The organism is Burkholderia sp. S-53 (assembly GCF_025560745.1).
Lineage (GTDB): Bacteria > Pseudomonadota > Gammaproteobacteria > Burkholderiales > Burkholderiaceae > Burkholderia > Burkholderia pyrrocinia.
On sequence record NZ_CP090482.1, the window covers coordinates 1035413 to 1149717 of the forward strand.

At 65.7% G+C, this 114305-nt stretch carries 104 protein-coding genes and 3 pseudogenes (2 of these 107 running past the window's edge); 36 read left to right on the top strand and 71 right to left on the bottom strand.

The features are described from left to right. Positions 1-366: the beginning of a nitrate reductase subunit beta gene (gene narH, locus LXM88_RS04310; protein WP_262530758.1), read on the bottom strand. 1164 nt of this gene lie to the left of the window's left edge; 366 of the gene's 1530 nt are visible here — the first part of the coding sequence; it begins with the start codon at positions 364-366; the stop codon falls past the left edge of the window. Then, positions 363-4127 (bottom strand): nitrate reductase subunit alpha, encoded by a 3765-nt coding sequence (locus LXM88_RS04315; protein WP_262530760.1) that lies wholly within the window; start codon positions 4125-4127, stop codon positions 363-365. The genes narH and LXM88_RS04315 overlap by 4 nt, the downstream gene beginning before the upstream one ends. A gap of 414 nt (positions 4128-4541) precedes the next feature. Between LXM88_RS04315 and LXM88_RS04320 the strand changes: the two genes are divergently transcribed. After that, positions 4542-5735 (top strand): tetratricopeptide repeat protein, encoded by a 1194-nt coding sequence (locus LXM88_RS04320; protein WP_262530763.1) that lies wholly within the window; start codon positions 4542-4544, stop codon positions 5733-5735. A gap of 126 nt (positions 5736-5861) precedes the next feature. Here LXM88_RS04320 and LXM88_RS04325 read toward each other — a convergent pair whose 3' ends face one another. Next, positions 5862-6053 (bottom strand): DUF2964 domain-containing protein, encoded by a 192-nt coding sequence (locus LXM88_RS04325; RefSeq protein ID WP_262530765.1) that lies wholly within the window; start codon positions 6051-6053, stop codon positions 5862-5864. A 15-nt stretch (positions 6054-6068) separates the two neighbouring features. Continuing rightward, positions 6069-6545: a universal stress protein gene (locus tag LXM88_RS04330; protein WP_262530767.1), complete on the bottom strand. Its 477-nt coding sequence runs from the start codon at positions 6543-6545 to the stop codon at positions 6069-6071. Positions 6546-6829: 284 nt separating this feature from the next. Between LXM88_RS04330 and LXM88_RS04335 the strand changes: the two genes are divergently transcribed. The 4 genes from LXM88_RS04335 (at position 6830) to LXM88_RS04350 (ending at position 12376) form a co-directional block, all read left to right on the top strand. After that, positions 6830-7591: a 2-keto-4-pentenoate hydratase gene (locus tag LXM88_RS04335; RefSeq protein WP_262530768.1), complete on the top strand. Its 762-nt coding sequence runs from the start codon at positions 6830-6832 to the stop codon at positions 7589-7591. A 233-nt stretch (positions 7592-7824) separates the two neighbouring features. After that, positions 7825-9237: a 3-deoxy-D-arabino-heptulosonate 7-phosphate synthase gene (locus tag LXM88_RS04340; protein ID WP_262530770.1), complete on the top strand. Its 1413-nt coding sequence runs from the start codon at positions 7825-7827 to the stop codon at positions 9235-9237. 252 nt (positions 9238-9489) lie between these two features. Beyond that, a complete protein-coding gene (locus LXM88_RS04345; protein WP_262530771.1) occupies positions 9490-11661 on the top strand; it encodes a hypothetical protein in 2172 nt (723 codons plus the stop codon). A gap of 7 nt (positions 11662-11668) precedes the next feature. Next, positions 11669-12376, top strand: a complete 708-nt coding sequence (locus LXM88_RS04350) for a DUF3142 domain-containing protein (RefSeq protein WP_262530773.1) — start codon at positions 11669-11671, stop codon at positions 12374-12376. Positions 12377-12419: 43 nt separating this feature from the next. Here LXM88_RS04350 and LXM88_RS04355 read toward each other — a convergent pair whose 3' ends face one another. Together LXM88_RS04355 and LXM88_RS04360 are read right to left on the bottom strand one after the other, a co-directional pair. Then, positions 12420-12794: a gamma-glutamylcyclotransferase family protein gene (locus LXM88_RS04355; RefSeq protein ID WP_262530775.1), complete on the bottom strand. Its 375-nt coding sequence runs from the start codon at positions 12792-12794 to the stop codon at positions 12420-12422. 56 nt (positions 12795-12850) lie between these two features. Beyond that, the gene (locus LXM88_RS04360) at positions 12851-13501 is read right to left on the bottom strand and encodes a LysE family translocator (protein ID WP_262530776.1); all 651 of its coding nucleotides are present in this window, start codon (positions 13499-13501) and stop codon (positions 12851-12853) included. 165 nt (positions 13502-13666) lie between these two features. On the opposite strand from LXM88_RS04360, the gene LXM88_RS04365 reads away from it, so the two are divergent. Next, complete coding sequence (locus LXM88_RS04365; protein WP_262530777.1) at positions 13667-14587, top strand: LysR substrate-binding domain-containing protein; 921 nt, start codon at positions 13667-13669, stop codon at positions 14585-14587. A 103-nt stretch (positions 14588-14690) separates the two neighbouring features. On the opposite strand, the gene LXM88_RS04370 is transcribed toward LXM88_RS04365, so the two are convergent. Together LXM88_RS04370 and LXM88_RS04375 are read right to left on the bottom strand one after the other, a co-directional pair. Then, complete coding sequence (locus LXM88_RS04370; protein WP_262530778.1) at positions 14691-15527, bottom strand: alpha/beta fold hydrolase; 837 nt, start codon at positions 15525-15527, stop codon at positions 14691-14693. 291 nt (positions 15528-15818) lie between these two features. Next, positions 15819-16652 (bottom strand): oxidoreductase, encoded by an 834-nt coding sequence (locus LXM88_RS04375; RefSeq protein ID WP_262530780.1) that lies wholly within the window; start codon positions 16650-16652, stop codon positions 15819-15821. 94 nt (positions 16653-16746) lie between these two features. Between LXM88_RS04375 and LXM88_RS04380 the strand changes: the two genes are divergently transcribed. Continuing rightward, complete coding sequence (locus tag LXM88_RS04380) at positions 16747-17718, top strand: AraC family transcriptional regulator (RefSeq protein WP_262530782.1); 972 nt, start codon at positions 16747-16749, stop codon at positions 17716-17718. Positions 17719-17753: 35 nt separating this feature from the next. Here the strand turns inward: LXM88_RS04380 and LXM88_RS04385 are convergent, their stop codons facing one another. After that, positions 17754-18434, bottom strand: a complete 681-nt coding sequence (locus LXM88_RS04385; protein ID WP_262530783.1) for an NUDIX hydrolase — start codon at positions 18432-18434, stop codon at positions 17754-17756. Between the two features lie 378 nt (positions 18435-18812). Here LXM88_RS04385 and LXM88_RS04390 point away from each other — a divergent pair, with 378 nt between their 5' ends. Both LXM88_RS04390 and LXM88_RS04395 read left to right on the top strand, forming a co-directional pair. After that, positions 18813-19673 carry a PhzF family phenazine biosynthesis protein gene (locus LXM88_RS04390; protein ID WP_262530784.1) on the top strand — a complete coding sequence of 287 codons (861 nt, stop codon included), beginning with the start codon at positions 18813-18815 and terminating at the stop codon, positions 19671-19673. A gap of 63 nt (positions 19674-19736) precedes the next feature. Then, on the top strand, positions 19737-20414 hold the full coding sequence (locus LXM88_RS04395; protein WP_262530785.1) for a hypothetical protein: 678 nt from the start codon (positions 19737-19739) through the stop codon (positions 20412-20414). 108 nt (positions 20415-20522) lie between these two features. On the opposite strand, the gene LXM88_RS04400 is transcribed toward LXM88_RS04395, so the two are convergent. From LXM88_RS04400 to LXM88_RS04415, 4 genes are all read right to left on the bottom strand, one after another. After that, positions 20523-21272 (bottom strand): amino acid ABC transporter ATP-binding protein, encoded by a 750-nt coding sequence (locus tag LXM88_RS04400; RefSeq protein WP_262530786.1) that lies wholly within the window; start codon positions 21270-21272, stop codon positions 20523-20525. Continuing rightward, positions 21259-21909 carry an amino acid ABC transporter permease gene (locus LXM88_RS04405; RefSeq protein ID WP_072437748.1) on the bottom strand — a complete coding sequence of 217 codons (651 nt, stop codon included), beginning with the start codon at positions 21907-21909 and terminating at the stop codon, positions 21259-21261. The genes LXM88_RS04400 and LXM88_RS04405 overlap by 14 nt, the downstream gene beginning before the upstream one ends. Further along, positions 21906-22592 (bottom strand): amino acid ABC transporter permease, encoded by a 687-nt coding sequence (locus LXM88_RS04410; RefSeq protein WP_262530789.1) that lies wholly within the window; start codon positions 22590-22592, stop codon positions 21906-21908. Before LXM88_RS04410 ends, LXM88_RS04405 begins: the two co-directional genes overlap by 4 nt. Positions 22593-22657: 65 nt before the next feature. Further along, positions 22658-23464 carry a transporter substrate-binding domain-containing protein gene (locus LXM88_RS04415; protein WP_262530791.1) on the bottom strand — a complete coding sequence of 269 codons (807 nt, stop codon included), beginning with the start codon at positions 23462-23464 and terminating at the stop codon, positions 22658-22660. Positions 23465-23728: 264 nt separating this feature from the next. Between LXM88_RS04415 and LXM88_RS04420 the strand changes: the two are divergent. Continuing rightward, a pseudogene (locus tag LXM88_RS04420) lies at positions 23729-24013 on the top strand (deoxyribose-phosphate aldolase); the annotation flags it as partial. Here the strand turns inward: LXM88_RS04420 and LXM88_RS37250 are convergent. Then, positions 23988-24176 (bottom strand): annotated as a pseudogene (locus LXM88_RS37250) (CsgG/HfaB family protein); the annotation flags it as partial. The pseudogenes LXM88_RS04420 and LXM88_RS37250 sit on opposite strands and share 26 nt — an antisense overlap. A 124-nt stretch (positions 24177-24300) precedes the next feature. After that, the gene (locus LXM88_RS04430; RefSeq protein WP_262530794.1) at positions 24301-25539 is read right to left on the bottom strand and encodes an SfnB family sulfur acquisition oxidoreductase; all 1239 of its coding nucleotides are present in this window, start codon (positions 25537-25539) and stop codon (positions 24301-24303) included. 292 nt (positions 25540-25831) lie between these two features. Between LXM88_RS04430 and LXM88_RS04435 the strand changes: the two genes are divergently transcribed. Both LXM88_RS04435 and LXM88_RS04440 read left to right on the top strand, forming a co-directional pair. Beyond that, positions 25832-27091, top strand: a complete 1260-nt coding sequence (locus LXM88_RS04435) for a monooxygenase (RefSeq protein ID WP_262530795.1) — start codon at positions 25832-25834, stop codon at positions 27089-27091. Then, the gene (locus LXM88_RS04440; protein ID WP_262530797.1) at positions 27088-28488 is read left to right on the top strand and encodes an LLM class flavin-dependent oxidoreductase; all 1401 of its coding nucleotides are present in this window, start codon (positions 27088-27090) and stop codon (positions 28486-28488) included. Before LXM88_RS04435 ends, LXM88_RS04440 begins: the two co-directional genes overlap by 4 nt. A gap of 45 nt (positions 28489-28533) precedes the next feature. Here the strand turns inward: LXM88_RS04440 and LXM88_RS04445 are convergent, their stop codons facing one another. The 5 genes from LXM88_RS04445 to LXM88_RS04465 form a co-directional block, all read right to left on the bottom strand. Beyond that, entirely contained in the window at positions 28534-28686 is a 153-nt protein-coding gene (locus LXM88_RS04445) for a hypothetical protein (RefSeq protein WP_262530799.1), read from the bottom strand. A 97-nt stretch (positions 28687-28783) separates the two neighbouring features. Beyond that, a complete protein-coding gene (locus tag LXM88_RS04450) occupies positions 28784-29890 on the bottom strand; it encodes a hypothetical protein (protein WP_262530801.1) in 1107 nt (368 codons plus the stop codon). A gap of 66 nt (positions 29891-29956) precedes the next feature. Further along, positions 29957-31156: a hypothetical protein gene (locus LXM88_RS04455; protein WP_262530803.1), complete on the bottom strand. Its 1200-nt coding sequence runs from the start codon at positions 31154-31156 to the stop codon at positions 29957-29959. 334 nt (positions 31157-31490) lie between these two features. Continuing rightward, complete coding sequence (locus LXM88_RS04460) at positions 31491-31799, bottom strand: H-NS histone family protein (RefSeq protein ID WP_262531638.1); 309 nt, start codon at positions 31797-31799, stop codon at positions 31491-31493. Positions 31800-31929: 130 nt separating this feature from the next. Continuing rightward, a complete protein-coding gene (locus LXM88_RS04465; RefSeq protein WP_262530805.1) occupies positions 31930-32163 on the bottom strand; it encodes a flagellar transcriptional regulator FlhD in 234 nt (77 codons plus the stop codon). Between the two features lie 345 nt (positions 32164-32508). Between LXM88_RS04465 and galU the strand changes: the two genes are divergently transcribed. Both galU and LXM88_RS04475 read left to right on the top strand, forming a co-directional pair. Then, on the top strand, positions 32509-33393 hold the full coding sequence (galU, locus tag LXM88_RS04470) for a UTP--glucose-1-phosphate uridylyltransferase GalU (RefSeq protein ID WP_262530806.1): 885 nt from the start codon (positions 32509-32511) through the stop codon (positions 33391-33393). Positions 33394-33417: 24 nt separating this feature from the next. Further along, a complete protein-coding gene (locus LXM88_RS04475; protein WP_262530807.1) occupies positions 33418-34041 on the top strand; it encodes a phosphatase PAP2 family protein in 624 nt (207 codons plus the stop codon). Positions 34042-34126: 85 nt separating this feature from the next. On the opposite strand, the gene LXM88_RS04480 is transcribed toward LXM88_RS04475, so the two are convergent. The 15 genes from LXM88_RS04480 to LXM88_RS04550 form a co-directional block, all read right to left on the bottom strand. After that, on the bottom strand, positions 34127-35275 hold the full coding sequence (locus LXM88_RS04480) for a sialidase family protein (protein ID WP_262530808.1): 1149 nt from the start codon (positions 35273-35275) through the stop codon (positions 34127-34129). A 59-nt stretch (positions 35276-35334) separates the two neighbouring features. Continuing rightward, positions 35335-36270, bottom strand: a complete 936-nt coding sequence (locus LXM88_RS04485) for a KpsF/GutQ family sugar-phosphate isomerase (RefSeq protein WP_262530809.1) — start codon at positions 36268-36270, stop codon at positions 35335-35337. Then, entirely contained in the window at positions 36248-37054 is an 807-nt protein-coding gene (gene kdsB, locus LXM88_RS04490) for a 3-deoxy-manno-octulosonate cytidylyltransferase (protein ID WP_262530811.1), read from the bottom strand. Before kdsB ends, LXM88_RS04485 begins: the two co-directional genes overlap by 23 nt. Then, entirely contained in the window at positions 37038-37589 is a 552-nt protein-coding gene (locus tag LXM88_RS04495) for a KdsC family phosphatase (RefSeq protein ID WP_412524082.1), read from the bottom strand. The genes kdsB and LXM88_RS04495 overlap by 17 nt, the downstream gene beginning before the upstream one ends. Further along, entirely contained in the window at positions 37586-38431 is an 846-nt protein-coding gene (gene kdsA, locus LXM88_RS04500) for a 3-deoxy-8-phosphooctulonate synthase (protein ID WP_262530812.1), read from the bottom strand. Before kdsA ends, LXM88_RS04495 begins: the two co-directional genes overlap by 4 nt. A 93-nt stretch (positions 38432-38524) precedes the next feature. Beyond that, positions 38525-39607: a glycosyltransferase family 4 protein gene (locus LXM88_RS04505; protein WP_262530814.1), complete on the bottom strand. Its 1083-nt coding sequence runs from the start codon at positions 39605-39607 to the stop codon at positions 38525-38527. 9 nt (positions 39608-39616) lie between these two features. Continuing rightward, positions 39617-40840: an EpsG family protein gene (locus LXM88_RS04510; protein ID WP_262530815.1), complete on the bottom strand. Its 1224-nt coding sequence runs from the start codon at positions 40838-40840 to the stop codon at positions 39617-39619. Positions 40841-40849: 9 nt separating this feature from the next. Then, entirely contained in the window at positions 40850-41842 is a 993-nt protein-coding gene (locus LXM88_RS04515; protein ID WP_262530817.1) for a glycosyltransferase, read from the bottom strand. Next, the gene (locus LXM88_RS04520; RefSeq protein ID WP_262530819.1) at positions 41839-42369 is read right to left on the bottom strand and encodes a serine O-acetyltransferase; all 531 of its coding nucleotides are present in this window, start codon (positions 42367-42369) and stop codon (positions 41839-41841) included. The genes LXM88_RS04515 and LXM88_RS04520 overlap by 4 nt, the downstream gene beginning before the upstream one ends. A gap of 1 nt (position 42370) precedes the next feature. Further along, positions 42371-43570: a capsular polysaccharide export protein, LipB/KpsS family gene (locus LXM88_RS04525; protein WP_262530820.1), complete on the bottom strand. Its 1200-nt coding sequence runs from the start codon at positions 43568-43570 to the stop codon at positions 42371-42373. 28 nt (positions 43571-43598) lie between these two features. Beyond that, entirely contained in the window at positions 43599-44831 is a 1233-nt protein-coding gene (locus LXM88_RS04530; protein WP_262530821.1) for a lipopolysaccharide biosynthesis protein, read from the bottom strand. 63 nt (positions 44832-44894) lie between these two features. Beyond that, positions 44895-47132 (bottom strand): polysaccharide biosynthesis tyrosine autokinase, encoded by a 2238-nt coding sequence (locus LXM88_RS04535; RefSeq protein ID WP_262530822.1) that lies wholly within the window; start codon positions 47130-47132, stop codon positions 44895-44897. A 49-nt stretch (positions 47133-47181) separates the two neighbouring features. Then, positions 47182-47616, bottom strand: coding sequence for a low molecular weight protein-tyrosine-phosphatase (locus LXM88_RS04540; RefSeq protein WP_262530824.1), 435 nt, complete (start codon positions 47614-47616; stop codon positions 47182-47184). Beyond that, positions 47613-48788, bottom strand: coding sequence for a polysaccharide biosynthesis/export family protein (locus LXM88_RS04545; protein ID WP_262530826.1), 1176 nt, complete (start codon positions 48786-48788; stop codon positions 47613-47615). Before LXM88_RS04545 ends, LXM88_RS04540 begins: the two co-directional genes overlap by 4 nt. Positions 48789-48958: 170 nt before the next feature. Then, positions 48959-50035 (bottom strand): sugar transferase, encoded by a 1077-nt coding sequence (locus tag LXM88_RS04550; protein WP_262530828.1) that lies wholly within the window; start codon positions 50033-50035, stop codon positions 48959-48961. A 122-nt stretch (positions 50036-50157) separates the two neighbouring features. Between LXM88_RS04550 and LXM88_RS04555 the strand changes: the two genes are divergently transcribed. Further along, positions 50158-50433, top strand: coding sequence for a hypothetical protein (locus LXM88_RS04555; protein ID WP_262530830.1), 276 nt, complete (start codon positions 50158-50160; stop codon positions 50431-50433). Positions 50434-50864: 431 nt separating this feature from the next. On the opposite strand, the gene LXM88_RS04560 is transcribed toward LXM88_RS04555, so the two are convergent. After that, the gene (locus tag LXM88_RS04560) at positions 50865-51932 is read right to left on the bottom strand and encodes a GlxA family transcriptional regulator (protein WP_262530832.1); all 1068 of its coding nucleotides are present in this window, start codon (positions 51930-51932) and stop codon (positions 50865-50867) included. 996 nt (positions 51933-52928) lie between these two features. Between LXM88_RS04560 and deoC the strand changes: the two genes are divergently transcribed. Beyond that, on the top strand, positions 52929-53609 hold the full coding sequence (deoC, locus tag LXM88_RS04565; protein WP_262530833.1) for a deoxyribose-phosphate aldolase: 681 nt from the start codon (positions 52929-52931) through the stop codon (positions 53607-53609). A 141-nt stretch (positions 53610-53750) separates the two neighbouring features. Here deoC and LXM88_RS04570 read toward each other — a convergent pair whose 3' ends face one another. Continuing rightward, complete coding sequence (locus LXM88_RS04570; RefSeq protein ID WP_262530834.1) at positions 53751-54203, bottom strand: hypothetical protein; 453 nt, start codon at positions 54201-54203, stop codon at positions 53751-53753. A 200-nt stretch (positions 54204-54403) separates the two neighbouring features. Between LXM88_RS04570 and LXM88_RS04575 the strand changes: the two genes are divergently transcribed. Together LXM88_RS04575 and LXM88_RS37100 are read left to right on the top strand one after the other, a co-directional pair. After that, complete coding sequence (locus LXM88_RS04575) at positions 54404-55270, top strand: DUF2071 domain-containing protein (RefSeq protein ID WP_412524083.1); 867 nt, start codon at positions 54404-54406, stop codon at positions 55268-55270. Positions 55271-55392: 122 nt separating this feature from the next. After that, positions 55393-55516 (top strand): annotated as a pseudogene (locus LXM88_RS37100) (AraC family transcriptional regulator); the annotation flags it as partial. 24 nt (positions 55517-55540) lie between these two features. On the opposite strand, the gene LXM88_RS04585 reads toward LXM88_RS37100, so the two are convergent. Continuing rightward, positions 55541-56026: an anthrone oxygenase family protein gene (locus LXM88_RS04585; protein WP_262530838.1), complete on the bottom strand. Its 486-nt coding sequence runs from the start codon at positions 56024-56026 to the stop codon at positions 55541-55543. Positions 56027-56028: 2 nt separating this feature from the next. After that, a complete protein-coding gene (locus tag LXM88_RS04590; RefSeq protein ID WP_262530840.1) occupies positions 56029-56853 on the bottom strand; it encodes an NmrA family transcriptional regulator in 825 nt (274 codons plus the stop codon). A gap of 94 nt (positions 56854-56947) precedes the next feature. Between LXM88_RS04590 and LXM88_RS04595 the strand changes: the two genes are divergently transcribed. Beyond that, on the top strand, positions 56948-57613 hold the full coding sequence (locus tag LXM88_RS04595) for a TetR family transcriptional regulator (RefSeq protein ID WP_262530842.1): 666 nt from the start codon (positions 56948-56950) through the stop codon (positions 57611-57613). Between the two features lie 119 nt (positions 57614-57732). Here the strand turns inward: LXM88_RS04595 and LXM88_RS04600 are convergent, their stop codons facing one another. The 3 genes from LXM88_RS04600 to LXM88_RS04610 all read right to left on the bottom strand — a co-directional run bounded on the left by LXM88_RS04600 (position 57733) and on the right by LXM88_RS04610 (position 61857). Next, complete coding sequence (locus LXM88_RS04600; RefSeq protein WP_262530844.1) at positions 57733-58020, bottom strand: hypothetical protein; 288 nt, start codon at positions 58018-58020, stop codon at positions 57733-57735. Positions 58021-58081: 61 nt separating this feature from the next. Further along, positions 58082-60778 carry a tetratricopeptide repeat protein gene (locus tag LXM88_RS04605; RefSeq protein ID WP_262530846.1) on the bottom strand — a complete coding sequence of 899 codons (2697 nt, stop codon included), beginning with the start codon at positions 60776-60778 and terminating at the stop codon, positions 58082-58084. Positions 60779-60960: 182 nt separating this feature from the next. Beyond that, positions 60961-61857, bottom strand: a complete 897-nt coding sequence (locus LXM88_RS04610) for a hypothetical protein (RefSeq protein ID WP_262530848.1) — start codon at positions 61855-61857, stop codon at positions 60961-60963. Between the two features lie 37 nt (positions 61858-61894). Here LXM88_RS04610 and LXM88_RS04615 point away from each other — a divergent pair, with 37 nt between their 5' ends. Both LXM88_RS04615 and LXM88_RS04620 read left to right on the top strand, forming a co-directional pair. Further along, a complete protein-coding gene (locus tag LXM88_RS04615; protein ID WP_262530850.1) occupies positions 61895-62098 on the top strand; it encodes a hypothetical protein in 204 nt (67 codons plus the stop codon). Between the two features lie 36 nt (positions 62099-62134). After that, positions 62135-62410 (top strand): hypothetical protein, encoded by a 276-nt coding sequence (locus tag LXM88_RS04620; RefSeq protein WP_262530851.1) that lies wholly within the window; start codon positions 62135-62137, stop codon positions 62408-62410. Positions 62411-62910: 500 nt separating this feature from the next. Here LXM88_RS04620 and LXM88_RS04625 read toward each other — a convergent pair whose 3' ends face one another. From LXM88_RS04625 to LXM88_RS04645, 5 genes are all read right to left on the bottom strand, one after another. Next, positions 62911-63762 carry a 3-hydroxybutyryl-CoA dehydrogenase gene (locus LXM88_RS04625; RefSeq protein WP_262530853.1) on the bottom strand — a complete coding sequence of 284 codons (852 nt, stop codon included), beginning with the start codon at positions 63760-63762 and terminating at the stop codon, positions 62911-62913. Between the two features lie 38 nt (positions 63763-63800). Further along, positions 63801-64994: a beta-ketothiolase BktB gene (bktB, locus tag LXM88_RS04630; RefSeq protein WP_262530854.1), complete on the bottom strand. Its 1194-nt coding sequence runs from the start codon at positions 64992-64994 to the stop codon at positions 63801-63803. 42 nt (positions 64995-65036) lie between these two features. Then, complete coding sequence (locus LXM88_RS04635; RefSeq protein ID WP_412524099.1) at positions 65037-66665, bottom strand: electron transfer flavoprotein-ubiquinone oxidoreductase; 1629 nt, start codon at positions 66663-66665, stop codon at positions 65037-65039. An 81-nt stretch (positions 66666-66746) separates the two neighbouring features. Continuing rightward, on the bottom strand, positions 66747-68537 hold the full coding sequence (locus tag LXM88_RS04640; protein ID WP_262530857.1) for an acyl-CoA dehydrogenase: 1791 nt from the start codon (positions 68535-68537) through the stop codon (positions 66747-66749). 497 nt (positions 68538-69034) lie between these two features. Beyond that, complete coding sequence (locus tag LXM88_RS04645; RefSeq protein WP_262530858.1) at positions 69035-69247, bottom strand: hypothetical protein; 213 nt, start codon at positions 69245-69247, stop codon at positions 69035-69037. A 148-nt stretch (positions 69248-69395) separates the two neighbouring features. Between LXM88_RS04645 and LXM88_RS04650 the strand changes: the two genes are divergently transcribed. Next, on the top strand, positions 69396-70301 hold the full coding sequence (locus LXM88_RS04650) for a ketopantoate reductase family protein (protein ID WP_262530859.1): 906 nt from the start codon (positions 69396-69398) through the stop codon (positions 70299-70301). A gap of 337 nt (positions 70302-70638) precedes the next feature. On the opposite strand, the gene LXM88_RS04655 is transcribed toward LXM88_RS04650, so the two are convergent. The 7 genes from LXM88_RS04655 to LXM88_RS04685 form a co-directional block, all read right to left on the bottom strand. Then, positions 70639-71577, bottom strand: coding sequence for an anti-sigma factor family protein (locus LXM88_RS04655; RefSeq protein ID WP_262530860.1), 939 nt, complete (start codon positions 71575-71577; stop codon positions 70639-70641). After that, positions 71574-72122 carry an RNA polymerase sigma factor gene (locus LXM88_RS04660; RefSeq protein ID WP_262530862.1) on the bottom strand — a complete coding sequence of 183 codons (549 nt, stop codon included), beginning with the start codon at positions 72120-72122 and terminating at the stop codon, positions 71574-71576. The genes LXM88_RS04655 and LXM88_RS04660 overlap by 4 nt, the downstream gene beginning before the upstream one ends. 196 nt (positions 72123-72318) lie before the next feature. Then, complete coding sequence (locus LXM88_RS04665; RefSeq protein ID WP_262530863.1) at positions 72319-73164, bottom strand: CPBP family intramembrane glutamic endopeptidase; 846 nt, start codon at positions 73162-73164, stop codon at positions 72319-72321. A 239-nt stretch (positions 73165-73403) separates the two neighbouring features. Further along, on the bottom strand, positions 73404-74636 hold the full coding sequence (locus LXM88_RS04670; RefSeq protein WP_262530865.1) for an MFS transporter: 1233 nt from the start codon (positions 74634-74636) through the stop codon (positions 73404-73406). Positions 74637-74713: 77 nt separating this feature from the next. Next, the gene (locus LXM88_RS04675) at positions 74714-75985 is read right to left on the bottom strand and encodes an epoxide hydrolase family protein (RefSeq protein WP_262530866.1); all 1272 of its coding nucleotides are present in this window, start codon (positions 75983-75985) and stop codon (positions 74714-74716) included. A 139-nt stretch (positions 75986-76124) separates the two neighbouring features. Further along, the gene (locus LXM88_RS04680; RefSeq protein ID WP_262530868.1) at positions 76125-76541 is read right to left on the bottom strand and encodes an organic hydroperoxide resistance protein; all 417 of its coding nucleotides are present in this window, start codon (positions 76539-76541) and stop codon (positions 76125-76127) included. 71 nt (positions 76542-76612) lie between these two features. Beyond that, the gene (locus tag LXM88_RS04685; RefSeq protein ID WP_262530869.1) at positions 76613-76858 is read right to left on the bottom strand and encodes a DUF4148 domain-containing protein; all 246 of its coding nucleotides are present in this window, start codon (positions 76856-76858) and stop codon (positions 76613-76615) included. 343 nt (positions 76859-77201) lie between these two features. Between LXM88_RS04685 and LXM88_RS04690 the strand changes: the two genes are divergently transcribed. The 3 genes from LXM88_RS04690 to LXM88_RS04700 all read left to right on the top strand — a co-directional run bounded on the left by LXM88_RS04690 (position 77202) and on the right by LXM88_RS04700 (position 80048). Next, positions 77202-77684, top strand: coding sequence for a cupin domain-containing protein (locus LXM88_RS04690; RefSeq protein WP_318654665.1), 483 nt, complete (start codon positions 77202-77204; stop codon positions 77682-77684). Positions 77685-77862: 178 nt separating this feature from the next. Beyond that, positions 77863-79020, top strand: coding sequence for a phthiocerol/phthiodiolone dimycocerosyl transferase family protein (locus LXM88_RS04695; protein ID WP_262531640.1), 1158 nt, complete (start codon positions 77863-77865; stop codon positions 79018-79020). A gap of 74 nt (positions 79021-79094) precedes the next feature. Continuing rightward, a complete protein-coding gene (locus LXM88_RS04700; protein ID WP_262530873.1) occupies positions 79095-80048 on the top strand; it encodes an NAD(P)/FAD-dependent oxidoreductase in 954 nt (317 codons plus the stop codon). A gap of 162 nt (positions 80049-80210) precedes the next feature. Here the strand turns inward: LXM88_RS04700 and LXM88_RS04705 are convergent, their stop codons facing one another. The 4 genes from LXM88_RS04705 to LXM88_RS04720 form a co-directional block, all read right to left on the bottom strand. Beyond that, on the bottom strand, positions 80211-81404 hold the full coding sequence (locus tag LXM88_RS04705; protein ID WP_262530874.1) for an MFS transporter: 1194 nt from the start codon (positions 81402-81404) through the stop codon (positions 80211-80213). Between the two features lie 288 nt (positions 81405-81692). Then, positions 81693-82280 carry an NADPH-dependent FMN reductase gene (locus LXM88_RS04710; protein ID WP_262530875.1) on the bottom strand — a complete coding sequence of 196 codons (588 nt, stop codon included), beginning with the start codon at positions 82278-82280 and terminating at the stop codon, positions 81693-81695. Positions 82281-82482: 202 nt separating this feature from the next. Then, entirely contained in the window at positions 82483-83442 is a 960-nt protein-coding gene (locus tag LXM88_RS04715) for a LysR family transcriptional regulator (RefSeq protein WP_262530878.1), read from the bottom strand. Positions 83443-83883: 441 nt separating this feature from the next. Beyond that, entirely contained in the window at positions 83884-84312 is a 429-nt protein-coding gene (locus LXM88_RS04720; RefSeq protein ID WP_262531641.1) for a DUF3331 domain-containing protein, read from the bottom strand. 896 nt (positions 84313-85208) lie between these two features. Here LXM88_RS04720 and LXM88_RS04725 point away from each other — a divergent pair. Next, positions 85209-85502, top strand: coding sequence for a DUF4148 domain-containing protein (locus tag LXM88_RS04725; RefSeq protein WP_262530879.1), 294 nt, complete (start codon positions 85209-85211; stop codon positions 85500-85502). A 229-nt stretch (positions 85503-85731) separates the two neighbouring features. After that, the gene (locus LXM88_RS04730; RefSeq protein WP_262530880.1) at positions 85732-86661 is read left to right on the top strand and encodes an alpha/beta hydrolase; all 930 of its coding nucleotides are present in this window, start codon (positions 85732-85734) and stop codon (positions 86659-86661) included. Here LXM88_RS04730 and LXM88_RS04735 read toward each other — a convergent pair. The 6 genes from LXM88_RS04735 to LXM88_RS04760 form a co-directional block, all read right to left on the bottom strand. After that, positions 86658-87950, bottom strand: coding sequence for an MFS transporter (locus tag LXM88_RS04735; RefSeq protein ID WP_262530881.1), 1293 nt, complete (start codon positions 87948-87950; stop codon positions 86658-86660). The two genes, LXM88_RS04730 and LXM88_RS04735, sit on opposite strands and share 4 nt — an antisense overlap. 77 nt (positions 87951-88027) lie before the next feature. Beyond that, positions 88028-88291: a hypothetical protein gene (locus LXM88_RS04740; RefSeq protein WP_262530882.1), complete on the bottom strand. Its 264-nt coding sequence runs from the start codon at positions 88289-88291 to the stop codon at positions 88028-88030. Further along, a complete protein-coding gene (locus LXM88_RS04745) occupies positions 88288-89355 on the bottom strand; it encodes a sensor histidine kinase (RefSeq protein WP_262530883.1) in 1068 nt (355 codons plus the stop codon). Before LXM88_RS04745 ends, LXM88_RS04740 begins: the two co-directional genes overlap by 4 nt. 136 nt (positions 89356-89491) lie before the next feature. Then, the gene (locus LXM88_RS04750) at positions 89492-89875 is read right to left on the bottom strand and encodes a response regulator transcription factor (protein ID WP_262530884.1); all 384 of its coding nucleotides are present in this window, start codon (positions 89873-89875) and stop codon (positions 89492-89494) included. Positions 89876-90007: 132 nt separating this feature from the next. After that, on the bottom strand, positions 90008-90676 hold the full coding sequence (locus tag LXM88_RS04755; protein ID WP_412524084.1) for a response regulator transcription factor: 669 nt from the start codon (positions 90674-90676) through the stop codon (positions 90008-90010). A gap of 55 nt (positions 90677-90731) precedes the next feature. After that, entirely contained in the window at positions 90732-95795 is a 5064-nt protein-coding gene (locus LXM88_RS04760; protein WP_262530887.1) for a trifunctional serine/threonine-protein kinase/ATP-binding protein/sensor histidine kinase, read from the bottom strand. Between the two features lie 677 nt (positions 95796-96472). Between LXM88_RS04760 and LXM88_RS04765 the strand changes: the two genes are divergently transcribed. The 3 genes from LXM88_RS04765 to LXM88_RS04775 all read left to right on the top strand — a co-directional run bounded on the left by LXM88_RS04765 (position 96473) and on the right by LXM88_RS04775 (position 98752). Next, positions 96473-96877, top strand: a complete 405-nt coding sequence (locus LXM88_RS04765) for a DUF4148 domain-containing protein (protein WP_262530888.1) — start codon at positions 96473-96475, stop codon at positions 96875-96877. 731 nt (positions 96878-97608) lie between these two features. Continuing rightward, entirely contained in the window at positions 97609-98157 is a 549-nt protein-coding gene (locus LXM88_RS04770) for an RNA polymerase sigma factor (protein WP_262530889.1), read from the top strand. A gap of 94 nt (positions 98158-98251) precedes the next feature. Then, entirely contained in the window at positions 98252-98752 is a 501-nt protein-coding gene (locus LXM88_RS04775; RefSeq protein WP_412524085.1) for a universal stress protein, read from the top strand. Between the two features lie 49 nt (positions 98753-98801). Here LXM88_RS04775 and LXM88_RS04780 read toward each other — a convergent pair whose 3' ends face one another. From LXM88_RS04780 to LXM88_RS04790, 3 genes are all read right to left on the bottom strand, one after another. Beyond that, positions 98802-99248 carry a DUF3331 domain-containing protein gene (locus LXM88_RS04780; protein ID WP_262530890.1) on the bottom strand — a complete coding sequence of 149 codons (447 nt, stop codon included), beginning with the start codon at positions 99246-99248 and terminating at the stop codon, positions 98802-98804. Positions 99249-99348: 100 nt separating this feature from the next. Next, positions 99349-99756 carry a BON domain-containing protein gene (locus tag LXM88_RS04785; RefSeq protein WP_262530891.1) on the bottom strand — a complete coding sequence of 136 codons (408 nt, stop codon included), beginning with the start codon at positions 99754-99756 and terminating at the stop codon, positions 99349-99351. Positions 99757-100099: 343 nt separating this feature from the next. Beyond that, positions 100100-101488 carry a sensor histidine kinase gene (locus LXM88_RS04790; protein ID WP_262530892.1) on the bottom strand — a complete coding sequence of 463 codons (1389 nt, stop codon included), beginning with the start codon at positions 101486-101488 and terminating at the stop codon, positions 100100-100102. Between the two features lie 332 nt (positions 101489-101820). On the opposite strand from LXM88_RS04790, the gene LXM88_RS04795 reads away from it, so the two are divergent. From LXM88_RS04795 to LXM88_RS04810, 4 genes are read left to right on the top strand one after another with little or no spacing between them, the layout of a single operon-like run. Next, on the top strand, positions 101821-102498 hold the full coding sequence (locus tag LXM88_RS04795; protein WP_262531644.1) for a TetR family transcriptional regulator: 678 nt from the start codon (positions 101821-101823) through the stop codon (positions 102496-102498). 57 nt (positions 102499-102555) lie between these two features. Next, entirely contained in the window at positions 102556-103410 is an 855-nt protein-coding gene (locus LXM88_RS04800; protein ID WP_262530893.1) for an FAD binding domain-containing protein, read from the top strand. Then, positions 103391-106210 carry a molybdopterin-dependent oxidoreductase gene (locus tag LXM88_RS04805; protein WP_262531645.1) on the top strand — a complete coding sequence of 940 codons (2820 nt, stop codon included), beginning with the start codon at positions 103391-103393 and terminating at the stop codon, positions 106208-106210. Before LXM88_RS04800 ends, LXM88_RS04805 begins: the two co-directional genes overlap by 20 nt. Before the next feature lie 29 nt (positions 106211-106239). Continuing rightward, positions 106240-107517, top strand: a complete 1278-nt coding sequence (locus LXM88_RS04810; protein WP_262530895.1) for an MFS transporter — start codon at positions 106240-106242, stop codon at positions 107515-107517. 31 nt (positions 107518-107548) lie between these two features. On the opposite strand, the gene LXM88_RS04815 is transcribed toward LXM88_RS04810, so the two are convergent. From LXM88_RS04815 to LXM88_RS04825, 3 genes are all read right to left on the bottom strand, one after another. Beyond that, the gene (locus LXM88_RS04815; protein WP_262530896.1) at positions 107549-108328 is read right to left on the bottom strand and encodes a GNAT family N-acetyltransferase; all 780 of its coding nucleotides are present in this window, start codon (positions 108326-108328) and stop codon (positions 107549-107551) included. 214 nt (positions 108329-108542) lie between these two features. Beyond that, positions 108543-109703: an AraC family transcriptional regulator gene (locus LXM88_RS04820; protein WP_262530897.1), complete on the bottom strand. Its 1161-nt coding sequence runs from the start codon at positions 109701-109703 to the stop codon at positions 108543-108545. Next, positions 109703-111337 (bottom strand): AMP-binding protein, encoded by a 1635-nt coding sequence (locus tag LXM88_RS04825; protein ID WP_262530898.1) that lies wholly within the window; start codon positions 111335-111337, stop codon positions 109703-109705. The genes LXM88_RS04820 and LXM88_RS04825 overlap by 1 nt, the downstream gene beginning before the upstream one ends. A 607-nt stretch (positions 111338-111944) precedes the next feature. Here LXM88_RS04825 and LXM88_RS04830 point away from each other — a divergent pair. Both LXM88_RS04830 and LXM88_RS04835 read left to right on the top strand, forming a co-directional pair. Next, on the top strand, positions 111945-112400 hold the full coding sequence (locus LXM88_RS04830) for a carboxymuconolactone decarboxylase family protein (RefSeq protein ID WP_193102991.1): 456 nt from the start codon (positions 111945-111947) through the stop codon (positions 112398-112400). Positions 112401-112551: 151 nt separating this feature from the next. Further along, positions 112552-113652 (top strand): AraC family transcriptional regulator, encoded by a 1101-nt coding sequence (locus tag LXM88_RS04835; protein ID WP_262530899.1) that lies wholly within the window; start codon positions 112552-112554, stop codon positions 113650-113652. A 78-nt stretch (positions 113653-113730) separates the two neighbouring features. Here LXM88_RS04835 and LXM88_RS04840 read toward each other — a convergent pair whose 3' ends face one another. After that, positions 113731-114305 carry the 3' portion of a LysR substrate-binding domain-containing protein gene (locus tag LXM88_RS04840; protein ID WP_262530901.1) on the bottom strand. 394 nt of this gene lie beyond the right edge of the window, so 575 of the gene's 969 nt are visible here — the last part of the coding sequence; the start codon falls outside the window, past its right edge — the gene reads right to left on this strand; it ends in the stop codon at positions 113731-113733.

A 114305-nucleotide genomic window follows, 5' to 3' on the forward strand; every position in this document is an offset into this window, starting at 1 on the left:
AACCGGCATCGCACGCGTATTGACGGCTTCCTGCAGATGCGCGTAGTCGAACGTGAACGGCTCGTAGTAGTCGTCGATCTCGGGCAGGTGCGGGTTCGCGAAGATCTGCGCGAGCAGTCGCCACTTGCCGCCGAGGCGCGGCTCGATCCTGCCGTCCGCGCGCCGCTGCCAGCCGCCGCGCCAGCGGTCCTGGTTCTCCCAGTCCTTCGGGTAGCCGATGCCCGGCTTCGTCTCGACGTTGTTGAACCACGCGTATTCCATCCCTTCGCGGCTCGTCCACACGTTCTTGCAGGTCACCGAGCAGGTATGGCACCCGATGCACTTGTCGAGGTTCAGCACCATCGCGATCTGTGCACGTACCTTCATGACGTTTCTCCTTCCCGAGCACCCTGCATGACAGTTGCGGCTTCTTCACCATCGAGCCAGTCGATCTTGCTCATCCTGCGCACGATCAGGAACTCGTCGCGATTCGAGCCGACCGTGCCGTAGTAGTTGAAACCGTACGCAAGCTGCGCGTAGCCGCCGATCATGTGCGTCGGCTTCAGCGCGATGCGCGTGACCGAGTTGTGGATCCCGCCGCGCGTGCCGGTGATCTCGGAGCCCGGCGTGTTCACGATCTTCTCCTGCGCGTGGTACATCATCACCATCCCGGACGGAATCCGCTGGCTGACGACGGCCCGCGCGCACAACGCGCCGTTCGAGTTGTAGCACTCGATCCAGTCGTTATCGACCGCCCCGATCGCCTTCGCGTCGTCCTCCGACATCCACACGATCGGGCCGCCGCGCGACAGCGTAAGCATCAGCAGGTTGTCCGTGTACGTGCTGTGGATCCCCCACTTCTGGTGCGGCGTCAGGAAGTTCAGCACGCGTTCGGGGTTGCCGTTCGAGCGCTTGCCGACCATGTGCTCGTAGCTGCCCGTATCGACCGGCGGCTTGTACGCGCACAGCGATTCGCCGAACGCGCGCATCCACGCGTGATCCTGGTACAGCTGCTGGCGGCCGGTCATCGTGCGCCACGGCACCAGTTCGTGCACGTTCACGTAGCCGGCGTTGTACGACACATGCTCGGATTCGATCCCGCTCCACGTCGGCGACGAGATGATCTTGCGCGGCTGCGCCTGGATGTCGCGGAAACGGATCTTCTCGTCTGCGCGCGCGGCAGCGAGGTGCGTATGGTCGATGCCGGTGATGCCGGACAGCGCACGCCACGCCTTCACCGCCACTTCGCCGTTGGTCTCGGGCGCAAGCGCGAGGATCACCTCGGCCGCGTCGAGCGCCGTGTCGATGCGCGGACGCCCTTGCGCGGCGCCGTCGGCCACCTTGTAGTTGAGCTCGCCGAGCAGCTTCACCTCGTCCTTCGTGTCCCAGCCGATGCCCTTGCCGCCGTTGCCGAGCTTGTCCATCAGCGGCCCGAGCGACGTGAAACGCGCATACGTATTCGGATAGTCGCGCTCGACGACGGTCACGGTCGGCATCGTGCGGCCCGGCACCGGCTCGCATTCGCCGCGCTTCCAGTCCTGCACGTCGAACGGCTGCGCGAGTTCGCCCGGCGTGTCGTGCGCGATCGGCGCGAGCACGACGTCGCGCTCGACGCCGAGATGCCCGTCGCACAGCTCGGAGAAGCGCTTCGCGATCCCCTTGAAGATCTCCCAGTCGCTCTTCGATTCCCACGCGGGATCGACCGCCGCCGACAGCGGATGGATGAACGGGTGCATGTCGGACGTGTTCATGTCGTCCTTCTCATACCACGTCGCGGTCGGCAGCACGACGTCCGAGTACATGCAGGTCGTCGACATCCGGAAGTCGAGCGTCACCAGCAGGTCGAGCTTGCCGCGCGGCGCTTCGTCATGCCACGTCACTTCCTCGGGGCACGTGCCGCCCGTCGCGCCGAGATCCTCGCCCTGCACGCCGTTGGTCGTGCCGAGCAGGTGTTTCAGGAAATACTCGTGCCCCTTGCCCGACGAGCCGAGCAGGTTCGAGCGCCACACGAACAGGTTGCGCGGGAAGTTGCCGGGCGCGTCGGGATCCTCGCTCGCCATCGTCAGCGCGCCCGACTTCAATTGCCGAGCGATATCGGCGCCGGCGTGCGCGGGATCGGCAAGACCCGCGCCGACCTTCAGCGGATTCACCGCGAGTTGCGGCGCGGACGGCAGCCAGCCCATCCGTTCCGCGCGCACGTTGTAGTCGATCGGCGCGCCGTGGAACTGCGACTTGTCCGCGAGCGGCGACAGCAGCGTGGCCGGGTCCATCGGGTCGTAGCGCCACTGGTCGGTGTGCGCGTAGAAGAACGACGTCGCGTTCATCTGGCGCGGCGGGCGGTTCCAGTCGAGCGCGAACGCGAGCGTGGTCCAGCCCGTCTGCGGCCGCAGCTTCTCCTGGCCCACGTAGTGCGACCAGCCGCCGCCCGGCTTGCCGATGCAGCCGCACATGATCAGCATGTTGATGATCGCGCGGTACGACATGTCCATGTGGAACCAGTGATTGATCCCCGCGCCGATGATCACCATCGACTTGCCCTGCGTCTTGTGCGCGTTCTCCGCAAACTGCCGCGCAACCGAGATCACGTCCGCGCGCTTCACGCCGGTGATCGCCTCCTGCCACGCCGGCGTGTAGGGCAGATCGTCGTCGTAGCTCGCGGCCACGTCGCGGCCGCCGAGGCCCTGGTCGAGCCCGTAGTTCGCGACGAACAGGTCGTAGACGGTCGCGACCAGCATGTCGCCGTTACGCGTCGCGATGCGCCGCACGCCGATCCGGCGCGACAGCTCGGAAGCATGTTGCGTCGAATTGAAGTGCGCGTGCGGCTGGTTGCCGAAGTACGGGAACAGCACGTCGACCACGTCGTCGTGCGCGGCCGTGCACGACAGCCGCGGCGACAGCGCCGCGCCCTTCGACGTCTCGCCGCGCAGGTTCCACTTGCCCTTGTCGGCGTCGTTCTGCTGCCCCCAGCGAAAGCCCACCGAACCGACCGGCACGACGAACTCGCCGTTCGCGTCGTCGATCATCACGGTCTTCCAGTCCGGATGCGCGGCCTCGTCGAGCGCGTCGTCGAAATCGGACGCGCGCACGAGGCGCTCGGGCACGTAGCCGTCGCCGTGCGGCACGAGCCGCACGAGGCACGGCATGTCGGTATAGCGCTTGCAGTAGTCGGCAAAGTAATCACTCTTGCCCGCAAGATGGAATTCCTTGAGGATCACGTGCCCCATCGCGAGCGCGAGCGCCGCGTCGGTGCCCTGCTTCGGATGCAGCCACAGGTCGCCGAACTTCGCGCCTTCCGAGTAGTCGGGGAACACCGACACCACCTTGGTGCCGCGATAGCGCGCCTCGACGAGGAAGTGTGCGTCCGGCGTGCGCGTCTGCGGGACATTGGAGCCCCACATCATGATGAACGTGGAGTTGTACCAGTCGGCCGATTCCGGCACGTCGGTCTGCTCGCCCCACGTCTGCGGCGACGCGGGCGGCAGGTCGCAATACCAGTCGTAGAAGCTCAGGCACACGCCGCCGATCAGCGACAGGTAGCGCGAGCCGGCCGCGTACGACACCATCGACATCGCCGGAATCGGCGAGAAGCCGACCACGCGATCGGGGCCATGCCGTTCCACCGTGTGCACGTTGGCCGCCGCGACGATCTCGTTGACCTCGTCCCAGCTCGCACGCACGAAGCCGCCGAGCCCGCGGCGGCTCTGGTACGAACGGCGCGCCGCGTCGTCGTCGACGATCGAGCGCCACGCTTCGACGGGGCCGAGCGTGCGGCGGCGCTCGCGCCACAGCTTCACGAGCGCGCTGCGCACGAGCGGATGCTTGAGCCGGTTCGCGCTATACAGATACCAGGAGTACGAAGCACCGCGCGAGCAGCCGCGCGGCTCGTGGTTCGGCATGTCGGGGCGCGTGCGCGGATAGTCGGTCTGCTGGGTTTCCCACGTGACGATCCCGCCTTTCACGTAGACCTTCCACGAGCACGAGCCCGTGCAGTTCACGCCATGGGTCGAGCGGACGATCTTGTCGTGCTGCCAGCGCATCCGGTAGCCGTCTTCCCATTTGCGGTCTTCGTCCGTGACGGCGCCGTGTCCGTCGGAAAAGCGTGGCCGCGTGGTGGAGAAATAACGCAATCTGTCCAGGAAATGGCTCATGGGGATCTCGTTTTTCCGGTCTTTTGGCAGACCCTGATCATTTAAGGCGGTGAAATACCGGTTGTAGAGGACGACCGGATTTCGGTCGCCGCACCCTTTTTCACCGTGCTCGAAACGATTGTCGTGCGGATCGACACATCATGACTTGATACAAATCACGATATCGTTCACCCGGCCGCAACAACGAAAATAAGTGGGGATCAAGTACGAGGCGTGCGCCTGTTATGCTGCGCACTGCATTCGCGCATCCCCCGTTCGCCTCTTCCGCGTATCACGTCGCGGCGGGCGGGATCCGCATTGAATTGCGCTGGACGATCCGGCAGGCCGCAGCCCGTTGTTTATCGAAGGTTGCGCAGGTTGTTCAGTGCAGTTCCGGCCGTCGGTCAATAAAACCCTTACAAGAACCGCAAATTCATGACATCCCGCCTTCTCGCCGTGCTCATTACCGCGGCCTTGAGCTGCACCGCGCTGCCCGCCGCCCACGCGCGCACCTACATCGCGCCGACGGCGTCGTTCGGGAAAGGCGCTTACGTTCACCAGTTCGTGCTGCGCGACCCCGTCACGCACCAGCCGCTGCCGAATGCGCGGTACCGGCTGTTCCTGCCCGGCCAGGTCATCACGGGCCTGCCCGGCAAGCCGAGCGAGCACGACAGCGTGATCTTCGGCACGACCGATGCTGCCGGGCGCACCGTCAGGATCCGGCTGCCGAAGTTGCATCCGCAGAAGCAGTGGGTGTTCAACGCGATCGTCGGCGAAGGCGACATGGGCGAATCGTTCCGGCTGGTCGATTCGTCCGGCAACGCGCCGTTCGGCGGCGTTCCGTATGTGCTGGATGTCCAGGACGAGTATCTGGCGTGCGGCTACTCGGATGCCGGCGGCTACACCTACTACGCGCAATCGCGCACGCCGCGGAACGTCAGCCTCTACACCGGGGTGCTGGTCGCGCCCGACGACACCGACTGGTGCGCGGGCCCGGGCGCGGCCATCGCGAACGGCGCGAACGATCCCGGCGCACCGGACCTGTACACGCAATATCTCGGCAGTCTGGTCGCCAACGGCAACCGGATCAGCACGGAACTGCGGGCGCAGATCGTCTCCAAGCTGCTGTCGCTCGCGATCGCCGCACACGACGCGAACCGGATCGCGGCCGTGCTCGATCTCGGCGATATCCCCGACGATCACCTGAACGACATCGGCTATCGGCTCGCCGATGCGGGCGTGGAAGTCGAGCGCGGGCTCGCGATGATCGACGCGCATCTCGCGAAGTCGCCTGACGATGCGTACGCACTCGACAGCAAGGGCTGGGCGCTATACCGCCTCGGCCGCAACGACGAAGCACTGACGTGGTTCGACCGGTCGATCGCGATCTTCGCGAAGGACGGCGACGACGAGAGCACTGCGCGCGAAGCGCATGCGACGGGCCTGACGCACAAGGGCGAAGTGCTGTGGAAACAGGGCCGGAAGGATGAAGCGCGCGATGCGTTTGTGCAGGCGCGGAAGATTCAGCCGAAGCTCGCCGAGCTGAATGAAACGTTGAAGCGGCTGGGAATACAGGTCGGGCAGGACGGCGCGCAGGCGCCGGGTGCCGCAAGGGTATCGACCGAGTAACGCCGCAGCATGGCGGCGCGAACCAACGAGGCCGGCGCCGTGGCGGCTATCGCCGGTCGTTCCTGAAACGGTTGCCGGACTTGTCCGGCACCGTCGACCGGAAGAGGCCGGCCAACCGCGCCCGCGTCACGCCTCGCCTTTCGCGCCCGGATTGAGCATCACGACGAAGCCGGCCACGCCGGCAACCAACGCGATCGCGCCGCCGCGCAGCGCCATCCCTGCATCGAACAACAGCCCCGTCACGACGGCCATCATCCCCGCGAGCGAGACGAACACGGCGATCGCCGCGACGACGATCCGGTACTGGCGGCGTATCATCGCGCGCCCGCCGCGTTATGCCGCGGCAGCAGCCGGCACATCGGCATCGTCGCCGCGAATCAGCAGCACCGGGCATGTCGAGCCGCGCACGAAGCGCTCGGCAACGCTGCCGAGCAGCATGCGCCGGATGCCGCGCCGCCCGTGCGTGCCGACCACCGCGAGATCGATGCCGCGCTCCTTCACATAGCGCTGCAGGCGTTCCGCGATGTCCTCGCCGATGCTCGCGGTCTCGATGAGTTCGGCTTCGCCCTTCGCGCCGGCCAACGCGATGATCTGTTCGGCTTCGCGCAGCACCTTGCAGCCGTCTTCGCGGATTTCCTCGACGAGCGCATGCGGGTCGAAACGGCCCGCGTAAGTGAACAGCACCGACTTGTCGACCACATACACGACGCTGACGTGCGTGTCGCCCGCCAACGCCACCTTCACTGCCTCGGCAAGCGCCTGTTTCGACGAAGCGCTGCCGTCGACGGCCACCATGATCTTCTCGTACATGCGAACCTCGCTGGGGTGAACTGCCGCGCGCCCTATCGCGCGGCCATGTCACCATCATCGGCCGACGACCCGTTCTGTTGTTGACGGCAATCAAGCGTCGTGGGAACCCGGCCATGTGGCAAAGCGACGCGCCGCCCGTGTCCGCACGTCGTGCCGGCTGCCGGTGCTGCACGCGTGCTCGGCGACCGCTGCCGCACAGCGACCGCGCCGAAGGCGCTATCATCGAATGTGCGACCCTCGTCCGGCCCTTTTTTGCCGGCTCACTTTCAACTCGCTCAACCGACATGACAACGACTACCGAACGCGTGGACGGCGCCGCCCAGCATCTCGTCGCCGCCCGCCATGCCGGCTCGCCCGGCCCGCTGCTGCCCGATGCGCTGCGCCCCCACGACGTCGACACCGCGCTGGCGATCCAGCAGCGCGTCGCCGACCTGCTCGGCGAACCCGTCGGCGGATGGAAATGCGCGCTGCCGCCGCCCGACCGCGTGATCCTCGCGCCGATCTTCGCGTCGACGATCCGCGAAGCCGATGCGCCATACCGTGTCGTCGGCGGGCCGATCGTGCGGATCGAACCTGAAATCGCGTTCGTGCTCGATCGCGACCTGCCCGCGCGCGCGCAGCCGTACGACGAGAACGACGTGCGCGACGCGATCCGCGAAGTGCGCATCGTGCTCGAAGTGCTCGGCTGTCGTTATGCGGAGCCGACGCGCGCGTCGAAATTCGAGCTGCTGGCCGACGGGCAATTCAACCAGGGGCTGTGCGTCGGCCCTGTCGTGCACGACGGGTTGAACGTGCCGCTCGCGACGCTGGCGCTGTCGTTCGAAGGCGCGCTGAACCGCGCGATCGACGGCCGCCATCCGGACGGCGATCCGCTGAAGCCGCTCGTGTGGCTCGTCAATTTCCTCGCATCGCGCGGCGATGCGGTACGTGCCGGCCAGATCGTGACGACCGGTTCGTACGCGGGCGCGATCGACGTGCCGCTCGGCGATGCGTTGACGGTCCGCTTCGGCGAGCTCGGCAGTTTGTCGGTGACGTTGACGGCGTGATGTGTCAGGCGCATTGCTGCCCGGCCTGATTTCCTTGGACGACGTGACGTGCAGGACAAGCCGCGACAACGGAAGCGAAGTGGCTTCATTGGCTGAAACGACAGGCCCGATCAAGGGCGCCGCCAGCTACCGGGCAGCGAACGAGCAAGACGTCGGCGTGCTAACGTTGCACAACATCGCGCGCCCCGGCCCGAACACCGGGCCTGCGAACCGCGTTCACTCCGATACCTGCCATGTCGCTGACACCGCTTCCCGCCCTGCTCGACGAAGTCCTGCGCACCGTCGCTCGCCGTTACCGGCTGCCGCCGCTCGACAGCGCATCTTCGCCGGTTGAAGCCGCGAACCCGGCCGCCACCCTTGCAATCGTGATCGAGGAAGCGCGCCGGATGCGAAGCGACGGACAATCGCCCGGCATCGAACTGCAGCAGCGCTTCATCGATGCGCTCGCACGGATGATCCGCGACGCGATGGACAGGCAATCCGGCGACCCCGCCTTTCAGGCCGCGGTGCTGCGGCACGATGCGCCGAGCGTGCGCGAATACGCGTCGTTGCACGCGCACGCCGAGCGGGACCGGCGCGCACTGCACTCGGCCGTCAACGCGATCGCGCACCCGGCCAAACTCGAGCGCAGCGCCCAGGCGTGGCAACGCGACGGGCTCGCGCGGCTGCATGCGGCCGCGACGTCCGCGTCGTGGGCCGATCTCGATGCCACGCTGCAGCACCTGCTCGCACTGCCCGACATGGCGACCGACGCCGCTTTCGCGCAGGACATCGTCAAGCTGAAGGATGGCGCAGCGCTCGAACGCATGCTGCGTCTCGATGCGCTGGCGTCGGACGAGCACGTTCGTCGCTACCGCGCGCTGTGGGTGCGCCAGGGCCCGCTCGAAGGCAGCACGATCGCGGTTGCGCAAGGCGCCGCGTCGCAGCAGCGCGGCGCGGCCGTCGAAGCGCTGGCCGCACAGGTGCTCGACACGTTGGCCGGCAGGCTCGACGCCTTGGACGACCAGCGCACGTACCGGGTGGTCACATCGATGCGCGTGCCGTCATCGATACCGGGCCGGCACGACCGCGCGAAAACCGAATGGGATGCGATCCTGCTCGAACGCACGCGCGGCGATGAAGCGGCGCCTGCATGGAACGTTCGCTTCCTCGTCGAAGCGAAGGCATCGGCCGATGCGGCGACAACCGATTTGCCGCGGCTGCTGCGCGGCCTGAATCTGCTCGCACAGGCCGACGCGGACACGATCTATTCGTTCGAGACGCACCAGGGCACGGTGCGCGTGCACGGCGCGTCGCTCCGTTCGCTGACCACCGACGACGCAGCGCTGCAACGGGAAGTGCTCTATTGCTGCGATGCGTCCGCGGACGCGACGCCGCGCCTGTTGGGCGCGGCGAGCCGGATGCAGTTGCTGTCGGCGCAGGCGAGCCTCGAATACGCAAGCGCGCTTGCGCAACAACCGGACACCGATCCGGGCGGCCTCGGTGTCATCTGGCACGCGCTGCTGACGCTGCCGCAATGGCATGCCGTGCTGCATCAATACCCGTCGTTGCGGCAGGTCCGCGAACTGATGGTCTCGATCGACGATCTCCGGGCGGCGATCAGCGACGCAGATGAAGGTGACGTCGCCAGCAGCGTCTGTGCGTGATGCGCGAGCCGGGCCGCCGCACAACGGCAACGCGCCGCCCGCCCGGTTGGTGAGCGCGCCGCACGGCAGCGTCCACTGCGCCAACCGACCGCCATCGGCCCATCGATCCGCGGCCGCATCGCGCGGAAATCGGCGCAATTTACCGACCCGCGCGCGCCTGTTTCCGAAGCGGCCCGTGCGGTACGATACGCGCCGGGGCACGACGCCCCCTGAGAGACCCGGCCGTCGCGGCCCCACCCCAGCACAAGAAAAATGCCAAGAAACCCATTGCTGCAACGAAACCTGTTCGCCGCGCTGGCGGCCAGCCTGTTCTGGATCCCCGGCGCCCACGCCAGCTCGGACGACACTTGCTACGCGCCGGCCACGCTCCGGCAGAATACGTACTCGTGCAGCAACGTACCGATGCTGAGCCCCGCCAACGACACGCGCATCAACGCGATGCTGATGATGGTCGACAGCGGCAAGGTCGCGCAGGTGTTTCCGGACCCGAAGACCATCCCGGCGAAGGACCGGATCAACCAGATCATCGTGCCGTTCCCGCTCGACTTTTCCGGGTGGATCGACATCGGCCAGAAGCAGCCTGACAAGACCGGCGGCGCGGCGGATGCCGATGCGCCGTCGAACCGGTATGCCGACGGCGAAGGCAGCATCTGCCGCAGCATGAACGCGGGCGCCGATGCATTCAACGACGCTCTGAACGGCGCGAGCGGCGTCCCCGCCGACGAAGCCGCACGCCTTCGCGCGGCGCGCGCCGACATCGCGCAGAAGACCTGTGCCGCAGGCGGCGCGAGCGCCGCGTGGACGAAGCCGCCGGTCAAATCGCCGCTCGGCCAGCAGCTCGCGGCCTACCTCGACGGCACGAACGCGTTCTACCGCGCCGACTTCCTCACCGCGACCAAAGCCTTCGCGAACGCATCGCACAGCGCGAACCCGTGGCTGAAGGAGACCGGGCTCTACATGGTCGGGCGCGCGCAGCTGAACGCCGCGCAGGCCAACGCATTCGACAACGACAACCCGACGCCGTCGCGCGCGCGCGTGACGAAGGTGTCGCTCGACGCCGCGAACACGGTGTTCCGCACCTACCTGAAGGTGTATCCGCAGGGGCACTATGCGGTGTCGGCGTCCGGGCTGTTGCGGCGGGTCGCGTGGCTCGGCGGCAACGTCACGCAGCAGGCGGACCTCTATGGCCACGCGCTCGCGCGCTGGTCGCCCGCGACGTCGAACGTGCCGCTGATGCAACTGGCGAACGAACTCGACAGCAAGCTGCTGTTCGGGTCGGACTTCGACGCGGCCCAGATCCAGTCGCCGACCGTGCTCGCGACCGTCGACCTGCTGCGCATGCGTACGTCGGACAGCAGCAGTTCGAGCCGCAGCAAGCCGCTGACGCTGGACGACCTGCAGGCGCAGAAGCCGCGCTTCGCGAACGCGCCCGCGCTCTACGACTACCTGCTCGCGACCTGGTATGTCCAGATCGGGCACAAGCCGGATGCCGCGCTCGAACTGCTGCCGCAGACGCCCGCCGTGCCGCTCGACTACTTCGGCCTGAGCCAGCAGGCGTTGCGCGGGTTCGCGCTGGAAGACAGCGGCCAGAGCGACAAGGCCCGCCAGCTGTGGCACGACCTGATCCCGCTCGCGAAATTCCGCTTCCAGCGCGAGGCGCTGGAACTCGCGCTCGCGATCAACCTGGAGCAGGCCGGGCTCGTCAACGACGTGTTCGCCGACGATTCACCCGTGCAGAACGCCGCGCTCCGCGCGATCCTGCTGCAGCGTTCGGCCAGTGCCGACCTGCTGCGCGCACAGGCGCAGAACCCGGCGACCGGCGGCGCGCTGCGCGACACCGCGCTGTACGCGCTGCTGTACAAGGAGCTCACGCGCTCGCACTACGCCGACTTCCTCGCCGACGCCGCGCTGGTGTCCGGCACGCCTGCCGATCCGTTGAAGCCGTTCGTCGCGCCCGGCGTCAGGAACGAAGACGGCTACACGTGCCCGTCTGCGCGCGACATCGCCGCGACGCTGCAGCAGAACCCCGGCGACGCGAAAGGGCTGAACTGCCTCGCCGATTTCGCGCGCCTGCATCCGCCCGCGGCCGGTCTCGAAAGCGATCCGGTGCCGCTGTGGATACGCAACGCATCGTCGACGACCGCCACGCGCGTACCGCCGACGCTCGGCGCAGCGCCGTCGCAGTTCGCGGGCAAGCCGTACGAGCGGATGTCGAGCTACGTGACGGTGATGGCCGATGCGCAGGCGAACCCGAACGACCGCGCGTATGCGCTCTACCGCGCGATCAAGTGTTATGCGCCGGGGGGCAGCAACGAATGCGGCGGCAAGGACGTGCCGAAGAACACGCGCAAGCGCTGGTTCGATACGCTGAAGGCCACCTATCCGGGCAGCCCGTGGGCGCAGAAGCTCCGCTACTACTGGTGAGCACGGCGTGAAGCGCATAACGTGCGTCGCGCTGCTGCTGGCCGCACGCGTCGCGCTGGCCGGCACCGTCGATCCCGCGCAGTACGACACGTTCTGGCTGTGGGCCGGCGTGAAGCCGCAGGCGGTCGTCCGCAGCGCGCGCGCCGTCTACGTGCTGCAAGGGCAGATCGAAGCGTCGCCGCGCGACGAATCGCAGGTGCGCGTCATCGCGCAGGGCGTCGCACTGCCGCCCGCGCCGAACGCGCACGTCTGGCTCGTCTATCGTGCGCATACGCTGCACTGGACGCCGCGCGTTACGCAGATCATGCTGGCGCAGCTCGAGCGCTGGCGCGCGTCGGGCCGCACGATCGCGGGCATCCAGATCGACTTCGATGCACGTACGCGCCATCTGCAGGACTACCTGGAATTCCTTCGCACGCTGCGCGAGACCTTGCCCGCCGATTGCCGGCTGAGCATCACGGGGCTGCTCGACTGGAGCAGCCGCATCGATACCGACCAGGTCAACCAGCTCAGGGGTATCGTCGACGAAGTGGTCGTGCAGACCTACCAGGGGCGCAGCACGATCCCCGACTACGCGGCCTACCTGCCGCGCGTCGCGCGGCTGCAACTGCCGTTTCGGATCGGCGTGATCCAGGGCGGCGAGTGGGACGCGCCGCCGTACCTCGCGACGAATCCGTGGTTCCGCGGCTACGTCGTGTTCCTGCGCAACCGCTAGCGGACGACCACGCGCCACCGTCGATCCTGCCCGCGCACCGGATTCAGCCCGGGTGCGGCGAACTGGCGTCCACGTACACCCACGCCGCGACACCCGACTCGAGTACGACGCGATCGCGGCGATACGCGTCGACTTCGTAGTCGTCCGCGTGCTGAAGTTCCTCACGGGTGAGCGCGAACACGGTGCCGGTCACGCGGTCGCCGGATCGGCCCGTATAGGCCACCACCGGATGATGGGTCTTGCCGCTGGTCGCGACAACCTCGGGGTCGTCGATCTTCAGCATCGTCATCGCATATCCCGGCATCGCGTCCGCGTGCCCGTCGAGCTTGCGGCCGAAGGTGGCGAGCTGTACCCGTTCGAGTTGCAGCGTGCCGTACGAAAACAGGTGTTCGGAGAAAGTCTGTCTGGGGCTGGACATGATGAGCTCGATAAAAAGATCAGCGCAGACGAAGCGTAACGCAGATCGCCGATCCGCTACGCGGAGCCCGCCAGCGCGCCGCCGAGCCCCGCGAGCGCGATCACGAGCAGCGCGCCCGCCGACGACGCCGTGATCCAGCGCTGCTTGCGATGAAGCAGCGGATGATTGATCGCGGCCATGTAGCCGGCCAGGATCGTGAAATCGACCGCGATCCACAGTGCGGCCAGGATCGCGAGGCTCACGCGCGAGTCCGGCGTGATGCCGACGAACTGCGGAAAGAACGCGACAAAGAACAGCAGGTCTTTCGGATTCGCGATGCCGACGAGAAAGCCGCGCACGACACCGGGCAAACGCCGCGCGCGCGATGCCGGTTCGCCTTCTGCAGCGCCGCCGCCGCCGCGCGTGCGTCCGGCGCGCCATTCGCCAAGCAGCGTGCGGATTGCCAGCACGGCGATGAATACGCAACCCGCCACGTGCAAGCCCTTGAGCAGGCGATCGCTGACGAGCACGACGCCGAACACCATCAGCATCGCCATCGCGATCATCACGAGGCTCGCGGCATTCGCGCCCACCGCGGTCAGCACGCCCTGACGGAAGCCGCGCCGCGCAACGGTGCCGACCACCAGCATGACGACCGGGCCGGGTGTCGCGATGAGCAACACGATCGCGGCGAGATAGGCGAACAGCAGAGGGTAATGGAGTGACATGACTAAAAGTTGTTGAATGGCTCGATGTGCGCACCTGTCACGGTGGCCTCGTCGAGGCCTGGCACGTCCGTTGTCGCGGTTTTGGGTAGTATTGCGTGTGCAGGCCACCGCTGAAAAACGGAAAATCCTGTCGGATGACATGAGTTTCATTCATATTCAAAACCCGTGAAAGCCAAACCGCTTCCTCCCGTCTATGCATTGCGCGCGTTCGAGAGCGCCGCGCGTACCGGCTCGTTTACGCTTGCCGCCGACGAACTGAGCCTCACGCAAAGCGCGGTCAGCAAGCACGTCAGGACGCTCGAGGCCTACTTCGGCCGCAAGCTGTTCGTCCGGCGCGGCCCCAGGATGACGGTCACGGCGGAAGGACACATCTTCGCGTCGGGCCTCAGGCGCGGTTTCCGGCAGATCGAGGAAGCGTGCATGCTGTTCCAGACGCAACGCGACGTGCTGCGGCTCAAGGCGCCGTCCACGCTCACGATGCGCTGGCTGCTCGACGCGCTCGCCGCGTTTCGCGCGACGCGGCCCGCCTTCGAGGTGCAGATCGCGAGCGTGTGGATGGATGTCGATACCGTCGATTTTTTCAGCGAGTCCTACGATTGCGCGATCCTGCTCGGCGCAGGCAAGTTCGGCGAGGCCTCGCACTGCGTGAAGCTGTTCGACGAATGGCTGATTCCGGTGTGCTCGCGTGCAACCGCGGCAGTCGCGCGCGCGAATCCGGCTGCTTGCGAGCTGATCCATCCATCGCCCGATCGCCGCGACTGGCGCCGCTGGCTCAACGGCAGCGGCCACGATCTGGACGTGGATATCACGCGCGGCCAAGTGTTCGACATGCTCGAACAGGGAATCGCCGCGGCCATCGCCGGCCACGGCATCTCGATTGGCGACCTCGCGCTGTGCGCCGGCGCAATCGATGCGAAGCAGCTCGTGCTGCCGTTCAAGACGGCGGTCAGCACCGGCGACGCGTACTACCTCGTCTGGCCGGAGGATTCCGGCAAGGCCGCGCAGGTGCGCGAACTGCACGCGTTCCTCGAAAGCCGGATGCCGCGGCTGACGTATCCGGGCATTCGTTTCAACGGGTTGGGATGACGCGTGTGGCCGGCGATCCGGCAGCCGTTTCCAGCGGCGCTGCCGGGTGTCGCCTGCCGTCGATCACGACGCAGCCCGCCGCAGCGGGCATGCGCCGCCACGGTTACGCCTGCACGAACGCCAGCAGGTCGGCGTTGAGCACGTCCGCGTTCACCGTCAGCATCCCGTGCGAAAAGCCCGGATACGTCTTGAGCGTGCCGTTCTGCAGCAGCTTGACCGACTTCAGCGCCGAATCCGCGATCGGCACGATCTGGTCGTCTTCGCCGTGCAGCACCAGCGTCGGCACGGTGATCGACTTCAGGTCCCCGGTCTGATCCGTTTCCGAAAACGCCTTGATGCCGTCGTAATGCGCCTTCGCGCCGCCCTCCATCCCCTGCCGCCACCAGTTCCGGATGACACCCTGATGCACCGTCGCACCTTCGCGGTTGAACCCGTAGAACGGGCCGCTCGGCACGTCCAGGAAGAACTGCGCGCGATTGTCGGCGAGCGCCTTCCGGAAGCCGTCGAACACGTCGATCGGCAAGCCTTCCGGGTTCGATTCCGTTTTCAGCATCAGCGGCGGCACCGCGCTGACCAGCACGGCCTTCGCGACGCGACCGGCCGGCTCGCCGTGCTTCGCGACATAGCGGGCAACTTCGCCGCCGCCGGTCGAATGACCGATATGCACCGCATTGCGCAGGTCGAGCGCTTCGACGACTGCGAACGCGTCCGCTGCGTAATGATCCATGTCGTGGCCGTCCGACACCTGCGCCGACCGCCCGTGGCCGCGCCGGTCGTGCGCAACCACGCGATAGCCCTTCTGAACGAAGAAGAGCATCTGCGCATCCCAGTCGTCGCCCGACAACGGCCAGCCATGATGGAAGACGATGGGCTGTGCGTCCTTCGGGCCCCAGTCCTTGTAGAAGATCTCGACGTTATCTTTCGTTGTGACGTATGGCATCGCGATTGACTCCTGTGGTGAGTTGGACGAACACGGCGTACGGCCGAAAGCCATTATCAGCATTTTTGTGAAACCGCGATGCGACGGTGCACCGCGACTGCCGACCATCCGCTGACGGTGAATGAGCGCCTGGCATGCGCACCACGCCGGTGCGCCCGGACGAGATGCACGGCAAGTCGGACCGACTGTCCATCAAGGTGTTTTCTTGCCGTGCTGCATCGCGTCAACGACGCCCCGTGCGAAACGGGGCATCCGGATTCGCGCGCCCCGCCCGGCCGATCGTCAGCCTCGTCAGCCGTCCGTCGACACCGTCACGGCCTCCCATGCACGGATTTCCTGTTCCAGTGCCGACAACTTGTCTCGCACCAGCCGCAATGCATCGCTGCCGAGCAACAGATGTGCGGGCGGATGTTCCGCCGCGATGACCGCGAGCATCGCCCGAGCCGCTTTCGCGGGATCGCCCAGCTGCTTGCCGCTCTTCTCCTCGCGCGCGTTGCGGATCGGGTCGAAGATCGCGTCGTAGTCGGCGATCGAGCGCGGCGTGCGCGCCATCGAGCGGCCGGCCCAGTCGGTGCGGAACGAACCGGGCGCCACGGCCGTCACCGCAATGCCGAAAGGCTCGAGTTCCTTGCCGAGGGTTTCGGAAATGCCTTCCAGCGCGAATTTGCTGCCGCAGTAATAGGCGATCCCCGGCATCGTGATGTGGCCGCCCATCGACGTGATGTTCACGATGCGGCCGCGCCGCCGCGCGCGCATGAACGGCACGACGGCCTTCATCATCGCGACCGCGCCGAATACGTTCACGTCGAACTGCCGGCGCATCTCTGCCAGCGGCGCTTCTTCCATGATGCCTTCGTGCCCGTAGCCGGCGTTGTTCACCAGCACGTCCACGGGCCCGACGTTCGCTTCGATTTCCGCGACGATGCCGTCGATGCGATCGAAGTCGGTCACGTCGAGCACGCGCGCGAAAGCCGCCTGCGCGGACAACGCTTCGAATTCCCGTGCCGCCTGCGCGCTTCTCACGGTGCCGACCACCGTGTAGCCGGCCGCGAGCGCCGCCTGTGCCAGCGCGCGGCCGAAGCCGCTGCTGACGCCGGTGATGAGCATGAGGTTGCCGGATGCCATGTTCGCTTCTCCCGAATGTCGATCGAAGCATGCATGCTAGTCTGACGAACAACGTCGAATAAGCCCGATTCCGCTGATTTTCTTGCACAAAACTATGAGCGCCGAGTCCTCCCCTGCCCGACATCCGTCGCCGTCGCCGCGCAACCGGAAACGCCTGGTCGCGCTGCTGCGCACGCTGGCGCCCGACGAAGGCTACAACCTGACGGCGCTGCCGAGCGTGCGCATCCTGCGTTCGAACCGCGCGCTGTCGCGCACGCCGGTCCTGTACGACCCGGGAATCGTGATCGTGTGCCAGGGCTGCAAGCGCGGCTACTTCGGCGGCGAACGCTATCTGTACGACGAACACCACTACCTCGCCGTGTCCGTGCCCGTCCCGTTCAGCATGGAAACCGACGCAACGCCCGAGCGCCCGCTGCTCGCGCTGTATCTGCACCTCGATTTCACGATGGCCGCCGAACTCGCGGCGCAGATCGACCGCGAAGGCGTGGCGGAACACGTGCAGGCCCCCAGGAGCATGATGTCGACGCCGATGGATGACGCGATGCACGCGTCGGTGCTGCGCTTCGTCGAGGCGCTGCAGCGGCCGCTCGAAGCCGCGGTGCTCGGCCCGGCGCTGCTTCGCGAGCTGTATTTCCGCGTACTGACCGGCGCGCAGGGCAGCGCGATGCGCAGCGCGCTCGCGATGCGCGGGCAGTTCGGCCGGATCGGCCGATCGCTGCGCGTGATCCATGCCGATTACGCGCGGCCGCTCGACGTGTCGCAACTGGCCGACGAGGCCGGCATGAGCGTGCCGAGCTTTCACAGCCACTTCAAGGCGATCACGCAGGTGTCGCCGATGCAGTACCTGAAGTCGACACGCCTGCATCAGGCCCGGCTGCTGATGGTGCGCCAGGACCTGACGGCCGAGGCGGCCGGCTATGCGGTGGGTTATACGAGCCCGTCGCAGTTCAGCCGGGAATTCAAGCGTCTGTTCGGCCTGACGCCGGCAAAGGAAACGCAGCGCATGCGCGAGAGTTTCGCGATTCCTGAAGCGTTCGAGGATGCGGTTTTTGTGTCGTCGCATTGAAGTGCGTCAGCGCCTGACCGCGGCGCACCCTTTCGTCACGCAGCGTCGAGCACCAGACCTGCCAGCGACTTCAGGATGCGCGCGGTCACGCCCCAGATGTCTTGCGGCTGGTCCGCCCAATACAACGCGCCCGCGCGTTCGCCGTCACTGTATTGCCGAGGCAGATCCGGATTCAGCAGCGCGGCGAACGGAAACTCGAAGATCTCCTCGACTTCGGCCGGTGCCGCCTCCCATTGAGCCGTTTCCGGCACGATGCCGATCACGGGAAAGATCGCGTGATTGCGCTTTCTGGTTTTATGAATCGGCAGGCACCCGATCACGCGGATCGCGCCGGGCGCGAGGCCGATCTCCTCGAACGCTTCGCGCAGTGCGGTCGCGCCAATGGTGCCGTCGGTCTCCGCCGGACGGCCGCCCGGGAAACTCACGTGCGACGAGTATTCGCTGAGCCCGGACGAACGCTTGGTCAGCAGGATCGTCGGTTCGCGCCGCGCGACGATCGCGACCAGGACGGCCGAGAGTTTCCACTGTCCGTCAGTGTCTGAGAGGGTTTGCTTCGCCGTCGACCAATCCGTGTCGGCAGGGATCCGGAAGCCTTCCACACCGCGCACGATCGTTTCCAGGACGGCCTGCGGCGAGCCCGCATTCGCGTGTGTGCCGGCAAGCCCGCCGTCGGTATGCGGGGCGCTTCTGTCGGATTCCATGCGTTCCTCCTGCATGCTTCAATCTGCACGCGCTGAGCGACACTGAACCCGACACGTATTGCATGGGCGCGGCGTCGTTGTCGTGAAACAGGATGAATCGGTGTTCGCATGCGATCGCAAAATGGCGGGCGCTGACGCGCGATCGCCTGCTCCAGCGTAAAAATATCCGCCAGTGCTGCGGAAATTCGCATGCCCGGAGCGGATCGCAGTCGACCCGTCGGGTAACCCCGATCATGCATGAAAAACAGATCGCACGTACGTCGCGCCCCTCATCGCATCTTGCGGGCACAATGGCGCACTGCACGGCAACGGCATGCAGCGATCACGCCGGCGCAAGCCGCCGCTCAACCCTGTTCCAGAGTCGGGTAATCGTCACACCCACGCGAGATTCAAATGACCACGTACGCCTTTCGCCTGCTGAACGTATTCGCCGAATCGACGTTCGGCGGCAACCCGCTTTGCGTATTCGACGATGCGCGCGGCATGGACGACTCGACCATGCAGGCACTGGCCGTGCAGTTCAACCTGTCCGAAACGACCTTCGTGTTGCCGTCCGACCGCGCGCATGCGCGGGTCCGCATCTTCACGCCGGGGTACGAGATGGCCTTTGCGGGCCATCCGACGCTCGGCACCGCACATGTCGTGCGTGACCTGCTGAATGCCGGCGACGCGCTCTCGCTCGAATTCAAGGCCGGGGTGGTCGACGTCGATGCGCACGGCGACGTGTGGACGTTCACCGCACCGCACGCGGGCATGCCGAAGACGGCAGCGTGCGAGTTGCCGGATGCCCGGACGGCGGCATTGCTGGGGCTGACCGAAGACGATCTGCTCGCGCCGCCTATCTGGGTCGATACGGGCGCCGATCAACTGCTGGTCGCACTCAAGGACACCGGCGCCGTGCGCCGCGCGCAGCCCGACAGCGCGTGCGTCGACATCTGGCCGAAAAGCAGCCTCGGCCGCAAGACCGCGTACGTGTTCGCATTCGACGCCGAGCGTCCCGGGAACGTGGTCTCCCGCTATTTCTTCGTGAAACAGGGCGGCGGCATTTCGGAGGACCCGGGCACCGGATCGGCTTGCGCGAACCTCGGTGGCTGGCTGCTTGCCGCCCGACACGAGCTGCCCGCGGCCTTTCAGGTCGAGCAGGGCGACGCCGTGGGCCGGCCTTGTCGGCTGCGGCTGTCGGTCAGCGCGAACGGCGAAATCGGCGTCGGGGGCCGTGTGATCGAACTCGGGCGCGGCACCGTCAACGTGTAGAAACGGCACTCGCCGCCGCGTTTGTTATGCTGCGCGCATCGCTTGCCCGAGCCGATCGTCGACATGAACACCCTCACTCCCGACCTCGCCCGCACGCTGCGCGCATCCTGCGACGCCTGCTTCGGCACGGCCGCTGTGTGGCCGCTCGTCGAGCGTGCATACAGCGAGCCGCAGCGCTTCTACCACACGCTCGCGCACCTGGCGGAACTGTTCGCACACCTCGCGCCGTATCGCACGGAACCGCTGTGGCCGGCCATCGAGCTCGCCGTATGGGCGCACGATTTCGTCTACGCGACGACGCTGCCCGACTATGCGGACAACGAAGCGCGCAGCGCGCACTGGCTCGTGCAGGTCACGAACGAACGCTGCACCGCGTCGTGGTTGCATGCGCACGCATCGCATGTGTCCGCTGCACACGATCTCGTGCTCGCGACGAAGTCGCACCGGCTGCCCGAACCGTTCGCGTCCGATCCGGACTTGCAGCGCGCCGGGTGGATTCTTCTCGATGCCGATCTCGCGATCCTCGCGGCCGCGCCCGACCGGCTGCGCGAGTACGACCGCGCGATCGCGCGGGAGTGGGCGCAGGATCCGGACGCGCCGTCGGCGGCCTTCCGTGCCGGCCGCAAGCAGGCGCTCGAACAACTGCGCGGGCAAGCTCCGCTGTTCCGATCGGCGGAATTCGCGCCGCTCACGCCGCTCGCGCAACGCAATCTCGACACGCTGATCCATGCATACGCGTGAGCGTCGTGTGCGCCGAGCGAACTGACGTGCGACGCGAGCGACACGCCACCGCGGCTCGAAGCAGATCAAGCACCATCACGAACATCCGCGGAGCGGACCGGCCCGCCGTCAGCTCGCGAACGCTTCCGTCTTCTGAAGCCCTCCGAGGAACCGCTTCAACTCCACCGTCCCCGGTCGCGCGAAGATCTCCTCCGGTGTCCCGCTCTCCCAGACCCTGCCCTGATGCATGAACACCACCTTGTCGCTCACCGCGCGCGCGAAGTTCATCTCGTGCGTGACCATGATCAACGTCATGTCGTCGCGTGCGAGTTGCTCGACGACACCCAGCACCTCGCCGACAAGTTCCGGATCGAGCGCCGACGTGATTTCGTCGCACAGCAGCACGCTCGGCTTCATCGCGAGCGCGCGCGCAATCGCGACGCGCTGCTGCTGACCGCCCGACAGCTGTTCCGGAAACGCGTCGAATTTGTCGCCGAGGCCGACACGCTCGAGCATCAGCTCCGCGATCGCGCGCGCCTGCTGGCGATGCGACTTCTTCACGACCGACTGCGCGAGCATCACGTTTTGTCCGGCGCTCAGATGCGGAAACAGGTTGTATTGCTGGAACACCATCCCGACCTTGAGCCGCAGTGCACGCAAGTCCGCGTGTCGCGCATCGACGCGTTCGCCGTCGATCGCGATCGTGCCCGCGTCGATGCTCTCGAGCCCGTTGAGCGTGCGCAGCAGCGTGCTCTTGCCCGAGCCGCTGCGGCCGATGATCGACACGACTTGCCCACGTTCGACGGAGAAATCGATGCCCTTGAGCACATGATGGGTACCGAAATTCTTTTCGAGACCACGGGTTTCAACGAGCGGCATTCCATCTCCTTTGCAACGTGCGCGCGTAACGGGTAAGCGGATAACAGAGTGCGAAATAGATGAGCGCGACGAGCCCGTACACGACGAACGGACGGAACGTCGCATTCGAGATCGCGACGCCGACCTTGGTCAGCTCGGTGAAGCCGATGATCGACACCAGCGCCGTGTCCTTCACGGCCTGCACGCCGAAACCGACGGTTGGCGCGATCGCGATGCGCGCGGCCTGCGGGAGGATCACATGACGCAACTGCTCGACGTAGCTCATCGCGAGGCTTGCCGATGCCTCCCACTGCCCTTTCGGCACCGCCTCGACGCAGCCGCGCCAGATTTCCGCGAGATACGCACTCGTGAAGAACGTGAGGCCGGCCGTGGCCGCAACCCACGGCGACACATCGAGACCGATGAGCGGCAGGCCAAAGAACACGACAAACAGCTGCATCAGCAATGGGGTTCCCTGGAACACCTCGATGTACAGCTTCGCGCAACTGCGCAGCACGCGCGAGTTCGATACGCGCATCACGAGCAACCCGAGGCCGACGAGACCGCCGGACAGGAATGACACGATCGACAGCACGACCGTCCAGCGTGCGGCGAGCAGCAGGTTTGCAAGAATCTGCCCGAACGTGAAATCGATCATCTCGCACCTCGCACACGGCGGGAGAACAGGCGACGCCCCATCGACCCAAGCACGGCGCGCAGCACCAGCGCCATCGCCAGATACGCGAACGCGATCACGAAATACGTTTCGAACGAGCGGAAATTGCGCGACTGGATATAGCTCGCCGCATAGGTGAGATCGGCCACCGATATCTGAGACACGACGGCCGAGCCGAGCATCGTGATGACGATCTGGCTCGCGAGCGCCGGAAACACCTTCGCGAGCGCCTGCGGCAACACGACGTGGCGCAGCATCTGCGCGCGCGACATCGCAAGCGCGGCGGCCGCCTCGAGATGCCCCTTCGGCACGGCGGCGACGCCCGCGCGCACGATCTCGACCGAGTACGCGCCGAGATTCAGCGTCATCGCGAGAATCGCGGCCGTGTATTCGTCGATGCGCACGCCGAGCGCCGGCAATCCGAAGAAGATGAAGAATAGCTGGACGACGAACGGCGTATTGCGAACCGCCTCGACGTACGCGCCGACCAACGGGCGCAGCCGCACGGCCGCGCGCGCGTCGGCGCTGTACGCGGCCGCACCGAGCACGCCGATCGAAACGCCGAGCACGGTCGCGACGGCGGTCAGCGCGAACGTGGTCGCCGCGCCGCTCGCGAACATGCCGGCGTATTCGGCGAGCTCGCCGAATCGAAGCTGATAGCTCATGACAGATGGGAAGGATCGGGTTCAGATAGCGATCGCCGCGCCGTCGCAGGCACGGCGGCGATCGCTCACAGGCCGGCAGGCAACGGCTGCCCGAGCCACTTCTTCGACATCGCGCTCAGCGTGCCGTCCTGTTTCGCATGTGCGATCGCGTCGTCGATCTTCGCGAGCAGGCGTGCTTCGTTCTTGTTCACGCCGACGAAGCACGGCGAATTCTTGATCACGAACTTGACCTCGGGCCGGCGCGGCGGATTCTTCGCGAGAATTGCCGCTGCGACGATGTTGCCGGCCGCGATCAACTGCACCTGCCCGGACAGGAACGCCTGAATCGTCGCGTTGTTGTCCTCGAAGCGCTTGATCGTCGCGTTCGGTGCGACCTGCGACAGCGCGATCTCCTCGAGTGCGCCGCGCGTGGCGCCGACCGTCTTGCCATTCAGGTCGGCGGGCGTGCTCACTTTCACGTCGGCCGGCCCGAACACGCCCTGGAAATACGGTGCATACGCGGTCGAGAAGTCGACCACCTTCTCGCGCTCCGGCGTCTTGCCGAGCGACGAGATCACCATGTCGACCTTGTTGGTCGTCAGATACGGAATCCGGTTCGCACTGTTCACGGGCACCAGCTTCAGCTTCACGCCGAGCGATTTCGCAAGCAACTCGGCCATGTCGATGTCGTAGCCCTGCGGCTGCATGTCGGTACCCACCGAGCCGAACGGCGGATAGTCCTCCGGCACCGCGACGCGCAGCGCGCCGCTTTTCGCAATGGTGTCGAGCGCATCGGCGCGCGCAGGCGCGGCGACAAACAGCGCCACCACGGGCGCGGCGATCAGCGCAGCCAGCCATGCGCGTCGGGGGAACGGTCGGGTGATCGAATTCACGGTGAGTCTTCCTTGTCTCGTCTGTCGTCGGGCAGCGCGCAACCGTTGCGCGGCCATCCCCACTTCAGCAAAAACCGGGCCACCCCCGCTTAACGCTTCAATTGTCGGCAATAGCCTCCATGCATGCCGAAATGCATTCCTCATTTCGGTGCATGAATCGATGCCGAACGCCGCGATTTCCCGTTCGCGGCGCGCGTCCATGCACCAAACCATCCGACCAGTCTGACCAGACGAATCGGCCGGCGGTCGCGGAAGGACGGGCCGGGCCGCGCCGACGACGTGAAGGCCGACATCGCGGCCGTGCAGCACGCATGCGGCGCGGTGTCGCTGAAGGTGATCCTCGAGACGGGGCTGCTGAGCGACGACGAGAAAGTGCGCGTGGGCGAGATGTGCCGCGATCTCGGCGTCGCGTTCGTGAAGACGTCGACGGGGTTCAGCCACGGCGGCGCGACGCTCGCGGATATCGCGCCGATGCGCGGCACGGTCGGGCCGGACCTCGGCGTGAAGGCGTCGGGCGGCGTACGCGACCGCGCGACTGCGCCCGCGATTTGAGGTGTGTCGGGGTGCGGCAACGGTGACCGCCGAGTTGGTCAATTCCGTCCGAGACGATGCCGTGCATATTGCTCGAACGGTTATCAAACTTGCCGACCGCAATCGCGACCGGCTTGCCGGCATATGGCTTCTGCGCGCTGCAGACGATCGTCGCGCCCAGCCACGGCAAGATGCCGGCGACGCTCATCTGTTTGATATTCAGGTGCTGATAGTTAGTCAGGTAACTCGACAGCCACGACAGGAAGAAATACAGCACGTCGTTGAAGCCGAAGAACGCGAGCGGCTCAATTCCACGCATGGCGCGCCGGACGCACGCCGTTCAGGTAGTAGTTGCCGACGAGGTGATATTTCCACCGCACCGGATCGTGCAGCGTATGCGTGCGCGCATTGCGCCAGTGCCGGTCGAGATTATGCTCGGCGAGCGTCGACTGCGTGCCGGCCAGTTCGAACAGTTTCTCGCCCGCGAGCAGCGCGATCTCGGTCGTCAGCACCTTCGCTTCGCCGACCGCGACCGACGCGCGCGCGACATCGTCGTCGGTCACCGTGCCGCGCGCGCCGATCTCGTCGAGCGTGCGCGCCGCCCGTTCGAGCAGCGCTTCCGCCGCATGAAGCTGGATGTGCAGACGGCCGATCTCGCGGAGAATCAGCGGATCGTCTGCCGCCCGTTCGACGCCGCTGTCGACCCACGGCCGCGTGCGGGTGCGCACGAACGCCAGCGTATCGTCGATGGCCGCTTTCGCGATGCCGGCATCGATCGCCGCCTGGATGATCTGCGACAGCGGGCCATTGAGCGTCGGCTCGTCCGACACGCGCTGCGCGGGCAGCACATGCGACGCGGGCACGCGCACGCCGTCGAGCACCACCGTGCCGCTCGCGGTCGTGCGCTGCCCGAACCCCGACCAGTCGTCGATCACGGTCAGCCCCGGGCTCGGCTGCGGCACGTAGGCAAGCCACGCGTGCTGCGCGTCGTCGAGACCGAGCACCGGCACGTAATGCGCGAACAGCGCGCCCGTCGAGTAGAACTTCGTGCCGTCGACGACATAGCCGTCGCCGTCACGGCGCACGCGCGTCTTCAGATCGAGCACGTGCTTCGTCCCCTTCTCCGAGAAACCGTTGCCGAACCGCTTGCCGCTCAGCACTTCCGCGAAGAAATGACGCTTCTGCGCGTCGGTGCCGACCAGCGCGATCACGTCGACCAGCCCGAAATGATTCTGCGGCAACTGTCCGAGCGACGCATCGGCCGCCGCAATAATCCTGATCACCTCGACGAGCGTCACATGCGATACGCCCGCACCGCCGTATGCCTTCGGCACCGTGATCGCCCATAGCCCCGACTGCGAGAACCATTCGATCTCGTCGCGCGGCAACCGGCGCTCCCGGTCCCGCTCGGCAGCGCCTTCAGCAAGCCGCTGCGCCAGCGCATGCGCGGCCGCGATCGCCTGCGCATCGTCGGCGATCACGCGGGCCACTTGCGGTTTCGCTTCGGCCGACCGCTCCTGAATCGTGGCGCTCGTATCTGACATCGGGCTCTCCTGTCGAATGGCGAAAGCATTCAATCTAGCAGCACGTTGCAGGTCGGCAAACCGAGGGATTCTCGGAACGATATTCCTTCGGATCACAAACGACATGGAGAGTCTCGCACGCGACATCGTGCTTCTGCGTCGCAATCGATGCCCGAGCGCCAGGGCGCTCCCGGCTAGTCCGCGTAATGCTCATCGACGATAACGATCTGCGAATCCGTTATTGGAACGCCCGCCCTGCGCTTCCTATACTGGCCTCCCGGCGCAAACGGCCCCGCTCTTCGAGGAAATCCGCATGACTTCGTCGCACGCAGACACCGACCTTTCCACCGGCACCGACTACGACGCACTCGCGAGCCGGTTCCGGCCGATATTCGACCGCATCGCAACCGGCACCGCCGAACGCGAACGTCGCCGCGAACAGCCGCACGAAGCGATCGGCTGGCTGAAGGCGGCCGGCTTCGGCGCGGTACGGCTGCCGGTACGCGACGGCGGCGCCGGCGCATCGCTGCCGCAGTTGTTCCGGCTGCTGATCGAGCTCGCCGCCGCCGATTCCAATCTGCCGCAGGCGTTGCGCGGACACTTCGCGTTCGTCGAGGACTGGCTGAACGCGCCGCCCGGGCCGCAACGCGCGACATGGTTCGACCGGTTCGCAAGCGGCCAGCTCGTCGGCAACGCGTGGTCGGAGGCCGGCGACGTGCCGCTCGGCCAGACCCATACGAAGGTGTCGGAGCAGAACGGCCGGCTGGTGCTGAACGGGCGGAAGTTCTACAGCACGGGCAGCCTGTTCGCCGACTGGATCGACGTGTTCGCGCAGCGCGCACACGACGGCAGCGACGTGATCGTCGCCGTCGCGACCGCGCAGCCCGGCGTGATCCGCGAAGACGACTGGGACGGCTTCGGCCAGACAACCACCGGCAGCGGCACGACGCGCTTCGAGAACGCGACGGTCGACGCGCACGACGTGATCGACTTCGCACGCCGCTTCAAGTACCAGACCGCGTTCTACCAACTCTTCCACGTCGCGACGCTGGCCGGCATCGGCCACGCGATCGTGCGCGACGCGGGCGAACTCGTGCGTACTCGCACCCGCGTGTACAGCCACGGCAACGCGACGCGCGCGTGCGACGACGCACAGCTGCAGCAGGTGATCGGCGAGATCGCGTCGTGGGCGTATGCGGCCGACGCGCTCGCGCTGCGTGCCGCGCAGCCGCTTCAGCTCGCTTACGAGACGCGCTTCGGCGGCGACGAAGCAGCCGAGCACGACGCGAACGTCGCGGCCGAAATCGAATCCGCGCAGAGCCAGCTCGTCGTGTCCGAACTCGTGCTGCGCGCCGCGACGCGCCTGTTCGACGCACTCGGTGCGTCCGCCACGCGCAGCACGACCGCGCTCGACCGCCACTGGCGCAACGCGCGCACGGTGTCGTCGCACAACCCGCTCGTCTACAAGGCCAGGATCGTCGGCGACTGGGTCATCAACGGCCGCACGCCGCCGTTCGTCTGGCGCGTCGGCAACGGCACGAGCGCCGGCGCGGAACCGGGAGCCGCGCGATGAGCAAGACCATTCGCTTCAACGCATTCGAGATGAACTGCGTCGGCCATCAGTCGCCGGGGCTGTGGGCGCATCCGCGCGACCGTTCGTGGCAGTACAAGGATCTCGACTACTGGACCGATCTCGCCCGCATCCTCGAACGCGGGATCTTCGACGCGATCTTCATCGCGGACGTGATCGGCTATTACGACGTCTACCAGGGCAGCAACTACCACGCGCTGCACCAGGCCGCGCAGATCCCGGTCAACGACCCGCTGCAGCTTGCCGCACCGATCGCGATGGCGACCGAGCATCTCGGCATCGGCATCACCGCGTCGACGACGTTCGAGCACCCGTACACGTTCGCACGCCGGCTGTCGACCGCCGACCATCACACGAAGGGCCGGCTCGCGTGGAACATCGTCACGTCCTACCTGGAGAGCGGCGCGAAGAACGTCGGCGATCGCGGCCTGCGCACGCACGACGATCGTTATGCGGTCGCGGCCGAATACGTCGAGGTGCTGTACAAGCTGTTCGAGGGCAGCTGGGAAGACGGCGCGGTGGTGCGCGATCGCGACGGCCGCGTGTTCACGCATCCCGAGAAGGTGCACGAGATCGGCCACAAGGGCCGCTTCTTCGACGTGCCCGGCTATCACCTGTGCGAACCGTCGCCGCAGCGCACGCCGGTGCTGTTCCAGGCCGGCGCGTCCGGCCCCGGCAAGGCGTTCGCCGCGCAGCACGCCGAATGCGTGTTCGTCGCTGCGCCGACCCGCGAGCAGCTCGCGCGCTACGTGGCCGATGTGCGCGCGCAGGCCGCCGCCGCGGGACGCGATGCGCGCAAGGTGCTGATCTACAACCTTGTCACGGTGATCGTCGACGAAACCGACGAGAAGGCGCAGGCCAAGTTCGACGAGTACCGCCGCTATGTGTCGTACGACGGCTCGCTGGTGTTCATGTCCGGGTGGACCGGCATCGACTTCGGCCAGTATGCGCCAGCCGATCCCGTCAGGCGCGTCGAAACCAACGCGATCGTTTCGGCGGTCGAGCACCTGGCGGGCGGCGACACCGCGTGGACGATCGAGGCGTTGGCGGCATGGGGCGGCATCGGCGGAATGGGCCCGGTGTTCGTCGGGTCGGCGGCGACCGTGGCGGACATCCTCCAGGAATGGGTTGCCGCGACCGACGTGGATGGCTTCAACCTCGCGTATGCGGTCGCGCATGAAACCTTCGAAGACGTCGTGCGCTACCTCGTTCCGGAACTGCAGCGGCGTGGCGTCTATCCGACGCAATATGCACCGGGCACGCTGCGCGAGAAACTCTTCGGCGGCACGGCGCGGCTGCCGGACGAGCATCCGGCCGCGCAGTTTCGCGATATCGAGCAGGTCAAGCGCGATGCCGAGCAGATAGCGACCTTCGCGTGACGGCAAGGCGGGCGGCTGGTCGGCCCGCGTGCGGGCCGGCGACGTTCACGCGATGCCGTCGTCGATGTCGTGCGCCGTCGGCGCGTCACGCACGATCAACGGATACACGATCGGCGTGACGGCACGGATCGCGACGACCCGGAACAATGTCGAATCGAGACGGGCCTGCAGGATCGGCAGCACGAACAGCACAAGCACCTGGCCGATATCGCAGGGTGAACGCCCGGCCGACACCGGTGCTGCGGATCGCCGCCGGGCAAGACAAGTTATTTTGCTATCTTGACGATTCCCGCTGTCAACGAAGCGCCGGTACACGCAGCACCGCAGCACTGGGCCTGACACTGATTCCACTATTGTTTGCCTTCGTTCCGCCACTACCCCCGGTTGCTGCGTTGGTGCCGCTGCTGCTTCCAGTTCCCGCCTTCGATGCACCCGGGGACGTCGGGGTTCCCGTGATTGTGATAACGTCGCCGCCAGCGGGCTTGCCGCTGATCGTCAACGTCACTGGGGAACTGTCGTTGTTCACGGCGACTTGCGTACTGGGCTTGCCGGGGCGCGCGGACGCGTCCAGCGGGAACGTCTTCCTCATTGCAAACGTGACAATGCCATTTTTCGATGTGGCCGTAACGTTGGCCTTCTGAAAGTCGCTGCTCGCGGCGACCGCGGATGCCACGCCGTCCGCGACTGCCGCGACGGCTTGGCCAGCCTTCGGCACCGTGTACTTGACACTGATCGACTGACCGCCTGACCCGGTGGACTGCTCTGACTGCGGGGGCTGCAGCGCCACCGAAATGGTGCCCTCGGCCCACGCAAGCGAACATTCATTGTGGTACGACAGGATCACACTTCGCTCCGCATAGACGTCGATATTTTGCCGCCCATTCTGGTCGAGCCCATTCAGATACCCGATGTATTTTTGGATGTCCGCCTGATAAGTCGACTGTATCGATTGGGCGACGTGCGAAATGGACAAGGTGTTCAAATAGTTGGCGCTGATGCCGGTCTTTGCGGCACCGAACACGGTGCTGCCAGCGGTAAGGGAATGAACGACAGTGAGCGGGGTGAACACGGTCGCCAGCGCGGAAGAAATGGTGCCAAGCACATCGAATGCAAACCCCGATCCGGCCATCTGCGAGAACAGCGAATTGACGAAATCCGCGCATCTCGATTCGGAATCCTGAACCAGCAGGTTGACAGCCTGAAAGTTTGACAGCGACTGAGGCGGCGTTCCTCTTCCATCTCCGACCTCTCCCCCCGAAGCAGATTTTGCCGCCACGGCCGCCAGCGCGTCGCTGGCCTTCATCAATGGCGTCGCGGTCAGTTGAAAACTCTGTGGCACCGTGGAACAGCCCGCCGTCAGCATAAGAAGCGCCGATACGATTGCCGGGTAAGTGAAATTCATAACCTCCCCCGTCATTTCGAGTTGTTGTGATCGAGCCGCGTCGCCAGACGACGCGCCAAACGCATGTCAAGCGGCTGGTTTCGGGGGATGCACAGGGTGCAGAAGCGATGCGGGGCACGGGGGCAGCGGAGACAATGCCTCGGCAAATCCGGGCGAGTCGATGGTCGGCGCTATGGACAACGTGGGAGCCGGCCGAGCGTCCGACAATCCGACGTCGCTCGCGCGCATGCGCCACTTCTTATTCCACGCGCGAGTTTCTTTCTTGGTCAATCCCGCTTCGGATATCGCGTCGACAAAGAACGCGACATCGCGCCCCAGACGATCGTCATCTACATTCGAGGTCGGGAACAACTGCGAGAAAGCTCGCCGGACGTTGGGTGGAGTGAGCGGCAACCCGTTGGATGACAGGAACTTGCGAATCTTCATGGCCGTTGCGTCGAGATCGCGCGGCGGCGACGACTGTGTCGACCGGTCGAGGAAAAATCCGTAGTCGACCTCCGTCGGCGCGACGCCCAGCTTCCGGTACAGTTTGTAAAACGATTGCATTTTCGCGGCATCGCTGACGGCCGATGCATAGTGCTGCTGATAGGCCGTGCGCACGGCGGCGAACGAACCGAAACGCGCAAATCCGTTCGTCCATGCCGCACGTCGCGGTTCGTCGGCAAAAACGGAGCACAAAAGCCTTTGCGCCGACTCACCATTCAGGTGGACAAGTTTGCGCAATGCGCCGGCCTCACTGCCGAATGCCTGATCGACGAGCGCGGGGTCGCTGGCGTCGACGCGCGCGACGATCCACTGCACTTCCTGGCCGCCTCCCGCAGTGGCGCCCCGCGGCCCCCATGTCACGAAGCTGGAACGATCGTTGCTGAAGCAGGTTTTCTCTGGGTGAGCAGGCGACCAGAGTGGCTTGCTCTGGCAGAAGTTCCATTCGAGATGGTCGTAATCGGTCGCCTCGTAGGTGAGCACCAGCGATTGCGCCCGTTCATCGGCCGAAGGAGGAGGCACATCGGGAAGCAATTGCTTCCACAGTTCAAGCGTAAGTGCACCCTTGAATGCCGGAGAGTCGTCCGGCAGCTTTTCCTTCAATACCGGGCACGCCGCGACGGCCTTCACGCTTCGCGCGGAATTCGCATCGAACACTCCGTTCGCCTTAAGGCCCGGAGATCCACAGCCGCGCGCCATACCGTCGAGGACGGCTTGCACCCGGGCGACCTTTCCGTACTTCCCGTCGAAAATGGCTCGCTCATGAACGGCGTAGAGCGTCACGTCCTCCTGCCCGTACGCGGCAGCGGCGTAGCCTCCCCCACACGCGACCGCTAGAACGGCCGTTATCGCAATGCGAATCATTGTTATCCCCCGTCAATCCGACCTATCGTGATCGTGATCGAGATTGTTCTTGTTTCGCGCGTCAACCATCCCGTGCGTAGCACAAGCATAGACGCAACGCGGGGCGGGGCCAATCGGATTCTTGCGCGATCTTGACTCTGGCCCCAGCAATGGCTCGATCAGCCGCGCGATCGCGATGCCCTCGCCGGGCCCGTGTGCGCGAGGCTGTTCGCCGGCAACCTGACAGGCTGGGCCCCGGTTTTCCGCTACGCGCTCAAGCGGCGTTGCGTTCGATCAGGAACCGTTCGCGACGCCCGCCCTTGATCCAGCCGGGCACGCGACCTCGCCCGTTCCACGTCGCGCCGGTCTTCGGATCGCGATACCTGGGCGGTGCCGCGGTCTTTCGCGCGGCCGGTCTTCCGGCACCGCCCGGGCGGCCGAATATCTGCGTGGCTGTCAGCCCATATTCGGCGGCCCGGGTGCGGATCTCATGTATGACCGCCTCGAGTTCGGCGAGTCTCGCTTCCTCGACGCGCTTCATCAATTCGTCGGCTTGCGCTTTCAATTCGCGATAACCAGCCATGCGATTCCTCCATATTTTTATGGCGTTATAAAAGACCGAACGGGCGCAACAATACGACCGCCGGATTTCCACGATGCAATGTCATGAAAAGGCGCGACCTGAATTCGCATTCCTGAATCCGAAAAGCGGATCACGCGCGCCCCGGTGCGTTTTCGGCGCGAAATTCACAGACCAGTTCGCCACTGGCCGCGAGTTCATCGATCTGGTCCGGCGTCAACGAGACGATGGACGCCGCAATTTCATCCGAGATTCCCAATTGCCGCTTGCCCTCTTCGCGGTCGATACGCAGCATGCGCTGCGCAAGCACGAGATACGCGCGGTTGAATTCCGCGATTGCATCGAAGATATCGCCCTGTCCGGTCATGACTGCTCCTGTGCCGACGGCGATTCCGTGCGCCGCGAACGCGGCGCCGTTACCGGACCGTCCAGTAGTGGATGCCTGAATCTATGTCATGCGGCCGGCGTCATGCCGACAATTCCTAGATGGCATCCGACACGAAATAAATCGGCAATTGCATTTCGCGATTCATCGCTGTCGGATTCAGCCTAGATTCGGTCAACACCTGAAACCGGAACACCCATACGATTTTCGGACGACGCGCGGACCATTCGCGCGAGCGGCACAGCACCGGCGAACGACGATTGCATTCCTGCATTGCCCGCCATCGGTATCGTTGGTCCTAATCCTGAACGGATGGAATCAGAAATCATGTTGAAAGTGACGAAAGCCGTATTTCCGGTCGCAGGTCTCGGCACCCGATTCTTGCCTGCAACCAAGGCCAGCCCGAAAGAGATGCTGCCTGTCGTGGACAAGCCGCTCATTCAATACGCGGTCGAAGAAGCCATCGACGCCGGCATCACCGAAATGATCTTCGTGACCGGCCGCAGCAAGCGCGCGATCGAAGACCACTTCGACAAATCCTACGAGATCGAAGCCGAACTCGAAGCGCGCGGCAAGGAAAAGCTGCTGTCCCTCGTTCGCAGCATCAAACCGAGCCACGTCGATTGCTTTTACGTTCGCCAGGCCGAAGCGCTGGGGCTCGGCCATGCCGTGCTGTGCGCGGAAAAGCTCGTCGGCAACCAGCCGTTCGCGGTGATCCTCGCTGACGATCTGCTGGACGGCCCGACGCCGGTGCTGCGCCAGATGATCGACGTATTCGATCACTATCACGCGTCGGTGATCGGCGTGGAGGAAATCGCGCCGGACGAATCGAGGTCGTACGGCGTGATCGACGGCAAACGCTGGGAGGACAACCTGTTCAAGCTGTCCGGGATCGTCGAGAAACCGGAGCCGGCGAAGGCGCCGTCGAATTTCGGCGTCGTGGGCCGTTACGTGCTGAAGCCGAAGGTGTTCGACCATCTGCGCGCGCTTCGGCCCGGCGCCGGCGGCGAACTGCAGCTGACGGACGCGATCCAGTCGCTGCTGACGGACGAGCAGGTGCTCGCCCACCGCTACGACGGCACGCGTTTCGATTGCGGCAGCAAGCTCGGGTATCTGAAGGCAACGGTCGAGTTCGCGCTGCGGCACCCGGAAGTGGCTGCGGATTTCGAAAGCTATCTGGAGACGCGCATGTCGGCGTTGCTGGTCGCCTGACGGTCGATACGCGTGGACTCGTTCATGTGGACAGCCGTCTCCGATCTCGGCGACGCGGCGATGACGTTGCCGCTTGCCGTCGTGTGCATCGGCTGGCTGACGCGGTCGACAACCGGGCCGCGTCACGCGGCGTCATGGGCGCTGATGCTCGCGGCCGGCATGGCGCTGGTCGGCGCCACCAAGATGCTGTATGCGGGCTGCGGCGTACAGATCCGCGCGATCGATTTCCGCGTGATCAGCGGGCACACGATGCTCGCGTCGGCGGTATGGCCGATGACATGCGTGCTTGCGCTGCACGGCTGCGCGAACGTGCGGCCGCGCACGTCGTTGTCGCTCGGGCTCGCGCTCGGCGCGCTGATCGGCGTCGCACGCGTATTCGACGACGCGCATACGCCGTCGGAAGTCGTCGCCGGCTGGATCGTCGGCTCGGCGGTCGCGCTGTCGTTCGTGCTGCGACATGGCGTGCCGCGCGTCGACGCCCGGTATCGCGCGCTCGCGGCCGGTTCGCTGCTAGCGGTATCGGCTGTCGCCTACGGCCGTCACGCGCCGATTCAGGCAGCGATCGAGCTGTATTCGCCATTTCTGTGCGGACGCTTCCACCTGGTCAGCGTGCACGAAATCATCAGCCTGACCGGCATCGCGGGGTAAGTTCGAACCGCCTGCGACACCCGTCCAGCTCGCGATCAACCGCGATCCCGGCCCGCATCCGCCGTGCAACCGGGATCGCCACGCGCTAGTCGGCCTTCGGACCGTCACGGTCACGGAACGCGACGATACGATGGAAGGTAACGAAATTGGCGTCGTGCTGGGAATGCGCGCCGCCGTCCGGATCGTCGAAGGACGTGCGCACAACCGCGACGATATCGTTCTGGTCGAATTGCCAGTCGACATACTGGAAGCCGTGCTTGCTCCAGTCCGAATGCGACAGCACCGTGCGACGCATGGTCCAGTGCACGAGATCCGGCGACGAAATCAGCGCCAGGACATTGCGCGCGCGTTCGTAGTTGGTGCCCCGATAGAGAGGGGTGACGGCGTTGCTCAGCGACCAGTAGAGTTTCGTGCGCGGATCGAAGCGAATCGTGAATTTCTTGCCGGCACCGGGCATGTCGACGAATCCGGCGGGCTCATCGAAGCGGGCCACGGTTCCGTTGGCGTTGACCGTCACGATCGCCGCGCGCTCGGGCACCGCGTTGTAGTAGACGCGCAATACATCGACCACGCTCCCGTCCGGCCGCGCCACCGCGTTACCCTCGAGCCAGCCGCCGAATTTTCCGTCGAGCCATCCCGGATTCGGCGCAAGGCGATTGCTGAACGTCCAGTTGTCGGCCTTCAGCAGATCGCTGCCCACCGGTGCCGACATCATGAACGGCCAGATGCCGGTCTGCTCCACCGCTTCCATCGTCCGCCAGATGCGGCCGTTCGCGACGACCACCGGCACGGGCGCGGTGAAATACCGGCCTGCGTTCGCGAGCACGCCGCTGTCGCCGTCGCGCGGTACGCTCCACGTCTTCCCGCCATCCAGCGAACGCCGAATCACCGGCACGCCCGAGAACCCGCTCGTCCCGATGATGTACAGCGCCTGGCCCTCGACGAACAGGGAGGACCAGTATTGCCCGTGGAGCTCGCCCAGCTTCCGCCAGGAACGACCGCGGTCACGCGACGCATACAAGGTCTCGGTGTTTTGCGCGGACCCCGCACCGAACGTGTCATGCGCGACCACATACGTTCCGTCCGGCAGGATCGCGAGCGCCGGCGAACCGAGATAGACCCGACTCGAGGCCGGACTGTGCGCAATCACGATGCCCGGCGGGGTCGGCTGCGGTCGCGGTCTGGCCGGATACTGCGCACACGAACTGCAGCTCATCGCGGCCACGGCAAGCATGATTGCGGCAGCCCGTTTCGTTCGAACGGCAAGCGTGGGTAGGGTCATGACGGCAGCGCCTATTTCTTGAACACACCGACGACGTCGCCGCCGTCGACCACCAGCAACGCGCCGATCCGCTGCTGCTGCATCAGCAGCAACGCATCCTCGACCCGCGTGCCGGGCCGCACCGTGGACGGCTCGATCGACATCATGTCGGCCGCCGTGCGCCGCAATACGCCGTCGCCATGCCGCTCGATCGCGCGGCGGATATCGCCGTCGGTCACGATGCCCCAGCCGGCGTTCCGCTTCACGATCGCGAGCCCGAGCCGCCCGCGCGTCATCGCGTCCAGCAGGTCCAGCGTCGACATGTCCTCCGTCACGAACGGCAAATCCCGGCACGCCATTTCGTCGTCGACCGTGGACAGCAGCCGGCGGCCGAGCGAGCCGCCCGGATGGAAGCGGGCGAAGTGTTCCGGCTGGAAACCGCGCGCCCGCATCAGCGTCACCGCCAGCGCATCGCCCATCGCGAGCGTCGCCGTCGTCGACGCGGTCGGCGCGAGTTGCAGCGGGCACGCCTCGCGCTCGACGCCGATGTCGAGATGGGCTCGCGCGGCGCTCGCGAGCGTCGACGCAGGATTGCCGGTCAGCGCGATCAGGTCGTTGCCGTTGCTGCGCAGGAACGGAATCAGTTTGACCACCTCGTCCGTTTCTCCGGAATTCGAAATCGCGAGAAACGTGTCGTCCGGCGTGACCATGCCCAGATCGCCGTGATAGGCCTCGCCCGGATGCATGAAAAAGCTGGGCGTTCCGGTGCTCGACAGCGTCGCGGCGATCTTCCGGCCGACGATGCCGGACTTGCCCATGCCGCACACGACGACACGGCCGCGCGACTCGAGGATGATCCCGACCGCGTCGTCGAAATTCGCGTCGAGCCGCGCGGCGACGCCGGCCAATGCGCGCGACTCGATCTCGAAGACCTGCCGGGCGGACTCAATATGGTTCTGTTGCATCATGGGTTTGCCGTTTGAGAAGGGAGACGACACGAGCGACGTCGTCGGGTGTATCGATGCCGGCGGGCGGCGCATCGTGCCAGCGCATCACGTCGATCGGCATGCCGAGCCAGAGCGCGCGCAACTGCTCGAGCTTCTCCAGCTCCTCGAGTTCGCACGGCGTCGTGCTCGCGAGCACCTGCAATGCCGCGTTCGAGTAGCCGTAGAGGCCGATATGCCGCAGGAACGCGCCGCAGTTCGAACCGTTCGCGCTGTCCGGCCGGCCGTCGCGGCAGAACGGAATCGCCGCGCGCGAGAAGTACAGCGCACGGCCGCGGCGATCGACGACGAGCTTGACGATGGCCGGCTCGTCGAGCAGTGCGGCATCGCCGACCGGGCAGGCCACCGTCGCGACCCCGAGGTCGGGCGCCGCGCCGCAGAAGCCGGCGAATGCCCTGAGCAGCGCCGTCGGCACGAGCGGTTCATCGCCCTGCACGTTGAGCACCGCATCGGTGTCGCGCCAGCCGAACACACGCGCGACTTCCGCAGCGCGGTCGGTGCCGGACGCGTGACCGGCATCGGTCATCGCGAAACGGATGCCGCGCGCGTCGAGCACCGCCGCGATGCGCGCGTCGTCGACCGCGACGACGATGTCGCTATCCGGCAGCGCACGGCGCACGCGCGCGTGCACGCGGACGATCATCGGCTCGCCGTCCAGATCGACGAGCGGCTTGCCCGGCAATCGCGTCGAACCGTACCGGGCCGGAATCACGACGCGCACCGGCCGCCCGTCATTGCACGATGTCATGACCGCTCCATGGTTCGAGCAACGGCCGATAGGCGTCGTCGAGCGACAGCCCTGCACCGGTCAGCAGATGTTCGGCCACCTCGCGCGCCACGCCGCGACCGCCGGCCGTGCGCGCGACATGGTCGACGCGCGCGCGGACGAGCTGATGCGCATCGGCCGGCGCATACGACACGCCGACGCGTTCGATGACCGCGAGATCGTTCACGTCGTCGCCGACATACGCGATCTCGCGGTCGTCGAGCCGCTGCCGCGCCTTGATGTCCGCATAGCCGGCGGCCTTGTCGTCGCAGCCGGTCACCAGCACGTCGACGCCGAGTTGCGCCGCCCGCCACGTCAACGCGCCGCTGTGCTTGCCCGACAGGATGCCGCTGCGGATGCCGTGCGCGCGCAGCAGCGCGACCGCGACGCCGTCGTGCGCGTGAAAGCTCTTCATGAACTCGCCGTCGGCCGTCACGTGCAGCAAGCCGTCGGTCAGCACGCCGTCGACGTCGAACAGCACCAGCCGCACGGGCCCGCCATACATCGCGCCGCTCACCGGATATCGAGCGGCGCAAGCCGCTTGACCAGATCGTCGACCGCCTTCACCTGCTGCAGGAACGGGTCGAGCAGCGCGAGCGGCAGCGCGCTCGGGCCGTCGCAGCGCGCGTGGTCGGGATCCGGATGCGCTTCGAGGAACAGCCCGGCCAGCCCGACCGCCATCCCGGCGCGCGCGAGATCGAGCACCTGCCGCCGCCGGCCGCCCGACGCGGCGCCGTGCGGATCGCGCATCTGCAGGCTGTGCGTGACATCGAAGATCACCGGGCAGTCGCCCGTCGCATCGCGCATCTGACGAAAGCCGAGCATGTCGACGACGAGATTGTCGTACCCGAAGGACGAGCCGCGCTCGCACAGGATCACGCGCTCGTTGCCGGCCTCGCGGCACTTCGATACGACGTGCTCGATCTGCGTGGGGCTCATGAACTGCGGCTTCTTGATGTTGACCGGGTTGCCGGTCTGCGCGATCGCGACGACGAGATCGGTCTGGCGCGCGAGAAACGCCGGCACCTGCAGCACGTCGACGACCTTCGAGACCGGCTCGGCCTGCCACACTTCATGCACGTCCGTGATGACCGGCACGCCGAACCGGCGCTTGACTTCGTCGAAGATCCTGAGCCCTTCATCGAATCCCACGCCGCGATACGAGTGGATCGACGAACGGTTGGCCTTGTCGAAGGAAGCCTTGAACACCAGCGGGATGCCGAGACGGCGCGTGACCTCGACGAACGTGCTGCAGACGTCGAGCGTGAACTCGACGCTCTCGAGCACGTTGAGGCCGCCGAAGAGCACGAAAGGCAGGCTGTTGCCGACCGTGACGTCAGGCGTGATCGATACATTCATACATTCCTCCACGAAATTGGATCGGCGTTGTTCGTGTTGCGACGCAGCGGACGCCGCGCGATCGCATTGGTCGATCGCAGCCGATGGTTGTTGTCAGCGAGTCGCCCGTGCAGCATAGAGCGGCGCGAGCTCTTCGAACAAGCGCTCTTCGCCGAAACGCTGGCGCGCCTCGCTGCTCGCCCGCCGGCCCAGTTCCCGGCGCAGCGCGGCGTCGCCGGCGAGGCGCTCCAGCCACGCGACCGCGTCGGCCGCCGTCGCGTAGATCACGCCGGTCTGCAGATGGCGCACGACATCCACGTTGCCGGCGCAGTCGGACACGACGACGGGCCGGCCGGCCAGCATCGCCTCGATGACCGATACCGGCATGCCTTCCCACGACGACGTCGACAGGTACACGTCCGCGCCGCCGAGCCGGCGCGCCACCTCGTCGTGCGGCAACCATCCGGTTACCTCGACGCCGGCCTCGGCCAGCCGCGCCTTCCACGCATCGTCGCCGTCGCCGATCCAGACGAAGCGCGTGCCGCTCGCGCGCATGCCGTGCGCGATCTGCGCGAACAACTCGGGATTCTTTTGCGCGCGGACGCCGCCGACGGTCACCACGCACGGGGGACCGTCCGCCGGCCGCCCGGCGTCGCCCGAACGCGCGGACGACGGCGTGTCGCCCACGGCATTCTCGACCACCACCACCGGCTGACGAAGCCATGCGCGGATTGCCCGGCCTTCGCTTTCCGAGCACGCGACGTAAAGGCACTTGCGGACGCACGCGAGCCACTCCAGTCCGACGAACGCCAGCCGCTTCACACCCGAGATATCGCGGCGCATGAATGAAATGCAGTGCGGGCTGTAGAAGAACGCCGCCTTCGGCAACGCAAACAGCGTCGACAGCCGCCCGAGAAAGCCGGCGAACGACGAATGCAAGTGCACGACGTCGGGGCCGATCTCGTTGAGCGTCGTGCGCAGCCGGCCCACGGTCCGCAACAGACCCTCGCCTTTCATCTGGACGTGGCGCAACGAAACCCGCGCGTCGAACATCGCGGCCAGCCCGGGCGGCGTATCCGGTCGGACCGAGTAGATGACATGCACGTCGTGACCTTCGCGAGCAAGGCGATTCGCGATCAGGCACACCATCGACAACGTGCCGGTGGCGCTGGATTCCACTAAGTGAGCGATTTTCATTGGCATCCGTTACATGAAATGGCTGTACATCTCGAACAGGCTGGCGGTCAGGAACGCGATCGGGTCACCCGCATAGAGCAACGGCTGGATCGACAGGTTCTTCGCGAATCCGTACACGCCGTATGCCACCGCAACGAGCAGGATCAGCGCCTTGAACGGGCCCCGGCGCACATGCACCATGCATAGCGACAGGTACATCAGCGCGACCACGAAGAAATAGATGTAGATGCGCTCGAACACCTTCGTCAGATCGGAGGTCGCCACCAGCGCCAGCGCGGCGAAGTTCATCATGACCAGGCAGTGCCGCAGGCCGCGATCCGCACGTTCCGCACTGCCCCGCCACCACTTTTCCCGACGACGCCACAGTCCGTTGCTGAGCAGGAAGATCGCGAACGCCACGGCCGCCACCCCGGCAATGCTGTAGGTATCCCACGTCGAGTAGAGGTTGATCTTGTTCGACAGATAGGAATCGTCGTTGCCGGACGCGGCGAACAGTCCCGGCGCCAGCTTCGACACGACGATCGTGATCGCGGTCAACGCAAGCGAACACCAGATCGCGATCCGGCCGAACCATCGATAGAGCAAGAACGGGACGCCCACGATCAGCGACGGAATATGCGTCAGGCCGGCCAGCACGATGGCCAGGCCGGCCTTGCGTTTGCTCGCCGAGAACATGGCCATGAACAGCAGCGGAAACGCCATCGATTGCCGCATCAGGTTGCCGTACGTGCCGAAAAACGACGACGAAGACAGCAACAGCACGAGAAACAGCGGAATCGCCTGGTATTGCTCGCGCCAGATCACGACGAGCAGCCAGGAGAAGAACACGACGAAAATCAGCAGGAACGCGGTGTCGGTTACGCCGACCAGGCTCGCGGCACCATGCAGGACGGAGAACGACACGATCTCCGGCTGCCGGATCATGTACTGCCAGATTCCGAGCGACTGCATCTTGTACATGAAGTCGAGATACTGAAGCTTGTCGTTGCCGCCGTCCTGGATCGGCAACTTGAGCGCGATCAGCGGCCCCATCACGATGACGGCGCCGATGCACGCAACCAGCACCAGGAATCGGTCCGGCTTTCGTTCGGCCCCCGCCAGCACCAGGAACAGCAGATAGAAATAGAAGGCGCCGAACGAAAACAGCAGCGCGAACGCGCCGCCGAGCACCATTGCTCCGGGCAGTATCACGCGCTCGTGACCGCGAACCGCAAACAGTGAATATGCATTCATGTTCCGCCCTCAGATTCCCGGCCCGCGCCCCGCGGCCGCATCGATATACGCAAGCACGCCCGACCGCTCGATCACGCGCCCCCATTCGAGCGACTGCATCGTGGCCGGGTCGGGGCGGCTCGCGCGGATCCGCGACAGCGGAAACAGTTCGTCGAAGATCGTCGCGCCGGTGACGTGGCACTGGATGCCGAGCTCGTTCGCAGTGCGCACGTTCGACGGCGCGTCGTTGCAGACGATTTTCTTGCCGAGCGACGCGTATTCGAGCAGCTTCGTCGGCGTCTGGAAGCAATGCGGCCGGTGATACGGAAAGAAGCACACCGCGTAGTCGCTGTCGCGGACGATGCGCAGCGCGTCGGGCTGCGGCACGCGGCCGACGAACCGGATGCCCGGCGTATCGCTGAACGCCGCGCGAATTTCGGGTTCCGGCTGGCCGACCAGCACGAGCGTGTCCGTTTCGTCACGTCGCGCGTCGCGGTAGGCGGCCAGCACCTTGTGAAAGCCGCGTTCACGGCTCATTTCGCCGATATAGCAGAATCTTCCCGACGGTGTCTGCACGGCATCGGCATCGATATCCGTGTCGGCGTCGCGCCGGGCGGCGACCTCGGTATCGGTGCCCGCCGGAGCGAAGATCCAGTCGGGCACGCCCATCGGCAACAGCAACGAGCGCACGTCGTCGCGAAACGCCATCGCGTCGCGCATGTGCGCGTTCTGGAAGATCCGCAGATCGGGCCGGACGTTGAGCATCCGCTTCATGTAGTCCTTGACGGCCGCGAGCCGGCCGACCGACAGCGAGCGATAGTCGTGAATCACGAACTTCGCGGGCGGCAACGCACGATAGAAGCCCATGATGCACCACAGTACGCATCGGTCCGAATCGGGAAATCGCGCGTAGGCGTCGAGATCGCCGTCGAATACCTCGAATCCGTGCGCGCGCAGGCAACGCCCGTAGGCGGCGATCTCCGGATAATTCGCCTTGCCGGGATGCAGAATGAACACTTTCATTTCGGTTCCTGTCCATTGTCGAGGATGCGCGCCGGGACGCCGACGGCGACGCGGCCGTCCGGCACGTCGGTCAGCACGACCGCTCCGGCGCCGATCCGCGCGCGGTCGCCGACCCGAATCGCACCCAGCGCGACGCTGTGAACGCCGAACTCCACGTGGTCGCCGATCGTCGGAACGCCGCTGATCGTGCCGTCCTTCAGCAGGGTGTTGCCGATGGTCACGCCGTGTCGCAGCGTGCAGTAGTCGCCGATCACCGCATACCCGTTGATCACGAGGCCGGTACCGTGATAAATCGTGAGTCCCTTGCCGATCTTCGTCTTCACCGGAATCTCGATGCCCATCAGCCAGTCGCACAGCACGATGTACAGCAGGATCAGCGGCGCGCCGGCCAGCAGCGTGAGCCGGCTTCGGCACGCGAGGTAATGTGCGATCCGGTAGAAGATCACGACGCAGCGCGTCTTGACGAACGCATTGCGGCGGCAGTCTTCGGCGATCGCGTCGGCGGTCTGTCGCAACGTGACGGCCATGTCAGTGCCGCCTCGCGAACACGCGCCGCGCCGCATCGGCGGGGATCCGCCCGGCGCCGAAGTAGTCGATTCCATCGATCAGGAACGAATGGATGTACTTCAGCAGCCGGTCGCGGTCGAATTCCCGGTAGAAGCAGCGGCCGAGCGACACCACGCGCTTGCCGTACAGCATCGCCTCCAGCCCGACCGTCGAGTTGATCGTGACGACCGCATACGCGTGCCGGAGCAGCTCCGTCGTCGGCGACGTGACGATTTCGAAGTGATAGGTCTCCTGCAGGCGCACGATCGCGTCGATCTCGGCCGCATCGGTCTCGGCCGGATGAAGCTTCACGAACAGGTCGGCGCTCTCGTTCGCCGCAAACTCGAACGCATGGCGAATCGCGTCGAGATTGCCGACGTCCGAATGCAGCTTGATCTGCGTGTCGCCAGACACCTGAAGCGGCAGAAACACATAGCGGCAGGTCGACAACGTGTCGGCCGACAGGTACGCGGCCTGTCGCGGCGCCGGGATTCCGTTGCGCGCGCGCACGCTGGCCAGGCGCCGCCGGGCCACCCCGCGGCTGAGCGCCTTCAGCACATAGTTGGTCGCGGACGTGGCCTTGCGCGCGAACGACGTTCTGGCCTGCGGCAGCGGCATCTGCTTGTAGCGTTCGTAGGTCGACAGCCAGCGCGCATGCATGTCGTCGTCGGGCAGCGGCAGGCGATCGATGACCTCGGGGTCGCGGCTGATCGTCGACAGCGCATTGACGCCCAGCGTATCGACGAACAGCTTGCCCGGCAGGTTCGAGATCTCGATGAAGCGGGTCGCCACGCCGTACACCGTGCATGCCTGCCGCACCGCGCGACACACCAGTTGCTGCCCGTTCCACATCACGCATTGCTCGATCCGCAGGCCGCGCAGGACTTCCGACGCGATATGGAAGATCGCCGCCGACTCGCGCTTCGCGCGGGCCTCCGTCATCTGCCCGTTCAGCACCTCGATCGACAGCTGGTACGGCGTGCGGTCGGCCGGCTGGCTGTCGGCCACGTCGATCGGCATCAGCCGGTTCAGGTACACGGACCGGTAGCCGCTCAGCAGCAGGCCGAGATGCGCGACCGGCTCGCTCGTCAGGAATGCGAACTCATATTCGTGCCGGACCGCGTTCACCAGGCGGGTGGCGAAGTAGTAGCGCTCGAGGGAATCGATGACTATCAGGATCATGGTGTGCTCGCTTTTCGTATCGGCGACATCACGCCGGTGCGTGGGATCGGGACAGGTTCGTGCCGAGGACCCGGTACGTCAGCGCGATGCCGGCCGCCATCAGCGCCGCGCCCGTCAGCGAAAAAATCTGCACGCTCGTCGGGGCCGACAGGTTCATCAGTCTCGCGATGCCCAGCGCACCGCCCAGACACACGCCGCAGGTCAGCTGAAACAGGAAATCGGTGCGCTGCGCGCGCGCGGCCAGGAAGATCTGCGACAGCGGCACGTAGATCAGCTGCAGCGCGAACAGCGGCATCAGGCTGCGATAGAACCCGACCGAGCCGCGCCAGCTTTCGCCGAAGAACAGGTCGACGAGCGGCGCGAACAGCAGCAGCCCGCCCGCCATGTACACGACCGCGAGCCCCGCGAGCGCGCGTGCGTAGGTGCGGTACACCCGGGGCACCGTCGTGCCCGCATCCGGTCGCGCCATCGCGCCGATGGCGTCGCGCCGGAACACGCCGCCGACGCTCTGCGCGATCAGCGAAACCGGAAAGAACCCGAGCCGGTACGCGGCCGCAAAATAGCCGGCGCTCTGCGCATCGAACCAGTGCGGAATCGCGATCGACAGCGCATAGGTCAGCACCGATGCGCACAGCGTCGACGGCAGGATATACAGCGCGAAGCGGCGGTTCCTGACGAAGAACCCGCGCGAAAGCCTGAACGAATAGCCGGCGCGATAACCGGCGAGCAGGATCGCACCGGCCATCGCGACCGAAACCGCCGCGGTCACCCACGCGTACAGCGCGAACACGTCGACCTGCCCGCACGCGGGGCACGCGAGCGACAGCATCAGGCCCGCGAGGAACGCGCCGTTGACCACCACGCGCGACAGCGCAATCCATCCGTAGCGCCTCAGACTGTTCAGGTAGGACCCGGCGGCCAGCTGCACGAACGTTGCCAGCGCATAGACGGCGACGAGATACAGGTCGGCACGGCCGGCAATGGCGATCGCCATCGCGAACGCGGCAACGACGACCAGGCTCAGCGCCGTCACGTTGACGAACGCGTTGAACGACTCGCCGGGCTCGTCGTCGACGCATGCGAGTTCGAAGCGGAATGCGAGCAGCGTGCCAGCGAACGTCGCCAGCGCGAGCAGGTAATTGAAGTGGCCGAGCGACTCCGGCCCGAACCGCCGTCCGATCACGAAGATGCAGACGAACAGCGTGATCTGCCCGATCACGACGCCGGCCAGCGAAACGATCGAATCCCTGGGATTGATCATGTCGCCTCCCTGCGCAGCACGCGACCGCGATCGCGTGCCGGGCCGCCGACGGCAGTACGCGCGTCACGCATCGTGCGTCCCGTATTCGTATGCGACATACCGGTAGCCGCCGTACTTCGAACCGTACCCGTACTGTCCGAGCCGCGGATTGACGCCGTTGAAGATCACGCCGTTCAGGCGAACGCCGTTTTGCGCGAAGCGTTTCGCGGATTCGCCGATCTCGCCGAGCTTCGTCTTGCCGGCCAGCGTGACGAGCAGCGCCGTGCCGGCGAACGCGCCGAGAATGCCGCTGTCGGGCACGGCGAGGACCGGCGCCGAGTCGACGATGACGATGTCGTAACGCGACGACAGACCGTCCAGCAGCGGCGCGAGATTCCGGTTCAGCAGCAGTTCGGCCGGATTCTTCGGCATCGTCCCGGTCGAAATGAAATCGAGGCCGTCGACCACCTCGCGATGCATCACGTCCTCCACGCGCGCACTGCCGGCGATCAGTTCAGTGAAGCCCCGGTCGCGCGGAAAGCCGAGATAGTCGTGCAGCCGGCCTTTGCGGATGTCGCCGTCGATCAGCAGCACGCGCTTGCCGGCGCTGGCCATCACGACCGCGAGGTTCGACGAGATGAACGTCTTCCCGACGCCCGGCGCCGGGCCGGCGATCATCACGATGTTGTTCTTCGCCTCGAGCATCGCGAACTGCAGCGCGGTCCGCAGGCTTCTCAGACACTCGACGGCCGGCTCGTTCGGGAAGTCGATCGACAGGACCGACTTGTGGCCGCTCTTGCGCGCGGCCTCCTCGGCCAGATCGCGCTGGTGCTCGCTGATCGGCACGGTGGCGTATACCGAGAGGCCGAGACGGCGCTCGATCTCGTTGTGATCCGAGATGCCGTGGAACAGCATCGAGCGGACGACCGCGGCGGCGCAACCGGCGAGCAGCCCGAGCAGCAGCGACGCCACCGCGACGAGCGCCTTCTTCGGCCGCACCGCCACTTCCGGCACCGCCGCCACGTCGACGAGGCGCACGTTGCCGACCTTGCCGGCCTGCACGAGCTGCAGTTGCTGCATGTTGTTCAGCAATGCCGTGTAGAGATCGGTGTTGACCTTGACGTCGAGCATCAACCGCACGGCTTCCTGCTGAAGGTCCGGCAAACGCCGGATCTGCAGCTCGGCGGTGTTCCGATAGCCGTTCAGCGCCGCGATCTGCTCGTCGAGCGCGGCCACGCTCGGATGCCGGTCGGTGAAACGCGACATCAGCTCCTGCCGCTTCTGCTGCAGTTCGAGCAGGCGCGTCTTCGCGTCGGCGGTCTGGACCAGCGCGAGCTTCGCTTCCTCGGTGAGATCGACCGTACCGTGCTCGTTGCGCAGTTTCGTCAGGCGCGCCTCGGAATCGGTCAGTTGCCGCTTGAGCTGCGGCAGTTGCGCGGTCAGGAATTGGAGCGACTGCGCAGCCTCCGCCGATTTCCGTTCGATGTTCTGCCGGACATACTGGCGGCCGATCTCGTTCATCGTGTCGCTGACCCATTTCGGATCGGTGTCCTGCAGGCTGGCGACGACGACGTCCGACTGCTTCACGCGCTCCTGGACGTTCAGGCGATCCCGGATATCCTCGATCGTCTTCAGCCGGGAGTTGCGGATCAGCACGAACGCGGCGCCGGGCTTCGCGACGATCGCGTCGACGCGCAGCGCGATCGGGCCGCGCGGCGACCGGAAGTGCTCGAGCGTGCCGATCGTTCCGTCGACCGCGGCATCGAGATCGCCGCCTTCGAGCCGATAGCGCTTGCCGCCCAGGCTCGTCAGCGTGAACTTGTCGCCTTCATTCTTGCGCGGCACGTCGAACAGCGTCACGTCGATCCGTTCGCGGCCCCATGCGTAGCCGCCGAACCCGGCCAGGCCCGGATCGGACAGGCCGTCGCCGCGGCGTGCGATCCAGTCGCCGATCAGCGGAAAGCGCTTCGGCGATGCATCGATGAAGAGCTTGAGCTTGTCCACCGCGCGCTCGACGACCAGCCTCGACGCGAGAATCTGCTGTTCGGCAGCGGCCGACGACTTGACGTCGAACAACGAGGACACGTCGCCCAGCAACGACTTGGCGGCCGACGTGTCGGGACTGTCCTCGACCTGGACCATGATGTTCGCTTCGAACACGGGCTTGCCGAGAATCGCATACGCGAGGCCCGCGACCAGGAACACGCAGGTGATCGTCGCGATCAGCCAGCGACTTTCCAGCAGGATGTCGAGCACCGCGACAAAATCGGTCTCGCTGCCGTCTTCGGCGGCTTGCTGCGGCGGAGCGGATTGTTGAGTCATGACGATATGAGGCGAATGAGTTCCAGTGGGGAATCGACCAACGGCCGCGTCAAACGATACGAAGGCGCTTCGACCACTCGGTCACGCCGAGCTCGATCAGCCGTGCGCAGCGTTCGAATACGAACCTCGGCTGGCGGTACGGATCGTGCACATCGAAATCCGTGTACTCGCCGACGCGAAACACGCGTCCCCGCACGAACGGGAACTGGTTCTCGAGCGATGTGCGCTGCCGCCTGTCCATCACGAGGATCAGGTCGGCGTCGGTACACAGCGACCGGCCGATCTGCTGCGCGCGATGCGTCGACACGTCGAATCCGCGCAGGCGCATGACGTCCTGCGCATACGGCGCGGCCGGCATGCCGACGAGTGCGTTCAGGCCGGCGGACGCAACACGGCGCCCGGGCATCGCCTGGCGCAGCATCGCTTCGGCCATCGGGCTGCGGCAGATGTTTCCCTCGCAGACGATCAGAATGGATTCGATCATTTGGTCGCAATGGCCGCGGTCAGGCCGGCATTGATGGCCGGCAGCAACAGGCTCAGCACGCGGCTGAACCGGACGAGGCCGTTGCCGTCGACGTACACGATGTCCTTCGGCTTCAGCTGGAACTGGTTGGCCAGCACCATCGCGACCGGCGACCTGGCATCGAGGTGGTAAACCTGCGGCTGCTCGTCCTGCGTGCCGCGCACCACGTAGAGTTGCGCGGCATCGGCCGTGTTTGCGTTCAGGCTGCCGGCCTGCGAAATCGCTTCGCTCAGCGTCAAGCGGCCATTGCGCATCGGCAATGCCGTCACGGGCTTGTTGACCTCGCCCATCACGAACACGCCGCTCTCGTCGCGCGGCAGCACGCGCACCAGGTCGCCGTTCCGCAGCACGATCTTCGACGGATTGCGGCCTTGCTCGGCCAACTCCGTCAGGTCGATCCGGCGCTCGACGCCGTCGCGCACGAGGACGATCCGGCTCTGGTCGGCCGTCGCCGAAAAGCCGCCCGCCCGCCCGATCGCGTCGTACAGCGTCATCGGGATGTCGTTCAGCGGCTGCGAACCCGGCGTGTGCACTTCGCCTTCGATATAAACCTGTTTTGCGCGAAACGACGCGATGCGCACCGTGACCTGCGGATTCCTGAACGTCTTGTCGAGACGGCGCGTGAGCTGCGTCTGCACCTGCTCGGCCGTCAGCCCCGCAACCGGCAGCCGGCCCGCATACGGAAACTGCAGCGTGCCGTCCTGGTCGACGACGAAACCCGGCGGCGCGTCCGCCGCCCGCGGCGCGGCCTGGGCGGGCGCGCCGAGCGCCGCCGCCAGTTCGGGGTGGTCCCATACCGTGATCTGCAGCACGTCGCCGCGGCCGATGGTGTATGCGTCCGGCGACGCGACGATATCGCGGGCTTCGCCGTGCGTACTGCGCTCCGTCTCGCGCATCCGCCGAATCAGCGACAGGTCGATGTTCGTGACCGGAACCGGCAGCGCGACATTCTCGTCAGGCGTGGTCCCGCTCTGCAGCGGAATCGACGCGGGTTGCTGCATGCGCATGCCTGGCGCAATGCCGCATGCGCCCAGCAATGCGCACAGCGGCAGAATCATCGCCAGCGGACCGACACGCGACGGCCGACGCGGCGCGGACAAGCGCGCCGACTCGATTTGATGCAACCTCTGCATTACAACCTCGCATTTGTTCTAATTTGAAATTGCTCCGATCGCCTCGCGCCGTGCCGGCGCAAGTACAGCACCCCTGTCAAGATCGGACATGCTTCCTGCCACTACAAACCACAATGCCTGCTGTCGCGACGGCCCGCCGCGCGCATTCCACGGCGTGCCCGCGGCGACGGCTAGTACGCGCCCGAACCGCGCAACACCACGTTGATCGTCCGGAACAGAATGCCGATGTCGCGGCGCAGCGACCATTCGCGAACGTAGGAAACGTCGAGCGATACGCGCGTCGAATAGTCGGTGTCGTTTCTGCCGCTGACCTGCCAGAGGCCGGTCATGCCGGGCTTCGCCATCAGGTAGTAGCGCACGTCGGCGCCGTAGCGTTCGAGCTCGGCCTCGACGATCGGTCGCGGCCCGACCAGGCTCATGTCGCCCTTCAGCACGTTCACCAGCTGCGGCAGCTCGTCGAGGCTCGTCTTGCGGAGAAAGCGGCCGATGCGCGTGATGCGGACATCGTTCTTCAGCTTGAATTCACGATCCCATTCCGCGCGGGCGTCCGGGTCGCGTTCCAGCAGTGCCTTGAGCACCGCATCGGCATTCGTCACCATCGAGCGGAACTTGAGGCACTTGAACGGCCGACCGTTGCGGCCGACGCGCTCGTGCCCGAAGATCGCCCGGCCGCCGTCGCGCCGCACGGCCCATGCGATGCCCAGCAGCGCCGGCGCCAGCACGACGAGCAGCAACGACGCACCGGCCAGGTCGAAGCTGCGCTTGATCATCCGCTTGATTCGTCCGACCGTGCGGTGGCCGAACTCGCGCTGGCCGCGCAGGTCGGCGTGCGCGATCGCGGCCGCTCGAACCTGGCCGCCCGCACGCTCGATCATCCCGAAGATCGCGAGCGTCAGCGCGCGGAAGGCGATCAGGCCGATCCCGCTCGCGAGCGTCCAGTACACGAACCATTCGCTCGACAGCACGTGTGCGCGATGCAGGATGTAAAGGAGCGCGGTGCTCATGCCCTGCACGACGATCCACGCGAGCACGGTCCGGCCGAGCACGTGCAGCGCCGATCGCGTCCGCGCGACCTCGTAGATGCCGCAGGCGGGAAATACCGACAACGCCAGCGCGGCGGCAAAGGCGACCAGCGCACCGTCGAACAGGGATCCCCGCACACCGCCGGTCGCGCCGATCAACGCCGGAATGAACGCGCCCAGCACGATCAGTCCGATATCGGTCGCTCGATTGATCAACGAATTCATTGATATGAACTCCTAATTCATCATTCAACATCCGTTCGCGCGGCGCACCGGCGCTTCACGCCTGCAGTTCATGTCGCCCGGGTTGCACGTTCGGTCATGCCGCGGCGCGCGGCCCGGCGGGCTTGCCGATCAGCGTGACTTGCCGCCTGCTCGCCGCGACGTCGTTGCTTCAGTGTTTCCGCAGTGCATCATATTCGTCGCGACTCGCGCTTTTATCGCTTGCGTCCGAATTCGCCTTGTTGATGGCGGAAGAAATCAAGGCTGATTCCGCGGCGGAATTATTCGATCGAATTCACGATTGCCCCGGTGAAATTCCATTCCAAATGACGTGCGATTTCGATGAACGAATCCCGAATTCCGATCGCGATGGCGACACGCCATTTCCCGCCAATTCGTGATTCATCCTGCCGGTCGAATCCGGCGCACCGGGCAGCGATCGTATTGCCTGATCACCGCCCGGAACATGCGAGCGAGCATCGGCCGAATGCCGTCGGCACGAGTGCTGGCTCGAGGAATAAAAAGGCCTGCACGGTGCGCTCACGGCGACACGGCAGGCAAAATTCCGAGGAGTGCCGGGGTGCCGCCTCCTCGAAAGGCCAATCGATAATTTAATCCAGTGGAAACGTGTTTTGGACAACTGGTGTCGGACCGCGCCACGAATGTGGCCGATTCCACCTTCGTCGCATCGCGATCGATAGATATCCGTATTTCTAGTTCAGGAATGACCATCGTGTCATTCGAACGAAATACCATTTATCCGGATATTGATTGGTTTCGGCGCAATGAATTTCCGCGAATCGGCTTCGCGTGGCGAACGGCGATCGCGCGCCTAGGATGTCGCGCCGTTCATCCAGCCGCTCAGGTCCGACGCATACTGCATTTCCGCCGAAGCGTCGCCGCCTTTTCGAGCGACGGCCCGGTATTCGGTCGGCGAAGTCTGCAAGTGCTGGCGAAACAGCTTGGCCATCCGGTCGCCACTGCCAAGGCCGGTTCGTCTCGCAACCTTGTCGGCCGGAAGATCCGTCTCGATCAGCATGCGGCAGGCCTTTTCGAGGCGGATTCTCAACACGAACTCGGTCGGCGTGACACCGATCTCGTTCTTGAAGCGCCGCAGGAAATTGCGCTCGCTCATCGCGGCGGCCTGCGCCTCGTCCGCGATGGAGATTCGATTCTCGCTGTTGACGCGCAGGTGATGTGCCGCCCTGCGGATCAACGTGCTGGCCTGCGCGACACGTGCGCCGAACAGCACGTCGGTCAGCTTGCGATTCGCACCGGACACCATGCAAGTCACGATTTCCTGCGCGATTTCGTAGCCCATGTCGACGCGCACGATCGACAACGCATCCGAGAACGGCCCGTCGTCCTCGTCACCGGCATGTTCGGCGTCATCGCGTCCGGCGTGCGACGCACCGCCGCCGTCCACCGCCGGCGACGCGTTGTCGACCTCCTTTTGCGCCAGATGAATCTGCGTCAGCAACTTCCGGCCACCACTGCTGCCCCTGACGACACGCGCGCGCTGATGCGCGTGTCTGAGCCACGCGATCAGCTGCTCGTCGAGTTCGTCGATCCCGCCTTGACCGCTCAGGACGAACATCGCGTGAACCGTGCTTGCCTCGAGCGTGCGCGTTGCGTCCGTCCAGATCCCGACACCGGACGACGAACGAACCGGGCCGCCATGAATCGAATAAAGCCTTAATTCGTAGTGGTCGGCGAATGCGCCGTCGGCTCGACCGAGTTGATTGGCAAGTTCGAAAACCGCAGCCAGCTTGCCCATCTGCATAATCGAAAAACCTTCGAGCAACAGTACGATTACGCTTGCTCGGTGATACCCGTTTCCGGGGCTTCGACCACGATTCACGCTTAACCCCGTCGATGAATGATTCGACACTGTTTGCATCTTACGGCCCTTTGACAATTTCTTACATTTCTTGATTTCTGCGCCGCATCATATGCGGCGGCCCTCGTCCGCCGATTTATCAATGTCTGTTTTCGCCGTGTTGTTGTCGGAATCAATCAAGCCGATGATGTGGCACTTTTTATTGACAAACGTCGGATCCGATGCGAATTCATTCGCAGGATCCGATGAAAAATTGACGTAAATCATTGACGGGGGATATCAAACGGGATATGTGGCGTTCTTCCAGTTCCGGACGCTTGCGAGGGAATTGGTGTCGTCCAATGCGCTGCAAATACCGGCCGGCGCCGCAGGAGCGGATAAGGGACGGTGTCACGGCGACAGGCACCGGCACCGTGGAGCCCATTTCGACCGTCGGTCGTCAGATACCGCCCGCGTTCGATTGAAGCCGGCGCCCACTGACAGAGCGGCGATACTTGCGTGCCGCCAGGTGCAAATCCGGGCAGCTATTCCGATTATTCGTACATTCCGGCGACATGCTTGAGTCGATGCCGGGCGCACCGCGCCTTAAACGCAATGCGGACGGCAATCGATGGAAATTTCGCGAGTTCTGTCCGACGATCGCTGAACACGAATCGACGGCGCCGCGCGCGAATCAGATACACGTCGATTTCGCGCGAACGGTCGCCGCGGAAATATTCATCGGAGTTATTGTAAATTCGCGCAACCACCCTGTATCGACAATCGAATATCCGTTTATTTCCCGAATATTTCGGCACATTTCCGGGTAAACGTTCTCGTTGAATTCGAATTTATCCATGAACGAATGCGCGGATGGGTGCACCAATTTCTAGCCAACGACGTATTCGACACAGTGATATCGCGTTCGACAGGTAACGCGGCGCGAACCTGCTTCCAGGTTCGTTGCGACAGTAACGGCAGATCGCGCGACGGACGGTAACGATTTGTAACAAGCCGATGTGAGAATATCGACTTTCCGTGTGCCTTTCCGGCACATGATTCGTGGAGTCCCGAAACATGCCGCTTTCCAACGCCCAACTCGCTCGAACCATCGATCACACGCTGCTCGCGCCCGACGCGACCGACGCACAGATCCGCGAACTCTGCCGCCAGGCGGCCGGCCATCGCTTTTTCTCGGTCTGCGTGAATTCGGCGAACGTGCCGCTCGCGGCACGCGAGCTGGCCGGCACCGGCGTGCTCGTCTGCGCGGTGGTCGGCTTTCCGCTCGGCGCGGGGCTGTCGGCCGCGAAGGCATTCGAGGCGTCGGCCGCGATCGCGGCGGGCGCCGGCGAGATCGACATGGTGGTCAACCTCGGCGCGCTGAAGAGCGGCCGCGCCGACGACGTGAAGGCCGACATCGCGGCCGTGCAGCATGCATGCGGCGCGGTGCCGCTCAAGGTGATCCTCGAGACGGGGCTGCTGACCGACGACGAGAAGGTCCGCGTGTGCGAGATGTGCCGCGATCTCGGCGTCGCGTTCGTGAAGACGTCGACGGGCTTCGGCCACGGCGGCGCGACGCTCGCGGATGTCGCGCTGATGCGCCGCACCGTCGGCCCGGATCTCGGCGTGAAGGCATCGGGCGGCGTGCGCGACCGCGCGACCGCGCTCGCGATGCTCGAAGCCGGCGCGACGCGGCTCGGCACGAGTTCGGGGGTGGCGATCGTTACCGATCAGGGCGGCAGCGATTCGACGTACTGACGCGCGCAGGCCGGCTTTTGCAAGCGAGCGCTGCAAGCGCAGGCCGGTTGCGCGAACAAGCGTTCGAACAACGATGCACCGCCGACGAAACAGGCACCGTGGCTCGGCCGTCGTAACACGTGCCCGGCCCCGGCGCGTCGCTCATGCGGCGATATCCGCCTTGAACGCGTCCGGCGCGTGCCTGCGCAGGATCTCGAGGCATTTCTTCCGGTCGTCGATGCGCATTTCGACAAAAGGCAGCCTGACCTTGCGCATCCTGGTGTCGCCCGACCGCGTCGCGACGCGATAGCGCACGACCAGCGAGAACGTGCCGCGCGTCACTTCGACGACATCGCGATACGGCACGGAGATCCGTTGCACCTTGAAGCTGTCGTCGTAAAACACGGCGCGCGTCATGACGAACATGTAACCGAGGCCGCCCAGCGCCCCGATGAACGGCATGATGAACGACGTGAAGCTGAAAAACGGATCCGCGTTGACGGCCCAGATGAAGCCCCCGCCGATCGCGACCAGCGCGAACACCAGGGTCGGCAACGCAAAACGGCTGCCGCGCACGATCAGCTCAGGCCCGGATTGCTGCGTCAGATCGTTCATGTTCGCCTCCCGGCGTGGGAAAGTATTTATCGTTGAATGCGCATTTCGATCCTCGGCCCTTCGATGTCGATGGTCGAAATACGAAGCACGGCGACGGAAATTCTAACCGCGATCGGTGCGGCCGCAACCGCGCACATCCGCTCCCGGTTCGGCGAATCGACGCCGCCCCGCGCTTCCACCCACGCGGCAACCCCGGCACAATGCCGCTCATGCGATACGACAACGCCTTCGTTTACCCGTCCGCCGGCGCCGCCGGCCGGATCGCCAACCGGATCGTCGCGAGCGGCCCGCTGCTGCGCGCACGCCGCGCGCTGCTGTCGCGGCTGCCGTTCCTGCAGCTCGCGAGCGACGTCGAAAACGTCGTGTATTGCACGTGGGTCGTCGATGTCGCGGCCGTCGCGCACCTGGTGCCGCGCGGCGTCACGCTCGCGAGCCGCGACGGCCGCACGCTGTTCACGACGCTCACCTACGCGCACCGGCACTTCGGCCCGCGGCTCGCCGGCCCGTTGCGACGCGTGTTTCCGTCGCCGCTGCAGAGCAACTGGCGCCTCTACGTCGATGCGCTGCCGGGAGGAGCGCCGGCCGACCGTACGGTGCTGTTCGTGAAGAACGTGTTCGACCACCCGCTCTATGCGCTCGGCAGCCGGCTCTTCAGCGACGCGCTGCCGTCGCATCTCGCACAACGCTTCACGCATGCGGAGCAAGACGGACGCTACGACACGCTGCTGGCGGGCGGAGGCGGCAGCGCGCCCGACTTCCGCTGCACGGCTGAAGCATCCGACGATCGAACGCTGCCCGACGCGTTCGCGCCGTTCTTCAAGGACTGGCGCGATGCCGTCGCGACGCTGTCGCTGCAGCATGCGGCGATCGCGCACGTCGCGGACTGCGACCGCCTTGCATACGCGTCGATCGACCTGCCGATCGACGTCGACGCGGTCCGGCCGCTGAAGACGGTCGGGCCCGCGGGCGGCGGCGACTTCCTCGCGCGCATCGGCGCCACCGGGGAACCGATGTGCTTCGTCGTGCCCGACGTCGCGTTCCGCGTGCTGTCCGAGCGGCTGCTGTAGCGCCGCGCTCAGCCGGTCCGCCGCGCGGGCTCGCAGTCATCCGCGTCGTCTTCGGCGGCGCGCCGCCCCGCGTAGTCGCGCGCGAATTGCACGGCGATACGGCCCGAGCGCGCGCCGCGTTCGAACGCGTCGCGCATGGCGAGCAAGTGCTGACCGTCGCGATGGACCACGGCTACGGCAGCCAGAGCGCGCTCCGCGATGTTCAAGCGGAATTTCAGCGTGTCGCCGTCGGCGGTCCATGCGTAGCGCGTGGTCGGCTCGACGGCGGTGCTACCGCGCCGCAATCCCCGCGATGAAAGACACGCACGCGGCCACCGACGCCACCGTGCGCACGTGATTCCACATCGTCCAGTCGTGCACGTAGCGCGTCCACAGCGCCGCGCCTTGCGCGGTCGCCGGATCGGCCGCGGCGAGCGCATCGTTGAGCGGCACGTTGACGGCCATCGTCACCGCGAACATGCCGAACACGTAGAGCACGCCGCCGACCAGCGCCGCCATCGCGCCCGGCTGGTCGCGATCGAACAGCACGATTACGACCAGCGCGAGTGCCATCAGCGTCGTGCCGAGGAACAGCGGCATGAACGGCGAACGCACGATGTCGACGTTGATCGCATTCGTCGCGGCCACGCCCGCCTGCGGCGCGATCCGTCCGAGCGACGTCATCACGAACGTCGAGAACGCGAAGTACACGCCGGCCATCAGCCCGCAGCCGATGGCCGAACCCCACAGCAATGCGGAAGTCACGAACGCGATCATGGTCATGCGCTCCACACGCCGGTTGCGGCCGTCGCACGCGCATAGTCGGCGAAATCGCGTGCGGGCCGCCCGAGCGTGTGCTCGATGCCATGTGCCACCGCGCTGTTGCGCCCGTCGAGCACCGTGCCGAACAGTTCGTCGAGCAACTCGACGACCGGCTCCGGCACGCCGATCTCGCGCAGCCCCGCGACGAACGCATCGGGCGGAATCTCGCGATACGCGATCGGCCGGCCGGCGGCCCGCGCGATTTCGCCGACGGCTTCGGCGAACGTCAGTGCGCGCGGGCCGGTGACCTCGATCACGCGGTTCGCGACGCGCGCATCGGTGAGCGCGGCCACGGCCACGTCCGCGATGTCGTCCACGTCGACGAACGGCTCGCGCACCGCACCGGCCGGCAGCGCGACCTCACCGGCCAGCACGCTGTCGAGCAGGAAGCCCTCGGAGAAGTTCTGGTCGAACCAGCTCGCGCGCACCACGCCCCAGCCCACCCCCGACGCCTGCAGCGCAGCCTCGGCCGCCTGCGCGCCGGGCTCGCCGCGCCCGGACAGCAGCACCACGCGCTCGACGCCGCCTTCACGCGCAAGCCGCGCGAAGGCGGCAATCGCTTCCACCGCGCCTTCGACGGCAATGTCGGGCTGGTAGGTCACGTACGCGGCCGACACGCCGTCGAGCGCAGCGGGCCAGGTTGCGGGCTCGGTCCAGTCGAAGCGGACGGCCGACGTGCGCGACACGGGCCGGGTAGCGATGCCGCGTGCGCGCAGCCGCGCATCGACGCGGGCGCCCGTCTTGCCCGAACCGCCGACGATGACGATGCGAAGTGCCGACATGAGCGTCTCCTTTGACTAAAATACGAGAGTGTCTCGCGTTTCAAAAACACGATAGACTCTCGCATTAGCAACGTCAAGTTTTTCTGGAGGCGGCATGGGCCGACAAAAATCGGGGCAGAACGACGAGCCCGAAGCGGCGGCAGCGGACGCGCCGGCGCGCGCGCGGCTCGTGCCGACGCAGCAGCGCAGCCGCGAGCGGTTCGAGCGCATCCTCGCGTGCGCGTCGGAAGTGATGATCGAGAAAGGCTGCGATGCGTTCCGGATGAGCGACATCGTCGAACGCACGGGCATCTCGTTCGGTTCGCTGTACCAGTACTTTCCGGACAAGGCGGCCGTGATCGGCACGCTCGCGGAGCGTTACAACGCAGTCGGGCACGATTGCGTGCGGCGCGATCTCGCCGCGATGAAAACGCTCGACGACTTGCACGACACGCTTGCCCGCATCACGGACAGCTACTACCGGATGTTCGTCGACGAGCCGCTGATGCGCGACATCTGGCGCGCGACGCAGGCCGACCGCGCGCTGCAGGCACTCGACCGGGCGGACGGCGAGTTCCTGGCCGGGCTGTTCGCGGATGCGTTGGGAGAAGTGGCGCCCGACACGACACGCGCGCAACGCAGCGCGTTCGCCGAGCTGATGATGATCCAGATCGCGGCGGCGGTGCGCCATGCGATCACGCTGCCGCCGAAAGCGGCGCGGCAGATTCTCGCAATGTTCAAGCGGATGTTGCCGAGGGATCTGGCGGTGCTGGACGCGTAACGGCACGCACGCTGCGTGCTGCCGTCCATCGTGCGAGGATCACGCGCTTGAGCGAGATCATGTCCATGCGCCGCCTCCAGATGCCGAACGCGGCAGCATCGACATGTCATGCGATCAGTTCAAATTGAACAGGACATACCCGAGCGAACCGATGCGATAGACGGTGACGGCGCGTGCAAGGATCGTCCAGATGCGCTTCTCGACGTTCGGCGCGCACAACGCACCCAAGCACAGAACGGCACGATGTAAATGACGAATGCCGCGAGACGCAGCGGCGCCGGATAAGCCGGCCCCATGATCAGCACCAGCAACGGGATGAACAGCAGATTGAGCGGCACGCCGATCAGCCACCAGACTTTCCACAAGCGTTCTTCCCCGCGCCACGCGTTCCTGAAGGGTTTTTTCATCGTCCTGGTCATTGAATCGTCATTCCGGACGCATCCTCGAGTGTCCGGCGTACGGCAATGCTCACCGGAGTGTCGCGATCAGATTCCCGGCAATCTCGGCAGCACGCTGCGTTTCTCCGTCATCCAGTCGTCGGGCAAGTCTCGCCTCGACGAGCGCCGCAGCAGCGCCATATTTCTCAAGACCGGGCAGCGCATCGAAGCTCGCTCGCGAACGCGCGATCCACGCTGCGCCAAGGGCCCTGTCTCGTGGCAGACCGTTGCCGGTCAGGAACCGCATGCCGACGGCGTACTGCATGAACGGATCGCCGAGCAACGCCGCGTTCAGGCTCGACAGGCCGTCCCACTGGCGGTTGGCGGCCGCCGACGCGTTGATCGGCGGATCGCTCCAGAGCGTCGCAGCCGGATCGGCCGGCACCAGCCATCGCGTCGCGCCGGCCGGCAGTTGCGCGCTTGCTCCCGGCTCGAGGCTGCGCAACGCAAGCGCGATCTCGGATACCGCCGAGCCACGCTCCGCCGCGCGGCGATGCCGGTCCATGCCGGCCGCTTCGTCCCGCGGCACGCCGTCGCCCGTTTCGTACATCACCGCAAGATCGCTTTCCGCCCACTGCGATCCGGCCGCGACCGCGCTTTCGAGCCACGTCGACGCCTGCTTCGGATCGCGCGCGACGCCACGGCCGCGCAGATACGCAAGCCCCACCATCCGTTTCGCTTCGGCGCTCGACGGCGCGGCACGCAGTGCCCACGCGAACGCCTCGTAGTCGTCGGTTCGTCCGCCCAGCCCGGTCGACAGATGCCAGGCAAGCGAGCCCTGCGCCGACACGTTTCCCTGCTCCGCCGCGCGACGAAACCAGTACGTCGCCGCCTCGAAGTCCGCCGGCACGCCATCGCCCAGGTCGTACGCATCGCCCAGTGTCGACTGATACGCCGGCTCGCCGCGATCCGCGAGTTTCCATTGCCAGTACGCCCGCTCGTCAGCCGCAACGAGGCCGCTGTCGGCCGATGCAAGGATGCGCATCGCGCCGACCGTGCTGCCTGCGGCCGTGCGGCACCAGCGCGCGGCCTCGGCCGGACGGCGCGGTGCACCATATCCATCCAGATACATCGTGCATAGCATCGCCTGCGATGCGGCATCGCCCAGCTTCGCCCCGCGCGAAAACCAGTCGAATGCGATCGCCGGCTGCCCGCGCCAGTACACCGAGCCCAGCGCCGAATACGCGGCGGGCACCTTGCGGCTCGCGAGGTCCTCCAGCCATTGAAGCCCCGTCCTGCCCGCGAACGACGTGTGGTGCTCGCTCAGGTAGAACCCGGCCGATACGCCGGCAGCCGGATCGCCGGCGTCGGCGGCCTGCTTCAGGTAGCGCAGCCCCGTCTGCTCGTCGCGCGGCACGCCGGCGGTACCCGTCAGGTACTGATAGCCGACCCAACGCGCCGCCTCGACATTGCCGCGGTCCGCGGCAAACCGGAACCATTGCATCGCCTGCGTCCGGTCGACGCTCGTGCCTTCTCCGCGCCATGCCATGTTGGCGGCCATCAGCGCGGCCGCTTCGTCACCGCGATCCGCACCGCGCTTCGCCAGCCGAAACGCCTTGCGCATGTCCACCGGTTCGCCGTCGCCGCGTGCCGCGTAACGAGCAAGATTGGCTGCCGCAGCGCCGTTGCCCTGTGCATCGGCTTTTTCGAACCACGGTTTGGCGGCGACGGGATCCGGCTGCGTCCCCAGGCCGTTGTGCAGCATTGCGCCGAGATCGTTCTGCGCGACGGCCAGCCCGTCGTCGGCCGCGCCCTGCATCCAGCCCAGCGCGGCCTCTTTGTCGACCGGACCGCCACGGCCGAACAGATAGAGGTTCGCCAGTGCGTAACGCGCCCGTGTATCGCCGGCGAGCGCCGCCTTGCGGTACCAGTCGCGCGCCTTCGCGTCATCGCGCGGCACGCCCGTCCCGCTTCCATACAGCTCGCCGAGCCTGCGCTGCGCATAGGGCGAGCCGTCACGCGCCGCGGCCGACATCAGGCTGAAGCCACGGCGCGCGTCGCGCGGCAGGCCGATGCCCGCGAGATAGAGATTGCCCAGCACCGCCTGTGCCTCGGTATGGTTCTGGTCCGCCGCGGCGCGCAGCCACTGCGTTCCCTGGCCGACGTCGCGCGGCACGCCGTCGCCCCGGATCAGCATCAGGCCGAGAGCGAACTGCCCATCCGCCTGGCCGCCCGCCGCGGCGCGCAACAGCCACGCCGCCGCGACCACCGGATCGCGTGCCACCCCGCGCCCGGCCAGCGCGAATTTCCCCGCGTTGGCCGCGCCCGCCGCCGACCCGCCCTCGGCAGCGCTTACGAAGTACCGGTAGGCGGCAGCATTGTCGACCGGTCGCCCGTCGCCGTCGGCGCTCATCCCGCCGAGCTGGTTTGCCGATGCCGTGTCGCCGTCGCGCGCCGCCGACGCGAACCACGCGTATGCCGACGCATAGTTCCGCGGCAGCGCGACGCCGTCGTAGTAGACGTAGCCGAGTGCGCGCTTGGCCACCGTCGAACCATCGCTCGCGGCCGATTCGAGGATCGTCATGCCGCGTTTCAGGTCCGGGCGAGCCGCGTAGCCATGCAGCACCATCTGCCCATAGAGCGCGCGGGCCGTCAGGTTGCCGGCCTCGGCTTCCTGCCGGCAGAGGCTGCGAATCTGCGCGGGTTTGTCCTTCAGCAGGAGGCTGTCGAACCGCGCGTTCAGCGCCAGTGCGCACGGCGTCGTGTCGTCGTGGACGGAAACGGACACGCCGCGTTGCATTGCCGGCATCGCGGCTGGCAGCGGCCCGGGCCGAGGCGCAGCGGCGCTGCCGGACCCGACGGCCAGCCCCGCCATCAACCCGGCGGCTCCGATCGACCATTTAAGCGAGTGTCCGACGCAGTCGATACGCCGCACCGCCGGAACGCGCGGCCGAGGTTTGCCCGCCCGCCTCATGGCTTCACGATCGTGACGTTCTTGATGACGACATCGGTTCTGCCATCCTCGTCGTCGATCGTCTTGCTCAATTCGATCCCGTAGTCGACCAGCCATGCGGAACGAACGCGAACCGTCTTGCCGTCCTTGTGGACCTCGCTGCAATCCAGATTGACGGCATCGCCCGTCAACGTACCGAAGACCGTCGACGCAGGTTCGGTCTTGCCGATTTCGCATCGTCGGACCCGTTGGCCATGGCTCGACGGTTGAGGCAATGCGATCTCGAAGCGCTTGCCTTCCGTCATCGGTTCGTTCGCCAGCGCGATCGCCGAAGTGTTCGTTTGCACGCCGAGCATCGATGCAGAGCGAGGCGCGCGCACGAACTGGGTCATCAGGTCCGCGAGCCCGTACCCCATGTCGAAATCCGCCCAGTGCAAATTCCCCGACGCATCTTTCGTGGTCATCAGCTCGACGACCACGCCGTTGTTGCGTCGATTGACATAGGTGTCGACATACGGCCTTGCGGCCTTCGGCGTCGTCTTGTTCACCCATTCGCCGTCCACGACCAGGCGCGAATACGGAAGCGGCCGGCTGCCGTCCAGCGGCAACTGGCTGCGAATCGCATCCGGCAGGCGTCGCTCGTCGAACACCTCGTCCTGATACGAGGCGGGATCGGCAAGCACCGTCTCGGTTGCCGGCTTGCCGTCGGCGATAAACTTGAAGAGCTCATAGGTCGCACGTCGCTGTTCCGGCTCCGGCAGTTTCTCGAGCACGCCGACTGCGAACTGGATCAACGCGCACGAATTCGGCTTGTCTTGCTTTTCAAGCCATGGCGGCACGTCAATCGCATCGATACGCGCATCGACTTCGAGCAGTTCCGCTACGGTGTAGTGCTCGGCGTCGCCGGTCGGCACGCCGTTGCGTGCGCCGACGAGGTCCAGCAATTCGAACATGCTCCGCAGCATCTTCGGCGAAGACGTCTTCGCCACCGACGCCAGGTCGCCGCCGGTCAGCTTCGACATCTCGCAACCGTTGCGCGATTCGCCCGCGATGTCCTTCATCAGCCGTAGAAACCGCAGCCGGTCGGCCGGTGGCAGCATCGTTTCCGCGCCCATGGCCGATTTGCCGCGCGGATTGCGCAGTCTCGCCAGATAGTCCGGATTCTGCACGACCCCGACGAACCAGGCGACCATGATCTGCCCGTTTTCGGAATCGGGATCCACGCCGGATTGCGCAACGAATGCACGCGCCCGTTCCGCGATCTGGGCCGGCGTCAGGTTGACCGCCGGATTCGCCGCCGGCGCGGTTGCGGCCGGCTCGGCAGGTGCGCTCTGCACACCCAATCCATATGCCGTTGCGGTCGCGATGGACAGCAACACCCCGAAAAGGCCAGTTTTTATTTTCATCTTGTCGTCATTCGATTGCGTTGATCAACCGACCGCGATTCTGCACCGTACGTTCGCCTGAAATCCGGCGCACGTGCGTCCGGATCCGTACTGATGCGCCGGTCGCGCGCAGCTTCGCGCTTCGCGACGGCATTGTCAATGGCGCTCGCGTTCAGCGACGAACCGACGCGGATCGGGTCGCGTTGCGATGCCGTCGTGTCGGGGCTGGCGCGCGAACGCCCAGGGGGAACCGGTCGGACAATCGACAGCGTTCGCGTTGCCACACCCGCTGTCATTTTCCTTTCAGCGAAGTACAGTGGCAGATCATCCCCGATTGGGCCGTTCCCCGATGTCGCGCATGGCGGGATCCTGCTCGACATGTACGGATGATGGTTGCACAGACGAAACCGCGAGACGGTCAATAATTGTCATGGCTCAAGCCGAGGCACCAGTCTCGAAGGCAAAACACATCTCCTACCCGCTCCAAATGGAAAACGCGGATAACGAACCGGCATCGGATCAACCACCATATCCGATGCGATTCGTCATCCGCGTTGAAGAACGGCCGGTCCTCGCTACGCGTCAAGCGTAGTCGTACACCCCGCGCCCCGTCTTGCGCCCGAGCCGCCCTGCCGACACCATCTCGCGCAGCAGCGGGCACGCACGATACTTGGGATCGCCGAAGTCCTTCACGAACACGTCCATCACCGTGAGGCACACGTCGAGGCCGACGAGGTCGGCCAGCGCGAGCGGCCCGATCGGGTGGTTCGCGCCGAGCTTCATCCCCGCGTCGATCTCCTCGGCCGACGCGATGCCTTCGGCCAGCACGAAGAACGCCTCGTTGATCATCGGCACGAGGATCCGGTTCACGACGAAGCCCGGCGAATTGCGCACGCCGATCGGCGACTTGTCGAAACGCTCGGTGAGCGCGCGCACGGCCGACGCGGTTGCATCGCTCGTCTGCAGCCCGCGGATGATCTCGACGAGCGGCATCAGCGGCACCGGGTTGAAGAAGTGCATGCCGACGAAGCGCGCCGGATCGGCGAGCGGCGCCGCGAGCGCGGTGATCGAGATCGACGACGTGTTGGTCGCGATGATCGCGTCCGGCCGCGCGACGGCCTCGATCTGCTTCAGGATGCGGCCCTTCAGCTCGACGTTCTCGGTCGCGGCTTCGATCACGATGTCGGCCGACGCAAGCTTCGCGTAGTCGGTCGACGTCGTGATGCGCGCCAGCGCCGCGTCACGTGTGGCCGCGTCGAGCTTGTCCTTCGACACGAGCCGCTCGAGGCTGCCCTTCAGCGTCGCGATGCCCTTGTCGAGCGCGGCATCGCTGACGTCGATCATCACGACGTTGAGTCCCGCAACGGCGGCGGTCTGCGCAATGCCGTTGCCCATGGTTCCGGCGCCCACGACGCCGACGATTTCGATGGCCATGAAGTTTCCTGTGTGTTCGGGTGCTGAGTGTCCGATTATCAGATGTTCTCGAAGATCGCAGCAATCCCCTGGCCGCCGCCGATACACATCGTCACGAGCGCGTAACGCCCGCCGATGCGCTTCAGCTCGTACAGCGCCTTGACCGTGATCAGCGCACCGGTCGCGCCGATCGGGTGGCCGAGCGAGATGCCCGACCCGTTCGGGTTGACCTTCGCGGGATCGAGGCCGAGTTCCTGCGTGACCGCGCAGGCCTGCGCGGCGAACGCCTCGTTCGCCTCGATCACGTCGAGATCGCTGATCTTCAGGCCCGCGCGTTCGAGCGCCTTCTGCGTGGCCGGTACCGGGCCGATACCCATGTACGCCGGATCGACGCCCGCGTGCGCATACGCGACGAGGCGTGCGAGCGGCTTCACACCCTGCGCACGCGCGGCGTCCGCGCTCATCATCAGCACGGCCGCGGCCGCATCGTTGATGCCCGATGCATTGCCGGCCGTCACGGTGCCGTTCTCCTTCGCGAACACCGGGCGCAGCTTCGTGAAATCGTCCGCGCTCGCGTCGTGACGCACGTGCTCGTCAGTGTCGAACGCAACCTCGCCCTTCTTCGTGCGGATCGAGATCGGCAGGATCTGATCCTTGAAGCGCCCTTCCGCGATCGCGCGCGCCGCGCGACGATGCGATTCGAGCGCGAGCGCATCCTGCGCGTCGCGCGAGATGTCGTACTTGCGTGCGACGTTCTCGGCCGTCACGCCCATGTGGATCGTCTGGAACGGGTCGTGCAGCGCGCCGAGCATCATGTCGACGAGCTTGCCGTCGCCCATGCGCTGGCCGAAACGCGCGGCCGGCACGGTGTACGGCGCGCGGCTCATGCTCTCCGAGCCGCCGCCGATCGCGACGTCGGCATCGCCGAGCATGATCGTCTGCGCGGCCGACACGATCGCCTGCAGGCCCGAGCCGCACAGGCGGTTCACGGTCAGCGCCGGCGCGTGCTGCGCAACGCCGCCGTCGATCGCCGCGACGCGCGCGAGATACATGTCCTTCGGTTCCGTGTTCACGACGTGACCGAACACGACATGCCCGACCGCATCGCCCGACACGTTCGCGCGCGACAGCACTTCGCGCACGACCTTCGCACCGAGGTCGGTCGGCGAGAAATCCTTCAGGCTGCCGCCGAAATCACCGATCGCGGTACGGACACCGCTCACCACCACGACTTCTTTCGCTGCATTGCTCATCGTCTGCTCCGGTTCGTTCGCGCACGCATGCGCGTTGATGCGTTACATGTTCGGGTAATTCGGCCCGCCGCCGCCTTCCGGCGTGACCCACACGATGTTCTGCGTCGGGTCCTTGATGTCGCAGGTCTTGCAGTGCACGCAGTTCTGCGCGTTGATCACCAGCCGGTCGCTGCCGTCGTCGTTCTTCATGAACTCGTACACCGCCGCCGGGCAGAACCGCGCCTCCGGCCCCGCGTACGTGCGCAGGTTCACGTTCACCGGCACGTTCGCATCCTTCAACGTCAGGTGCGCCGGCTGGTTCTCCTCGTGGTTCGTGTTCGAGATGAACACCGACGACAGCCGGTCGAACGTCAGCTTGCCGTCCGGCTTCGGATATTCGATCGGCTCGCACTGCGACGCCGGCTTCAGCATCTCGTGGTCCGCGTGCTGGTGGTGCAGCGTCCACGGCACGTTGCCGCCCATCACCTTCTGCTCGAGGCCGACCATCAGCGTGCCCAGGTACAGCCCCTTGGCCATCCACTGCTTGAAGTTGCGCGCGCGGTACAGCTCCGTGTACAGCCACGATTGCTTGAAGGCGTCCGGGTACGCGTTGAGCTCGTCGCTCTGACGGCCGGCCTGCAGCGCGTCGAACGCGGCGTCGGCCGCCAGCATGCCGGTCTTGATCGCCGCGTGGCTGCCCTTGATCCGCGATGCGTTCAGGAAACCCGCGTCGTCGCCGATCAGCGCGCCGCCCGGGAACACCGTCTTCGGCAGCGACAGCAGCCCGCCCGCGGTGATCGCGCGCGCACCGTACGACACGCGCTTGCCGCCTTCGAGGAACGCGCGGATCGACGGGTGCGTCTTGTAGCGCTGGAATTCCTCGAACGGCGACAGGTACGGGTTCGTATAGCCGAGGCCCACCACGAAGCCGACCACGACCTGGTTGTTGTCCATGTGATACAGGAACGAGCCGCCGTACGTATCCGACTTCAGCGGCCAGCCGGCCGTGTGGATCACGAGGCCCGGCTTGTGCTTCGCGGGATCGATTTCCCACAGTTCCTTGATGCCGATCCCGTACGCCTGCGGATCAGCGTTCGCGTCGAGCTTGAACTTCGAGATCAGCTGGCGACCGAGGTGGCCGCGGCAGCCTTCGGCGAACAGCGTGTACTTCGCGTGCAGTTCCATGCCGAGCTGGAAGTTCTCGGTCGGCTCGCCGTCCTTGCCCACGCCCATGTTGCCGGTCGCGACGCCTTTGACCGAGCCGTCGTCGTTATAGAGAATCTCCGCGGCTGGAAAGCCCGGGAAGATCTCGACACCCAGCGCTTCCGCTTGCTGGCCCAGCCAGCGCGTGACGTTGCCCAGCGAGATCACGTAGTTGCCGTGGTTCTTGAAGTTCTCGGGCAGCGCCCAGTTCGGCGTCGTCACCGCGCTCTTCTCGGACAGGAACAGGAAGCGGTCTTCGGTCACCTCGACGGTCAGCGGCGCGCCCTGTTCCTTCCAGTCGGGGAACAGTTCGGTGATCGCGCGCGGATCCATCACCGCACCCGACAGGATGTGCGCGCCGATCTCGGAACCCTTCTCGAGCACGCACACGCCGATCTCGGTGCCTTTCTCGGCGGCCAGCTGCTTGAGCCGGATCGCCGCCGACAGCCCGGCGGGGCCGCCGCCGACGATCACGACGTCGTATTCCATCGATTCGCGCGGGCCGTATTGCGCGAGCAAGTCCTGTGTGGTCAAAATCCTGTCTCCTCCTGCGTCCCGACCGTCAGCCGGTCAGAACTGGTCTTCCGTCAACGCGAGCACGCTCTCGTTGCCCTTCGCGCCGACGATCGACGCTTCCAGCGCCCCCGCCTGCACGAGAATGTGCTCCGCATAGCATTGTGCGATCGCAATCTTCACGTCGAAAAACGCCGGGTCGCTCGCGCGGTTCGCCTGCGCCGCCACCAGCGCGCGCGCCATCTGCCACCCGCACAGCACCACGCCCGCCAGCTTCAGGTACGGCACGCTGCCCGCGAACACCGCGTTCGGGTCCTGCTTCGCGTTCGCCACCACGTAGTCCACCACCGACGACAACGCACGCGCACCCTTTTCCAGCTGCGCCTTCATCGATGCCGCCGCCGCGCCGTCCAGCTTGCCCAGCGCCGCCACCGTCGCGTCGATCTCCGCGATCAGCGCCTTCGCCACCGCGCCGCCGTCGCGCATCGTCTTGCGGCCCACCAGGTCGTTCGCCTGGATCGCCGTCGTCCCTTCGTAGATCGCCAGGATCCGCGCATCGCGGTAGTACTGCGCCGCGCCCGTCTCCTCGATGAAGCCCATCCCGCCGTGCACCTGCACGCCCAGGCTCGCCACGTCGTTCACCATCTCCGTGCTCCAGCCCTTCACGACCGGCACCAGATACTCGTAGATTGCCTGATGACGGCCACGCGTCGCCTCGTCCGAATGGCGGTGGGCGATGTCGCTGTGCGCGGCTGCCACGTAGGCCAGCGCCCGCGCGCCTTCGGTCAGCGCACGCATCGTGCCGAGCATCCGGCGCACGTCCGGGTGATGGATGATCGTCACCGACTGCTTCGCCGAACCGTCAACCGGGCGGCTCTGCACGCGTTCCTTCGCGAATTCCGCCGCCTTCTGGTAGGCCCGGTCGGCCACGCCGATCCCCTGCATCCCGACACCGAAGCGCGCCGCGTTCATCATGATGAACATGTATTCGAGGCCGCGGTTCTCTTCGCCGATCAGGTAGCCGATCGCACCGCCGTGGTCGCCGTATTGCAGCACCGCCGTCGGGCTCGCCTTGATCCCGAGCTTGTGCTCGATCGACACGCAGTGCACGTCGTTGCGCGCGCCGAGCGAGCCGTCGTCGTTGACCATGAACTTCGGCACGATGAACAGCGAGATGCCCTTCACGCCTTCCGGCGCGTTCGGCGTGCGCGCCAGCACCAGGTGGACGATGTTGTCCGCCATGTCGTGCTCGCCCCACGTGATGAAGATCTTCGTGCCGAACACCTTGTACGTGCCGTCGCCCTGCGGCTCCGCGCGCGAGCGCACCAGCGCCAGATCGGAGCCCGCCTGCGGCTCGGTCAGGTTCATCGTGCCGGTCCATTCGCCCGAGATCAGCTTCGGCACGTAGCGCTGCTTCTGCTCGTCGGTGCCGGCCGTCAGCAGCGCCTCGATCGCGCCGTCGGTCAGCAGCGGACACAGCGCGAACGACAGGTTCGATGCGTTCAACATCTCGATGCACGGCGTCGCGATCAGCTTCGGGAGCCCCTGGCCGTCGTACTCGGCCGGATGCTGCAGCCCCTGCCAGCCGCCTTCGACAAACTGGCGGAACGCTTGCGCGAAGCCCGGCGTCGCGGTCACGACGCCGTCCTTCCAGCTGCTCGGGTTGCGGTCGCCTTCGACGTTCAGCGGCGCCAGCACCTCGCCGCAGAATTTCGCGGACTCGTCGAGCACGGCCTGCGCCGTGTCGTAACCCGCATCCTCGAAGCCCGGCAACTGCGCAACGGCGTCGATGCCCGCGAGTTCCTTCAGCACGAACAGCATGTCCTTGACGGGGGCGTTATAGCTCATGGTCGATGTTCCAATCAGGCGGTGAATGAGGCGCGCTACCGGGCCGGTACGGCAAAACCCGCCAGACCCGGGCGACGACGTGACCCATCGTAATGCCGCGATGGCCGATTCCCGTTGTCATATCCGGCCCACATGGTGACAAAATCGGCCACGCGATGCGTGGGCGCGGCCGGTAATGGCCGGCTGGATAAGGGTTTGGCCGGATTGGGACAGCGGCGGGCCATCGGTATGCCCGGGTGATGGGGTCGAAGCGGCGAGCGTGGTGACGACGCGTGCCGGTTATGGGAGCCGGTTATGGGAATCGTCGATGGGAGCCGCCCATGGGAGCGGGCGGCAGGAGTCGGCGCGGGGCGCGAGGACTCTGCGGCTTGCCCGGTTCACCACCGCCATCAGGTTCAGCGCGCGCAAGCCAACCGACGACCACTAAACCACCACCCTTGTAGAAAAACTTTCAAGAGTGCGCCGATTTGTATAACCACCGGCTGTCGCTGAGGGCTTCAGATGAATACAAAAAAACTGAACAAGAATGAATTGATTGCCGCCGATTTTCCGGAAAGCCTGTTTGAGGCCACCACCGGTATTGTCGAATTGTCAGGCAGGCAAACGAGCGCGGGCGACTCGAGCAGATAGTGGATCGGCTTGCGCCGCCATGCGGGCGCACGAAACCCGTTGCCGAGCCACGACGGTCTCGGCATTTGAATCGCGCTCATTCACCGGACCTTGCACGTCAACCTTCCGCAACTTCGGGAATAAACGGCGGCACTTGCGTGTTCAATGTGGATGGACGGCCCGACGGGCCGGTCTTGCGCGCGCGCTTTGTGCATGCGTGAAGTGTTCACGGGTTCCCTTGGAGCAATCATGCGGTTTGCAGTTTTGGGCGCCGGTGCGGTTGGCTGCTACTTCGGCGGCATGCTGGCGCTGCACGGCCACGATGTCGTCTTCGTTGGCCGGCAGTTGCACGTGGACGCGATTCGCGATAACGGATTGCGCCTCCAGACGCGCGCGTTCGACAAGCGAGTGCCTGCCAACGCGTCGACCGATATCGACGCGGCCAAATCGGCCAATGTAGTCCTGGTGTGCGTGAAATCGGGCGACACCGCCGAGGCGGCACGCAAGCTAAGCCGCGTCCTCGCACCAGACGCCACCGTGGTCAGTCTGCAGAACGGGGTCGACAACGCCGCGCTTTTGCGTGCCGAGATTTCGCAACCCGTCATTTGCGCAGCCGTGTATGTCGCCAGCGAGATGGCCCGCCCGGGGCATCTGTTGCATCACGGCCGCGGTGATCTCGCGATCGAAGCAGCGCCGCCCAGCGAACTGCTCGCGCGCGTCCTGCGTGCGGCGGGCATTCCCACCCGGATCGCCGACGACGTACGCGCGACGCTCTGGCAGAAGTTCATCCTGAACTGCGCCTACAACGCGGTTTCGGCTATTGTGCAACTGCCGTTGGGCGAGATGCCGCATCGCGCCGCACTGAGCGAAACCATGCGCGCAGTCGTCGCCGAGTGCATCGCCGTTGCTGCCGCCGAGGGTGTCCACTTCGCCGACTCGCCGGCACGAATCGTCGAGCAAATCGAAGCGACGATTCCACCGGGTCAATACTCGTCGACCGCGCAGGATCTAGCGCGGGGCAAACGCAGCGAAATCGACTATCTGAACGGCGCGGTCATACGGCGCGGCCTTGCCTCAAGCATCGGCACACCGGTCAATCAGACGCTCTGTCTGCTCGTGAAGATGCTGGAAGCGAAGGCTGCGGCAAGGTCGTGATCGCACGCGGCCAGGTGTCCGCGCGAAATGGCGCGATTCGCCGTCGGTCCCGCAAAACGAAGTTGCCCGTCTGCAAACCAACGGAAAAAGAAGGTTCATCGCGGAACTTCAGGAGCAGGCACGGCAAACAGGCGCCAGCCTGAAACGGCTGATCATGCCGACGCCCGACGCACCCGGCGAAGCGTAGCGCGCTTGCATATCGGCAAGCCTGAGCCGGCACCAGCGGCGGCAATGTCGCGTCGCCGCTCGACGGCAATGCCGCCGCGAATTCAACGTGAAACTGGCGTGGACATGCGCACCGTGCGACCGCAATGCGCCGGAGACTTGGCGCTCTCCTTCAACTCGCGATCGCCTGGTCGACATGCGGCAACTGACCGAGCATGTCCCCCACGCCGTTTTCGGATATCTGCTTGCCGATTGCGCCGAGGTCCGTGTCGCCGGGCGTGGCGATCAGCGCATAGGTGATCCTGGCGCGCCGCCATGTCACGACGTCCATGCTGCCGACCTGTTGTCGGGCGAGCGCCGTGTCGGGCTTGTCGTCCTTCATCGCGCACAGCGCCACCGGCATGCCTTGTTCCGGCAGATAGACGATCTGCACCAGCGGTTTGTCGTTGAAATGGAGGCGCTGTATGCGCTTGAACGTCAGCCCCGCCGCGCGCAGGTCAGGAATCCGTATCGGCAGCCCGTCGTCACGGCGAATGTTTTCCACCGTACGCGCCGCTACCGCGAGATTCGACGCATCGAAAGCAACGGTGTCGCGCGTATAGAGTCGCTGATAATTCACAGCGGCCATGACCCAGGGGGACGCGTTTGTCTGCGCAACCGCCGGTGCGCCCTGCAGTGCGACGCCACCGCTCGCCGCGCCCGGCGCGAAGCGCAGTATCGCGCCGCTGCAGAACGCGCCCGCGACGAAGGCCACGGCGAGCCACGGCACCATCATGCGAACGCGCGAGCGTATCGGCGCGGCGGCCGCCGCAGATTCCTCGGGTTGCGACGCAGGCGCATCCATCGGATGACTGGCGCCAACCGCGGAGATCTCCGAAGGCACGGCATACGCCTGCGCGATATCGGCGACCCGGCGCACCAGGCTCTGCGGAACCGACGGCCATTCCTGCTGCTCGAATGCACGCCGATACGGCAACACCGATGCTTCGAGCCACGCAACGCGTGTGGCGATATCGGCCGACGTTCCGATCGCCCTCTCGACTTCCTCGCGCTGGTGCGACGTGAGCGCTCCATCCACGTATGCCATGAGCAGGATGTCGTCCATTTTCATGTCCCCCGATCTTCTCTGTTCGCTGCGCTTTTCACACGTCGTTCTTTTCGATCGATGAACAGGGAACCGATCGTCTGGCGAGCTCGCGAAAGCCGGCTCATGATCGTACCGATGGGTACGCCGAGCGCGTCGGCCGCTTCGCTATAACTGAGCCCCTCCACGCCGACCAGCAGCATGACCACCCGCTGGGCTTCGGGCAACTGCTGCACGGCCCTGACGATCTGTATATCCAGGGCCTGTTGTTCCAGCGTCGGTGCAGCGGGATCGGAGACGGTTTCGAGGAAGTCGTCGTCCCACTCCATGCCCGCGCGCCTGCGCACGCTGCGTGCGCGGAGCTCGTTGAGCCAGGTGGACTGGACGATCGAGAACATCCAGCTCAGCGGCGCGGTGTCCGGTCGCAATTGATGCGCACGCTCGAGCGCGCGAAGGCACGCGCACTGCACGAGATCTTCGGCGTCGTGGCGATCACCCGAGATCCGTAGCGCGAATGCCCACAGACGCGGAAGCATCGAAGGAAGCATGGCGGACAATTCGGCTGCGGTCATCTACGTCGATCCTCCCGCGGTGCGACCAAGCCGACGTTGAGAAACTGCAGTATCTGACATGTATCCATGGGTTTAGACGAAATTGAGCGGGCGATACCCCTCCTGTAAACAGTTGGTCGGCGCAGATATTCCATCGCCGTCGTGTGTTGACCGAATGACCCGATCCCGGCTCGTTGCGGCCGGGGCGCGCGTTCGCTCACGCGCGAGCGATCGATGGATAGGTCAGCAACGCGAACTGCACCAGATTGACGCCGAAGTGCGCGAGCATCGCCGATTGCAGTCCGCCGGCGCGATAGGCGAGCCCGTATCCGATGCCGGACAGGCCTGCCAGCAGCACCAGCAACGCGCCGCCCTGATAGTGAGCGAGGCCGAACAGAACGGCGCCGGCCGCGAGAGCCGGCCAGCCCGCATGGGGCTGCGCCCTCGTCAGCCGCGCCGCGCCTCCCTGGATATAGCCACGGAACAGCGCTTCTTCCGCGAACGCGACCAGCAGGAAGTTATCGAGTACCCACAGCCACCCGAAATGCGGCCACTTCGGCGCCCACGCCAACGCCCCGCTCCACCCGGCGATCGAGAAGCAGACCGCCGATGTTGCCGCGCAGGCAACCACCGCCGCAATCGCCCGCTGCGACAACGACCGCTTCGGCTGAACCCACGGGCAGGCAAGCATCAGCCAGAACGCGACCAGCGGTTTATCGAAGTTGAGATACATCGTGTAAGGCGCGGCATCCGGCGTCAGACGCTCCGCGTGAATCACCCTGAGGTTGTCGAAACCCGGCAGCCAATGCTGAAACAGGCCGACCGCAATCGCGACGAACACGACGTTGCAGAGCACCTTGCCGAGCGGCGACGGATTCCACTGCAGCAGAACGCCGGCGCCAACCAGAAGCGTGATGGGAACGAGCGCGATCGGATGCAGCTGACCCGACGCGAAGGCAAGTCCATAGCCGATTGCCAGAAGGATCAAGGTCAGTCGGCGAGACGCCTGTGAAATCGCCGCCAGCGCGGCAAGAAAAATGGCAAACCACGGCAATGAGGCCATTGAAACTTCCGGAGATTCTCGAGGGGGTTGTCGATCGCATCGCACGGCGACCGAACCTCATGCAGGCGCGTGCAGGTCGACGGCGATCGGCAACGGACGCCGGCGCGCACGATGCGCTGCCCGATTCCCGCCTGCCGGAACAGAACACGTGAATGCCGGCTTTATTCCAACGGCGCGGTGCGGAATGACTGGCGCCACTACCACCCGCCCCGTCGAATTCCACCGAAGCCTCGGTGAAATCACGGCGATTCGGAAACCGCGGGAATGGCCCCGTCTTTCGGTGCCGACGTGGGCCGAAGCAGCGGCACCATCAGCGTGATGCCCGCGGCAACCAGAAACAGCATGAGATAGGACGCGAAATAACCGTCCGTCCGGTCGCGGAGATAACCGAAGGCGAGCGGCCCCAATGCGGCCACGAGATAACCGATGAAGAGCATGAATACGCTCCACGCGTTAGTCTCGGCTGCCGAATGGGTGTGGTCGAGCGGCAAGGTCATCGCAAGCGTGAAGCACATGCCTTGTCCGATCGCGATCAGGACGATGCACGACACCGGCAAGGCGGTCGGCGCGAACGCCAGTCCGCCAAGGCCCACCGCCGTGATGGCCGACGCGACGCCGAGCCAGCCGCGCCGATCGGTGGAGCGGCCGGCCTTCATCCCCATTCCGAAGCTGCTGAGCGCGAACACGCAGGTGAAGAGGCCCAGGACAAGACCGGGCGACAGCGTCGCGATATGCAGTTCGGCACTCGATGACGCGAGCCACGCAAAGCATGCGTACACGATGAACTGGCTCGCGCCGAAGCAAGCCGCGACCCGCCACGCTTGGATGTTGCCCCACGGAAGGCCGACTGCCGCCGGTGCTTGCGCAGCCTGCCCAGGTTGCGCGTCGGCGGCCCTCGCCTCCTGGAAGCGCCGGGCGAGCCCGCGCCAGCTCAGGATCGCGGTGATGCAAAGCACGCTCCACAATGCGACGGCCACGCGCCAGCCGCCGAAACTCTGCGCGATATAACCCGACGCGCTTGCCGCGACCGTCGCGCCGACGCTGAGCCCCGCGCTGTAGATACCCATGAAAAACGTCGCGTCGCGCGCGAAGTGCTTCTTCACCCAGCCGCCGATCAGCGAACCCGAAATCGCGATGCCGATTCCGGTGAGGACGGTGCACAGCAGCAGCACGCCGGCCGAGCCGGCCAGCGCGCGGGCGACCATCGCGACGCCCAGCAGGGCCAGCGCGGCCACAACCGCGTTGTCCGTGCCCAGTCTGCGCGCGACGCCCGGCGCGGCGAGCGCGAAGACGCCCATGCAGACGTCCGGAATCGCGGTCAGCAGGGACGCCTGCGTGTAACTCAGGCCGAAGCTCTGCTGGATCGATTCGAGCACCGGCCCGATCGAAACGATAGGCGGGCGCAATGCAATCGAGAGTATCAACAGCGCGATGGCCGCGGCTGCCTTTCGGGTATCGGTGGATTCGGACATGACTATTCCTGGCTTGACAGTGCTTGCGTCGCGTCGGCATCGGCATCGGAACGCGATCGCCGTCGCAACCTGCGGGTTCAGCGCAGCTTCCGGAATGCGGCGCGTACTTCGCTTGCGAGCAGTTGCGGCTCTTCCCACGCGGCGAAGTGACCGCCCTTGTCGACCTCGTTGAAGTAGATGAGGTTGTGGTAAGCCCGCTCCGTCCAGCTGCGCGGCGCCTGATAGATCTCGCCGGGGAAGATCGTCACGGCAGCCGGCATCGAAATGTCCACCGCGTTGAAGTTGTTGGAATGATCTTCCCAGTAGATCTGCGCGGCGGACGTCGCGCTGTTCGTCAGCCAGTAGAGGGAGATATCGTCGAGGATTTCGTCGCGGGTGAGCGAACGTTCCGGCACGCCGCCGCTATAGGTCCATTGCGAGATCTTGTCGTACATCCACGCGGCCTGGCCGGCGGGCGAATCGGCCAACGCATAACCGACGGTTTGCGGCCGCGTGACCATCATCGCGGAATAGCCGCAATTGTCCTTGTAGAAGACGTTGAGTGCATCGTATGCGGCCTTTTCCTTCGGCGACAGCCTGCCCGGCGCGGGTTCGCCGAGTGCGAGCAAGGTCGCGATGTCCGGCGGCACGGTGGCCGGCATGTTGACATGGATGCCGATCAGCCCCTTCACCTTCTGCATCGCCATACGGTGCGAAATCACCGAACCGCAATCTCCGCCTTGCGATACGAAGCGCGTGTAGCCGAGTCGGGCCATCAGTTCACCCCATGCACGGGCGATATGGTCCGAGCCCCAGCCGGTCGTGTTCGGCTGCCCGGAGAAGCCGAAGCCGGGCAGCGACGGAATCACGATGTCGAATGCGTCGTCCGCACTGGCGCCGTACGCGGTCGGATCGGTCAGCGGACCGATGACCTTGATCAGCTCGAAAATCGAACCCGGCCATCCGTGCGTCATGATCAGCGGCAGCGCGTTCTTGTGGCGGGAACGCACGTGGATGAACTGGATGTCGAGGCCGTCGATCTCGGTCATGAACATCGGCAGCGCATTCAGCTTTGCCTCGCCTTTGCGCCAGTCATAGTCGGAACCCCAATACTGGAGGAGCGCCTGCATTCTCGCGAGCCGCACGCCTTGCGATTCGTCGTTGACGGTCTCCTTGCCGGGCCAGCGCGTCGCCGCGATGCGGCGCCTCAAATCGACGAGGGCGGCCTCGGGCACGCTGGCCTTGAACGGACGAATTGCCGTGTTGCCGGTTGCGGCGAACACCGATCCGGGAATCAGCCCCATGGCGCCGACAGCGACGGAAGCGGCAAGCACGTGGCGTCGACGGGGAGAAAACGGTGTGGATGACATGATGGGTATCCTGGCGCGGGAAGAAGGCCGCGTGTCGCGATCGATACGCGACACGCGGGCGTGCCTGCCGGAAGCGCGCACCATGCCGGGCGTGCCGATCACGCAAGCGGCGTCGTGCGCGGGCCCGGCAGCAGGCGAGTCAAACGACGGTAACGACGACGTCGATGTTGTTGCGCGTGGCCTTCGAATACGGGCAGGTCTGGTGCGCCGCGTCGACCAGCGCTTGCGCGACGGCGGCGTCGACGCCCGGCACGCTGACGTTCAGTCGTGCCTGCAGGAAGTACGCACCGTCGTTCGTGGCCAGATCGATCTCAGCATCGACATGCGTGTCGCGCGGCAGCGCAATCTTCAGCCGGTGCGCGGCCAGGCCCATCGCACCGATGAAGCATGCCGACCAGCCTGCGGCCAGCAACTGCTCGGGATTCGTGCCGGGCGCGGCCGAACCGGGACCGGACAGCTTGACGTCCAGGCGGCCGTCCGAGCTGTGGGCAGCGCCATCGCGGCCGCCGGTGGTGCGGGTCTTGCCGGTGTACAGGACTTTCGTTTCTTGGCTCATGATCGGTGTCGTATTGAACTGGGTGGGTGAATGGCGATGCGTTGATACGGCGTTGCGTCGGCAGCCGGAAATCAGCCGCCCCGATAGAGTTTGTCGAGCGCCGCGAGCTGGCCGTCCTTCTCGGCACGCACCAGTTCCTCGCGCACTTCGGCACGCGTCCTTGCCTTCGGCGACGGGGCGGCCGACGCCCACTGGCGCGCTTGCTGTGCGCCACGGTCGTTGGCGCTCGTGTCGGCGGGGCTGCCTGCGTAAGCGGAAGCGGCGGTCGCAACTGCGGCACAAGCCGCAAAAGCCAACGCGATCGTCTTTGCTTTCATGTCGTTCTCCTGGAGCAATTCAAGTGGCGCAATTCGTCCGGGCGCCCGGTAGCGGCTTCATCCTGCGATGTCTGCCCGAGTGCCTCGATCGGATCGAGTCGTTGAGATGCATTAAATCCAGGCCACGTATCTGGCGTGTGTCTCGAGAACGGGGCTATTGCAATGCCATGTATCTATTCCGGTCTCGTACACATTAAGAAACAAATCTGCCGTTCCTTTTTCGATAACGCTAAAAAATTGAAATCGCTTTTCCGACAGAATGACGCTTCAATGGAATGATGGCGCAATGGCGAGCCCGCCCATTTGCCTCGTTGCGACGGGAAAACTCAAGGAGAGATGACCGATGATCAGATACGCAATCGGAACGCTGGTGCTGGTCGGCGTCATGACCTCGGCTGGTGCGCGCGCTGAAACGATCAAGCCGATCAAGGCGTCGAAGTCCGACCTGGCCGGCGCGATATTCGCTCGTGCCGATGCCGTGAAAAAAGACGAAAGCGGCGAGCGAAGCGCCGACGTCGTGACGTTCACGTCGACCGACACGGCTTACCAGACCGGCGTCTATCGATCCGGGCCTTCGCATGAGGAAATCAAGGGGCCGCGAGGATTGCCGTACAACGAGTTCCTGTACTTTCTGTCGGGCAGCGTGAAGCTGACCTCGTCGGACGGTTCGGTGATGGTCGTGAAAACCGGCGAAGCCGTCACGCTTCCCAGCGGATGGACCGGACATTTCGACACGCCTGGCTATACCAAGCTCTACGTGACCTACAGCCCCGACGACGCAAAAAAGCAGCCCGATATATCGGGTCATCCGAAAAAGGCGGAATAGCGATCCGCTCTCGCGTGTTCTGTACTGCAGACACCTCTTTCGCAGGAGCGAGACGATGCAGAACCCGCAACAGGAAATCGACAACGATCAATCGACCGCGCCGACCTACGTCCGCGGACTCGGCAGTACGGAACACCTGTTCTGGTTGCTCGATCAGAATCGGCCGACGCATTTCGCGATGGTCGCGGAGATCGACCGCCGTTTTCCGCCGACAGCATGGCATGCGGCTTTTCGCGCGCTCCAGCGCAGGCATCCGCTGTTGTCGACCCGTATCGCCGCAGACGCGCAGATGAATTCCGGCTTCCATCGCGCGCCCGATGCCGTGGTGCCATTGCGCGTGATCGAGCAGAGCGACACTTCGTGGCACGCGGAAGCGGCCCGCGAGATCGCGACGCGCTTCGACTGGTCGGCAGCGCCGCTATTGCGCGCAACCTTGCTGCAAGGCGACGGCAACTCGACGCTGATCCTGGTTGCGCACCATTCCGCGGTCGACGGCATGGGCAGCGCGTTTCTGATCGAAGATCTGCTGCGATTACTGTCGGGCGAGCCGCTGGCGCCGTTGCCGTTGGTACAGTCGCTGGAGACCGTGCTCGATGCCGACCTGAACCGGACCGCCGTCTTGCCGGACCCACTGCCGGCGCCCGCACCCAAGCCGTTTCGCCCGGACGCGGCTGACATGCCGCGTGTCGACGCCGTCGAGCTTTCGGCTGAATCGACACGCCAGCTCATTGCTCGCGCGCGTGTCGAGCAAACCACCGTGCACGGCGCCGTAGCCGCGGCCGTTCACGAAGCGGGCCGGCGTCTGTCGAGCGAATGGTCCGAGCGCGCGTTGCGCACCGTCACGCCGATCGACGTGCGCCATCTTGCCGATGAAGTCGGCGCTGCCAACGGCGTGTACATCACGCAGACCATCACGGTCGACGACTACCCGCGCGGTACCGATCTATGGACTGTCGCTCGCAAGATCAAACAGGATCTCGCACCTTTTCAAACGCGCGCGAGCGTCGCAGCGGAACTGAAAACGCTCGATGCCGCGATGTCCGCGCGGCCGAGCGTTGAACACGCGGCCGGGTTCCTGTCGGCCGTGCTGGCCTTCGACGTCCTGCTGTCGAATCTCGGTAATCAGCCCATTGCCGCCGCTTACGACGGCTTGTCGCTCAAGGCGCTCTGGGGCCCCGTCGTGACTTCGGGCTTCGCCGACGACCAGGCCATCGGCGTGTGCACGATCGACGGCATTCTGCGGCTCACGCACACGAGCTATGGCGCGATACCCGGGCTGCTCGGCGAAGTCCGGGCGATTCTCGACGAAGCCGTGACGGCGCCGTCACGCCGATGACGAGGCCAGGTGAAGATTCTTTCGCATGAAAAAATCTTCACTCGTCGATTCGCGCGGCTTCTCCGGTGACGGAGATGAAAAAGATATCGCTTATGTCTGCTTTTGACGCAATTATCGTGGGCGGCGGCTCTGCCGGCGCATCGTGCGCGCTGTGGCTCAAACAGCTGGGATTTCAACCTTGCATTATTGAGCGGCGTCCGAAACTGGGTGGACTGCAAAACGAAAACCCCTACCCGAATAACTGGATCGCGCCGGTGGTCGGCCGGCACGGCGAAGACGTGGCACGCGCCATACATGCCAACATTCTCTCCCGCGGTATCGCATGCCGCCTGCGCACATCGGTGGAGTCCGCAACGATCGACCACGGCCGCTTCGTCGTCCGTGTCGTCGATGCCGCGGGCCGGCAAGATTTTCTCTCCAGCCCCTACCTGGTCCTTGCGTCCGGCGTACGCCCCGCGGACGGCGGGCTTCTCGCGGGCCCCGATCGCGTAATCGGACCGGGCAAGCGGATCGACGACCGGGATTTCCACGGCAAGTCGGTCGCGATACTGGGCGGTGGAGACAACGCGTTCGAAAACTACGAGCTGATTCGCGCCAAAGGCGCGGCCAGGGTTCACATCCATGCGAGATCGATTCGCGCGAGACGGGAGTTCCTCGAACGGATTCCCGTGACGGACGTGCGTATCGGGTCGTATGAGGTTTGCCCCGACACGTCGACGGTCTCGGGATGGCGCTACGATGTCATCGTGGTGCTCTACGGCTGGGCGCCGGCGCTCGAGTTCATGCATGGTTTCGATCTGGCGCGCGACGCCAGGGGTTTCGTCTCGACGGACGTCGGCACGACCGAAACGTCGATATCCAACGTCTTCGCGATCGGCGAGGTCGCGCAGAGAATGCATCCGTGCTGCGTGACAGCGATGGCAGATGGCGTGGTGGCTGCGAAGGAAATCCAGAGGCGCATCGAAGCGGATTCCCGGGACAACTTCATTGCGGCCGTGCGCTCGGCAGCGTTGCAATCGTCGCGTTGAAGCGACGCAAATCGCAGCGGGCTCGCGAAGGCCCCGAGCACGTGCGTCTCGGCAATTTCCGTTCCGTACCGCCCGGCGCGTTGCCTCGCGGGAATCCGACCCGACCCGTTTCCGTTGCCAGAATCGCCGGAACCCTTGGGCGTCCGGAACGTTCCCGTGCCTTCAGAAGGCCACGAGCGATGCTCTCTTCCGATGCTCGACAATCGACAGCAGCAGCGCGGCCAGCCCACACGCGGCGATGAGCAGCAGCAGCGTCGTCTTGCCCAGGCTGGCCAGCACCAGGCCGCCGACAGCGGGAAATCCGAACACGCCGACGAAATAGGACGCCACGAACCAGGTCAGCACTGCGTGCCGGTGCCGCGCATCGGTACTGTTGACGGCTTGCGCCTGAACGATCGGATAGATGAGGCCATACCCGGTACCGAGCAGCACGGCGCTGACCGAATGGAGCATCGTGTTGTGCGGCACGGCGAACGTCACGGCGACGCTCAGTATCATGAAGCCGAGGAGGATCTGCGTGGTCGCGCTGACACGCATCTGAATCACGATCGCACCGAGCAGCCAGCGCGTGACGACAACCGTTGCCGAATAGAGGCCGAAGAACGTGCCCGCCTTCACGCCCGTTTCCTGTGCCATCGACATCTGGAACGTCATCAGGCCCGAGAAGACACTGGAGCCGAGCGCAATGATTGCGATCGGGTAGATCGCATGCGTGCGGGCGATCGCACGAATCTCGCGCAACCACCGTTCCCGTATCGGCGGCGCGACGGCGAGCGGCGCAGGCGACAGGCGCCCGAAACATTCCAGCATCAACGCCGCCATCGCGCACAATCCGCCGACGGTGAAGAACACGGTGCCCGTCGTCCAGTGCCAGTTGCGTATCGCGAGCGCGGCGACTGCCGGGCCGCCTCCGACTCCGGCCATCTGAAACGAGCCGAACCGCAGGAACCAGCGCTCGCGCTCGGTATCGGTAGTCCGCTCCGCCAGCATCATCGGCGCCGCAAGGTAGAACCCGCCCCAACCGACGCCGACCAGCAATCCCGGCACGACGCTCAGCGAGCCGGTGCGCCCGATCACGGCGAAGCCGACGACGCCCGCGCCGACGACCAGCGCGGCCAGCGCGGTCGTACGCGCCGCCCCGATCCCGTGTGCAAGCCACGCGACCAGCGGCAGGCCGATCAGCGTGCCGACCATGGCTTCGGCCAGTGCGGCCCCCGTATCGACGTCGGTGCCGCCTGCCAAACGAAAATGCATCGACAGAAGAAATGTCGCGCCGTATCCGCATGCAGTCAGCAGCGCGCCGAGCAGCCCGAACGACGCGACGCGCGGGGACATCGTGCGTGGATAGGCCATCATGGCTCCCCTCTTTCAAAAATCCGGCCCATTCGAGCTGGCGGCACCGAAGCGACGCGCCGGCGTGGCGTCACGCGTCGCCGCGCGCGTCCAGCTCGACCGGCCAACCGCATGAGCCCATGCCCATCGATTCAGGCCCACCGCGAAAAAGTCGGGAGCCGGTCGCACCATGATCCATGCAATCTGCCGGCAAAGGAACGAACCGTTCCGATGATGCGCCGCATACGTTCGTATGTGCGTCGACAGCATCGTTGCCGACCCGCTCCCCGATCGAGACAAGACCGCGCTCCATCAGGCGGGACGGCCGGCATGACGCGAAGCCGTTCGGTACAGCGCGGCACCGACACCCCGGACCAGCTTCTCGGCATTCGCGTCCTTGAGCTTCCCGTCGGCATCGAATGCGTCGTGCGCCGCACTCAGCGCAAAGGATTCCGGGATCACCAGCATCCCGAGTTTGTCCAGCACGGCCCGCATGCCCAGCTGCGAGCGAAGTCCGCCGAGTTGTCCCGGGGAAGCCGACACAAGCGCCGCCACCTTTCCGCCAAGCAATGCCACGCCGGACGTGCCGTCCTCGCGCGGCCGGCTGATCCAGTCGATCGCGTTCTTCAACAATGCGCTGTAGCCACCGTTGTACTCCGGCGTCGCGATGAGCACCGCGTCGTGCGCGGCCACCAGCGCCTGCAGCGCGCGAACCCGAGCCGGCACACCGATTTCGGCCTCCAGATCGCCGTCGTAGATCGGCAGTTCATAATCGGACAGACGTACCGGCGTCACCGTCGCGCCCGCGTCGGATGCACCGCTCGCAGCCACGTCCAGCAGCTTCCGGTTCAGCGAGTCGCGGCGCGTACTCCCGCTGATTGCAAGAATCCTGATGCTCATCACACTCCTCGATATCAGTAGATCGGCGTTCCGATCGGTTGCGATCTGCCGGCGGCGGTCGGTACTCGATCTTGCCGCCCGGCAGGAAATACAGAATCAACGCTTGCTTCGTGACGGCTCAAAAACCGCCGGGCGGTCAAACTTTTCCATCCTGGTATGCGATATCGGGATGCCAGGGTTGCAGCAACCGGAACACGGGCGTTCAGACCAGGCTGCAGCTTCGGCGCGTTTCCATGTCCCGCAACTCGGCCTCCTGAGCGGTCAGCTTGACCGAGATGGCGTCGCGCAGCAGCTCAACCCAGGTGCTGATCTTCGCATCCAGATATTGCCGCGACGCGTAAAGCGCATGCAGTGTGACGGTCTGCAGCCGGTACTCGGGCAACACTCGGATCAGCGAGCCGGCCCTCAACGCGGGTAGCGCGCTCGCGACCGGCAGCGCTCCGATTCCGATTCCGCTGCCCAATGCAGCTGACAGTGCCTCTGCGTTGTTGACGCGAAAAAACGTGTCGGTCAGTGCAAACTCGGCCCTTCCGGCAGCCCCGTCGAACGACCAGCTGTCGGGAGAAAAGAACGGCGTCACGACTTGCACGCACGCGTGCTGCCTCAGTTCATCGACGTCCCGCGGCATGGCATTGCGCTCCAGATAGGCCCGCGACGCGCAGAGCACGCTGTACGAGGTTCCCAGCCGTTGAGCCACGAGCCCGGAATCCGGGAGGTTGCCGAGCGTCATCTGCACCGTGACGTCGTAGCCATCGTTCAGCAGGTCGGGCATGTCCTGTCCGAGCGTCAGCTCGATCGACACGTCGGGATAACGCTCACGGAACAGTGCCGCGGCGGGCGCGACGTAGTACTGTCCGAGGCTGGGTGTCGCATGAATACGCAATCGTCCGATCGGACGTGCCTGAGTGTCGGCAGCCTCGCGTTCCGCCGCATTGATATCGGCCAGAATGCTGCGGCAGCGATCGAGATAGCGCTCGCCGGCCTCGGTCAACGCAATCCTGCGCGTCGTGCGATTCAGAAGTCGTGTGCGCAAGTGCGCTTCGAGATCGGACACTGACCGGGAAACATAAGCGGTGGAGATCTCCATACGCCGGGCGGCAGCCGTATAGCTGCCACATTCCGCGACTCTGGCAAATATCCGCATGCTCTGTAGCGTATCCAATCGCCCCTCGTCTTCGAAGTCGAACCACACTCAACACCGTCAAACCGTGCACCACGGCTAGGCGAACGGACAGGCCCGTCAGGAACACCGTTGCCCGACGTGCCAGCTTACCGCCGCGCGGCCGCGCCGCCATCATATGTACGTATGGGTTGGCTCCCCCCGACGACAGCGGCAAGGCCACCGCGCAAACGCGACCGATGCCGGGCACATCCATCCTGCGCAGCCGCTCGGCGACCGGACGGCACCGCATCTTCCGCATCGCCTGAACGCGATGAATCCGGGCCGCGATATCCGCCATCCCCGTGTTGCAGGAGATCTGCTCGTTCAGCACGCCTGCCGCGATCCGGCGCCAGTTCGAATTCGCCCGGCAGTACAGCCTTCTGTCTGGGGCCGACGGCTCATGAAACCCCCGGCTCCGTCAGGAAAACCCACACAGATCGATCAGTCCTCTTCGATCTCCTGCAGCGCCGACGCAAGAATCATCGCGTCGGCGTTGAGCGGCGTCGGCTGAACCGGGCGCGGCTGGTAGACGGCGTCGCCGGCGTGGATCGGATGCCCGCTCATCGCACAGACGCCGTTCACCCGGGCACGTGACGCCTGCCAGAGCTGGTCGCCGTACGAGCAATGCGTCGAATCGCGCCATGCGATCGTCACGGTCGTTGCAGTAGGACGATCGACAAAGTTGACCAGGCCCGCGCGACGCACGACATTCACCGGCCGCGGGTGCGCCACGTATCCGGACACGCACCCGCGCTGCGTCTCGCACGCAGGCGCCACCACGCGCGCATCGCTGCTCCCGCTCAATTGCGCAAGCAGACCGAGCGTCTGCGTCCACGGATCCACCGCCAGCACGTTCGTCGCGAAATCCATCGTCATCCTCATTGCGTCAACCCATCCAATCGCTCCGGCACGCACCGCCAGAGGCGGCAGCGCTTGCGTTGCTACCGTCCGGCAACCACCGCGCGATGACGACCACACGGCTCCGTCGGCTGGCATCGCCCGTCCGGAAGCGGCGACACGGCATCCGCGCACATCGACATCGTGCGCACGGCCGGCACGCGCGCGTCGCCGGCGAAGTCCCGGCGCGCGCCACGAAGAAAGACCTCGCTGATCGCGAGGAACACCGGGATCCGTTCACTGATCGACATTTGCCTTCATCCTCAAGCGGTAAGGGGTTTCTCCGGCAAAGCGCTTGAGCACCGCCGTGAAACGGGACTGCGAGCGCAAGCTACGGCGCGGTGACGACAAGGTATCGAAACCGGATGCGCGGGGCTACTTGTACGAAGGGATGATCAGGGCAATCGATGGTTTGACCGGACCATCTCGACCTTGAATCACGCACTGCGATCACCTGCACCCCGTATTGCTCAGCGGAATGCAGCGGCCCCGCACATCGGCGACGGACGCGCCGACACGGCCCGGGGTATCGACGGGGGATGCGGCACGGATGTCGTCCCGGTCAGCCACCGGTCGTGGCGGTCGTGGCGATCGGGTTCGGTACGTGGCGCGAACCCATGCGACGCGGATTGCACTGCCGCCGCAGTGAGCGAAACAGTCGCGGCAACACTGATACGGCACCGACCGATCTTGTATCGCACTGTATCCAGGGCCGCTCCCGAAACACCGGCATGCACGAGGCCCGGGTTGCGGAAACATGGCCGATACGTTGGCGGGTTCTACTGTCGACATGCGGAAGACATTCGACATGCGACGCCGACTCGGATGTCCGACGGTCGATCCGATCACTTGACTTCAGGAGCGCTCACATGAAAGCCACTCGAATCCTCGCTGCCGCCGTGCTTGCCGTCGTTCCCGTCGTGTCCTTCGCCGATGCCGGGCCCGGCCTCACGAGCGCCGCCGTGCGCGCCGATCTCATTCGACTCGAGCAGGCCGGCTACAACCCGGCCCGCAGCGAACCGCGCTATCCGGACGACATCGCCGCCGCGCTGCAGATCGCACGCTCGGACCAGAACGGCCCGTCGAAATCCCAAGGCGACAGTACCGCCGATGCGACTTCGCCCGACCGGCATCGCGACGCGACGCACGCGCGCACCGCATAACGGCCGGGGTTCTCCAACGAGGCTATTCACGCGCCTTCAGGATTCCTTTCCACTGTCTCCGTTTTCAAGCGGCGCAGCAGCAATCGCAGGTCTTCACGTCGGCCCAGGCAATAGGCGATGAACATACGAACGTATGTGGATAGTGATTCGCACGAGTCTGCGGCGTGACGTGGTGGCTAGTGCGGGCCGATATCGGGAAGCATCTCTTTTGCACGCCATTGGATCAACCATGAAAATATTCGTTACCTTCGACAGCGCCGGGGTGAAACTCGCCGGCCACCTCTACCTTCAGCCTGCCGAAGCCGGGATCGTGCGTCCGGCAATCGTCGTCGGCCACCCTGGCGCAGGCGTCAAGGAGCAGGCTGCCGGCTTGTACGCGCAGCGTCTGGCCCGGCAAGGGTTTATCGCGCTTGCTTTCGACGCGGCGCACCAAGGCGAGAGCGAGGGCGAACCGCGCGGACTTGAAGATCCCGCCCACCGCATCGAGGACATCAAGGCTGCCGTCTCATTCCTCACGACACGCGATGACGTCGATCCGAATCGCATCGGTGCGCTGGGCATCTGCGCATCCGGCGGCTACGTCATTCCCGCCGCCGCCACCGACTGTCGCATCAAGGCGGTGGCGACGGTCAGCGCCGCGGACATCAACCTGCAGTTTCGCTTCGGCGCAGATGGTCATCAGGATCCCGCAATATTCCAACGCATGCTCGATGCCGCCGCAGCGGCTCGCACTGCCGAGATCAACGGTGAAGGCGTGGGCGTGTTTCAGATTTTCCCGACCGAAGAACTTGCGCGGTCGGGCGACCGGCATCTGTTCGAAGGCTGGGAGTACTACTGCTCGCCGCGCGCGCATCACCCGCGCTCAGCCAGGTTCTTCACCTGGAACAGTGTGGATCGCATCGCACACTTCGACGCATTCCGGTTCATCGACCTGATCGCGCCTCGTCCGTTGCTGATGATCGCCGGCACCGAGGCCGTGACGTCGTGGATGTCGACGGACGCCTTCGCGACTGCGCAGGAACCCAAGGAACTGTTCTGGGTTGAAGGCGCCACCCATGTCGCGCTGTACGACAAAGTGCCGTACGTCGATGCGGCCGTATCGAAGCTCGGCGACTTCTTCGGTGCGAAGCTGGGTGCGCCTGCTACGGCATCGTCCTAGCGCGCGGGGCGCAACGCGAGACCTGCCAGCGCCCCGACGATACACAGCGCGCCCACATAGATCTCCGGCGCCTGCGGATTCGATTTCAGCATCACCGACACGAACACCGGCGTAAGACCGCCGAACACGGCATACGCGACGTTGTACGAGAACGAGATGCCCGAAAAGCGCACGATCGGCGGAAACGCGTTGACCATCGCAACGGGAATCGCCGCAACCGCACCGACGAAGAAGCCGGATACCGCGTAGAGCGGCAGCAGCAACGACGGATCCGCGGAGAGTTGCCGGGCCATCAGAAAATACGATGCGCCGAGCAGCAGGCAGCCAAAGAAGATCGTGCGGCCGGTACCGATCCGCCCCGCCACCGAACCGGCGACGACGCATCCGATCGTCAGGCAGAACGTGGCCGCCGAATTCGCCTGGAGCGTGAGCGCGGGCTCGATATGAAAGCGCTTTGCCACGAGCGTCGGCGTCATCAGGATCACGACGACTATCGCCGCGGTCAGGGTCCACGTCAGGATCATCGATACGAGCACTGCCCGGCCGTGATCGCGCAGCACGGCTTTCAACGGCACTTCGCCGGCCAGCAACCGGCTCTGCTTCATCTCGATGAACACGGGCGTTTCATTGAGCCAGCGTCGCAGGAACGCGGACAGGATCCCGAACAGGCCACCGATGACGAACGGCATCCGCCACGCATAGGCACTGATTTCAGCAGGCGAATAATGATGGTTGATCGCCGACGCGATCAGCGAGCCGAGCAGGATGCCGAACGTCAGGCCGCCCGTCAGCAGACCGCAGGCATAACCGATATGACGCGGCGGCACATGTTCGGAGACGAACACCCAGGCCCCGGGCACCTCGCCGCCCACCGCCGCGCCTTGCAACACCCGGCACAGCAGGAGCAGCACGGGTGCGGCAATCCCGAGGGATGCATAGGTCGGCAGCAGCCCCATCATCAGCGTGGGCAGGGCCATCAGCATCACGCTCATCGTGAACATGCGCTTGCGACCGACGAGATCGCCGAAGTGCGCCATGATCACGCCGCCGAGCGGCCGCGCGAGATAGCCCGCCGCAAACACGCCGAATGTCTGCACCTGGCGCAGCCAGTCGGGAATCGACGGCGGGAAGAACAGATGACCGATCACCGCTGCAAAAAACACATAAATCACGAAATCGTAAAACTCCAGTGCCCCGCCTAACGCGGCGAGTACCAGCGTTCGGTGATCACTGCCTGCCAGCGGACGATGCGGTACAACCGGAATCTGACGCGAGTCTGTGGAATTCATCTGGAAGAGGTCTGGTTCAGGGACGGCACGCCAACCCGATGACGTGCTCCTCGCTCATAACACCTGACCGGTTCGTGTCATTCCATGGCGCGCCGATTTGTCGACGCGGCCGACGTTGCGCATCGATGAAGGCAGGCCCCTTCGGCCGCCGTCAGGCCGGAAAACACCGGCATCTTCGACAGCACCGGCCGACGAGCGAATTCAGTTGGCGCCAACTCGTCGAGAACAGAGCGACGCCGGCTCTCGCTGCAATCCCGGCGCGGCGCCTCGACGATCGCTTTGGCTTCGCCCAGCGGGGCAATGCCGTCACGCTCGCCAATGACATCGCCCCATGCCGTCATGCGACGGCGAGCGGCAACGTCACTCTCGCTTCGAGGCCTCCGGTACTGCGGTTGTTCAACTGCAATTCCCCTTGCATCGCCTGCGTCAGACGACGCGCGATCGCCAGCCCCAACCCCGATCCGGACGCACGCGCCGCTGTCTGCGGCGCACGATACCAGGGCGCGAATACCGCCTCCAGTTCCGCCGGCACGATGCCGGGCCCCGAATCCACCACGCTGAGCATCACGCGTCTGGCCTCGACCCGGACACACAGGCGGACGTCGCCGCCGTAACGCAGCGCGTTGTCGATCAGATTGACGAGCACGCGGCGCAGCGCGTGCGGGCAGGTCACCAGCGGATGGCCCACCCGCCCGTCCAGGCCGACGGTCAGGCCCGCGTCGCGATAGGTGTCGACCAGCACGCCGAGCAACTCGTCCGCGTCGACGCGCCGCGGCGGCTCCGCCACGCTGCATTGAAGCCGTGCGCAGGCAAGGCTCGCTTCGACCAGTTCCCCCATCTCGGCAAGATCGCGCTCCATCGCGTCACGCAACGCGCCATCTTCCAGCATCCCGCTACGCAGCATCATCCGCGTCAACGGCGTGCGCAGATCATGCGCGTACGCGGCCAGCACATGCAGCAACTCCGTCACGCGTTCCGCGTGCTGGCGATGCGCGTCGTTGATCGCGCGTGTCAGCCTGGCGATCGACGGCGCGCCGCGTTCGACCGGTGCGTCGGGCAGTGCGTCGACGCCATGATTCTCGATCGCCGCGGCGAGCTGCCGGATTCTCGCGTCCAGGCTCCGCGTACGCAGCCACAGCACCGCCGCCAGCGCAAACAGGATACCGGCCGCACCTGCAAGCAGCAGACCACCGCCGGCAACGGGGGGCAACGCGTTCGGCAGCATGGCGCGAGCGTCATGCATGCGCTCCGCGACGAGCAGCACGCCGGCCGCGAGGACAAGACGGACGGGCCACACGATGAACTCACGCAGATACGGGAACCCTGCGCGGGCGACGTTGCGGATGCGACGCGCGATGCGGAATTCGGACAAGGCCCCGCACGATACGGTAAGAAGGTTCGCCATCTTCGTTCTCCTGTCGCCGCCACGGCGGACGGTACAGGAAGAATGAAAACACGCAGATGGGGGCTCGCACCATCAAACGAGCGGCCATCCATCCCCTACGAAGGTTTAGGTTGCCGTGGCGGCAAACTGCGGCGGGTCAGGCGTAGCCGAGCGCGCGGGCAAGCCACGTCTCGAGTTCCTGCGCGTCGATCGGCTTCTCGAGCAGACACAGCGCGGCGCTGGCCCGCACGCGCTCGCGCTCGCGGGCAGTGGCGAACGCCGTGACGAACATGGTCGGAATGTTCAGCCCGCGGGCTTCGATCCGGGCCAGCACCTCGAGGCCATCCATCTCCGGCATCTGGATGTCGCAGATCAGGCAGCCTGTTCGCGACGCCACGTCCGAAGCCAGGAACGCCGGGCCCGACGCGAACTCGTGCGCGTCCCCGCCCAGCGAACGCACGAAGCTTCTCGCGGCGGCCCGCACGAACGGGTCGTCGTCGACAATCGATACGAGATCGGTGGCTGAGAGTGAAAAAGGCATCCCTGCTTATGGCGAATGAACGGAACGGACCGTCCCGACTACGGCTACCCAAGTTGCCAGCATACCGGCGCGCCGCCGCACCGTCACCATATCTACGTATGGGGTAGGCTTTCCCCAATGACGGTGCCGCCGCTAGCGTGCGGGCGGCCCGATGCCGAGCGCACTCATCTTGCGCACCAGTTCCGCGACCGAGCGGCACTGCATCTTGCGCATTGCCTGACCGCGGTGGATCTTGGCCGTGATCTCCGCAATGCCCATGTTCCCCGCGACCTGCTTGTTCATCAAGCCCGCCGCGACGTGTTGCAGCACCTCGCATTCTCGCGGCGTCAGCGATTCCCAACACGCGCGCAGATCGAGCAGCGAGTGATCGGCCTCCAGCCGTTTCGCATCGCGATCGAGCGCCGCGATCACCGCATCGATCATTTCCTGGTCGTGAAACGGCTTCGTCAGGAAATCCATCGCGCCGGCTTTCATTGCTTTCACCGTCATCGCAATATCGCCGTGCGCCGTGATGAAGATGATCGGCATCTGCGGACCGCCGTTCTCGACCAGCGACTTCTGGAACGCAATCCCGCTCTGCCCGCGCAGCCTCACGTCGAGCACCAGGCACGACGGTCCGGCGCTCTTCGGCGCCGCGAGAAATTCTTCTGTCGACGCAAATGCGCGAACGTCCAGGTCGATCGATCGCAGCAGCCCGATCAGCGCGGCACGAATCAACTCGTCGTCGTCGACGACGTAGACGACACGGCTGTTCCGATCCGCAGATGAAGGATTCGGGTAGGGCATTCTGGTCTCGGGCATCGAAGTATTCGCTGGTGAATTTTCAGGGATGGCCGCGTGGCGGCGGACGACCCGGTCAGGGATCGGCGCGCGGCAGCATCACGATCGCGCGCGTACCGGTGCCGTCGCGGGTCGACAACGTCAACGTCCCGCCGTGAGCATCGACGATCGAATGCGAGATGGCGAGGCCCATGCCCATCCCGTTCTCCTTGGTCGTAAAGAGCGGTTCGAGCAGCCGGTCTGCAATCTCCGGCGCAATACCGCTGCCGAGATCCTCCACGGTCACGCGTGCGCTGTCAACGCCGTCCGCTTCGCAAGCAAGCGACAGGCGACGCACCGTCTCGAGGTCCGCCATCGCTTCCGCGCCGTTCGTGAGCAGGTTGATCACGACCTGCTGGAGCTGGATCCGGTCGCCATGGACATAGACGGGGCTGTCCTGGCCGCGCTGCTCCAGCACGACGTCGAGCGCGTCGAGTTGCCGCGCGACCAGCGTCGCGGCTTCCCGGACGGCCTCGTTGAGATCCACCGTCGCGAACTGCGGCGCGGCCTTGCGCGCCTTCGCGCGCAGTGCCTGGATGATGCTCTTGGCCCGCGCCGCCCCCCGGTTGATGTGCACGAGCATTTCCCGCGCCTCGCCGACGTCCGGCGGCTCCCGGTTCAGCCAGCGCAACGCCGCGCTCGCCGACGTATCGACGGCCGCAATCGGCTGTCCGATTTCATGAACGATCGACGCGACGAGCTCGCCCATCGCTTTCAGGCGGCTGGCGCGCTCGAGGCTGGCAAGTGCGGCCCGCAGCTGTTCCTCGGCATGTGCGCGCTGACGGTTCTGCTCGACCAGTTCCTCGTAGAGCCGCGCATTCTCGAGCGCGAACGCGGCCTGCGACGCGATCACTTCCACCAGGGCTGCCTTGGCCGTGGTAAACATCCGCGCCGCCAGATTGTTTTCAAGGTACAGCACGCCGACGAGCGTCGCATAACGCATCAGCGGTACGCACATCACCGAGCGGGGGCGCTTGCGCCGAACGTACGCATCCTGTGCGTGGACCGGCGACTCGGACGCATCGTCGATCACCACGCCCTCCTGCGTACGCGCAACCGCCTGCACGAGAGACACGGGCAGCACGCTCGCCGTGAAAGGCTCGGCCGCCTGCGTCACGACGATCGACCCGTCGACCACGTCCGCGCGCGCCGGCACATGCCAGACGCCCTCGCGCAGCACCGCGAGCGCGCCGTTTTCGGCCCCGGCGCTTTCGAGCGTCGTGCGCAACAGCGTCTCCACGAGGCGCGCCGGCACGATGTCGCTCGCCAGCGCGTTCGAGATGCGCAGCACCGCCCGGACGTCGAGCTCGTGCAAACGATTCCCGGCGGGATTCCACGCTTGCGCATCGAATACATCGGCATGCGCTGCTTGCAGTTCCCGCACCTTGGCCAACGCCCCCCAGCGCTGCCATGCGCCCTGCGCATGGCGCAAATAGGCTTGCGCAGCGATCTCGTCGCGGCCCGCATGGAATCGCGCCGCGCACTCGGACGCCAGCGCCTCGACCTGCGTAAAGCCATGCACGCGCGCGTGAGTCACGGCACGCGCATACGCTTGCGCGGCGTCCGCCGATTGACCGTGCACGCGCGCCTCCTCCGCGCGCACCAGTTCGCGTCGTGCGTCGAAGTTCGACGGGCAGGCTCGCGCCCAGACGTCGAGTTGCTCGACATGACGCTGCAGCGCAGCCTGCTGCGACGCGTCACGGCGCGGCAACGCGAGCAGGGCGAGTGCACCGTAGAACGGCAAATCGGCCCGCTCGGCAAACGAGCGCGCGGCATGCTCGCATGCTTCGGCGCGGCGGCGCGCCTCGAGCGCGTCCGGCAGATCGCCGAACAGCAGCGCCGCCTGCAATCGATAGACCCAGTAGGCGAGATCGACCAGCGTCGCCGGCCTGCCTTCGTCCGGCGGCGGCAGCAACGCGTCGCGATCGCCGGTCTCGCCTTCCTGCAACCGTCTCACCAGATTCTGCTGCGCGAGCAGCGCATCGATGACGAGCTGGAAATTCGCATCGCGTGCGATGGCCAGCCCACGCGCCACGGTGTCGCGCACGTCGGCGAGAAACTCGCCGGCAAACAGCATCCCGGTTGCCTCGTTGCGCTTGCAATAGAGCGCGAAGGTGTGGTCACAGCACTCGACCGTGATCTCGAACGCCCGCGCGATATAGCCACGGGCTGAACGTGCCGGCAACACCCACGGCACCACGATCGTCCCGTACGCCATGTACACGCGGCCGCGGTAACGATCGAGTCCGCGCTCGTCGACCAGATGCAGCGCGAGCTCACCGAACGCCAGCGACGCGGCGTAATCGCCGTAACGTGCGCCGAAGATCTGGTTCATGCAGACGTATACGTCGGCGGAGGCGTCGGAATGGCCATGCTCGATCGCGAGATTGACCGCGCGCAGCAGAATCACGTCGACCAGATCCTGGTCCGAATACAGTGCCGGCGGGATGAGGTCGACAAAGATGTCGACGATCGCCCGCTGCAGCGGATCGGCGATGACCGGCAGATCACGCAGCGCCTCGATCCCGTGCCGGTCCAGCCAGCCGCGCAGGCGAACGTATTCGCGATGCACGTCTGCGCTGCCGGGATGGGGCGGGATATCGATGCCCGCCCGCTTCAGGAACGCGAGCCCGACGCCGAGCGCAAGGTCGAAGCGGCCCAGCGTCGTGTACAACGCCGCGCGCAGGCGCGTGAGCTCGGCGCCGAAAGTACCATCCCCGGCCACGACCTCCAGTTCGGCGAGGCGCGCTTCGGCGGCTTCGAGCGCACCCGTCATGAATTCGGCCTCGCCGCACAGCATGCGCGCCCTCAGTCCTGCCTCGCTGGTGTTCCGTACGCCGAGGAAATCGAGTGCCGCGCGAAAAAAGCCGAGCGCGGCGTGATGCGCGGTTGCCGCCCTGGCCTGCTGCCCGGCATCCAGGTTCACGCGCGCGAACGCGCTGCGTTCCGCGGGTGCATCGATGACCGTGCTTGCGAGATTCGCTTGCGCCGCCAGCACAAAGGCGTCGGCGCAGGCGTCTTCGGCCGCGAGCAAGCGGCAGGCAATCGCATGATGCAGCGGCGCCCGTTCGCCCTCCGGGATCGACGCGTAAGCGGCCTCGCGAATGCGGTCGTGCCGGAACGTCCAGTCGTCGCCGTCGCGCTGGAGGCTGCCTGCCTCGAGCGCGGCCTGCAGACACTGCGTCGCGTCGCCCTCGGTCAGGCCAGCGGCCACGGCCAGCAGGCGCGTCGATGCGCGCTGGCCGATGCAGGCCAGCAGACGCAACATGAATTGCGCAGCGTCCGGCAGCAGCTCGAACTGGCGCGCCAACATCACGGCGACGTCTTCGCCCCCGCGATGCGCGGCAATGCGCGCGATGTTCCAGCGCCAAAGGCCGGCGCCCGCATCGTAATCGAGCATGCCTTCATCAGCCAGCAGACGCAGCAGACGATGCACGAAGAACGGATTGCGGCCGGTTCTCCGTCCGATCACGTCGGACAACGGGCCAAGCGCTTCGGTATCGTGATGCAGCGCCCGGGCAATCAGCTCGGTCGTCGCGCTCTCGTTCAGCGGCCCCAGTTCCATCGTGAACGCGTCGGGAATGTCGGCCATCGTGCCGGCCCGCAACGGGTGCCCCGCATCGACCTCGTTCCCGCGATAGGCGCCGACAAGCAGCAACGCCGTCTCGCGGTGTTGGACCAGCAGACGCTCCAGTACCTGCAGCGTGCCGGCATCGGCCCATTGCAGATCGTCGAGCAGCAGCACGAGCGGGCGCTCCGGTGCCGCAAAGCAGGCGATCAGCCGGGCAAGCGCCTGCAACACGCGGGCCCGCTCCAGCGTGGGAGCCAGGTCGGCTTGTTCCGGCATGCCCGCTTGCGGGCCAAGCACGGCTGCGAGCGCCGGCAGGAACCTCGTCAGCGTGCGCCCGACAGGCGCCACCGCCATCCCGATTCGGGCGCGCCAGATTTCGAATTCGTCGTCCACGCAACCGAGCACGAACTGCAGCAGCGGCCCCAGTACCTGCGAAAGCATGGCGTAGGGCGTTCCGCGGCTCCCCTCCTCGCCCTTGCCGATGGCCACGAGTGGTGCGCCGTCATGCCGGATTCGCACAACGGCTTCCAGCAGCAGTGTCGACTTGCCTATGCCGGAGTTGCCGGAGATCCACGCCACGCGCGCCTCGCCCCCGGCGGCGACGACACGGTACTGCGCGAGCAACGCATCGAGCTCCTCTTCCCGGCCCACCACGTGAGCAGTCTGCTGCAAACGTTGCAGCGCTGCCTGTCCGTCGGGCACGAACATCGGGATGCGACCGTCGCGGCAATAGCACTGTTCGCATCGCCGCAGATCGGCGACGAGCGCCGCGGCGGTGCCGTAGCGTTGGTCCGGGGCTTTCTCGAGCAACTTCATGACGATCCGCGAGATCTGCTCGGGCACGTACCGGGCACGCTCATGAGGCGCTCGCGCCGAATGCGTGGCATGCGCATGCACGAGTGCAGCGGCATCGGTCGCGTCGAACGGCGGCACACCGACCAGTCGCTCATAGAGGATGCACCCGAGCGAGTAGAGGTCGGCCCGTGCGTCGACACACGTGTTCATGCGCGCGCCGAGTTCGGGCGCCATGTAGACGAAGTTCGTGTCGTCCCAATCGAGCTCGGCGTCGCGCAACGGGTCGATCGCACCGGGGCAGACGGCATGGCCGAAGCCCGTCAGGAACGCACGGCCGTCGCCGTCCACCAGGAAGCGATGCGGCGCGAGTGCGCGATGCACGACACCGGCCGCATGCATCGCGCCTACCGTCGTCGCGAGCGCAATCGCGAGCCGCAGAAACGCGGCCGGCCCTTCCGGCGGTACACCGGCAGCCGACAGCGGCTCCCCACCCGGATCGGCCAGTACCAGCACGGCCCCACCGCCGTGCGACACGATCGCTTGTGGAACAGCGGACCAGCCATCGCGCAGCACCGCGCGCAACACGTATTCGCGCTGCATTGCCGCGACGGCCGACGGTGCCGCCACACCGCGCCCGGCGATCAGGACGGACGGCCCATTGTCGTCGATCGCACGTTGCAGCCGTGGCGGGCCGGGGCAAAGTTCAATCAAGCGTCGTGTCGAAAGTTCGATCATGCGAATGCAGTAAGGAAACGGTAGCGGGCATGAACCCGGACGCCGCTGGCACGGCGGCGCGGCACGCGACATGTCGGTACCTGTGCACCGGCTCGGAGCGGGATACCCGGTCGTATCCGTTCGATCGGACCCGCAACCGCAGCGCATGCCACGGCCGGCGCCCCTCGTCGACTCCACTCGGTCGTTGCCGCCCCCCACCGATCGCAACGACCTTCTGCCGGCACCACTGTAAACACGCGAGCCGTCAGATTATTCCAGTCCGGAATCGCCAACGCAACAACGGGCCCCGGGTCGGCACAGCCCGGCATCACGAATCCCCGGCGCCCGGCCCCGACAATCGAGCCGACCCGTTCGGATCGGGCCGCTTCCAGCGGTACATCGTACGAATCGACTGTCGTCCGTTTCATCGCTTCGTCGACAAGTACAGCCGTTGTCGTCGCATCGGAACCGCCGTGAAAACGGACCGGGATTTCGCCGACGGAGACGTTCCTTCTACCGTGCGCGACGCCTGTCACGCCAAACGAATGACGAGCGTGGCTCCGGATCCCTCCCGGACGCCCTGCGGCACCACGCGGGCAACACGACCGGCCGGTGGCGCGCCGGCAGTCGAAGCCGGCCCGCGCCCCGCGATGACGGGCGATTGCGTATCCGAATGTATCCCGCCGATGGATGGATACATGACCTTGCAAAATGCCGTGCCCCGGACACATGCGAGATACCTTCCCGGCGCCCAATACACACACGACGGAATCTGGCGACAAACCATCACGCGGCTGGCTCATGCGCGCCCGACTTCATCAGATGCCGTGCGTACTTTCCGATCGATTTATTTTAAGGATTCCGACATGAATACATTGAAGATCACCTTCGCGTTCGCCGCGCTCGCGATGACGGCCTCGGTCTATGCGGCAACCCCCGCGGATTCGGTCACGGGAAATCACGATGCCCAGGCCACGAATCAGTGGGCACCGGTCGCCATGATGCCGATGGCGAGGACGCGTACGGAAGTACGCCAGGAACTCGAGCAGGCGCGGCAGAGCGGCGAGATCGACGCACTGAGGAAGCTGTATTCCGGCCATTGAACACCGGCCACCTTGTCAGGCCGGGCACTGGCGGTGCACTGTCGGCACGCCCGCGGCGCCCGGACCGCCGCTGCATCCGGTCCCGTTCCAATGTTCATTCATTTCAATCCGCACGGCCGCCTGACGGATGCGTGATTCGATTGCAGCACGGCCGGCCGTCCGGCGGATCGTCTGGCCTGGGTTCCATCCAGACATTCGCCGTGTCGCGCCCGCGTGCCGATTCCCCGCATCCTGCGCAACCGGTGCAACCTGCTGCCCGCGTCATTGGCCGCTTGCCCTGCATCGACGCAAACCAGTCACCCGACGGCGACCCGCCCCGCCAGTATTCGAGCCTGCCGCGCAGATGCGCTGCCGTCGGCGATCCATCCCGCCATGCGAACTCCGGCATCACGCGATCGTGACCGTCGATGACGAGAACCGCTATCGAATCACGACGCTGCGATTGCAAGCCGTCGTTCGTATAGCGCCTTCAATTGTCTCTCTATGTATCCGGCCCCGTCGCAGGTACATGGCGTTGCATTCATCCCGTCTGACGAAATAAGCCCGATACGTGGCGACGTTCCAATACATCGGTACAGACGTCGCACGGTTGGCTGGATCGCAACGAACCACGCCATCGGCCGAACCTCCGCATCTGGACATTCTTTCCCAAGGGATCCATTCCGCGCGTACTGCGGGTCGACGCGTCGCGCGATGTGCAGCCGGAATCCCGTGCCGGACTCGAGTAGCCAATGAAGCAAACCGAACTTTCAATGATGCTTCCCGACATGCTGCCACGCCTGCGGTCGTTCGCCATGCGCATCACCGGGAATCGGCACGATGCAGAAGAACTCGTTCAGCGTGCCTGCGTTCGCGCGCTCGAGCGGGCCCATCAACTGCGCTCCGATACATCGCCGTTGAGCTGGGTCTTCTCGATCATCCATTCGATATGGCTCAATGAATTGCGCCAACGCAATCATCGCGACCGCCTGCTGCTCGACTGGAACGATGCATTGATGGAAACGGTCGCCGATCCGCGCGCCACGTCCGAAACCGGGCTGGCCGTCCGGCAGATCATCGATGCCGTGGCGCGGTTGCCGGAACCCCAGCGCATCGCGTTGCTGCTCGTCAGCATCGACGGGTTCAGCTATCAGGAAGCAGCCGATACGCTCGACATACCCGTCGGCACCATCATGAGCCGCATATCCCGCGCGCGCAAAGCGATTCGCATGGCGTTCGACGAGCCCCGCACATCACGCATGCAGGCGGAAGACTTCGTCGACACCGAAACCTGCGGCTGAGGTTCGAATGACGCTGGAATAAACGGGGTGCCTCGCGTGTTCAGTGTAGGCAATCGCGTCCGCTGCGGCGGAAGTATCCGGGCACCCGCCATGCATGCCGGTGCTCGCCACGGACGCGTTCATTCCCACAACCAACGCGAAACACATGTCATCGCTTTCCAGAATGTTACTCGTCTACGACGGGACCGATGAGGCAAAGGCCGCACTCGCGCGGTGTGCAGCGCTGTCGCGGGCATTGTCGGCGGAGGTCGACGTCGTGGCCGTGGTCGACCCCGTGACCGCGAATGCACAGGCGGCCGGAATGCTCGGCGATCTCGCCCACCACCGCATCGAGGAATTCGCGCGTCACGAACTTCAACGGGCGATCGGCACGCTGGCGGACGATGGTATCGCCGCGCGCGGCTACGTGCGGTTCGGGCGCCCGGCCGACGCCATCGCGGTACATGCGGCGACCACCCGTCCGGACCTGGTCGTCGTCGGACATTGCGCCCGCAGCGGGTTCGCGCGCTGGTGGCGCGAGCGTCCCGTTCACTTCGATCTGGCCGAGCGCCTGCACGGTGCGGCCCTGATCGTCGTGACGGTCCCGTCGCCTTAGGCCCGGCTTACGCCACGCCCGCGGATGCGGGACCGGTTCATGCGTACCGCTAGATCGTCTCGGGCGCAGACGCGCCGCTGCATGGCTGAACGGTCGCGGCAAGAATCATTCGCTGTCGGTTGGAGGCCAGGCAGATATCGCTCGCACGCGGACGAAACACGTGATCACCGCGCCGTATTGCACGCCCCGTCAGCGCGCAGACCGACGGGGCGCGCGCGCGGCTCCTGCACCAGATTTGCTCGGTATACCGCCCCGAACACGAATCGCTCCATGACACGGTGATCATGGATAGCGAAAGGCATTCCGTCACCGCTATGCTGGAAAGCGGTTCGGCCCGCGCGAGCACATCAGGTTCGTCGCATTGGCGCAAACCGAAGCGTCGCGCCTTGTATCGCGCACGCCGCGCCCGCAAGCAGACATCGCGTTGTTCCAGCGAAGGATCGAGGACATTGATCAAAGTGCGGACCACGATGTCCGCTTCAGGCAGTGTCGCCATCGCCACTTCTCCCGGCCAATCGGATCGGTCATGTGAAAGCGAACGCACGCAGGTCACCGATACCATGCCATCCGGCACCGGCAGTGCGCCCGCCCGTCGCTCAGGCGCCGCCTTGCGGTCGCAGCGTGATCCGGCTGTTCACCGACGTCACGCCGCGAGCCTTTCTGGCCGCCTCGACCGCCAGATGGTCCTGGTCTTCGCTTTCCACCTGGCCGGCCAGCGTCACCCGCCCTGTCGAAGCGTTGCCGAAGACCGTGATCGGATTCCCTTCCAGTCCTTTGGTGTGAGCCAGCACTTTCTGAACCGACCGCGAAAACGTGCGATTGGCTGCGCGCACGGCCTTTTTCGTCGTGCCGGTTGCCGGGGTTGCCGTGGTCGACGTGGTCGACGTCGCCGCGACATCCGCGCCCGCCGTATCGGGCCGTTCATCAGCAAATGCCTGCAGTTGCAAGCAGGTAGTCAGGACGACGGCCAGGCCGCCACTTGCAACGATTTGTCGGAGTTTCATGATGGGTTCCTTGGATTTCGGGTATCGAGAAGCACGCACGTTCCGGTCATCTGCATCGTCACGACGCACACGCATCACGCATCACATTTCCGCCACATCGCGAATCCAGCCCGACGACCTGTCGCTCGAGCCGGCGTCAATGCAATTCGTGTACCGGTGGGACGAGCATAAGGCGCCGTGTAGACCCGATCCATTGAATCTGCAGCTAACCGGATGACGCGTCGGGATAAGTCGCCCCATACGTTTGTATAGGCACCCGATCCGTTACCGAATGCGCATGCCGTCCCGCAACCCCCGCCGATCGCTCGGCGCTACACGCCGCACGCCGTGGAACCCGTGTGCGTCACATCGAGAACAACGGAAGCGTCACCGTTGCCCGAGTACCGCCTTCCGAACGAGGCGTCAACGCCAGTTGACCGTGGTGTGCGTCCACGATGGACTTGCAGATGGACAGGCCCATGCCCATGCCGTGGGGCTTGGTCGTGAACAGCGGTTCGAAGATGCGCTCCGCCAACTGCGGATCGAGGCCGTCACCGCGATCGTCGACGCAAATGCGCAAGAGGTCGGGAGCGGATTCGCATGCCAGTACGAGTACGCGTTCGTCCTCTGGAGTGCCGAGCATGGCTTCCGCGCCGTTCATCAGCAGACTGATGATGGCCTGCTGAAGTTGCACGCGCTCGCCGCGCATCGGCATCGGGGACGAGAATCCATCGACGCGCAAGCTCACCTTCATCGCATCCAGCGTGCTTTCCACGATTTCGGCCGCCTCGCGGAGCGCATCGGCAAGATCGAACACGGTGAAGACGGGCGCTGCGTGCCGCGCCCTCGCGCGCAGCGCGCTGATGATGGTTCGCGCCCGCACGGCGCATGCACAGATATGGGCGAGCATCTCGCGGGCGGCATCGATATCCGGGGCACTGCGGTTGAGCCACTTCAGCCCGGCGCGCGCCGACGCGTCGATTGCCGTGACGGGTTGGGCGACTTCATGCACGATCGAGGCCGCCAGTTCCCCGTAGGCTTTCAGCCGGTCGACGCGATCCATCTCGGAGAGCGTGTCGTGCATCCTTGCCTCGGTGCCGCTCAGGCGTGCGTGCAGCGCGGCAAGCTCGTCGCGCAGACGCATGTTCTCCAGTGCGAATCCGGCATGCAGTGCAACGATCTCGATCAACGCGGTGTTCGCCGGCGTGAAGATGCCCGGCACATCCCCGTGTTCCAGATACAGCGCGCCGGCCAATGCGCCGTTGCACCGGATCGGCACGCAGATCACGGCGCGCGGCTTGCGACGGCGCACATAGTCGTCCATGCGCCACTGATCGGCGGCACGGGCGTCGTTCAGCACCAGTCCGTTGCGCAGATGAACGGCAGCCGCCAGGATGGAAACCGGAAGCCGGTCGATCGGCAGCCGTTCCACGTCGCCGTTCGGCGCACCCGATGCCGTCGCCTCGGCGGCCCCCTCCCAGCCGCCGTCGCGCATGACCGCAATCAGCCCCCATGTCGCCGTCGCGCCCTGCATCGCCGCCTCGAGCAATTTTCCGATGCGCGCCGCGGGCGCGACCTCGTTCGCCATCGCCTGGGAAACGTGTCGCAACGCGAGCATGTCCAGATCGAGCAGCGATTGAGACGCACGTCCCGCGAAGACCGGAATCATTTCCGGATCGCTCGCGTCGGAGGGCGATTTCCAGATGCTCCGCGCAGCAAAAGCGCTGCAGGGATCGTCGAGTTCGTTGTTCATTCGTCTATCTCCTGCTTACCGGACATCGGCCCCAGGCAACCTGGAATCAGCGTTTCATGTAGTGAGTACTCCACAAACGAATGGTAGCAGCACTTTCCGGAAATAAAAACCGCAAGAGGTGAAGGATTCATTCGGACGAGTGACTGGACGGTGGCGCAAATCAAAAATAACTCTTTGAATTTACGACAATTTTATGTCTTGTTGCAGTCACACCAAGAGTCCCGTAGAATCCGGAATTCATGTAGCGTTCCCTGTACGAAAGTCGAGGAAGCCTGCTGTTGGAAGTTTTTTCAGGCGGCAAAGGCCAGGTTGTCGGCCGCCATAGGAGCAGTATGGCCCAGGCAGCAAAAAGCAAGGCTGTGCGTGGAACCGGTGTCCGGGAAGCAGCGGCACAGGAAACCCGCGACAAGATCCTTCGCGCGGCGACCAAGGTCTTCGCGCGCTACGGTTACGAAGGCGGCAGCGTGGAGCGGATTTCCCGGCTCGCGAAGTCCTACGACCGGATGATCTATTACTACTACGGGAGCAAGGAGGGCCTGTTCGTCGCGGTGCTCGAAGGCATCTATCGGCGGATGGACGAGTCGGAACTCAAACTGACGCCCGATCCTGCGGTTCCCGTGGAGGCGCTCAAATCCGTGATTCGCTTCAAGCTGGACTATTATTGGCGCAATCCCGATTTCATCACGCTGCTCAACACGGAGAACCTGCACAAGGGCAAGCACGTGTCCAAGCTGGAGCGTCGGGGCGAATACTCGTCGCATGCGGTGCAGATCATCGCGAAGATTCTCGCCAACGGCGTCGAACAAGGCCTGTTTCGTGACGACCTGAATGCGCGCGACGTGTTCCTGCTGATCATCTCGACGGCGTATTTCTATACGTCGAACCGCTACACGTTGTCCGTGTTCCTCGGGGAGGAGCTGAGTGCGCCGGAATCCTTGCGTCATTGGGAAACGTTCGTGATCGACAGCGTGCTGCGGGTTGTTCGCAAGGATGCATCGGCCGGCGACTGAGCCCGTGCCGGTGCCAATGTCGACCATCGTAACCATGAAGATGCACGCCCCCTTGCGATGAACTATCTTCGCGCCCACACCATCGACGAAGTGCTCGACCGGCTTGCGGAGCATCCGCGGCCGCGCATCGTCTGCGGAGCAACCGACGCGTTCGCGGATATCGGGCTGGTGCCCGCCAGGTCGGCATGGGTCGATATCAGCCGCATCGACGCATTGCGCGGCATCGAGCAGCGCGACGGCGTAGCCCGTATCGGCGCTGCGTGCACCTGGGAAGCCATCGCCCGGACAACCTGGTTGCCCGTGGCGCTCACGGAAGCAGCCGCTGCCGTCGGGCCCCGACAAATTCGCGTCCAGGGCAGCATCGGCGGGAACGTGTGCCATGCCTCGCCGGTCGCAGACGGCATCCCGCCGCTGCTGGCACTCGACGCTCGCGTCGAGCTGGCGAGCACGCGGGGCGTGCGCCGTTTGCCATTGGCCGAGTTCTTGCCGGGCAACCGCCGGACCGCGCTGCACGCGGACGAACTGCTGGTTGCCATCCTGTTTGCGCTACCGCGCGCGCAAGATCGGACGTCGTTCGTCAAATGCACGAATCGCGACGGCGCAGCGATCGCCGTCGTTTCGGCCGCCGCGCATCTGCGCGTGTCCGCGGACGGGACGGTAGAGGCAGCCGCCGTTGCCGTCGGCGGCGCATCCGACGTTGCGCGGCGGATACCGGCGCTCGAGGCGGCGCTGTCGGGCCGGCGGCGCGACGATCTGGCCGGCGCGATCGAAGCCGCGCCGCTTGCGGAGCTGTCCCCGCTCGACGACTGCCGGGCGACGGCATGGCATCGCATTCATCTCGCGCGGCTGGCTGTGGCGCGCGCTTTCAGAGGCTGCATCGAGGAGAACGCCCGTGGCGCATCCACTGCTTGACGAGCTTGCCGACGTTCGCGAAACCGCCGCAAGCGGCAGCGCGCCGGTTTCGCCGCCGCTCGACTGGTTCGAACTCAACGGCACGCGGCTGCGCGTGCCGGCGGACCAGTCGCAGCGACTGGTCGACTACTTGCGCGCGGACTTGCGGCAGTTCGGGACCAAGGAGGGTTGCCGCCAGGGCGACTGCGGCAGCTGCACCGTGATCGTCGATGGCGATGCGCGTTATGCGTGCCTGATTCCGTTGGGCCAAGTCGCGGGGCGCCGCGTCGTCACCGTCGAAGGGCTGGCCGACGGCACCCGATGCGGCAGCCGCCTGCAGCAGACCTTTCTCGCGCATCAGGCGGTGCAATGCGGATTTTGCACGCCGGGCATGCTGACGGCAGCGGCGGCGGCCATCGACGACGGCCGCGTGACCGACCGCGCCAGTGCGCAGGCCGCCATCGATGGCGTGCTGTGCCGATGCACGGGCTACCAGAAGATCGTCGACGCCGTGACCGAGGTCGGGTGCGGCGCCGCCGCGCGGCGCTGTACGGTTGCCCCGTCCGACGGGCCGTCCGTCGGCGTACCGCTGACACGCCTCGACGGGCCCGAAAAGGTCGATGGCAGCCAGCGCTTCGGCGCTGACGACTACCCGGCCGACAGCCTGTTCCTGCGCGCGGTCCGCTGTCCGCATCACCGCGCTCGCTTCGCGTTCGGCGACCTCGACGCATTTGTCGCAGCCCATCCGGGCGTGCATCGTGTGTTGACCCGCGCCGACGTGCCCGGCATGAATCTGCACGGCGTCACGACACCGTACGCCGACCAGCCCGTGCTTCCGGAAACGGAGACGCGACACCATCTCGAGGCGGTTGCGCTGGTGGTCGGCGAGCGCGACGCCATCGCGGCACTCGACCTGAGCCGCTTTCCCGTCACATGGGAACCGCAGACACCGGTGCTCGCGATCGCCGACGCCGTGCTGGACGACAGTCCGCAACTGCACGCCGATCGCCCCGGCAATGTGCTGATCGAGGGGCTCGTGCGCCGCGGCGACGCGGAACGCGCGATGCAGGGCGCCCCTTACGTCGTGAGCGCAACGTTCGAATCCAGTTTCGTCGAGCATGCGTACCTCGAGCCCGAGGCCGGCTGGGCGCGACGCGTGGGCGACACCATCGAAATCCATTCGTCCACGCAGGCGCCCCATCCGCATCGCGGCGATCTCGCCCGCATTCTCGCCGTCCCGCCGGAGCAGGTGCGCGTCGTGGCAACCGCGGTCGGCGGCGGCTTCGGCGGCAAGCTCGACATGACGGTCCAGCCGTTGCTCGCGATCGCGGCCTGGCATCTCGACAGGCCCGTTGCGATGGTGTTGTCGCGCGAGGAATCGATGGCCACGTCGACCAAGCGGCATCCCGGCCGAATGACGTCCAGCATGGCCGCCGATGCCGATGGCCGACTGTGTGCCGTGACGTTCGACGGCGACTTCAATACCGGCGCGTTCGCTTCCTGGGGCACCGCCGTCGCCAATCGCGTCCCGGTGCATGCCGGCGGCCCGTACGTCATTCCCCACTACAAGGCGCACTCACGTGCGATTCATACGCACGTCACGCCCGCGGGCGCGTTCCGCGGCTTTGGCGTACCGCAAACGACGATGTCGCAGGAACAACTCGTCGACGAGCTGGCGCTCAAGGCGGGCATCGATCCGCTCGAGTTTCGTGCAATGAACGCGCTGCGGCCGGGCGACCTGCTGCCGACGGGGCAAGTCCTGGACGGTAGCGTGGGCCTCGTCGCGTGCCTCGATGCGCTGCGGCCGGCATGGCGCGAAGCGCAAGCCCGTGTCGCCGCGCTGAATGGCGCGTCGCCGGGCCACCTTCGCCATGGCGTCGGCCTGGCCGCGTTCTTCTATGGTTGCGGCAACACCGCCCTGCCGAATCCGTCGACGGTCCGCTTCGGTGTTCGACCCGACGGCACGATCGTGTTGCACCAGGGTGCGGTGGACGCCGGTCAGGGCTCGAACACGGTCATTCCGCAAATCGCGGCCGATGCGCTGGGCGTACCGGTCGATTGCCTGCGGATCGTCGGTCCGGACACCGCGCTGACGCCGGATTGCGGCCGTACGTCGGCGTCGCGCCAGACCATGGTCACCGGTCGGGCTGCCTTTCTCGCCGGCACGACGCTGCGCCACCGGCTGCTCGTACTGGCAGGGGCGGCGCCCGACGCACGGATTTCGTCCGATCCGCGCGGGCTCGCCATCGACGGCGCTGCACTGGATCTCCGGACCCTGCCCGTCGATGCGCACGGCTACGTCGTCGCAGCGGAAGAAAGCTTCGATCCGCCGACGACGACGCTCGATGCGGCGGGGCAAGGCATCGCTTACGCCGCCTACGCGTTTGGCGCGCAAATTGCGGAAGTCGTGGTGGACTGCGACAGCGGGCGCGTTCGGGTGCTCAAGGTCGTGGCCGCACACGACGTCGGCAGAATGGTCAATCCGACGCTGCTCGAAGGGCAGATCGAAGGCGCGGTGGCCCAAGGCGTCGGCATGGCGCTGATGGAGAAGTATCACCCCGGGCAATACAACAATCTGCATGACTACATGATTCCGACGGTGCATGACATGCCTGAGGTGCAGTCGATTTTCGTCGAAGCACCGACGGCCGTCGGCCCCTACGGAGCAAAAGGCATCGGCGAACCGGCGCTGGTCCCGACGGCCGCGGCCATCCTGAATGCCATCCATGATGCGATCGGCGTACGCATCCGCGAAGCCCCCGCGTCACCGGATGTCGTCCGTCGGGCGCTGGCGACCCGACGCTCGCCCGCGGGGCTTTGACAGGGCCGTTCCCACACCCGGACAGAACAATGACGTCAACGAGAAATGTCGAGCACGTGTCGCAACCCGCGGTATCCCGCCCGTCCTGGTATGCGGAACTCGGTCCTGCGGGAAGGCGCACGTTCAACGCGTCGTTCGCCGGCTGGGTGACCGATGCGTTCGATTTCATGGTGTTCAGCTTCGTCCTGGCTTCGCTGATCGACCTCTGGGGGCTCGACCGCGGCAAGGCAGGCCTGCTGGGCACCGTGACGCTGATCTTCTCGTCGATCGGCGGATGGATTGCCGGCATCCTGGCGGATCGATACGGACGGGTCAAGGTCCTGCAAGGGACCATCCTGTGGTTCTCGGTCTGTACGCTCGCGATCGGCTTCGCGCAGAATTTCGAGCAGATCTTCGTCCTGCGCGCGTTGCAAGGGCTCGGCTTCGGCGGCGAATGGGCCGTCGGCGCCGTGCTGATCGGCGAGATCGTCTCGCCCGCCCATCGCGGCAAGGTGGTCGGCCTGGTGCAGAGCGGCTGGGCCGTCGGGTGGGGTATCGCGGCGATTCTCTACAGCATCGCGTTTTCCGTGCTGCCCGAGTCGCTCGCCTGGCGCAGCCTGTTCTGGGTTGGGATCCTGCCCGCGTTGCTCGTCCTGTACGTCCGCAGGCACGTGCCGGAACCCGACGTGTTCGCGCAGGCGAACGCCACCCGGAAACAAGGCGCCGGCCAGCCGTCGGCATGGGTCATCTTCTCCCGTTCGCAGGTGCGCCGCACGGTGCTGGCCGCACTGCTCTGCACCGGTATCCAGGGCGGCTTCTATGCGATGTCCATCTGGCTGCCGACCTTCCTCAAGATCGAGCGACATCTGTCCGTGCTCGACACCGGCGCTTATCTGTTCGTGATCATCGTGGGGTCGTTTTGCGGCTACGTCGTCGGCGCGTACCTTTCCGACTATTGGGGGCGGCGGCGCAACTTCATGCTGTTCTCGGCGCTGTCGCTCGTATCGGTGTGCCTGTACCTGACGCTGCCGCTGTCCAACGTGCAGATGCTCTGGCTCGGCTTTCCGCTGGGCTTTTCCTCGTGCGGCATCTTCAGCGGGGTCGGCGCATACCTGACGGAATTGTTTCCATCGGGCTTCCGCGCGAATGCACAGAGCTTTACCTATAACTTCGGCCGCGGAATCGGTGCCCTGTTTCCTAGCCTGGTCGGGATGTTGAGCCACTCGATCGGGCTGGCGATGGCCATCGCGATCTTTTCAGGGGCCGCCTATGGCGTGGTGCTGCTGGCGGTTCTCCTGTTGCCGGAGACCAAAGCCCGATCGCTTTGAAGGTTCATCGTCGAATGTGCGCGCCCGTCCGTCACCGGGCGACGTACACCTGCCACTCCTCGCCGGCGGCAAAACCCATCGACTCATACACGTGGCGCCCCGCCGGTGTGCAATGCAGAAACGCGGCATGCGCGCCTTCGGCGACCGCGGCGTTCAATACCGCCTGGGTCGCCGCCCTCGCATAGCCTCGTCGCCGATACGCGGGAACGGTCGACACATTGAATACCCCTACCTGGCCGTTGCGCAGGATACCGAACGATGTCGCAACCGGAATGCCGGCGCATTCCACCAGAAAACCCATCATCCCGTCCGACTCCAGCACCGCCGGCGCGCTCAGACGTCGAAACACCTGCTCCGGCGCCTCGTAGCCCGCGGCAAGCGTGCTGTTGTACCGTTCGCTGTCCGCTGCCGCCATACGCCGCACGACCACCCGGCCATCGCCGGCTGGCGGCGCTTCTGCGCCGTCCAGCCGCTTCGTCATGAACGGCAGCGCGACACATTGCGTCAGACCGTATTCACCGGCGATTTGTCGAATCGCCGCGGCTTGCGTTCCGGCAGCGCGCGTCTGGATGCTCCACGGCAATTCGCAATCCCTGAACGATTCGGCGAAGCCCCGGATCTCCTGGACGTCGGGCTCGCGCGTCATGCCGATGACCGCATTGAGCACGGGCACGGGCGCGCCACTGTAGATCGACTTCGTTCCGTGCACGCCTGTTGCCACGGAACCGACGTCCTGCAAGCGGCAAAACGCATCGATGGATTCGTGCCACGCGGCGACGGAGGCATCCAGCATATCGGTGTATGAGCGCATTTCGTTCCTGGAACAGTGTCGATGGCTGATCTATCGACAACACGCGAATGACTGAGTTATTCCGCGCCCGCGTCGCAGCGCGCGTCGCTGCGTCGGCGATTCCCCGATTCACGTCCACCCGCGAAGGAAGCCGGTTATGGGAAGCGCCGATGGGAGCCGGCCATGGGAACGCATGAAGGAAGCCGGTTATGGGAACCGGTTTGAAACAAACGCACTACGCGCGCCGCCGATACGTCCCCGGCGTACTCCCCGTCCAGTGCCGGAACGCGCGATGAAACGCGCTCGGATCGTCGAAGCCGATATCGGCGCCGATCGCCGCGATCGTGTCGGGCGTATCGGTCAGCCGCTGGATCGCGATGTCGCGCCGCAGTTCGTCCTTGAGCACCTGGAACGTCGTCCCTTCGGCGGCAAGGTGGCGGCTCAGCGTGCGCACCGAGCAATGCAGATGCTCGGCCGCCTGGTCGATCACGGGCAGGTCGGGCAGCGCCGCCGACAGGTATTGCCGCACGCGATGGCACACGAGCTGTTCGCTGAACGTCTCGAAGATCCAGTCGCCGGGCGCGCGCGCGAGGAACTTGCGCAGGTTGCGCTTGCTCTGCCGGATCGGCGCGTCGAGGTAGTCCGCGCTGAAGCGCATCAGCGTGCGCTCGCAGTCGAACTGCACGGAGCCGGTGAAGAAGTACAGGTGCTCGACCGCATGGCGCGGCCGCGGGCACGCGAACTCGATCTGCAGCAGCGGGATCTTCTGCCCGATCAGCCAGGAACACACGCCGTGCACGAGCTTGAGCATCAGCTCCTGGCCGAGCGCGCCGATCGGGCCGATCGCCTCGTTCGGGCGCAGCAGCACCTGCGCGACGAGACCGTCGCGCTTCGATTCGACGAAGAAGTCGTCGAGCAGGATATGGAAGAACTGGCCGAAGCGATGCAGCGCCGTTTCGAGGTTGCGCGCATCGAGCAGGCTCAGGCAGAGATACTTGAGCGTGCCGCCGCGCAGCGGGCGCGAGAAGATGCCGGGCATCTCGTCGTCGAGGTCGATCGCGAGCGTGCGGTACAGCGTCGAGAACTGTTCCTCCGTCACGCGCGCATGCGGCTCGCCGAGCAGCTCGATCGGAATGCCGGCCCCGCGCAGGTAACGTTCGACCACGTCGCGCTGCGCACCCGCGCTCGCAAGGAAACCGTTGACGAGCGAGATCGGCACCGTCGCGCTCGGCGACGGCAGCGCACGCCCGGGCTGGGCGGAAAGGGAATCTGAGCCGGTCATCGCGTCCCCGTCGATCGAACCGCTCGCATTGTACTTGAGCGGCCCGCGCGTCTGCTTCGGGGCCTTCGGCTCGCCGGGCCGCGCAGCCGCGGCCGCGCGGCGCTTCGGCGCCATCAGTCGGTGCGGCTGAGTTCCCGGCGCAGGATCTTGCCGACCGTCGACTTCGGCAGCCGGTCGACGAAGCGGACGAGCTTCGGCACCTTGTACGCCGCGAGGCTCTCGCGGCAATGCGCGACGAGCTGCGCCTCCGTCACGTCGGCATCGTGCGCCAGCACGACGAACAGCTTGACGGCCTCGCCCGTGCGTGCGTCCGGCACGCCGATGCATGCGCATTCGGCAACGCCCGGCAGCGCGGTCGCGACGGCTTCCACCTCGTTCGGATACACGTTGAAGCCCGACACGATGATCATGTCCTTCTTGCGGTCGACGATCCGCAGGAAGCCGGCTGCGTCGAACACGCCGATGTCGCCGGTGCGGAAATAGCCGTCCGCCGTGAACGCGGCCGCGTTCGCTTCCGGTTTCTGCCAGTAGCCGCTCATCACCTGCGGCCCCTTCACGCAGATCTCGCCCGCTTCGCCGATCGCGGCCTCGCGCTCCTGGTCGTCGAGCAGCTTCACGTCGGTCGACGGCAGCGGCAGGCCCGTGGTGCCCGTGAACGCGTCGATCGACTGCGGGTTGAACGACACGACCGGCGACGTTTCCGACAGCCCGTAGCCCTCGCGAATGAAATTGCCCGTCACCGCCTTCCAGCGCGACGAGATCACGTCGATCACCGCCGCGCCGCCGCCGGCCGACAGCTTCAGCCGCGACCAGTCGGCTTCCTTCAGGCGCGGATGGCCCGCGAGCCCCGCGTACAGCGTGTTCACGCCGACGAACACGGTCGGCCGCGCGGCCTTCAGCACGTCGATGAACGCGTCCATGTCGCGCGGGTTCGCAACGAGCCAGTTGGCCGCGCCGATCGCGAAGTAGGACAGGAAGTTCACCGTCAGCGCGAAGATGTGATACAGCGGGATCGCCGTGACGACGACCTCCTCGCCCGGCACCCGTGCGTCCGGCACGATCGCCGCGAACTGTTCGATGTTCGCGACGAGGTTGCGGTGCGACAGCGCCGCGCCCTTCGACAATCCGGTCGTGCCGCCCGTGTATTGCAACAGCAGCAGATCCGCGCCGCCCAGCGCGACCGGCTCGCACGCGAGCGATTCGCCTGCCGCAATCGCATCCGAGAGCGGGATCGAACCGGGCGGCAGCGCGTCGCATGTGCCGGCCGGCGCATCGACGACGCCGAGATCGCCGCGCCCCACGCTCAGCACGGTACGCACGCCCGTGCCGCCGACCACCTCGGCGAACGTGCCCATCGACCCGCCGCATACGACGGCGACCTCGACGCCCGCGTCGTTGAGCTGATGCTCGAGTTCGCGCGCGGTGTAGTGCGGGTTCACGTTGACCTGGATCGCGCCGATCTTCGCGACGGCGACGAACACGACCGGAAACGCGAGCACGTTGGGCAGCATCACGGCCACGCGATCGCCCTTGCGGACGCCGACGACCTGCTGCAGATACGCAGCCAGCGCGGTCGACAGGCGATCGACGTCGGCATAGCTGAGCGTGCGGCCGAATGCATGGAATGCCGGACGATCGGCGAAGCGGCGCATCGCGTCGTCCAGCAGCGCGCTTACGGAAGGATGGAGATCGGCGTCGATCTCGGCGGGGATCGAGCCATACGACCCGGTCCAGTGTCTCTTCGTCATGTCTCACTCCTCGGGGGACGGCACGCGCGGAGCGCGCCGTTCGCACGGCGGCCTGCACGCCGAAGGGCGCGGGCCGTCGCCTGACTGGCGACTATCGCCCGCGCGACGCACTTTGAAAATGATCCGGGCGGCCGAAAAGATGATCGAAACGGACACACACGCATGCGCTTGTCTAGGCAACTTCGTGCCGCGATGGATCACGCAGGGCCCGGGCGGCAGCGGATTCGTCGAGTTCGCCGACGCGATCCTGCGCACCGATCCGGACAATCGCGGCTGACCGCTCCGCCGTATCGACTATCGGCCCATCAACATGAACAACATACGGATTCCGGCGATTCCTGCCGACGGTCGCGCCTGATACGATCGCTTCGCTTCCGGTTCGCCGCGGCCGAACCTGCCGCGCACCACCGCGAATGAAGCCGACGCACACGCATCCGCACAACGGATCACGCGTGCGAAGTTGTCTTGACACACCGGTTGATCCTGCCATCTTTTACTCAGGATTACTGTCGATATGCCGCCGATCGCGGCAGCACGCCGAACCGGAACAAACAGCGCCACACATCCACCCAACGATCCTATCCCGCTCTCTCAAAGGTCAGTCGCCATGCCAGAACGCATCTCGTTTGGACAACTTCCCGCCCGGCTGCTCGACGTCGTGCTCAATGTCGAGGAATACGCGAACAACACAGGCCACGATTTCAGGCTCGTCGAACTGGTGCGCGCACGCGTCTCGCAGTTGAACGGCTGCGCGTACTGTCTCGACCGTCATATCAAGGAAGGCATCCACGCGGGCGAGGATCCGCTGCGCTACCACTTGCTGCCCGTATGGCACGAAACGCCCGATCTCTACAGCCCGAAGGAACAGGCCGCGCTGCGCTGGGCCGAAGCGCTGACGCTGATCAGCGAAAACGCGATCGGCGACGAACTCGTCGACGCGACGCGTGCGCATTTCGATCGTGACGAACTCGCGACGCTCACGTTGATCGTCGCGCAGATCAACACCTGGAACCGGCTCGCGAAACCGTTCGCGTGGCAGGCCGGCGTATTCCAGGCCGGTTGAAACCGGTCGAAACCGGCTGACGCAGGCCGTCCGGCCTGCCGCGCCGGACGGCGCCGGCGCGCGTATCAGGGTGAACCCTGTGGCGCATGGGACCGATCCCGATCAGAATTGCGTGCCGTAAACGATATCGATTCGGACGCAGGATCCAGCCATGCCGCGCAGTGCGCTCTTGAACCCGACGGCCGCCCGCGCAGCCCGCCTGCCGGACGCCACGCCCATCCACACGTTGCGCGAGCAGCGTTTCTCGCCGGCCAAGCTGGCCGTGCTGGTCGACGTGGCGGCGCAAGCCGGCCTCGATCCGGCCGCGGTGCTCGACGGCACCGGCCTCACGCCGGCCGCCGTCGCGGACCCGTTTACGCTCACGTCGCCGCTGCAGTTCCTGACGGCCGCGCGCAATGCGATCGGCCGGTACGACGGCACCGATCTCGGCGTGCGCGTCGGCCGCCTGCTGCATGCGTCGAGCTACGGGATGTACGGTTACGCGATGCTGTGCTCGGCATCGCTCGCGCACGCGTTCGATTCGGCCGTCAAATATCACCGGCTCGCGAACGGCATGCTCCCGATCCGCTGGGTCGTACAGGGCGATACCGCGTCATGGCTGTTTCCGGATCGGCACGAAGTCGCGCTGCCCGATCTCGACGTGCCGCTGTACCGTTTCCTGATCGACATGCAGTTCGCGCTGCACGTGACGATCATCAAGGACGTGATGGGTGCGTGGTGCGTGCCGGCGCGCGCGCAGTTCGCGCAGCCGCAGCCGGCACACGCGGGATCGCTGGCCGACGCACTCGAATGCCCGATCGCGTTCGACCAGCCGCATCATGTGCTCAGCTACCCGGCCGCGTGGCTCACGCGCGCGCCGCAGCTCGCGAATCCGATCACCGCCGCGCAGGTGTCGTCGCACTGCGCGCAATTGCTCGACGAACTGCGCAGCCAGCCGGGCATCACGCGACGCGTCTACCAGGAGCTCACGCGTACGCCGGGACACTTCCCGGACATCGACGCGATCGCGGACAGCCTCTGCATCACGTCGCGCACGCTGCGCCGCAAGCTCGAAGCGGAAGGCACGTCGTACAGCGAACTGCTGACGAGCGTGCGCAAGGCGCTCGCGATCGACTACCTGAGCACGACCACGCTCAGCACCGAGGACATCGCGCAGACGCTCGGCTTCAGCGATGCGGTCGGATTCCGTCACGCGTTCAAGCGCTGGACCGGCACGACGCCGAGCGACGTGCGGCGCAAGCGCGGCGGATAGGCGAACGGCGATGTGCGCCGCCTGACCGCGCGATCGTGACGTGCTGCCGCACGGCCGCGTGAGCGTGTTGCGTGCCGGTCACGGCGAGGTCGGGCGAGCCACGGGCCGATCGTCTTGCGCCAGGGCCGCCAGCACGTCGGCCAGTGCCCGAATCGCGGGCTGCGTCGCACGTTGGTGCGGGTAGACGAGAAAGTAGCGCAGGCCGTTGAGCGCGATTTGCGCGAATGGCATGACGAGCGCGCCGTTCGCAAGCCGGTCCGTCGCCATGCGCGGATCGCCGATCGCTACGCCATGCCCTTGGGCGGCCGCGGTCAGCGTCAGCTCGAGCGTGTCGAGGACCAGCCCGCTACGGGCATCGACCCGGGTTTCGCCCACGGAGTCGAGCCAGCTTCGCCACTCTCCGCGGTCCGGCCCCGGATGGAGCAACGTGACGCGCGCGAGATCGCCGGTCGACTTCAGCGCCGCAGCCTGCGCGGCAGTACACATCGGCGCGAGCGTTTCGGCAAACAGCGGGATGGCGTCCAGGCCCGCCCACTGACCGGTCCCGCGCACGACGATCGCGTCGATGTCCGCGCCCGTGAATTCCGGTTCGTCGGCGGACGAGGTCGAGATGCGGAGTTCGATTCCGCTCAGCGCCCGGTTGAGGTCCGGCA

What these genes read in the sequence shown, in the direction of transcription:
- LXM88_RS04665 (WP_262530863.1), bottom strand. Translation starts at nt 73,164, where the DNA reads ATGGCCTCATTGCCGTGGTTTGCCATTTTTCTTGCCGCGCTGGCGGCG.
- LXM88_RS04800 (WP_262530893.1), top strand. Translation starts at nt 102,556, where the DNA reads ATGAACTATCTTCGCGCCCACACCATCGACGAAGTGCTCGACCGGCTT.
- LXM88_RS04815 (WP_262530896.1), bottom strand. Translation starts at nt 108,328, where the DNA reads ATGCGCTCATACACCGATATGCTGGATGCCTCCGTCGCCGCGTGGCAC.
- LXM88_RS04510 (WP_262530815.1), bottom strand. Translation starts at nt 40,840, where the DNA reads ATGAATGCATATTCACTGTTTGCGGTTCGCGGTCACGAGCGCGTGATA.
- LXM88_RS04440 (WP_262530797.1), top strand. Translation starts at nt 27,088, where the DNA reads ATGAGCAAGACCATTCGCTTCAACGCATTCGAGATGAACTGCGTCGGC.
- LXM88_RS04640 (WP_262530857.1), bottom strand. Translation starts at nt 68,537, where the DNA reads ATGAGCTATAACGCCCCCGTCAAGGACATGCTGTTCGTGCTGAAGGAA.
- LXM88_RS04590 (WP_262530840.1), bottom strand. Translation starts at nt 56,853, where the DNA reads ATGTCGGCACTTCGCATCGTCATCGTCGGCGGTTCGGGCAAGACGGGC.
- LXM88_RS04700 (WP_262530873.1), top strand. Translation starts at nt 79,095, where the DNA reads ATGAAAAAGATATCGCTTATGTCTGCTTTTGACGCAATTATCGTGGGC.
- LXM88_RS04375 (WP_262530780.1), bottom strand. Translation starts at nt 16,652, where the DNA reads ATGGCATCCGGCAACCTCATGCTCATCACCGGCGTCAGCAGCGGCTTC.
- LXM88_RS04745 (WP_262530883.1), bottom strand. Translation starts at nt 89,355, where the DNA reads ATGGCGAACCTTCTTACCGTATCGTGCGGGGCCTTGTCCGAATTCCGC.
- LXM88_RS04820 (WP_262530897.1), bottom strand. Translation starts at nt 109,703, where the DNA reads ATGGCGCCGAAGCGCCGCGCGGCCGCGGCTGCGCGGCCCGGCGAGCCG.
- LXM88_RS04345 (WP_262530771.1), top strand. Translation starts at nt 9,490, where the DNA reads ATGCCAAGAAACCCATTGCTGCAACGAAACCTGTTCGCCGCGCTGGCG.
- LXM88_RS04465 (WP_262530805.1), bottom strand. Translation starts at nt 32,163, where the DNA reads ATGACCGGACAGGGCGATATCTTCGATGCAATCGCGGAATTCAACCGC.
- LXM88_RS04515 (WP_262530817.1), bottom strand. Translation starts at nt 41,842, where the DNA reads ATGAAAGTGTTCATTCTGCATCCCGGCAAGGCGAATTATCCGGAGATC.
- LXM88_RS04730 (WP_262530880.1), top strand. Translation starts at nt 85,732, where the DNA reads ATGAAAATATTCGTTACCTTCGACAGCGCCGGGGTGAAACTCGCCGGC.
- LXM88_RS04320 (WP_262530763.1), top strand. Translation starts at nt 4,542, where the DNA reads ATGACATCCCGCCTTCTCGCCGTGCTCATTACCGCGGCCTTGAGCTGC.
- LXM88_RS04825 (WP_262530898.1), bottom strand. Translation starts at nt 111,337, where the DNA reads ATGACGAAGAGACACTGGACCGGGTCGTATGGCTCGATCCCCGCCGAG.
- LXM88_RS04755 (WP_412524084.1), bottom strand. Translation starts at nt 90,676, where the DNA reads ATGCCCGAGACCAGAATGCCCTACCCGAATCCTTCATCTGCGGATCGG.
- LXM88_RS04370 (WP_262530778.1), bottom strand. Translation starts at nt 15,527, where the DNA reads ATGCCATACGTCACAACGAAAGATAACGTCGAGATCTTCTACAAGGAC.
- LXM88_RS04760 (WP_262530887.1), bottom strand. Translation starts at nt 95,795, where the DNA reads ATGATCGAACTTTCGACACGACGCTTGATTGAACTTTGCCCCGGCCCG.
- LXM88_RS04695 (WP_262531640.1), top strand. Translation starts at nt 77,863, where the DNA reads ATGGTCGCGGAGATCGACCGCCGTTTTCCGCCGACAGCATGGCATGCG.
- LXM88_RS04315 (WP_262530760.1), bottom strand. Translation starts at nt 4,127, where the DNA reads ATGAGCCATTTCCTGGACAGATTGCGTTATTTCTCCACCACGCGGCCA.
- LXM88_RS04335 (WP_262530768.1), top strand. Translation starts at nt 6,830, where the DNA reads ATGACAACGACTACCGAACGCGTGGACGGCGCCGCCCAGCATCTCGTC.
- LXM88_RS04670 (WP_262530865.1), bottom strand. Translation starts at nt 74,636, where the DNA reads ATGTCCGAATCCACCGATACCCGAAAGGCAGCCGCGGCCATCGCGCTG.
- LXM88_RS04830 (WP_193102991.1), top strand. Translation starts at nt 111,945, where the DNA reads ATGCCAGAACGCATCTCGTTTGGACAACTTCCCGCCCGGCTGCTCGAC.
- LXM88_RS04615 (WP_262530850.1), top strand. Translation starts at nt 61,895, where the DNA reads ATGCTCCGCAGCATCTTCGGCGAAGACGTCTTCGCCACCGACGCCAGG.
- LXM88_RS04780 (WP_262530890.1), bottom strand. Translation starts at nt 99,248, where the DNA reads ATGGCGACACTGCCTGAAGCGGACATCGTGGTCCGCACTTTGATCAAT.
- LXM88_RS04340 (WP_262530770.1), top strand. Translation starts at nt 7,825, where the DNA reads ATGTCGCTGACACCGCTTCCCGCCCTGCTCGACGAAGTCCTGCGCACC.
- LXM88_RS04600 (WP_262530844.1), bottom strand. Translation starts at nt 58,020, where the DNA reads ATGAAAAAACCCTTCAGGAACGCGTGGCGCGGGGAAGAACGCTTGTGG.
- LXM88_RS04355 (WP_262530775.1), bottom strand. Translation starts at nt 12,794, where the DNA reads ATGTCCAGCCCCAGACAGACTTTCTCCGAACACCTGTTTTCGTACGGC.
- LXM88_RS04325 (WP_262530765.1), bottom strand. Translation starts at nt 6,053, where the DNA reads ATGATACGCCGCCAGTACCGGATCGTCGTCGCGGCGATCGCCGTGTTC.
- LXM88_RS04530 (WP_262530821.1), bottom strand. Translation starts at nt 44,831, where the DNA reads ATGATCAATCCCAGGGATTCGATCGTTTCGCTGGCCGGCGTCGTGATC.
- LXM88_RS04775 (WP_412524085.1), top strand. Translation starts at nt 98,252, where the DNA reads ATGCCGGTGCTCGCCACGGACGCGTTCATTCCCACAACCAACGCGAAA.
- LXM88_RS04485 (WP_262530809.1), bottom strand. Translation starts at nt 36,270, where the DNA reads ATGATGCAACAGAACCATATTGAGTCCGCCCGGCAGGTCTTCGAGATC.
- LXM88_RS04405 (WP_072437748.1), bottom strand. Translation starts at nt 21,909, where the DNA reads ATGATCGATTTCACGTTCGGGCAGATTCTTGCAAACCTGCTGCTCGCC.
- LXM88_RS04450 (WP_262530801.1), bottom strand. Translation starts at nt 29,890, where the DNA reads ATGAATTTCACTTACCCGGCAATCGTATCGGCGCTTCTTATGCTGACG.
- LXM88_RS04645 (WP_262530858.1), bottom strand. Translation starts at nt 69,247, where the DNA reads ATGAGCGCGATTCAAATGCCGAGACCGTCGTGGCTCGGCAACGGGTTT.
- LXM88_RS04685 (WP_262530869.1), bottom strand. Translation starts at nt 76,858, where the DNA reads ATGAAAGCAAAGACGATCGCGTTGGCTTTTGCGGCTTGTGCCGCAGTT.
- LXM88_RS04740 (WP_262530882.1), bottom strand. Translation starts at nt 88,291, where the DNA reads ATGACGGCATGGGGCGATGTCATTGGCGAGCGTGACGGCATTGCCCCG.
- LXM88_RS04475 (WP_262530807.1), top strand. Translation starts at nt 33,418, where the DNA reads ATGTGGACAGCCGTCTCCGATCTCGGCGACGCGGCGATGACGTTGCCG.
- kdsA (WP_262530812.1), bottom strand. Translation starts at nt 38,431, where the DNA reads ATGAATGTATCGATCACGCCTGACGTCACGGTCGGCAACAGCCTGCCT.
- LXM88_RS04585 (WP_262530838.1), bottom strand. Translation starts at nt 56,026, where the DNA reads ATGATCGCGTTCGTGACTTCCGCATTGCTGTGGGGTTCGGCCATCGGC.
- LXM88_RS04620 (WP_262530851.1), top strand. Translation starts at nt 62,135, where the DNA reads ATGATCTGCCCGTTTTCGGAATCGGGATCCACGCCGGATTGCGCAACG.
- LXM88_RS04595 (WP_262530842.1), top strand. Translation starts at nt 56,948, where the DNA reads ATGGGCCGACAAAAATCGGGGCAGAACGACGAGCCCGAAGCGGCGGCA.
- LXM88_RS04750 (WP_262530884.1), bottom strand. Translation starts at nt 89,875, where the DNA reads ATGCCTTTTTCACTCTCAGCCACCGATCTCGTATCGATTGTCGACGAC.
- LXM88_RS04790 (WP_262530892.1), bottom strand. Translation starts at nt 101,488, where the DNA reads ATGAACAACGAACTCGACGATCCCTGCAGCGCTTTTGCTGCGCGGAGC.
- LXM88_RS04400 (WP_262530786.1), bottom strand. Translation starts at nt 21,272, where the DNA reads ATGCCGCTCGTTGAAACCCGTGGTCTCGAAAAGAATTTCGGTACCCAT.
- LXM88_RS04480 (WP_262530808.1), bottom strand. Translation starts at nt 35,275, where the DNA reads ATGCTTGCCGTGGCCGCGATGAGCTGCAGTTCGTGTGCGCAGTATCCG.
- LXM88_RS04765 (WP_262530888.1), top strand. Translation starts at nt 96,473, where the DNA reads ATGACCTTGCAAAATGCCGTGCCCCGGACACATGCGAGATACCTTCCC.
- LXM88_RS04550 (WP_262530828.1), bottom strand. Translation starts at nt 50,035, where the DNA reads ATGAATTCGTTGATCAATCGAGCGACCGATATCGGACTGATCGTGCTG.
- kdsB (WP_262530811.1), bottom strand. Translation starts at nt 37,054, where the DNA reads ATGACATCGTGCAATGACGGGCGGCCGGTGCGCGTCGTGATTCCGGCC.
- LXM88_RS04460 (WP_262531638.1), bottom strand. Translation starts at nt 31,799, where the DNA reads ATGGCTGGTTATCGCGAATTGAAAGCGCAAGCCGACGAATTGATGAAG.
- LXM88_RS04810 (WP_262530895.1), top strand. Translation starts at nt 106,240, where the DNA reads ATGACGTCAACGAGAAATGTCGAGCACGTGTCGCAACCCGCGGTATCC.
- LXM88_RS04390 (WP_262530784.1), top strand. Translation starts at nt 18,813, where the DNA reads ATGACCACGTACGCCTTTCGCCTGCTGAACGTATTCGCCGAATCGACG.
- LXM88_RS04675 (WP_262530866.1), bottom strand. Translation starts at nt 75,985, where the DNA reads ATGTCATCCACACCGTTTTCTCCCCGTCGACGCCACGTGCTTGCCGCT.
- LXM88_RS04540 (WP_262530824.1), bottom strand. Translation starts at nt 47,616, where the DNA reads ATGATCGAATCCATTCTGATCGTCTGCGAGGGAAACATCTGCCGCAGC.
- LXM88_RS04710 (WP_262530875.1), bottom strand. Translation starts at nt 82,280, where the DNA reads ATGAGCATCAGGATTCTTGCAATCAGCGGGAGTACGCGCCGCGACTCG.
- LXM88_RS04560 (WP_262530832.1), bottom strand. Translation starts at nt 51,932, where the DNA reads ATGCAAACAGTGTCGAATCATTCATCGACGGGGTTAAGCGTGAATCGT.
- galU (WP_262530806.1), top strand. Translation starts at nt 32,509, where the DNA reads ATGTTGAAAGTGACGAAAGCCGTATTTCCGGTCGCAGGTCTCGGCACC.
- LXM88_RS04770 (WP_262530889.1), top strand. Translation starts at nt 97,609, where the DNA reads ATGAAGCAAACCGAACTTTCAATGATGCTTCCCGACATGCTGCCACGC.
- LXM88_RS04395 (WP_262530785.1), top strand. Translation starts at nt 19,737, where the DNA reads ATGAACACCCTCACTCCCGACCTCGCCCGCACGCTGCGCGCATCCTGC.
- LXM88_RS04655 (WP_262530860.1), bottom strand. Translation starts at nt 71,577, where the DNA reads ATGAAAATGGACGACATCCTGCTCATGGCATACGTGGATGGAGCGCTC.
- LXM88_RS04430 (WP_262530794.1), bottom strand. Translation starts at nt 25,539, where the DNA reads ATGTCAGATACGAGCGCCACGATTCAGGAGCGGTCGGCCGAAGCGAAA.
- LXM88_RS04625 (WP_262530853.1), bottom strand. Translation starts at nt 63,762, where the DNA reads ATGGCCATCGAAATCGTCGGCGTCGTGGGCGCCGGAACCATGGGCAAC.
- LXM88_RS04680 (WP_262530868.1), bottom strand. Translation starts at nt 76,541, where the DNA reads ATGAGCCAAGAAACGAAAGTCCTGTACACCGGCAAGACCCGCACCACC.
- LXM88_RS04720 (WP_262531641.1), bottom strand. Translation starts at nt 84,312, where the DNA reads ATGGATTTCGCGACGAACGTGCTGGCGGTGGATCCGTGGACGCAGACG.
- LXM88_RS04410 (WP_262530789.1), bottom strand. Translation starts at nt 22,592, where the DNA reads ATGAGCTATCAGCTTCGATTCGGCGAGCTCGCCGAATACGCCGGCATG.
- LXM88_RS04650 (WP_262530859.1), top strand. Translation starts at nt 69,396, where the DNA reads ATGCGGTTTGCAGTTTTGGGCGCCGGTGCGGTTGGCTGCTACTTCGGC.
- LXM88_RS04690 (WP_318654665.1), top strand. Translation starts at nt 77,202, where the DNA reads ATGATCAGATACGCAATCGGAACGCTGGTGCTGGTCGGCGTCATGACC.
- LXM88_RS04525 (WP_262530820.1), bottom strand. Translation starts at nt 43,570, where the DNA reads ATGATCCTGATAGTCATCGATTCCCTCGAGCGCTACTACTTCGCCACC.
- LXM88_RS04360 (WP_262530776.1), bottom strand. Translation starts at nt 13,501, where the DNA reads ATGTCACTCCATTACCCTCTGCTGTTCGCCTATCTCGCCGCGATCGTG.
- LXM88_RS04835 (WP_262530899.1), top strand. Translation starts at nt 112,552, where the DNA reads ATGCCGCGCAGTGCGCTCTTGAACCCGACGGCCGCCCGCGCAGCCCGC.
- LXM88_RS04660 (WP_262530862.1), bottom strand. Translation starts at nt 72,122, where the DNA reads ATGACCGCAGCCGAATTGTCCGCCATGCTTCCTTCGATGCTTCCGCGT.
- LXM88_RS04635 (WP_412524099.1), bottom strand. Translation starts at nt 66,665, where the DNA reads ATGGAATACGACGTCGTGATCGTCGGCGGCGGCCCCGCCGGGCTGTCG.
- LXM88_RS04380 (WP_262530782.1), top strand. Translation starts at nt 16,747, where the DNA reads ATGAGCGCCGAGTCCTCCCCTGCCCGACATCCGTCGCCGTCGCCGCGC.
- LXM88_RS04520 (WP_262530819.1), bottom strand. Translation starts at nt 42,369, where the DNA reads ATGGCCGTCACGTTGCGACAGACCGCCGACGCGATCGCCGAAGACTGC.
- LXM88_RS04435 (WP_262530795.1), top strand. Translation starts at nt 25,832, where the DNA reads ATGACTTCGTCGCACGCAGACACCGACCTTTCCACCGGCACCGACTAC.
- LXM88_RS04385 (WP_262530783.1), bottom strand. Translation starts at nt 18,434, where the DNA reads ATGCAGGAGGAACGCATGGAATCCGACAGAAGCGCCCCGCATACCGAC.
- LXM88_RS04785 (WP_262530891.1), bottom strand. Translation starts at nt 99,756, where the DNA reads ATGAAACTCCGACAAATCGTTGCAAGTGGCGGCCTGGCCGTCGTCCTG.
- LXM88_RS04575 (WP_412524083.1), top strand. Translation starts at nt 54,404, where the DNA reads ATGCCGCTCATGCGATACGACAACGCCTTCGTTTACCCGTCCGCCGGC.
- LXM88_RS04735 (WP_262530881.1), bottom strand. Translation starts at nt 87,950, where the DNA reads ATGAATTCCACAGACTCGCGTCAGATTCCGGTTGTACCGCATCGTCCG.
- LXM88_RS04535 (WP_262530822.1), bottom strand. Translation starts at nt 47,132, where the DNA reads ATGACTCAACAATCCGCTCCGCCGCAGCAAGCCGCCGAAGACGGCAGC.
- LXM88_RS04545 (WP_262530826.1), bottom strand. Translation starts at nt 48,788, where the DNA reads ATGCAGAGGTTGCATCAAATCGAGTCGGCGCGCTTGTCCGCGCCGCGT.
- LXM88_RS04505 (WP_262530814.1), bottom strand. Translation starts at nt 39,607, where the DNA reads ATGAAAATCGCTCACTTAGTGGAATCCAGCGCCACCGGCACGTTGTCG.
- bktB (WP_262530854.1), bottom strand. Translation starts at nt 64,994, where the DNA reads ATGAGCAATGCAGCGAAAGAAGTCGTGGTGGTGAGCGGTGTCCGTACC.
- LXM88_RS04570 (WP_262530834.1), bottom strand. Translation starts at nt 54,203, where the DNA reads ATGAACGATCTGACGCAGCAATCCGGGCCTGAGCTGATCGTGCGCGGC.
- LXM88_RS04705 (WP_262530874.1), bottom strand. Translation starts at nt 81,404, where the DNA reads ATGATGGCCTATCCACGCACGATGTCCCCGCGCGTCGCGTCGTTCGGG.
- deoC (WP_262530833.1), top strand. Translation starts at nt 52,929, where the DNA reads ATGCCGCTTTCCAACGCCCAACTCGCTCGAACCATCGATCACACGCTG.
- LXM88_RS04330 (WP_262530767.1), bottom strand. Translation starts at nt 6,545, where the DNA reads ATGTACGAGAAGATCATGGTGGCCGTCGACGGCAGCGCTTCGTCGAAA.
- LXM88_RS04795 (WP_262531644.1), top strand. Translation starts at nt 101,821, where the DNA reads ATGGCCCAGGCAGCAAAAAGCAAGGCTGTGCGTGGAACCGGTGTCCGG.
- LXM88_RS04725 (WP_262530879.1), top strand. Translation starts at nt 85,209, where the DNA reads ATGAAAGCCACTCGAATCCTCGCTGCCGCCGTGCTTGCCGTCGTTCCC.